The sequence below is a fragment of the Sphingobacterium sp. UBA865 genome, from assembly GCF_002295765.1.
GTDB classification, from domain to species: domain Bacteria; phylum Bacteroidota; class Bacteroidia; order Sphingobacteriales; family Sphingobacteriaceae; genus Sphingobacterium; species Sphingobacterium multivorum.
The window spans coordinates 115,344-230,686 of the sequence record NZ_DBGB01000012.1 but is presented as its reverse complement, the minus strand read 5'-3'; the positions used below and the strand labels follow the sequence as shown (position 1 = coordinate 230,686).

The window sequence follows — 115,343 nt, the reverse complement described above, 5'->3', positions numbered from 1 at the left end:
TTTTATGCCAATACATCTTGAAAAGCTATTGTTTTATCGAAGATAGCTTTCGCATAGGGACAATTTGGGATAATTTTGGCGTCATTCTTTCGGGCGTAGTCAACAGCCTCCAGTACCAATTTTTTTCCCACGCTCATTCCCTGATACTCGTCGTAGACTTCTGTATGATCAATGGAAAACTCATGATCGTTTTGCCAGGTATACTCTAAAATTCCGGCTTCATTATTTTCAACTTCTGCAATAAAATTGCCTCTTTCGTCCCTTTCGATGTTTCTTATTTCCATAGTTTTTTTTAAAAGTAACGTCTAAATGATCTTTTTTGTTTTATGGAATTTCTCAATTTTAGGATTGCAATCGGGTTTATCTATTTGCGAAAGGATGCGAGAGTATAGGCTCTTATTCACAATTGAAGGTTAAACTCACCGCTAGTCAAACTATCGTTTGCTCTAGGGGCGTTCACAAAAACATACGCATAAAACTATTACCTATAGATCGAGCTTAAAATCAATAACGATGAACTCACGCTAAGTTGATATCAGCATGAATACAAACGCTTAATAGACATTTTCTGAAGAATTTTTCTTATCTTTGTAAATATCTCCTTAGTATACCTCGCATTTTTATCTTTTCAATGAAGCTCTAAAGGTCCGTAACCTCTTCGGGAACATTTTATTTTAATCCATATTGAATGAGCAAAAGCCAAATTACATTTAACAAAAAAGAACGAGAAAAAAAGAAGCTACTTAAAAAGCAACAAAAAAATGAGAAAAAAGAATTCAACAAAACAAACAATGACAAGGGAAAGTCATTAGAAGAATTGTTTGCCTATGTTGATGAATACGGAAATATCTCAGACAAACCGCCGGTAAAATTGAAAGAAGGTGAAACTCCGACATATAACGCTTCTCCTCAAGAAGACTATTCTTTTGGAAAGGTTGTTCATTATAATACCGAGTCCAATTACGGTTTTATTAGGGACAACGAAACGCAGCAATCAATATATTTCAATGATCGTCTCGTCGGTCAGAAATTAAACCTCAACCAAAAGGTGAAGTTTAAATTCAAAAGTGCAAAACAAGGTGCGCAAGTAACCGAGGTTTTGATTGAATATTAGCACGAAAGAAAACACTTGGCATGTCAGGTGTTGATCATAAGCTCCTTTGTTTGATATCATCGTGGTTGGCGTCAAACAAAGGTTTTTTTATGCTTTAAATTGACGGTTTTTGATTTATGTTCCGTCGAGATATTCCATTGTCGAATTTAAAAAGCTTTGTGCGTCAGCTTTTCATCGTTTCGGATTTTTGGAGTTCAAGCTATGCTGTTTTGGGTAGACAGCAAGGAATAGATCCTTTAGACGATTATAGGCAAACTATTTATACCGCATTTTATCCATACCTTCTTTAAAAGGTTGGATCGAACCTAATGGATTTCATTTTGTGATTCCTTTTTCAAGGTGAAAATTGTAACCTCGGGTCTGGCGTTGAATCTGATAGGAATACTGTGTCCCAGTCCTCGATTGATATATAATATTCTGTTTCCGCTTATTTTTTTTATTCCTTGATCATATTTTTTGTTTCGTACAGGTATGATCGGGGAGCCCCAAAATGGAATTCGTATCTGACCCGCGTGCGTATGTCCTGCCAGAATCCAGCCAGTGTAACCATTCCAGACATTGAGGTCTGCGGCATCTGGATTATGGCATAAGACCAAACTGGCTTGCGATTGGTTATACTCCTTCATAGCTTTGATAGGGTTAAAATTCGTTCCCCAAAGGTCATCTATGCCGAATATTCTTAACCCATGAATTGTTACACTTTCATTTCTCAATACGCTGATGTTATATCCTTTGAGTAGGCTCACGATTGAGTCTGCTGCAGCACTGTCCCTAAAATTCGTTCCATAATCATGATTTCCTAGGATCGCCAATGTCTGAAGTTTGCCTTTTGGTGCAACTTGCATGACTTTATCAAGCTCAGCTAAGGGTATTTTATGATTAACGAGCCGTACAAAATCGCCGGTGTACACAATGATATCCGGTTTTAATGCTGCGATTTCTCGGAAGGTTCTTTTTATAAAATCTTTATCCACATAGTTTCCGATGTGGATGTCAGAAATCTGGACCAATGATTTTCCGTTCAATACCTCGGGTAAATGTTTTATAGGTAGATCGATCTGTTCATATTTTACCCAATGCGGCTCGATTTTCCAGCTATAAAAACCGATCAATGTACCCATAATAAGTAAGTATAGGGTGATATGCTTTAATTTTCGCTTGTTTTTCATCGCGCTAAATTAGCTTTCCATGTTGATTTATTGATTTGCATATTGAGGCTTTTCCAGGTTTCATCTCCAATTGCTACTGTTGAAATAATATTTTCGTTGATCCGGAAGCCTACGGTTTCATAGCACCGAATTGCATTGTAGTTCCAGTCATAAACGTTTAGATCAGCTATATCATAGTTTCCTTCGATGAAAAGTAGTTTTAGCAGTGCATTTATGGTGCTTTTGCCATAGCCTTTATTTCGTTCGGAACTTTTTGCAATCAAAATGCGGCAGAGTCTTGGGATGTCTCGTTCGAAGTTTAATTCACAGTGACCAATAGTTTCTGTGGTTGTTGTATCTGTTATTTTAAAAGCGCGGCGCTTTGGGTTTTGTATATATTGTTCAAGTTGCTGATCGCTAAGAGGAAACGAAAAATAAGGTCCTGCAAATTGCAATAGTTCCTCTGCTGATCCAATCCAGGATTTAAAAAGGGGGAAATCTGATCTTTCGAATGGAAGGAGTGTTATCATGCTTATTGTCTATGTTGCTGTTTGGATAGAATACACTCAATTTATAAAATTCTAATGCTGAATCCTAAAGAAGTTACCGAATTTTACGAAATTCGTGTGAAAATTTTTAAGCGTATATTATGCCGCAGCTTATTTTAGATACAGTTATAGAGGCTCCTTTGCCTGTTGTTTTTGACCTGGCGCGTAGTATTGATTTGCATATGTATTCGACAAAGAAAACAAGGGAGAAAGCGATTGATGGAGTGACGACGGGTTTGATCGAAGCAGGACAAAAGGTTCGGTGGCTCGCAAGACATCTCGGCATTACGCAAACATTGACCGTGCAGATAACGGCGATGGAAAAGCCTCATTTTTTTGAAGATCAAATGACCCAGGGGGTATTTCATACCATGGATCACAAGCACATTTTCAAGCAACTTGAAAATGGAAAAGTAGTCATGCGTGATATATTTAATTTCAAGGCGCCGCTCGGAGTTTTGGGGAGATTTGCAGAATGGCTTTTTTTAACGCGCTATATGCGATGCTTTCTCGAGGAGCGCAATCAAGTGATCAAAGAAGTTGCGGAATCAGGAAAATATGGCTCGTATATTCAAGAGTAGCTTTGTTGGAAAAAGAATAAAGGATTGATCGGCTCAGCTTAGGCGTCCTTAACAACCGTATGAATGTTCTTCGCTAGAAGGTTATAGATTTGTTCGTATCGTGTGTTTAGTGAGAAGGTCATCGATTCGCTGTTGGCTGGATTAAAATCCGATATTGACTTTGAGGTAGCATTGCTTCTTTGTACTTTTTTCGACAGTATCCGTAAAACCTTTTTATTAATGATTTCTTGCTAAAATAACCAAATCCGGTTTTTTCTTCCAAAGCTCTTCCTGTAAAAACTCAAAAGCTCCTTTTTGATTCATGGTAACCTGATGAATTTTGTTGAATTCATTGTAGAAATAGATACGATAGCTGTTAGGTCCCCGGTAATTTCTGATAATTTTTGTTTCAATACGATGGATTTGATGAATAGCGATCCGTTTGTTTCCGATCAACGGAAAGAATAAAATCTCATTTTCACAAAAAAGATAAGGAGCGGCAACGGCAAAAAAGTGCATGAGTCGTCTATTGTACTCCTGGTAGACTGCTATATCATGATCGTTTAGTCGCTGTAGCGCATTGATGAATTTTTGATTTTTAATGTAAGCCATCCAGCACAATATACCGAACGCAAAACCTAAATAAATAAAAAGAACAGATAGGGTAGGGAGTGACTTATAGAAAAACGAGAGCTTATCTTCACTGGCTGACCATTTCGAAAAAAAGGCAAATAAGAAAAAACCGTAACAAAAAGCAAACATAACCAAGAAAATTCCAATAATGACATTACGGGCTTTCTTCATCTTTATCCGTTCTGCTTTTAAGAATGATCTCACTAAGGTGTCTTTATTCATGGTCTTTTTGAAAAATTTAAAGATAATAAAAGCGTTTGTTATGTTCTTTCCGAATTTGATTTTAACGGTCTAGGGTAGTTTTTTTATGATGTATAGCTTTATATAATCCATTTTACTTATTTATTTTAAAGGTTTTTATTCTCATTTTTTTTATGAATTTGCGACCCTTCAACTGCTGAAGTTTTTTACTGGGTCCATAAAGTTCTAGCGCAGATAAGATGTTGTTTGAGTCGTTTTAAGCCCCACTGTGCTCTTCTTTTTTTGTAGAGGTGAATGTGGTGTTTTGCAGAAAGTTGTTATCTTATATCGATTAAGAGGGGGGTAGAATTGGATAGCATGACTCAGAATGGTGATATAGAAATAGAGTGTCCCGTCGACTGCAAGTCAAGTACTCCTCATGGGTACTTCGGCAGCTGTGTTTTTAAGGTTTACCCATAGTTAGGCGGGAAAGATGTTATTATCCGTTTTAAGCGATTTTGTAAAGATTATATGTATTTGGTTGGTTATGGATAGATATTCTCTTATATCGCATAAAAAGCTTGTTATATCGCGTGTTTGCTTGCGTTCATGAGACGGGGTGCGCAAGTGGGGCTTACGCTGGTCAATTGAACCCTGCTCAGGCGCCCATTTGTTTCGAGGCCTTTTTTGTCTGCGGTTATCATTGACATATGTCTTGTCGCACATGTTATTTTTAGCCTGCATAAATCAAGCGCGAAGATACAACGATATTTACCTGTTTGACTTTTGTGTAAACCGGGGCTGTATGGTTCTTCACATTGTGGCTGTACTTGAGTAAGAAAAAGGTGTGGATAAAATTTTATCCACACCTTTTTTTATTTAAAATAGCCCGTTAATGGTGTTATTTAATGTTATTTTTTTTGTTTATATAAATTACATAATTTATTGTTAATTAGAGTTTAGAATGCTATTATTTTTAATAGTATGATTCTTCCAGTAAAAATACGAAAAGATGGTGTTGTAGTCAGAGAATAATCCTCATTTTTTAAATTTAACCCAAAGGAAAGCTATGCAAAGAGGGCAATTATTGCCCAGTGATCGGTTAAATAGATGCCTGATTGCTGCGCTCAATAGGACTGTTTAATTAGGAAATGAGCATTATTTACAACAGGTTATATCGAGGCGGTCGAGCCTCTGCCAGATCTGTTTTCCTATAAGCGTAGTTTCACCCTAAAAGGTCGAATTTAGGGCGATTTTAGGTCTTCTGTGGAAACGAATGTTAAGATGTCTAAAATTCTTTTTTTTACATTTTTATTTTTTTTTATAAACCTATCTTTCAGGTGTTTATTGTGTGTTATATGGATTTAATATTTATATATTGAAAAATGGAATTTATGCGCACTTCTTTACTTTTTGTAAAGGGGCACAGCTGGAAAATAGCAGGAAGAAGCGGAAGATTTGGCCTATTAATCTGAGGAATTTGTCCTGGTTTTATCGGGTTCGATATGGCTTTTCGTTAATAGGATTTTTCCCTTGATAAGATCATCATTGAATTGGCCGACTGTTGTTTTTTGAAGCATTTCTGAAAGGTTATTGCGTATGCTTTTGAACTCATGATGCAAGGGACAGGGATATTGTTCGGAGCAGAATTCAAGCCCCATGCCGCAGCCGACAAATAGACTTTCACCGTCGATTGCTTTAACGACCTCGGATAGTGGTGTGGACATATCTCCGCTGTCGAGGTAAAACCCCCCGCCAGGTCCCTTCATGGATCGAATGATACCTGCTCGGCTTAGATTCTGTAGTATCTTGCCTAGAAAAGCCTCTGGAGAATGGATACTCTCTGCTATTTCTTTTATGCTCACGCGTTTATTTTCTTGGGAGCTTTGAGCAATAAAAAAAACTGCCCTTAGTCCATATTCACATGTTTTAGAAAAAATACCCATAATCTCTTTTTTGCTTTTTGCAAATGTACAAAATCAAAAATAGCCATCCGCAACGATTAAAAATTAGGGATGACTATTTCATGAAATAGGGCAGTGCAATTAATTTAGTTGCAAAGATGCCGGACCAAATTCTTCAAAATGAATGTTCTCAGCGTTGATGCCCTGATGGGTTAAATATTGGAAGTGCTTTTTGATAAATCCTGCAGGGCCACACAGGTAATAGTTTGCCTCCTGTGGAAGATAAGAAGCATCTATTTTAGCGAGATCAACCCAACCCTCAAGAGCGTCAGTGTCCATACCCTGCGCTTCGTCATAGAAAGAAAAGCTAGTCATGTTTTGATGTTGGCTCTCCAATGTTTTTACTCTTTCTTTAAACGCATGTAGATCAGGGTTGCGGCAACCATGGATCCAAGTGATCGGTTTGTCTTCTTTCTTGTCCGCTAGATGCTCTAACATGGCCATCAATGGGGTCTGACCAACGCCGCCACTGATAAATACATGTGGTTTGTCACTTTCGACCAATTGAAAGGAGCCTGTTGGTGCTGTGAGTTCCAGTTGTTTTCCAACCTCAACGTATTGATGTATATAATTACTCACCATACCCTCAGGTTTTCCTTCCGCGGCTTCTCTTTTTACCGAAATCCGGAGGTATTCGCCGTTACTCGCATCGGAAAGACTATATTGTCTGGGTTGATAAAGGTGTAATTCGGGAAGAAATACACGTACACTTACATACTGGCCTGCCTCGTGTTTTGGAAGTCTTCCTTGATCTGTTGGCTTGAGATAAATAGACTGAATCTCATCGGTCTCGGCTACCACTTTTATAATGGTGAATGGCTTCCAGCCCGTCCATCCGCCGTCGCTCTGGATCATCTGATTATACATATCCTTTTCGACTCCGACCATCAGATCTGCTAGCTGAAAATAGGCAACTTCCCAGGCTTCAATCAGTTCTTCTGTGGCAGCAGCCCCCAATACTTCCTGAATGGACGCCAATAAATGCTTCCCAACAATCTGATAATGCTCCGGACGAATATTGAGGCTACTGTGTTTTTGTCCGATATGTTTCACTGCCGAAAGAAGGACTGCTGGATTCTCAATATGCTCCGCATAGGCTAATACTGCTGTAGCCAAAGCCGTTTGTTGTCGCGCATTTTGTTGGTTTCCCATATTGAAGACATGTTTAAGCTCCGGATTGTGGTCAAACATACGTTTATAAAAATAACTGGTCAGCGCTACACCATGTTCGTTTAAAACCGGTACAGTACCTTTGATTAACTCTTTTTGTGCTTCAGTAATCATAATAAAATATTTAAATACCTTTTTATCTTTTATTTGATCAGAATAAAAAATGAAAAAATCCACTCGCTGCGAGGAATCTTATAACCTTGATAGGGTTCATTTGCAAATGACTATCGTTTACAAAAATAGAGAATTATAATAAAAGACAAAAATATCTTTTATTATTTTTTACTGCTTGTACGGACAATCATCCGGTCGATTTTAACGGCAGTCTTGTTCACAGTGGACTACTCCCAGGTTTTAAGGTTTTTAGGATAAAATGTCCATTCAGGGGTTTTTATAATATCTTGGTCAATATCGTACCAAGGACTAAGCTTGCTGTTGTTCCAATTGTTTAAAATTTGTATTTCTTGGGCTGGCATGTAGCTTTGTGCGAGTAGTACAATTGTTTTTCCAGTGCTGTCCTTGGCCAGATCAACTACAATGATTGCATGGCCAATAGGAGATCCTTTTTGGATAAAAGTATCTCCAATCTTAACTTCTTGAGTCGTTTTTACACGGGGCAGCTCATCATGTAGTGAAGCCGTATTTGCATAGGCAAAAATATATTCCAAATATTTCCAATAGGTTGGGTAGGCGTAATCTCCTTTTGCGTAGTTTGTAAATGTACGGGGTTTACCGTCTGAAAGGAAGTTGAATTTGATATCCTTGTACCGCTTTTGTTGGTATAAGTAATCTGCCCTGAGTCGCATGACAGCATCCGCGCATTGGTGTAAATCGCGCTTTCCGATGTCCAGCTTTACAACACTGTTGTAGATGTTATTTCTAGGTTTAATTTTTCCATTGTAATAATGTACCTCCCTGTCGATGGGGTACAATGGAAGATTTTCAAGGAAATTTCCAAATTCTTCAGTCCGGTAGTTTGCTCTTTTAAAGCCTTCCGGCAATAAAATGCGTGATTTGACCGTCATCCCAGCGGGGTTAATAAACTGGCTTCCGTCCGTTCTCGCTAGATCCGCAGCGACCGAGTCGAGCACTTGGGCTTTTGGTGAAGCCACATTCGGTTGTCCACAGCCAATGAAAACCTGACACGAGAGGAGTGGAATGAGTACATGTATGGATCTCATATAAAATTTTCTGAACTAGTGTATTGCGTTTATCGAATATACTTAAATCTAGATATAATTCGAAACATAAATCATTTGAGAAAATTAAGAAATTTTTAAGCTACTCATCCGCTTTTTGGATCATTTTCTGATGTAGCTTAGCCGAAGTTAAAAAGAATACGATTATGTCAGGAAAACAGATTTTTCAGACGTCAAGCAAAAAGCGCTGGTACGCTTTTTCATGGATGAGCAGCGCATTGGTAATAGGTTTGATCATTGGTGTGATATGTGTGGTTTATACATTGGGAAAGATTCAGATTCCTCCTTTTCCAACAATTAATACCAACACAGCATTGACCGAAAAGTCCACCGCCAGATTAAAAAAATCCAAACAATTCAAGGAGTTTACCATTGTAAAATCCGAATTGGAGAAGATTAAACGTGACCGTGAGCTGAAGCATTTGAAACATATTGGTACCAAAGACAGGATCAATATGGGCTTTTATGTCAGTTCTTGGTCTAATGAAGTTCGTGAACAGTCTTTATCTGATTTACGCCGAAATATAGGTCATTTGGATATGGTCGCCATGGAGTCCTTTTTTACGGTACCTAATCAAGATACCGTGGTCGATAAAGCAGATACTGCTGCGCTTAAGGTGATCCATCAATATAAGCGTAAAGCAATTGCGCAGATTTCCAATTTCAGTGGTAACGATTTTGATGGGCAGACTGTAAAGGCTATTTTGCTTAATCCGGATAAACAACAACGTTTTATAGACGACATCCTTCTTAAAGTGAAGCGTAATGGTTTTGCAGGCATAAATATCGACTTTGAGAATTTACAGTTGGATGACCACCAGCCATTAAACGATTTTATGGCGCATATCTATACCGTATTTCATACGGAGGGCCTGCTTGTCACGCAAGATATCTCGCCTGAAAATGATGATTACGATCCCATTTCCTTACAAAAATATAACGATTATATTATTTTGATGGCTTATGATCAGCATTCCATTGAAAGTAATGCTGGGGCCATTTCACATCAGGCATGGGTTGAAAAGAACCTGGATGAACTTTGCAATAAGATCGATGCAGACAAAGTGATTTTGGCTTTGGCATGTTATGGATATGACTGGCCGAAAGATCGGGTGGGCAAAACGTTGACGTATGATAACGCCGTTATCTTGGCGCATAATTACAATGCTAAGATTACTTTTGATCCCCAATCTTCCAATCTCAACTTCAGCTATACAGATGGTGCGGGGATGCGCCATGATGTCTATTTCACCGATGCCGCAACTTATTTCAATCTCATCCGCAAAGCCGATGACTGGGGCCTTGCAGGCATTGCTCTTTGGCGTTTGGGAAGTGAAGACGCTCGTTTATGGTCGTTTATTTCCAGATCATTGAATCAAGAAAATTTGAAAAAAGAGCCTTTTGACTTTCGGAAAATAAGTCAGATCAATGTGGGAGGGATTCAATATATTGGCGATGGGGAAATTTTGGATTTGGTCAATAGCCCGGCTCCTGGGGAAGTTAAATTTACTTACGATCCATCGACGCTAATGATTCAGGACCAAGTGTATGTAAAAACACCGAGTAATTACGTTATTAAGCGCTTTGGAGAAAGAGACAAGACGGTGGTGCTCACATTCGATGATGGGCCTGATCCGACATATACGCCACAAGTATTGGACATCTTAAAAAAAGAACGTGTTCCGGGAGCTTTCTTTCTTGTGGGTGTGATGGCTGAGAAAAATATGGATCTGGTCCGTCGCGAATACCAGGAGGGACATGAAATCGGTAACCATACTTTTTTTCACCCCGATATGTCCACAATAGGGCCAAATCGTGTTAAGTTCGAGTTGAACGCCACCCGAAAGATCATTGAATGTATAACCGGTCATAGTACAATTCTTTTCAGAGCTCCTTTTAATGCGGATGCCGAACCACAGACGGTGGCCGAAATTCTGCCCGTGGCCCAGAGCCGTAAAGAGAACTATATCAATATTGGCGAATACATCGATCCCAACGATTGGTTACCTGGCCGTACAGCAGATGAAGTCTATAATGAAGTCATCAAACGACGCGATAACGGGAATATTATCCTATTACATGATGCTGGAGGCAATCGAGAAGCGACCATAGCCGCCTTGCCACGTATTATTCATTATTTTAAATCGCATGGATATAAATTTGCAACGATTGGTGATTTAATGGGCAAAAAACGAGATGAATTGATGCCACCTGTTGAAAATGCTTCCGATTCGGGATTTAGTGGATCTTCCAACCGCTTGTTCTTAGGAACATTGTTTTATGGTAACATCTTTTTGAATCTGGTTTTTTCCATTGCCATTGTATTGGCAATTTTTAGAACAGCAATGATTGCTTATTTGGCAATCCGGCAAAAACAAAAAAGTAAAAAAGAGCAATCTCAATTGGTTGTGGATCCTCGGGAGAAGGTAAGTGTGATCATTCCGGCCTATAATGAGGAAATAACCGTGTTGGCAACTATAAAAAGCCTGTTGAATTTGGATTACCCCAATTATGAGTTGATTTTCGTTGATGATGGATCGAAAGATAAAACTTTTGAGATGGTCAGTAAGGTGTATGGCGATCATCCTAAAGTCAGGTTATTTACAAAACCAAACGGAGGGAAAGCATCTGCGCTTAACTATGGTATCGAGCAATCCGATACTCAGTTTGTGCTCTGTATCGATGCCGATACTCAACTGAAGACAGATGCGCTAAAGCAGTTGATGAAATATTTTAACAAATCTCAAGTCGCTGCTGTCGCAGGAAGTGTTAAAGTAGGAAATGTCCATAATATATTGACACATTGGCAATCGATCGAGTATATTACTTCACAGAATATGGATAGGAGAGCTTTCGATTTGCTCAACATGATATCGGTCGTACCAGGGGCAATTGGCGCCTTTCGTAGATCTGTTATTTTGGAAGTGGGTGGATTTACAACGGATACATTAGCGGAAGATTGTGATTTAACCATGCGTATATTAAGAGCGGGTTATACCGTGCGAAATTCATCTGAAGCAATCGCTTATACGGAAGCACCAGATACGGTAAAAATGCTCTTCAAGCAGCGTTTCCGTTGGAGCTTTGGTGTGTTGCAGAGTTTTTGGAAAAATAAACAAACCCTGTTAAATCCCAAATATGGCTATTTTGGTATGGTCGGAATGCCTAATATTCTGATTTTTCAGATTATACTTCCTTTATTTGCGCCCTTGGCCGATATTTTTATGTTATTCTCTCTGGTGAGCGGTCTTTTCTCCCTAAGCGAGGTAAATGGTATCAGCTGGACAGGAATTGCAGGATTATTTTCACTGCATAATGGTTTTGGTCAAGTGATGTTTTATTACTTCCTTTTTGTATTCGTGGATATGTTCTTTGCAGGCATTGCCTTTAAAATGGAAGGCGAGAAGCTTAGCAATTTAATTTATTTGTTTCCGCAGCGTTTTTTCTGGCGTCAACTGATGTATTTCGTTTTATTCAAGTCTGTCAGAAAAGCGATTAAAGGTGAATTAAATACTTGGGGTACCTTGAAACGGACAGGCGGGGTGAAAGAGGTAACAACAAGTGCATAGAAATTGTGACTTACACGAGTTAGGCGGTAGCATCCTTCTTGGTATCCTACTTTAGGATTGCTATCGCCTACCAAAAAGTATACAGAGATTTTTAATTGAGCTTGAGAATAGGTACTTTCAATAAAAATAGAAACGACATGAAGATACTTTCCGCTCAGCAGATAAACGGGATTGATAGTGAAACCTTAAAGGATCAGAAAATTAGTAGTCTTGACCTGATGGAACGAGCTGCAACAGTTGTTTTTGAGGAAATTAAAAAGCTTCATTCACGATTGGAGCAAAGTACCTTTTATATTTTTTGTGGTAAGGGAAACAACGGCGGCGATGGTTTGGTACTGGCGGGTCTGTTGGATCAACAACAGGCCCAAGTCAAGGTTTATTTAGTGGATGTTAAGGATTACTCCGTAGATAATCTTACCAATCAAAAGCGTTTACCCAATCATATGATTCAAAAAATTGCAGCGGAAGACCAGATTGATATTCCTTCCGATGCAATCGTACTGGATTGCTTGTTTGGATATGGATTAAAGCGGGCACTGACAGCTGACTGGAATGGTATAATTTCCAGTATAAATGGATGTGGTGCAACAATCTATTCGATCGATATGCCTTCTGGGCTGCTGGCTGATGAAAAGACAGCTAAAGATGTTCCCATTGTAAAGGCAGATATGGTATATACCTTTCAGTTTCCAAAGATAGCCTTGCTAATACCCGAAAACCAATGGTATGTAAAAGACTTCAAGGTATTGGATATCGGTCTTAGCCAACGTGCAATTGAATTGGCAGAAACCAATCTGTTTTATGTCGACGAGTCCTTCCTTAGGTCCTTTTATCGACAACGAAGGAGATTTGATCATAAGGGAACATTTGGTCATACCCTGATTATTGGCGGAAGTAAAGGTAAAATGGGGGCTGTTCAGCTTGCGCTAAAAGCGGCTCTTCGAGCGGGTTGCGGTTTAGCCTCAGCTTATGTACCTAACTGCGGTAATACTATTTTACAGACTGCCGTGCCCGAAGCGATGGTGATGACTGATCTCCAACAAGATTTCATTAGTCAATTCCCCTTATTGACAGGTTATCAGTCAGTGGGTATCGGAATCGGGATGGGAACAGCATCCCATACAATTGATGCGTTAAAGGTATTTATAACTCAGGTTAATGATACCCCTTTGGTATTAGATGCTGATGCTTTAAATATTCTTGCCCGCGAACCAGATCTTTGGGCCTCTGTTCCAGCGCACAGTATATTAACACCCCATCCCAAAGAACTTAGCCGGATATTGGGTGCTTGGCAAGATGATTTCGAAAAGATTGAGAAAGTGAAAGCTTTTGCGCGTAAACATCAGTTGTACCTGTTAATAAAAGGGGCAAATAGTGCAATGGTTATGCCTGATGGGCTCGTTTACTTCAATAGTACAGGCAACGTGGGCATGGCAACAGGAGGCAGTGGCGATATACTGACAGGGATTATTACCTCCTTGCTTGGACAGGGCTATTCTTCTAAAGAAGCTTTAATTATGGGGGTATATATCCATGGGCGCGCGGCAGATATTGCAGTTAAGACGATTGGTGCCTATTCCTTATTACCTTCGGATACCATTAATCATCTTTCCGACGCATTTATCTCATTAGAAAAAGGATTATGATAGATTGGTACATTGAACAAGTTTTTGCCGCCCGGACCTGGAAACTTCGAAAAGAGGTTTTCGCTCTGGAAGGTAAGTTGGCCGAGGTGATGTTGGAGGGCGATTTTGAAGCGACGCATTTTGCCGCCTACGACGGAAACGAAGTAGTAGGCGTGCTGAGCCTGATTAGTTCAGGTGATACTTATACAATCCATTTCCTCGCTGTTGCTCCACATGTAAGACTGAAAGGTGTAGGCACAGCATTATTGAAACATGCGCGACTATTTATCGATACGTTCGGTGGTAAAATGCTCCAAGCCGAAGCGCCCTCTGCACAGCAGCATTTTTGGGAAAGTAATGGTTTTGTTCCTATAAAACAAAAGGAGGAGCTCATGATCACGTATTCATTACCGCCAACCAATGATCTCATGCCCGACAATGAGCCATGAGGTAGGTTATGGCTGCACACCGGTGCTGCTCCTTGTGATCCTTACGGATTTTCAGCATAGGTGATCCGATCCGCTTCGGTAATGTTACGTATAACCCGGCACGGATTACCTGCAGCTACGACGTCTGCTGGAATATCTTTTGTGACGACTGATCCAGAACCAATGACCGAATTTTTTCCGATTCGCACGCCGGGATTGACGACAACCTGTCCACCGATCCATACATTATCTTCGATTACGATAGGCAACGCAAACTCCCAACCTTGATTTCTTGCTTCAAAATGGAGGGGATGGCCGGCTGTGAAGAGGCTTACATTAGGACCAAATAATACATTATCACCTATGGTAACTGGTGCACCGTCTAATATTGTACAATTATAATTGCTGTAAAAGTTCTCACCAATAGCAATATTGTAACCATAATCGCAACGAAAAGGAGGTTCGAGAAAGAATCGAGTTCCCGTCGATTTAAAAAGTTTTTGAATAATCTGTTTTCTGAATTTCAGGTGTTTAGGCTCCGAATCGTTAAACCGTTTAAGTTCTTCTTTTGCGTATTGTCTTTCCTTAAATAATTGCCCCTCCGAATCGATATAGGGAAGGCCGGCAATCATTTTTTCCTTTGCTGATTTCATTCAATGCCCATTTTTCCGCAACAAACTTAGATAAATTGATTTTTAAATGCAATAGCAATCTACGCCTTGTGAATCTGGGTTATTGAGTTTTTTTTGCATAATCAATGGCCCTTGTTTTCAACTAAGTATAACCAATGGATACCCTGTTTCCATCAAATGGGCTGCGTTGCAGCGCCAAGTTTTGTAACAGGAGCTTATCTACACAAGGTGGTTTAGCACCTTCTTCCGATTTAATTCATTGCAGTTGTGACAAACAATTTTCCTTCGAAAAGCATTTAGATAATGGACACACGTATGCTACTGCCTTCGTCGTAGCTGTATTCAAAATTATTATTTCAATGAAGATCGCTTATATAAGTACTTACTTGCCCAAAGAATGTGGCATCGCCACTTTTACATCGGATTTGTTGCATGCTGTTGCGTTGCATAATCAGGAATTAACACAGCACGTTTTTGCTGTCGCTGACCGGGACTATGATTATCCCAGTGAAGTTGTCTTTAAAATAGACCAGTATGATCAATTGTCCTATATTGAAGCAGCCAACTATATTAATGAACATGGCTATGACTGTGTGATATTGGAGCATGAATATGGCATCTTCGGTGGTAATAGTGGAATATATATCTTATCGTTGGTTAACGCATTGCATATTCCATTGTTAGTTAATTTTCATACCATTCTTGAGAAGCCGAATGTTGATGAAAAGGCTATTCTCATTGAAATTGTAAAAAGGGCTTCGATTGTAATCGTCATGAGTAATTATGCGGTTACTTTACTCAAATCCATTTATAGGGTCAATACCACGAAAGTTAGACTGATACACCATGGTGTGCCCGAGTTTACCTTGGAACATGAGCTTGCAAAGCTTAAAAAAGGTCTTTCTGGCAAGAAAGTGTTATTGACATTTGGTTTCCTGGGACGCAACAAGGGCATCGAAATGGTGATTGAATCCTTGCCTGAAGTCGTTAAAGATGAACCAGATCTGTTGTACCTGGTCGTTGGCAAAACACACCCTAATGTGTTGGCGCATTCGGGAGAGGAGTATCGGGAGTATCTAGGCAGTCTCGTGGAAGCTTATCAGTTGCAGGAGCACGTCCAATTTGTTAATTCCTTTGTGAGCCAGGCCGATCTGGTAGAGTATCTTTGTGCCTGTGACGTTTATGTCACCCCTTATGTTAATGAGGCGCAGATTACGAGTGGAACGTTATCTTACGCCATTGGTGCCGGAGCTGCAGTGGTCTCTACGCCTTACTGGCACGCAAAGGAACTGCTGGCTGATGGAAGGGGGGTATTGGTCGAATTTAAAAATTCAGCCAAGATGGCTGAAGCGCTTAAAAACTTGTTTTCAAATTTGGATTATCGTACCACCTTGCGGGACAATGCCAGTGCATTTGGAAAGGAGCTCACCTGGAAAAATATTGGCCTCCGGTATACACGGATTTTAAATAAAATCATACCTACCTACGACGGCCTTAAAGAAAACGCAGGATTTAGTAAAGATGAGATGCCTAAATTCAGCTGGAAGCATATCGATAGGTTGACCAATCAGGTGGGTATCTTACAGCACGCAACTTATTCTTTGCCCAATTATAAAGAAGGCTACTGTCTTGACGATAATGCGAGGGCACTTTTACTTGCTTTATTAGCCCAGGATAATTTTGCTGATAAGAAGTTAGACCGCCGTATTTCCACCTACCTGAGTTATATTTATTATCATCAGCGCGAAGACGGTCTTTTTCATAATTTTATGGATTTCCAGCATAATTTCTTGGATGAAGTCGGTTCGGAGGATTCCTTTGGACGAACGATATGGGCCCTGGGGGTGCTTCTTCGTAAAACTAAATTAACCAGTTATTATCAATTGGGACACGAGTTATTTTTTAGAGCTGTGCCGAATTTCGGTCAGTTGCGCTCCAACCGGGCGATAGCGTATACTGTGCTGGGAATTGCCGAATATTTGCATCATCAATCCAATGACGAGGTCATGATAGAGCTGATGCGGACGCTTATCGGCAAACTTGTGCGGGAATACGAAGCGAGTTCAGATGAACACTGGCAATGGTTTGAATCCGTATTGGCGTATGATAATGCAATATTACCTTATGCGTTTTTGACAGCATATCCTTTTTTAAATGATGAGACAATAAAACAATTGGGGCTAACGACATTAAAGTTTCTCGAAAGCATTACGATCCAAAATGGTGCGCTTTCGTTGGTTGGAAACCAGGAATGGGCCAAGCAGGGCAAGCATGTCAGCAAGTTTGGTCAGCAGCCGCTCGATGTTACAGCCATGGTATTTATGTATCGCGAAGCTTTTCGACTGACGAATAAAAAGGTTTATTTTACCCGAATGATAGCCTCATTCCGCTGGTTCTTGGGCGAGAATGATCTTAGACTCGGACTCTACGATGAGGAAACCAAAGGTTGCTGTGATGGACTGGAGGCTTATGGCATCAATAGAAACCAAGGGGCTGAAAGCACCCTCTGTTTCTATTTGGCCTATATTGTGGTTTCTCGTGCCTTTAATGATAGCGATCAGGATTCAAGATAGCCAGCAATAAGTCTTCAAGCTTGATGGTGGCATAAGTCGACTCATAATCAGACATTGCATACGGTAAAATGAGGTGTTCATTGTGGACCAGGGCACCGCAGGAATAAATGACGTTTGGTACATAGCCTTCCCGTTCTTCATCGTTTGGGGTCATCAATGGGCTATGTAGTCGTCCAATTTCAACATGGGGGTTGTCCAGGTCCAGAAGGGAGGCCCCCAAAACATACTCGCGCATCGGGCCCACGGCATGGGTCAGGATTAGCCAGCCATATTGAGTTTCAATCGGTGAGCCACAATTGCCGATCTGGACAAATTCGTAGGGATATTCAGGTTCTTGAATGCGGATTGCCGTTTCCTGCCATATGTTGATATTGTTGGAGTAAGCAATATAATTGTTTTCACCGTCAATTCGACAGAGCATGGCGTAGCGCCCATTTATTTTTCTTGGAAATAGTGCCGCACCTTTATTGGCAATTTCACCATAGATGGGTTTCACCTTAAAATGATAAAAATCTTTTGTGGTGAGCAGTTTAGGAAGGATACTAAATCCGTCGTAGGCTGTGTAGGTAGCATAATAGATGCTCTCATTCTTCTCAGTTTTGAACTGGACAAAACGGGCGTCTTCTATCCCTCTTTTTTCTGTGTCGGCGAGCGGAAATATCACGCGTTCCGAAATGGAAGTGTCCAATGAAAAAGTCATTTCATAATGCGAGGAAGCGAGCCAGAGCGCCTGTTGTAAAAATGTCACATTTTCAAGATTTTCTTCACTCTCCCGCCGCACTTCATCGATGTACCGCTTAAGTTCCTCATACGTAAATGTCTCCGTTAGCTTTTCCTCGAGTTTGGACTTAACTTCCGTTGGTTCCGCATGTAGCTCATTCATCTTCTTTAAGAAGGACTCCTTGTGATACCGGTGGTTTTTAACTTGCATGGGTTTATCCAATAGATTACCGATATAGTCGATATGGATATTATTGTCGACATCCAAGGTGCCCGAGCGAAAAACGATCGAAGAGACATGACCTTCTCCGGTGGCCCTGAAGCTTAAAATAACCCGTTTTTCACCTTTGAATAATTCGGTCTGATCCGGATGTTCGATAATGGAGGGATTAAATAACGCTGCCGATTCAATGGAATATTCCATGGTAAAGTAAGAGCCGATCAGCAACTTGTCGATATGACTTAGCTTCTCCTTTGAAAATGGAATCTTCTCCAAAAGGTGGCTTACCCGGTCAAAATTTCGTTCAAAGATATGGGCAATGCTACGATGTCTTTTCGTATAGCTTCGTAAAACCTGTCCAAAGACTTCTTTCCGTTCCGACTCATTAAGGGATAAAATGCGCCTGATAATTTTTATTGTACGGTCATCGCCAAGGAAAAAAAAACGTGCGAGAACTCTTTTCTTATCCGGTTTAAAGTAAATATCCTTTCGTTCAACTTGTACTGGTTTATGCATAATTTTATGTTCATGTTTACACATTTATTAGAACGATCAGCGATTGTCTTTTGTTTTATTCCCCGGCAATAATCAACGGATATCTGATAAAAATCGAGTAACTTTGACCAAGGAAAAATTTAAGATATGATTGAAAATAGTTTAGAACCAAAAGCAATTTGGAAAAATTTCGTTGCATTGAATGCGGTCCCCAGAGCTTCAAAAAAAGAAGAGCGCGTGATTGCCTTTATGGTAGACTTTGGTAAATCCTTGGGTTTAGAAACAAGCGTTGATGAGATTGGTAACGTGCTCATTAAAAAATCCGCTACTCCGGGAATGGAGAATCGCAAAACGATTGTTTTGCAGTCGCATTTAGATATGGTGCACCAAAAAAATAACGATACTGTTTTTGACTTCGATAATGAAGGTATTAAGATGTACGTTGATGGCGATTGGGTAAAAGCAGAAGGTACCACTTTAGGGGCAGATAATGGTCTTGGTGTTGCGACAATCATGTCGATTCTGGAATCATCCAGTATTGTACACCCTGCTATTGAAGCTTTGTTTACCATTGATGAAGAAACAGGTATGACAGGAGCTTTAGGTTTAAAAGGCGGTGTACTTTCGGGCGAAATCTTGCTCAATTTGGATACAGAGAATGATACTGAAATTGATATTGGCTGTGCCGGCGGGATTGATGTGACGGCAACGCAGTCCTATAGCGCAGAACCTTGTCCTTTTGATACGTTATCTTTTGAAATTACCGTAAAAGGACTACATGGCGGGCACTCTGGAATGGATATTCATAAAGGTTTTGCCAATGCCAATAAGGTAATGAATCGCCTGCTCTATAGAGGCTATGAACATTTTGGATTGCGTATTGCGTCGTTATTGGGTGGAAGCCTCCGCAACGCCATCCCGAGAGAAAGCGTTGCCAAAGTGGTGGTGGTTAAGGATAAAGCAACTGACTTTGTTCAGCAGCTAACACAATTGGCTCAGGATATTAAATTGGAATATGCAACGACAGAACCAGCTATGGAAATTGTGGTGAAGCAAACTGATGCTGCTTATGCTACAGTCGTTCCCGTAAACGTGCAGGAAAACTTGATCAACAGCGTTTATGCGGCCTTAAATGGTGTATATCGTGTGAGTGCCGATTTTGAAGACTTGGTAGAAACCTCCAATAATATTGCCAAAGTAGAAGTAGGCGGGGAAAAGGTTTCCATCAAATGTCTAACCAGATCTTCTGTTGAAACTTCTAAATTTGATTTAGCCCAATCGTTACAGGCAGCATTTGAACTGGGCGGTTTTAAGGTAGATTTTTCGGGCAATTATCCCGGATGGGCTCCTAATCCGAATTCTGAAATTTTAGAAGTCCTCAAATCCATTTATACGAGACAACATGGCGAAGTTCCGGAAGTCGTGGCGTGCCATGCCGGATTGGAATGCGGTATCTTGGGGACAAACTATCCGGCAATGGATATGATTTCTTTTGGACCAACAATCTTAGGTGCACATTCGCCTGCAGAGCGTGTCTCCATTTCTTCGGTGCAGAAATTTTGGAGTTTTGTGCTTGATATTCTCAAAGAGATCCCCAAAAAATAAGTCGCAACAGCAGACGGTTGCATTATTTCTGAACGACAGGCCATGAAATCAAAGTCATCGGCGAGTAAACAAAAACGGGTATGGCTTGAGCTATACCCGTTTTTGTTTGTATCATTTTTTCATTTTTCTTGCAAAAAATGAAAAATATCCTTACTTTCAGGATGAAAAAATGATTTAATAGACCAAATTTTATACAAGCTCTCAAATTGAGGGAAAACCTAATCGTGATATGATATAATGACCATAATCCTCATTGTAATCAGCATTTGTTTGCTTATCCTTTGCATAACTTATTTTAAGATCAATGCCTTTCTCGCATTTTTGGTTGTTTCCTTGCTAAGTGGACTTTGTTTGGGAATTCCACCGGCACAGTTGGTAGGCACCGTTGAAAAAGGTGTTGCCGGCGTTATGGGGAGCCTAACGTTGATCATTGTTTTGGGCGCAATGTTGGGGAAAATTGTAGCTGAAAGTGGGGCCGCTGAGATTATTGCTGAACAAATGGTCCGCTTAATGGGAGAGCGATACCTTCAGTGGGGGCTTATGTTGACGGGTTTTATCGTTGGTATACCACTATTTTATGGAATCGGATTTGTCTTATTAGTCCCCTTGATATTTTCGATTTCCTACCGGTATAAGTTGCCGGCAGTATATATTGGATTACCGATGCTGGCAGCTTTGTCTGTGACACATGGCTTTATTCCGCCGCATCCTTCTCCCGTTGCTCTCGTTGCCCTGTTTCATGCCGATATGGGATTGACACTTATTTATGGTCTTTTGATTGCTATACCTGCTATTATTTTAGGTGGCCCTATTTTTGGAAGATGCCTGAAAAACATACGGGCGAGTCAAGAATCAATTTTTCGGGAGCAAGATCGCTCGGAATCAGCGCAGTATCTGCGCCCGACAGTTGGGGTAAGTTTGGCTGTAGCCCTGCTACCGGTATTACTCATTGTCCTATTTACACTGCTTCCTTATTGCTACCATACAAGTAATATAGCGCTGCAGCAGGGCGTGAAGTTTGTCGGCAACCCCACCGTTGTTATGGTTATCGCGCTCAGTGCAGCAACCTATTTCTTAGGATTGAAATTGGGCCGATCGATGGCCAATGTGATGACAATTTATGAGTCTGCTGTGAAAGATATTGCCATGATACTGTTGATTATTGCTGGTTCGGGAATCTTTAAACAAGTGATGGAAGACAGTGGAGTCAGTCTCCTTTTGGCCAACACCTTACAGCAGCTCTCCATTTCACCTTTACTGTTGGCCTGGTTAATTACAGCTGTTATCAGAGGTTGTGTCGGCTCGGCCACAGTCGCCGCGTTGACAGCCGCTGGCGTGCTGCTCCCTATTGTTACAGGGGGAGAAGCGGATCCCAATCTCATGGTATTGGCGATAGGGGCCGGAAGTCTGATGTTCTCCCATGTCAATGATGCCGGATTTTGGCTTTTTAAAGAATACTTTGGCCTTAGCGTAAAGGATACGTTATTTTCCTGGTCGATCATGGAGGCGATTGTCTCCATTGTTGGACTCCTTGCTGTTTTACTATTGCAATTAATTTTATATTAGCTATTATTTTAAACTTTAAAATCGTTAAAGATGTACAACGCAGACGAACAATTCGAAAAATTAGGTTTGACATTACCTCCAGCACCGGCACCAAAAGGTGTTTATAAACCATACGTCATTGATGGTAAGTACCTGTATCTTTCCGGTCATGGTCCTGTACAAGATGATGCCACATTGATTATAGGTCGAATTGGAAGTGATATCAGCCCCGAAGAAGGTAAACTTGCCGCGCGTCAGGTCGGTTTGACCATGCTGTCGACCATTAAAACCAACTTGGGTTCCTTGAACAAAATCAAACGTGTAATCAAAGTATTGGGTATGGTCAATTGTACCTCGGATTTTCTTTATCACCCCGGTGTGATTAACGGTTGTAGTGAACTATTTGCTGCAGTTTGGGGAGAAGAGAATGGTATTGGAACACGTAGCGCAGTAGGATTCGGTTCTTTGCCCGATAATATTCCAGTGGAAATCGAAGCATTATTTGAGTTATATTAAACCGAATAGTATGGAAACTTGGTGTCACATACAAAATGTCGATCAAGTCGATTCGCCGGCCTTGCTGGTCTACCCTGATCGCATTGTCAAGAACATAGACCGCGCTTTACACATTGTGCATGGGCGGGCGGACCGATTGCGGCCGCATATCAAAACGAACAAGTGTCGTGAAGTATGCCAGCTGATGATGGATAGGGGGATTACAAAGTTTAAGTGTGCAACCATTGCAGAAGCAGAACTATTGGGTGTTATCGGTGCAAAAGATGTTTTGCTGGCGTACCAGCCCGTAGGGCCAAAGATAGATCGTTTCTTGAATCTGGTGAGCGCCTTTCCCCAAACACATTTTGCCTGTCTTGTGGATCATGTCGATGCAGCAGAGGAGATTTCAGCGCGGAGTCTGTCGAAAGGTTTGCGAAGCGCTGTTTATTTGGATGTTAATATTGGAATGGGACGTACAGGGATAGCTTTAGACGGGATTGAGCGTCTCGTTATGGATATCAATCTCCTGAATGGTATTCAGTTGGTCGGTATGCATGGCTACGATGGTCATATTCATGATAAGGATTATCAGCTTCGCGAAAAACAATGCCAACAGGCATACGGTATACTTGAAACGGCCTACCTGATGGCGCAGACATCCACCTCTAAACCATTGACTAAAGTGATTGGCGGTTCACCGAGTTTCCCTTTTCATGCCGAACGCAGCGATGTAGAATGCAGCCCAGGAACCTTTGTGTTTTGGGATTTTGGCTATGCCGAAAATTATGCAGAACAAGATTTTATGCTTGCCGCGGTACTTCTAACGCGTGTCGTTTCTATTGTTGATCACAAACACCTGTGCTTGGACCTAGGGTATAAATCCGTTGCATGCGAATCGCCGCAGCCTCGCGTCAAGTTTTTCGATCCACGTATAGGTGAAATAAAAATGCAGAGTGAAGAACATCTGGTTGTTGAGGTGACAGATAGTGCGCAGTTCCACTTAGGGGATGCGCTGTATGCTGTACCACGCCATATCTGTCCTACCGTAGCCTGTTATGGCGAACTTCAAGTAGTCCATGAACGGCATGCAGATCAAACGTGGACTGTTTATGCACGAAATAAAAAGATAAATTGTTGATATGTACGAATTTGAAATGCCATTTTTGGTCGATGCACATTTGGATTTGAGTATGAATGCCATGGAATGGAATCGGGATCTTCGATTGCCAATTACGGAACTCAACCGCAGGGAAAAGGGGATGGATGACAAGCCCGATCGGGCTAAGGCAACAGTCACTTTTGACGAATTGCGTCGTGGTCATATTGGTTTGGTTGTTGCCACACAAATCGCTCGATTCGTAAAACCCGAAAGCTCTTTACCAGGCTGGTACTCCCCAGAACAGGCTTGGGCGCAGACGCAAGGGCAGCTTGCGTGGTATAAGGCAATGGAAGCCGATGGGCAAATGAAAATGATTTGTACAAAGGCTGATCTGGATCAACATATAGCACTTTGGTCGAATGGCAGCGATCATGTAGATAAGCCAATCGGATATCTGCTGAGTCTGGAAGGAGCCGATTCAATTGTAGATATCAGTTATCTTGAAACAGCTTATAATTATGGTTTGAGAGCTGTCGGACCAGCGCATTACGGACCGGGGCGATATGCCAACGGAACCGACTCATCGGGCAAGCTTAATGAACAGGGCGTCCTATTGTTGCGGGAAATGGAGCGATTGGGGATGATATTAGACGCAACACACCTCAATGATGATGCGTTTTGGGACGCTGTTGGACGTTATAACGGTGCCATTTGGGCAAGCCATAATAATTGTCGCAAGTTTGTCGACCATAATAGGCAGTTCAGGGACGAAATGATCAAGACTCTTGTTTCGAAAAAAGCAGTGATCGGTGTAGCGCTCGATGCTTGGATGATGGTACCGAATTGGGTCCGCGGTGTATCCGACCCTAAAACAAGCAATTGCTCCATGGAAATCATGGCCAACAATATTGATCATATTTGTCAATTGGCAGGAAATGTTGATCATGTTGGCGTGGGGAGCGATTTAGATGGAGCATTTGGCCGAGAGCAGTGTCCTTATGATCTGGAAACTATTGCTGATATCCAAAAAGTATTTGGTATCCTGTCAAAAAGAGGGTATGATAAGACCGATCTTGAAAAGATTGCTAGCAAGAACTGGCTTAATTTTATGCGAAATGCATTGCCCGAATCAAAACAAACACCTCCAACACAACTGAATAGATGAAACCAGTATTACGCGTGCAATTGTCCCTGATGATGTTTTTAGAGTATTTTATCAAAGGGGCCTGGTTTGTCACTTTGGGAACATACTTGATTAAATCGCTCAATGCCTCAGGAATGGAGGTAGCGAATATTTTTGCGACACAATCCCTTGGTGCTGTATTTGCTCCTTTTTTTGTGGGTTTTGTCGCCGACAGATACTTTAATGCCGAGCGGGTGCTTTCAGCTTTGCATCTCATTGGAGCTGGACTACTTTACGGGATGTCTCAAGCACCTGATGCAACACATTTTTATCCCTATGTGTTTGTTTACTTTATGGCTTACATGTCTTCGTTATCCTTGTCCAATGGAATAGCATTCCGGCATATAGAAGATGCGAAGAAGTATTTTCCGGGGATACGTGTTTGGGGAACGATCGGTTGGATCTGTTCGGGACTTGTCATCAGTTATTTGTTCCGTTGGGATGCGCCCGAATCGATACAGGCAGGTGCTCTGCACAACACCTTTATTATGGGGGCGGTCTGCTCGTTGTTACTGGCATTCTTTAGTCTAGCCCTCCCAAAAACTCCGCCGCAGGTGAAACTCAGGGATGAAAAATTTGATTTTGGCAAGGCGATCGGTTTGGATGCGCTGAAGCTTTTAAAACAGCGGAGCTTTCTGATTTTTTTTGTGACAGCAATTGTCATCTGTATACCTATTTCGTTCTATTATCAAAATGCCAATCCATTTTTTGTCAACGCCGGAATACCGAATCCCACAGCAAAAATGGCATTGGGGCAATTTTCCGAAGCCATCTGCCTGTTGTTGATTCCATTTTTCTTTAGACGCCTGGGGTATAAAAAGATGATTTTATTGGGGATTGCAGCCTGGGCACTCCGTTATTTGTTTTTTGCATACGGCGACGGACAGGAACGTTCATTCTTATTGCTACTCGGAATATTATTACATGGCATCTGCTATGATTTTATGTTTGTAGTCGGCCAGATTTATACCGATAGAATTGCCGGCGAAAAATACAAAGCTTCTGCACAGGGGCTTATTACCATTGCGATGTATGGTGTAGGGATGTTAATCGGATTTTGGGTTGCCGGTGCAGTTTCAGATTATCTAAAAACAGCTTATGCTGCTCAATTTTGGGAATATCTTTGGTTTATTCCTGCAGGTATTTCTGGTTTTTGTCTTGTGTTATTTGCCGTATTTTTTAAAGAGGAGAAAGCGCTGCCGGATGTGAAAGCTCGTTAAAGATGCCTTTGGTCAATTAAAAACAGGGATTTCAGAAAAAATTAAAACATGGAGCATCTTTGATGGGGAGGTGCTCCATGTTATTTATAGGCCTATTATATCATATTAAACCATTCCTGGTATTTTTCACCGATGAAAGGGAGTGGCTTTCGCTCTCCGGCAAATGCAGACATTAATCCCAATATAAGAGCAATGAGTAGGAGCAATCCAACAATACTAAGGGCAATTCCGCCAATACCTGGAACAAAACGTAACAGCCCCAAGGCCATTCCTGTCAAGGAGATACCTATACTTTGTCGGATATGGAACTGCGCTAAAGCAGTCTTTTCCTTGTTGTTCATAATGATGGCTGCAACAAGGCCGATGATGGTTAAGTAAGAAATAATAGCAATTGTTTTTCCGTCGTTTGACGTAGCCTTTTGAATAGGGGTTCTCTCCATGATCCTTTAATGTAAAATGTTTGACTTAAATATTTAAGACAAATTTAGGAGAGATATCCCTTGGATCCTTTAGCTGAATTCAGGGATATTTTATTTATCCTTCCACACTTTCCAGTAATTGCTTTTCATGGAGTTCAAAATATTCACCTCTTTTATCCATCAATTCAGCATGTGTACCCTGTTCTACAATTTCTCCTTGATCCATCACCAATATATGATCTGCATTCTTGATCGTCGAGATGCGATGGGCAATAAAAATACAGGTCTTGCCTTTCATGATGCGGCTTAGTGAACGGAGAATGGTTTCTTCCGTTTTTGTATCCACGGCTGAAAGACAGTCATCAAAAATCAATACTTTGGGTTCCTTAATTAAAGCGCGTGCGATGGATACCCGTTGCTTTTGCCCCCCGGAGAGGGTAATACCACGTTCTCCAACAGCGGTTTCAAATCCATCTTCAAAAGCGATAATATTGTCGTATACAGCGGCATCTTTGGCAGCCTGTTCCACTTGTTCCTGTGTAAAGTGGTCTAAACCAAAGCCTATATTATTGGCAATGGTATCCGAAAATAGGAAAACATCTTGTGGGACGAATCCGACCTGTTGGCGTAAGCTTTTGAAATCAAGGTTTTTAATTTCAAGACCATCATAATGAATACTTCCTTTGTCGATATCATACATCCGAAGTAGTAAGTTGGCCAGCGTAGATTTTCCGGATCCTGTTTTTCCGATAATAGCAAGTGTTTTGCCGATCGGGATTTGGAACGATATATTTTTTATCGCCTGAATGCCGGTTTCCGGATAAGTAAACGAGATCCCATTAACCTTGATTTCGCCCTCCAGTTCCTTGGCAGCTGTGCCGTTAACGATAGGAGATTCGGTTTGAAGGAATTCGTTAATCCGTTTTTGTGACGCGGCAGCACGTTGCACCAATGACGTGACCCAAGCCAAAGACATGGCAGGGAAAGTCAACTGGTTGACATAGATGATAAACTCGGCGATATTTCCGGCAGTCACTGTTCCTTTGGCAACTTCGATTCCACCAATATAAATGGTAATGACTGTACTGAGTCCAATAAGCAATAGAATAAGCGGGAAGAAAACAGCCTGTACTTTGACGAGATCAAGAGCCGTGTTCCGATAAATGGTACTTTCCTTCTCAAATTCCTGCATTTTATTTTGTTCTCTGGTGTAGGTTTTGATGACTCGGATGCCAGCAAAAGTCTCCTGGACAAAGGAAGAAAGTTTCGCCAGTTGTTTCTGTATTTTTAAGCTACGCTTGTTAATGATTTTATTAACAAATAAAATAATAACCGATAGGACCGGGATTGGCGCCAATGCATAAGTGGCCAATCTTCCGTTGACGCTATACATCGCATAGATGACCATGATCGATAAAACTACGGTATTGATCGCATACATGATGGCAGGTCCTAGGTAGTTACGCACCTGATTGACGTCTTCAGTCGCGCGGCTCATGAGATCTCCGGTGTTGTTTTTCCGAAAGAAACCAAAGTTTAAATCCTGGTAATGATTATAGATCTCATTTTTGAGGTCGTATTCAATATAACGCGAGGTTAAAATGATCGTCTGACGCATAAAGAATAAAAATATGCCCCGCAGCAGCGAAAGTAGGAGCACGACGAAACCAAAAAATAGGAGGCTGGTGCCAAATACCTGATAGATGAGTTCCTGTCTGTCGAAACCATCAAATAGACGGTATAGATAGATGTTTTCTTGTACCAAATCAAATGCTTCGCGAATTACCTTTGCAGGCAATACCCCAAAATAGTTGGATATGATAACGAAAATAACCCCTGGAATCAGTTTCCAGCGGTATTTATAAAAGTACTTATTTAAGTAGGCGAGATCCTTCATATTACGAATACAAAAGTAGGACTAATTCATCAAAATGCTTTACGATTTAAGCGAATTTACTGTCATTCGGAAATCAAATGTTAAGTCTTGGATAAAAAAAGTTGTTATGCACAACGAATAATTTTCCTACTTTTGCATCAAGTACCTTAAAAAATTAAAACAAATTAGAGTAGTACATTTTATGTCAACATCTCAAAATTCTATTTTTGAATTGATGAGCCAGTCTGGCCATCAAAACTTATTTTTCTGTAATGATGAATTAGTGGGCTTGAAAGCTATCGTTGCGATCCATGATACAACCTTGGGGCCTGCGATAGGAGGAGTTCGTATGTTACCATACGAAAGTACAGAAGAAGCTATTGAGGATGCTTTACGTTTATCCAAGGCCATTACGTATAAATCTGCCATCACTGGATTGAATTTAGGCGGGGGAAGTGCTGTTATTATTGGTAATAGCCGTTTGGACAAATCTGAGGTTTTATTGCGCCGTTTGGGCCAGTTTATTGAAGGATTGAATGGTAATTTCATTGCTTCACTAGACGTAGGTACGACACAACGTGATTTAGAACATATTTATACCGAGACTGACCACGTTGCTGGTCTACCAAAGGCTATTCATGGTAGCGGTGTCGGTGATCCTTCCATTTTTGCTGCACAAGGTGTTTATTTTGGTATAAAAGCCTGTTTAAAGGAATTATACGGATCGGAAAATGTTGCTGGTAAAAAAGTTATTGTACATGGAGTAGGTGGTGTTGGCGAACGTTTGATCGCGATGTTACGTGAAGAGAATGCACGTGTATATGTCAGCGATATTACGGAAGAAAAAATGCTGAAAGTGGCGGCTAAGTACAAAGCTGAGCCAATACCTTACAATGAAGTATTCGATCACGAATTTGATGTATATTCTCCTTGTGCGTTAGGTGGTACGGTAAATCCGGAATCCGCACAGAAAATGCAATGCAAAATTATTGCTGGTTCTGCCAATAATCAATTGAAAGATGAACTTGTTACAAGTTCTATTCTGCATGAAAGAGGTATATTATACGCGCCTGACTATTTGATCAACGCCGGTGCATTAATCGGCTGCTATTCAGAAATTCAAAATTACGGCGTAGATCACACTGAATTTGTGATCAAAAATATTTATAATGCGACTAGAGACGTCTTGAAAAAATCAAAAGAAGAGAATATTTCTACTTTTGAAGCGGCTAATCGCATTGCGGAGAAGCGTATCCAAGATATTAAAAAAATCAAGCGGTAGTCTTCATCCCAAAATCGTTCTTACTTATTATTTTATAAAAAAATCGTTCTTTAAATTACTATGTTAAACAGGAGACACCTGAGGGTAAAAGTAGTGCAAACGCTTTATGCGTACAGTCTTTCAGAAGATAAAGACATCAAAACATTTGAAAAAGCACTATTAAAAAATGTGGATGAAGTCTATGAGATGTATATGTGGACACTGAATCTATTAGATGAAGTATCTGATTATGTCTTAATAGATGCAGAGGGTAGAGCTAATAAGTTTTTACCAACTGAAAAAGACTTGTCTTTAACGACCAAGTTAAGTACTAACACTTTTATTGAGTCATTGAGACAAAATCCACAATATGGAGAAGGTGTCAAAAAGTATAAAATTTCTTGGAGTTTCGATCCGGAGATCGTTCGTACGGTATTTTTGCAATTAAAGGATTCCGAGGCTTATTTGGAGTACTTGCAACAAGAGGATCGTTCGATCGGTACGGAAAAGGATATCATCAAGCATATCTTTAAAAAGATCATCTTGAAATCGCCGGTTATTGAGCAGGTTTTTGAGGAGAAATTCATCAACTGGCCTGTCGATAAAGAAGTATTGCAAGCGTTGATTGCGAAGACTTTTAAGAATTTTAGTTCAGAAGATCCACGTAAAAATAAACTGGCAGAGATTACGCAAAACTGGAATGATGATAGCGACTACGTCATTGCATTGCTAGGTAAAACTATTCGCAATACAAATGAATATCAAAAGCTTATCTCGGAGAAAACGAAGAATTGGGAGTCAGACCGTATTGCGCTAATGGATACTTTATTGATGCGTATGGCCATATGTGAGTTGGTTAATTTTCCATCTATTCCTGTGAAAGTGACAATAAATGAGTATATTGAAATTTCTAAGGTATTCAGTACATTGAAAAGTAATACATTTATCAATGGTATCTTGGATAAAATATTAAACGATCTGAATCAACAAGGAAGAATCCAGAAGGCAGGTCGTGGTTTAAGAGATTAAAACCAAACGCATAAATAATTTATACGAATGAAAAACTTTGGCAAATATTCGGTTTTAGCTTTGTCGGCAGTACTTTTATTTTCTTGTGGAAATGCACAAAAAGGAAAAGATGAAGGAAGCAAGACAGCGACTGAAACAGCAGCTGCGGATAGCCTTTCTAAGGCGGCAGCACAATTAGGAAAAGTAGAATTTGAAGAGTCTGCATTTGACTTCGGTCAGGTAAAGGAAGGTGCACAGGTAAAGCATACCTTTGTGCTGAAAAATTCGGGTGATGCACCTGTTATTATCTCGAAAGTGACTGCTTCATGTGGTTGTACACAACCTGAGTTTTCGAAAAGCCCTATTTTGCCAGGTGGAAAATCTGAGATCCATGTAACTTTCAATAGTGAGGGACAAGTTGGTAAACAGCAGAAGATCATTACGATTCAATCGAATGCTTCCAATGGCTTAACAACAGTGCAGCTAAAGGGCGAAGTATTAGCAAAATAACACATTATTAAACGATATAATAGAAGATGAACACAGTATTATTACAAGCAGCGGGTGGCAACATGATGAGTTTTTTACCAATGGTTTTGATTATCGTGGTATTTTATTTCTTCATGATCAGACCGCAGATGAAGAAGCAAAAAGATCACAAGAAATATATTGAAGAACTTGGTGTAAATTCAAAGGTGGTAACTACAGCTGGTATTCACGGACGCATTGTAGAAGTATCAGACACGACTTTCTTAGTTGATGTAGGTTCAGGTGTAAAAATCCGTTTTGACAAATCAGCCATTGCTTTAGATGCTTCTAAAGCTGCTAACAACACGGAGAAGAGCGCTTCTTAAGCTTTTTTGGGAAAGAAATGAAAGCCAGTTTTCGTGGAAAACTGGCTTTTTTTATGTACCGGTCAAATCTTTATCTTACCTAAGTGCATACTGTCTGTATTACCTCCGCCATAGCTCTCTACAAAAAAGATATACACTTCATAGGTCACTTGCTTTTTATGTTTCGGTATATCAATGTTTTGTCTGCCCGTTATTAAGCTATTTTTCGCCTCATTCGTCAAAAATGGATATTCAGCCCCATTATACGTTGCATTATACAGGAATAAGAACGAATCATAAGTTCCCATGTCAAATTTCTTCTCTAGATAGGGGTCGTATTCCCAGGTAACCAGAAACACCTGGTTTTCTTGATCGAAATCCATCGTGTAGGAAGTGATGGGATTGGGATTTCCTTTGGCAATCATAAATTTTTGCCAGTCCACCACAAAACCGTTCTCTTCCTGAATAAGCGCATGGTTTAAATTATAAGACATTGCGACATCATAGGCCCGTTTCGGATAACTGTATGCCTTGTAGCCTATATTGATGATCGGGTTTAACATGCTTATATGCGACCTCATAGTTTTGAAGCGTGTTCTACTCAGCAGCTGTTCAGGTGTGGGCTCTCGTTTTTTAACGCGAGGGAGAGAGCGTACATAATTTCCTGTTTTAGTCGACACAAATACAACAGAGCCTGCTTTCCCGGAAACAGTCCCATTAACGCCATTTTTGATGATTGCCATAATGTATTGATTAGCTTATAGATAATTAAGATAAGCATTAAAAAGGAAACATGCTAATACCAGGTAATCCCTAAACACAATTTTTAGTCTATGTTTAGACAGTAATCAGTCATTGTTTATTCAGTCTGCACTGAACAATCACTGAACAATCACTGAACGATCACTGAACAATCACTGTAAAAAGTGATAAGTTGGTTACCAACTGATATTCTTTTGTTGCAGCTAAAAAATTAAATGAGACAATAGGGAAGGGACTACACTCTGTAACAAAAAAGTGTGTCGCAAGAAGTATTTATTAGACGCTCTTTTCCTGCTGACACCAAGCTGTCAATCGAGCTTCTAATTTTGTAAAAAAGAATGCTATGGAAAATCTTAAACCGTTTGACGGGCTACATTGTGAAACCACCGCAACAGGTACTTTATTGAAGCATATTGGCATTGAACTTTCTGAACCGATGCTTTTTGGATTAGGGGAGGGACTTAGTTTTATCTATTGGAAAATGAAAACCATGGACTTTCCATTTTTGGGCGGACGAATAAAAACGGATCTCCTGACGCAGCATATCTGCAAAAATCTCGGTCTCGAACTCAATGTTCATGAAACCTCTTCAAAAGTAAAAGCCTGGCAGGCTGTACGACAGCTCTTGGATGAGGGGCAACCTGTGGGATTAAAACTCGATGCCTATTACCTGGAATATTTTACTAAGCCATTTCATTTTGCGGGACATTATGTCGCTATATATGGCTATGACGATGAGCACGCCTATTTGGTGGATACGAGGCAGCAAGGCGGTAGTGTGAAGACGTCGCTTGCGAGTTTAGCTATAGCGCGGGCAGAGAAAAGGCCTATGTCGTCCAAAAATTTGTATTATACCATAGCAGGTAATATGGAGAACGTTGACCTGAAAGAAGTGCTGATTGCCGCAATGGTCAATAATGCAAAGCAATATCTTGCACCACCTATCAACAATATTTCATATAAAGGAATTTTGAAGACCAGTGAAGAAGTGTTGAATTGGTTCAAGACAAGTCAAGCTATTGAAAGCGAGTTTAAGATGGCTGCAAGTCTAATGGAAAAAGCGGGCACTGGGGGTGCTTTGTTTCGAAATCTGTATCGCGACTTTATCAAGGAAAGTTACGATCTCCTCGGAATAGAACAACTCGCGGTGGTTCATCATGAGTTTGTACAGATTGCATTATTGTGGACATCCCTGTCGGAATTGTTTAGTCAAATTGCTGAGACGGCCAGTTTCGATGCTGTCCAACAGGCATCAGCAATTTTCAAAACCCTTGCCACAAAAGAGAAAAATGCAATGGAAATATTGGCGTCTTTGTGATGAAATGCAGATAAGAACGCTAATTTTTGCGCAAATTGATTAAGTTTGTGTCATGGCGAATGCAGTTCGAATAAATAAGACCCAACGGCGTAAGATTAATGTCTTCGTGCGTTGTGTTGGAATTTCGTTGTTAGCTTGGTTATTGTTTTCGATTTCCAATCAATATACTGTGTCCGTTAAGGCAGCAATTGAATATGTCAATCTTCCCGAGAAACGCGCATTTCACCCACAGCAATCCGATACGGTAAAGGTGAAATTGGAGATGACGGGATGGCAATTCCTATTTTCCAAAGCTGCTTTGGAAACCCCAAAGGTGCAGGTTGACCTAAGCTCTTTAAAAACCAAAGATTGGATTGTTTTTTCCAATCAATTGGGCTTTATCAACCGGCAGTTTCCACATGAACAACGGGTAGTCTCGGTCAGCCCAGATACCTTGTTTTTCGATTTTTCCAAACAGACGCAGCGCAAAGTGCCCGTCAAACCTTTATCCAATATTGGCTTTAAGCGTGGGTATGGTTTTATTGCTGATACCAAGATTACCCCGGCTTATGTGACGATTACAGGGCCCTATGAGGATGTTTCGGCGATTGAGTATTGGGAGACCGATACCGTTCGCGGGAAGGAAGTGGAGACCGATGTTCGAACCGTGGCAAACCTGGCACGTAACCAAAAAGCGAATATCAATGTTTATCCGACTTCGGTCGAGGTTCTGATGCCTGTAGGGGAGTTAACCGAGAAAGTGATTGAATTACCCGTGAAGGTTGAAAATGGCCAGCGCTATAGTTCTGTTAGGCTTAATCCAAGCAAAGTGGTCGTCACCGTACTGATGTCCGTTAAGGATTATAATAACTATACATCGCGAGATTTTGAAGCTGTGGTAGATCTGGCTGACTGGGAGAAAAACGGGGTGCAATATTTGCCTGTTTTGCTGACCAAAGTACCTGACTTTTGTAAGGTAATCAGCGTTGTACCTCAAAACGTGGACTTTTTTGTACGTAAATAACACTATTTTCATGAAGATTGGAATAACAGGCGGAATTGGATCCGGTAAAACATTTATCTGTCAGCTTTTTAAAGCCATGGCTGTACCTGTTTATAATGCAGATGATGAGGCGAAGGAATTGATGAATACCGATTTACGGATCAAAGAACGCTTGATTGCGGAGTTCGGTAAAGAGACCTATAAGGATGGGAAATTAGATCGGGCTTTTTTGGCCGAACAGATATTCAGCGACAAGGCGAAGCTCGAACTTGTAAATGGCATTGTACACCCCATCGTTATCCAGGCGGCCAAAGACTGGGCCGAACAACAAAAATCCCGTTATTCACTCAAGGAGGCTGCTTTGCTTTTTGAAAGTGGCTCTTACAAGGATCTTGATTATACCATCCTGGTTACTGCGCCTTTACACATACGTGTTAAACGTGTTATGGAGCGTGATGGCATCACTGAAGAACAGGTCATGGAGCGAATAAATAAGCAACTAACTGATGAAGAAAAATTAAAACTGGCAGACTTCGTCATCATTAATGATGGAACCACTCCGCTATTGCCGCAAGTGTGGACTTTACATCAAAAATTTCTAAAATAAAACTATGTCGATCATATTAGCTGACTTCTTAGTCAGAAAACCAGAAGGTTATTATTGCCGTTATGGTGATTTTTTTATTGATGCGAGCAATCCCGTCATGCACAATGTCGTATCTCATGCCCATGGCGATCATGCCAGTTCGGGACACGATTATGTGTATACAACGCAGGCAACTTCACTGTTTATGACTTATCGCTATAAACAAAACCGCAAAGATTCATATCAGGTTAAATTGTTCAATAGTCCGTTTAAAATGGGTGCGGTCGAAATCACATTTTTACCAGCAGGTCACATATTGGGTTCGGCACAAATTCTGATGGAATACCGGGGAGTGCGCTACCTATACACGGGCGATTACAAATTGCAAGCTGATGAGACTTGCGAGCCGATCGAAGTGCGGCAAGCCGATGTCCTTATTACAGAAAGCACATTTGCAAATCCGGATATTACACACCCAGATCCTGCGGAGGAGATAAAAAAACTCGACGGACATGCCAGTAATATTTTATTAGGTACTTATGTGTTGGGCAAGGCGCAGCGGATTACTGATTTGATCAACAGATATTGTCCGGAGCGAAAAGTGCTTGTGCATAGTGGAATATTGCCCTACCATCGCCTTTACGACCAGCACGGGCTGAAGAAATTAGACTATGAGCCCTACAACAGAAAAGAAATGAAACAGGGCGAACAGAATAAAGTTTATTTGGTACCGCCGATGACTTTTAATAGTTATTTTAGGGCGACCAAAGTATTACGTGCATTTGCTTCAGGCTGGAAACGTTTACAGGCACAGAATGATATCGAATTGTATATTTCAGATCATGTGGACTGGAATGACATTCTTCACTACATTAAGATGGTAAATCCCCAGGAAGTTTGGACACTACACGGTGACGGGACCATTTTAAAAAGTTTTTTTAACGAAAAATTGATCGTGCGTGATGTGCTTTCTGCATAAGCAGGCTGTGTCGAAAAGTTTTCAATCGGGAACGTAAATTTCTATTTCATATTGACAACTTTGTCAACAATATAAACCGTGTTTCCACGCCAGGGAAGAACGCCATGATATTCTTTGTAGCGCAGATCGAAGTACTTTCCACTATTGAGCTCCAATTGACGGAATATAGAATCATCTTCAATAGAAAATTCAAATTGGTTGCTGGCGATACCACCCGTTTTGATACTTCCAAACCCCTCCTGGATGAGTTTACCTTCGTATGTCTTGAAAATATTGCCCTTTTTTACAGCATAATTAAGATAACCAGATTTTACGCCTTCACCGAATACATAGTAATACTTCCAGTAAACGTAGGATCCACCCCCCACAAGTAGAAAAAGGATCAGCAGAAGTAAGAACTTCTTAAATCCGGATTTTTTCGGTTTTTGTTCAGGCATATTTTCCATAATGTGCTATTTTTAAGTCTTTTTACTGTGGTTTATGAGACTATCAGGACTGGATGCTTTTTCGCCTAACCTATAGTTTCACCTAAAGATAAAAAATTAACGGCATAATAACGAATGGTTTAGATGTAGCCTAGAAAGTTGCCGAGCGTGATTGGAGTAAGAGACTCCCGAGCCTACCGTTTGCGGGCTTTGCTATAGTTGCTAATTCTATTAGTTATTTTTCGGTTTTCTTAGTCTGTAATGCTAATTTTTGTAAATTTGGATCATGGATCCCGAACAGGTACATCGCAAGATTATTCATTTGGATATGGATGCCTTTTATGCATCTGTAGATCAGCGTGATTTTCCCGAATATCGGGGGAAAGCGATTGCAGTAGGTGGTTCTCCGGATGGGAGAGGAGTAGTTGCGACGGCCAGTTACGAAGCACGAAAATTTGGCGTCAAATCTGCGATGAGCTCCCGAAAGGCTCTTCAGTTGTGCCCCCATATTATCTTTACCTATCCTCGTTTTGACGTGTATCGTCAGGTTTCATATCAAATCCGGGAGATCTTTCTCCGTTATACGGACTTAATTGAACCGCTTTCCCTCGATGAAGCTTTTTTGGATGTAACTGTAGACAAGCAGGGCATTGGTTCGGCTATTGATATCGCCAAAGCCATTAAAGAAGCAATCAAAGAAGAACTGAATCTGACCGTCTCGGCCGGCGTTTCCGTGAATAAATTTGTTGCAAAGATTGCTTCGGATATGGACAAACCCAACGGCTTAACATTTATAGGTCCTTCTAAAATTGTCAAGTTTATGGAGTCATTGCCCGTGGACAAGTTTTTTGGCGTAGGTAAGGTGACAGCAAAAAAAATGCATGAACTGGGACTGTTTACTGGGCTTGATTTAAAAAAACAGCGTGAAGAGGATCTCGTACGTTGGTTTGGAAAGACGGGGCATTTTTTTTACCGTATCGTACGCGGGATAGACGACCGTCCTGTTGTTCCCAATCGTAGCAGCAAATCGGTCGGGATTGAGGATACTTTTGGTGAGGATGTAGAAGTTTTTGAAGAATTAAATACCATTTTGCAACGGCTCTGCAAACAGTTGTGGACACGTATTGGGAAAAAGGAAATATCTGGGCGAACCTTAAACTTAAAAATTAAATATGCCGATTTTGTTCAGTTGACACGAAGTATCACCCTAGAAAATAGTTTTGATTCGGAAGACAAAATTTACGCCACCGCCCATAGTTTGTTGAGCAAGGTTGAGCTGGTGAACAAAGTGAGGTTGTTGGGTGTTTCGATATCAAATTTTGTGGAAGAAGCTGATTTTCCAAAGGAAGGCATACAGCTTGCACTTTTCGAGCAACATCCTTAGTAAGGAATCATCTGGTTTAATCGAGCCCTTGCTAAATCATATGGTACGCGATATGTGAATTAAGCTTGTTACAGGCAAAATCGTCGTTATTTGTCACAATTCTTTATCTTAGCCAAAATAATTAATAAACATATCCAAAAATTAATGAATACGGTATCAAGAGTACTCTTAGGTGCGTCTATCGTTTTTTTTGTGCACGAGGTTGGTTTCGCACAAAAGAAATTGGATTTTGCACAGTCCTGGGGGCAAAAGTCATCGTTGACAGTTCGTACCAATCAGTATCCTGGCTGGGCAGACGGGACAGCTTATCTGGAAAATGATGTAAATGATGGTCGTTTATATCAGGTTAACATTAAGTCAGGTCACAGAAGCATTTATACAGTTCCCGCTAAAGAAGGGACGGTTGTTTATGTCGAGAACAATGATATCTTCCTGAAAGGTACCGATGGTGTAGCAAAGAGGCTGACCAACTCTCCTGATGTTGCTGAACAGAATCCAACCTTATCACCGGATGGTAAATATGTAGCCTTTACGCGTAAAAGCAATCTGTATAGCGTGGACGTGACTTCAGGAAAAGAAATGCAATGTACAAAGGATGGTACTGATGTGATCTACAATGGTTGGTCATCCTGGGTATATTACGAAGAAATTCTTGGGCGCCCAACAAAATATAAAGCTTTTTGGTGGTCTCCGGACAGCCGTAAGATCGCTTTTATGCGTTTCGATGATACCAAGGTTCCGATGTTTCCGATTTATTCGTCCAAAGGCCAGCATGGTTACCTGGAGGAGACAAGATATCCCAAAGCCGGTGACCCAAATCCGGAAGTGAAGGTAGGAATCGTTCACCTCGAAGGGGGCAACGTTACCTGGGCTGATTTCAACGAGAAAGACGATCAGTATTTTGGCCAGCCTTATTGGGCCTTTGATAGTAAAAATGTGATGGTACAGTGGATGAACAGGGATCAGAACAATTTGAAGTTTTATCAAGTGGATCCGAATTCAGGTTCGAAAAAAGAAATCTACGATGAGCGTCAGGCTTCATGGATCAATTTGGATCACGATGAGCGTATCACATATCTGGCGGACAACAAATATTATATCCTAAAATCGGATAAGACAGGCTGGGCGCATTATTACCTCTATAAATTGGATGGAACATTGGTCAATCCAATTACTTCCGGCGAATGGCAGGTAACGGAATTAAAACGGATTGATGAAAAAAATAAGGTGATCTATTTTACCGCACGTAAAGAAAACTCAGCGCGTTTTGATTTGTACCGCGTGGATTATTCAGGTAAAAACTTAAAACGTCTGACGTTCGGTGAATACTCGCACGATGTGAATGTGTCGCCTGACGGCAAGTATTTTATTACCAAATACTCCAATGTGAGTACACCCGATCGGTTCGCTTTGTTGGATAATCAAGGTAAGGTCGTACGTCAGCTAGCGGATAGTAAAGCTGCTGATTTTACCTCGTATACCTACGGTAAAACCGAATACTTACATCTTAAATCAGATGACGGACTGTTCGATCTTCCATTGACCATCACTTATCCGACAAATTTTGATAAATCAAAAGTGTACCCGGTTGTTTTCAGTATTTACGGTGGGCCTGACGCGGGAACGGTAAAAGATACCTGGAAAGGAACGGCCAATCAGTACTGGGCCAATGAAGGAATTATTCAAGTCTCTGCAGATCACCGGGCATCTGGTCATTTTGGTAAACAAGGTGTTGCTTATATGCACCGCAATCTTGGTCACTGGGAAATTATTGATTATTCGACAATTGTTAAATGGTTAAAATCGCAACCTTGGGTCGCTAAAAACAAAGTACTTATTACAGGGCATAGCTATGGTGGCTATATGACTTGTTTGGCGATGACGAAGGCGGCAGATGTATTTGATTTTGGTATTGCTGGCGCACCGGTTACCTCATGGGATCTGTATGATAGCCATTACACGGAAAGATGGATGGACACGCCTCAAGACAATCCAGACGGATATAAAGCTGGTTCTGTGTTGACCTATGCCAATAATTATAAAGGCGTGTTGCGCATTATGCATGGCGATATGGATGACAATGTTCATTTGCAGAATACAACCCAACTTGTCGATAAATTAACGGATCGAAGCGTCCCTTTTGAATTGATGATCTATCCGGGAAGCCGTCATGGATTTGACCGTTCGAAAAGTAAATATGATTTTAATGAGCGTGCGCGTTTCTACTACCAATACTTATTGGAGAAGCCGCTTCCCAAAGAATTTAAATAGGAAGAGTTAAGGTCAAAATAGAAAATCCCTTATCCATTCGGATAGGGGATTTTTATTTTTAGCCTGTTTTCATCTATCTGGGATAACAGATTTTCCATAACCGTTCTTTTTATGTTAAAAATGATAAAAAAAGTGATTTTTCTAGGTGTGTAAATTGTTGAAAATTAAAAAATATGGCATCTTTGTAGAAGTTTATTCAAAGAAAAAATGATTCAATTCCTAAAGGAAAGTACTTTTGCCGTTAACGAGGTTTTTAATAAGTCATTGGAGTTGCTGAAAAGGCATTATTTTTCAGTGGCGGGGCTTTGTTTTTTACTATTTGTAACCTCCGGACTGTCTAATTATCTCGCGACCACCATCAGTGATTTCAATGTGGTGTTGAGTGGCTTTATGGCATTTTTTTTCATGGTGATGTATTTTGGATTGAACATGACTTTGTTTAAGTATATTTTAAGTCTGATTGATGGTAACCAGGAGAAGAAACTCGTCCAATGTATCCCGAGTACGAAAGAGCTTGCATACTTTTTTGGCGCTATGTTGAGTATTATGGTGCTTTCTATAGCACTTCTGATGCTATTGGGGGCCGTCTCTTTACCATTCCTTTACCTATTTGAAAATGGTGACAATCGGATGGAGCTGATGAGCAACTTTACGATGTTTGTTGTCTTTGTTGCGGCCATATTGACGTTCATCCTGATTATTCGAGTGGCATTTTATCCGTTTTTCATTATTGATAAACACGCGGGGACATTACGGTCATTACGCTTCAGTTTTGCATTGACAAAAGGCAATGTATTCAAACTATTATTGATTTTGGCTGTATTTGCTTTTTTCCAGTTACTACAGATGTATTTTAATTATTTAGAATATTACATAATTTTTATTATTTTGAACCTCGTGAGCTCGTTTTTGGTGGTACCTCTGGCTAGTATTGTTGTTTCGGTCGCTTACCGATCCATGATGGCGGATTACCATGGGGGAGAAGACCCAAAGATTTTAAATAATATATTTTAATTAATAGCAAAGGTTTTGAGTAAAAAAGGAATTGCCATTTTAGGGGCAACGGGAAGTATAGGCACACAAGCCTTGGATGTGATAAGAGCCTTTCCTAATACATTTGAAGCAATTGTTCTGACTTGTGGCAGCAATGTCACACTGTTGATCCAACAGGCCTTGGAGTTTAAGCCCAAAGCAGTGGTGGTAACAGATTCCCTACACTATAATCAGGTACAGGATGCTTTAAAAGGATATGATATCGCTGTTCTTTTGGGTGAAGCCGGATTGGTTGAAGTGGTGCAGTTGGAAGAAGTTGATATCGTTTTGAATGCAATTGTTGGATCTGCGGGATTAAAACCTACTGTTAAAGCGATTCAATCGAAAAAAGATATTGCACTGGCCAATAAGGAGACACTTGTTGTCGCTGGTGAGCTGATAATGGCCTTAGTGAAAGAATATGGTGTACGCATGCTTCCTGTGGATTCAGAGCATTCGGCGATCTTTCAGTGTTTGACCGGTGAGGAGCATAATCCAATTGAGAAAATATATGTGACGGCCTCCGGCGGTCCTTTTCGTGGGAAAAAACGTGCCGATCTCCTACAGGTTACGAAGGCCCAAGCCTTGAAGCATCCCAATTGGTCGATGGGCGCCAAAATTACGATTGACTCGGCATCCCTGATGAATAAAGGGCTAGAAGTGATTGAAGCAAAATGGCTCTTCAATCTGTCCATAAATCAGGTGGATGTGATTGTACATCCTCAATCTATTGTACATTCGTTAGTTCAGTTTCAGGATGGTTCCATGAAGGCCCAAATGGGGATTCCTGATATGAAATTGCCGATCCAGTATGCACTGACCTATCCGGCACGTTTTGAAAACAGTTTTGAACGATTTAATTTCATGGACTATCCGACGCTCAGTTTTGAAAAAGCAGACATGGAAACTTTTCGGAATTTGGCATTGGCTTATGAAAGCCTTCGTACCGGCGGAAATAGAAGCTGTGTATTAAATGCGGCCAATGAAGTGGTTGTGGATGCCTTTCTGAAAGATCAAGTTGGTTTTTTGGAGATGAGTGATATTATTGAACAGACATTAGATAAAGTAGAATTCATTGCGACACCGACGCTGGATGATTATCTGGAGACGGATCGTGTCGCAAGGTTAATAACAAAGGAAATAATCAAAGATTAAATTTTAAAAAGCATACATGGGTGTTTTAATTATGGTCGGACAAGTGATTTTAGGCTTGTCAATTTTAATTGTTCTACATGAGTTAGGACATTTCTTAGCAGCACGTGCATTTGGTATCAAGGTGGAAAAGTTTTATCTGTTCTTTGATGCTTGGGGAGTGAAATTATTTAAATTCAATTATAAAGGATGTGAATATGGTATTGGCTGGTTGCCTTTAGGCGGTTATGTCAAGATTGCGGGTATGATCGATGAATCGATGGATACGGAGCAATTGAAGGGGGAGCCACAACCTTGGGAATTTAGATCAAAACCAGCTTGGCAACGTTTAATCGTCATGTTAGGCGGTATTATTGTCAATATTGTCGTCGGTGTTGTTGTTTTTTGGATGCTGACTTTTAAAATGGGCAATACAGACATTAAAATGGATCAGCTGGTAAACGGTATTGTACCTGGGTCCATTGGTGAATCTATTGGTTTGAAAGCTGGCGATAAAGTGATTGCAATAGACGGTCACCGTATCGAAAATTACTCGGAGCTGATCAGTTCTAAAGTATTGATGGGGGGAGTTGCACTTACAGTTGAGCGTGATGGAGCTACAGCAGAAGTCAAAGTCCCCGCTGATTTATTAAACACGCTTTCCGACAAAAAAGGAGAGAAGTTTATCGAGCCACGGGTTAAAACGACCAGTGTTGCTGAAGTAGCTCCCGGTTCGGTGGCAAGTAAAATGGGGTTTGTGAAAGGCGATAGCATTATTGCCGTAAACGAGACACAGGTTCCTTTCTTCGATCAATTTAAGGCGCAAATAAAAGCGAATAGCAATAAAACGGTTGCGATTAAAGTTTTACGCAAAGGGGCTGAAGTTTCCTTGCAAGGAATTGTTCCTGCAGATGCCATGCTGGGAATAGGGATCAATCGTGATTATTCCATCAAATCGTTTACAACGCAATATACCTTGATGGAGGCGTTTCCGATCGGTGCAAAGAAAGCGTTTACAGTGATTACCGATAACGCTAAGGGATTTGGTAAAATTTTCAAAGGCGAAGTGCGTGCTGATAAAGCATTATCGGGCCCTATTGGCATTGCAACTCTGTTTGGCACGGAAGTGGACTGGATCCGTTTTTGGTCCTTAGTAGGGATGTTGTCTATGGCATTGGCATTTATGAACCTATTGCCTATTCCAGCTTTGGATGGCGGTCACGTGTTGTTCTTGTTGGTTGAGATGATTCAAGGCAAGCCATTGAGTGAAAAATTCCTAGAAAAAGCACAAATGGTCGGTTTCTTCATTCTTTTGGCCTTGATGGTCTTTATATTTGGAAACGATATCTTTAAGTTATTTAAATAAGTCAACGGTCGCCGGTCAATGCTGACGGTGACTATTTCTAAAAAAAAGCTAAAAGCCAACGATGGTCGGAATTTCTTCCGACCATTTTTTGTGATATGACAGTGCTAGCAGGAAAAGGTCTTTACATTTGATTTGTAACATTTATGTATGCAATAGCCCTGCATTCACTTCAATACGCTTTTTCCAGCATTCAGGATGAAGGTCTTTCCAACAATAAATGATTTTTTATATTGCATTTAAAAAACTATTTATCTAAGTTTGACCATGGATGGAAGAAATAGAGCAGATGTAAAGCCAGGTATGTTGGTGAATATAATCTTAAAAAAGGACCAGCGTACGGGAAATCTAACAGAAGGCATTGTGAAGGACTTGCTAACATCGTCCTCTTATCATTCGAGGGGGATTAAAGTCAGGTTGACGGACGGCCAAATAGGAAGAGTGGCCGAAATTATTGAAGATGATTTTTAGGAGATAATCTACCGGTCTTCTTTTCTCTTTACCACATCTTTTCTAGCGTTGTTGACGCGAAGAGATTGCTACCTATGATGTTCTTATTGTATAAATCAAACTAAAAGTTTGTTGGATTGTTAATATTGGACATTTTGAAATAAAATTTGTATAATAACATAATTATTGGTAACTTTTTTCTGTATTTTTTATTTTATTACATATTTATATAATATTGTTTTTATAATTACTAAATGACAGCTTATTCAAATGGATACCAAAGATAGATGTACGATTGTCTACGCAGATGATGCGATGATTCATCATGTGTTGATGCGAGCGATGGCTCAATCACATTTATTGGATTTGGTTTATTGTGCATCCAATGGCAGGGAGTTGATCGACTACCTCCATGAAAACGAGCATGAGCTTCCTGAGATATGTATATTAGACCTGCATATGCCTGTATTAAACGGAATAGAAACGGCAAAAATTGTGAAAGAAAGATTTCCCTCGATCAGAATATTTGGGTTGACTTCGAGCAGTGATGAGAATGAGCGGATGGAATTGCGGGACGCCGGGGCAGAAGAGATTTTTTCGAAAGAACAGATGCCTTTATTAATGAAACAACTTGCGCCCAGCCTATAGAACGTATAAATAAGGAAGAAGCCTAACAGATGTTAGGCTTCTTCTTTTGCTTCTAAGGCATCCTTGAATTTCAGCAGTCTAATCCAGGATGGACATTTGCTTAAATCTTTTTTCCATAAGCTTACATGGATGAAGCTTGTGCTCAAGAAACGCTGAACGTCGAAGACCTGCATATCTTGCTGTATTTCCAGCGTTTCGGGCAAGTCTTTGGATTGAAAATAGTGTTGTAATTCTTCTGGAGTCATACCACAAAAATAAAGTTTTAAATCCTTATCTCCAACCTCCACCGAGCGCACGATACAAGTCTACAAATGCATCTAAATGCTGTTGTCGTAATTCGACGAGATCCAGGTCGCTATTAAGGGCATTACTTTGCGCGGTAATGACCTCTAGATAGGTGGCATACCCACTTTTAAAGAGTAGACCTGCGTTTTTAACTGCCAGGTGCGCGTTATCGACCCTTTCTTTAGCCAAAGCTAATTGTTCACGTTGCTTGTCGACTGTGACCACTGCATTAGAGACTTCGGCGACTGCCTCGACAACTTTTTGTTGCAGTTGGATTTCGGCTTTATCACGTTCCAATTTAGCAACCTCATACTGTGTTTTCAATGTTTTGTTTTTGAAAATAGGCGTGGTTAAATTTCCAGTTATTCCAACAAGCAATGCGCCAGGGATATTAAACCAATTTTTAGGGAGCATACTATTTACCCCTAATACGCCGCCCACGGTCAATGACGGATAACGCATAGCCTGTTGGATATTCGCATTCGCATTGGCTGCCATCAGTTGAAATTCAGATGATCGGATATCTGGTCTATTGCGGACAATCTCGATTGGGGACCCCAGGGAGATGTCTTTGCTCTCCGCGAAGAGATGCTCGTAAGAAGTTCCTCTTTTGATGCTGTCGGGTAATTTTCCGGTAAGTGTCTGCAGCGCATTTTCCTGGATGGCAATTTCCTTTTCGATTTCGGGAACGAGGGAGGCTGCCAATAGGCGTTGTGATTGTGTTTGTTGGATCGCCAAGGCGGTGATTTCACCAGCTTCATATTGGAGCTTGATCATGCGGAGAGTGCTGTCATTTAATTGGACGTTCCGTTTGGCAACTTCAATTTTGGCATCTAGCATCAAGAGATTGAAGTAACCTTTTGCCACAGCTGTTATGATCGAGGTCTGTATCGCATTTTTTGCCTCCTGTGTATCCAAATACTCGGCTAAGAGTTGTTCTTGTTTGCTTCCTATTTTCTTCCAGATATCGACTTCCCAGCTAAAATTAATATCAGAGCCAAACATGGATTGATAGACGAACATATTTTGCGGCGCTTTTTCATCCTTATGATCGTAGTATTTAGTCAGAGGACCACTGCCAAAGTCCTTTGATCGCCAGGTACGGTTTCCATTGGCAATTGTTGCATTTACACTCGGCAGGTAGTTGGCTTTATTCTGCGCTAAGACTCGCGTTGAAATCTGCAGGTTGAGCAGTGCAGTTTTCATTTCAAAGTTATTGGCTAAGGCAGAATCAATCAATAGCTTCAATGTGGGATCATGAAAGAAGGATTTCCAATGGATCAGGCCCATACTGGAGGTATCTCCGAAGTAATCCAGCGTATCGCCACGAAAGTTTTCCGGAAGTTTGAGTTTGGGCTGCACATAATCTTTGCCGATCTTACAGGCATTCATCAGGCCTAAGAGGCCAATGATGATCGATATTCCCGAAAGGTATTTTTGTATGTTTTTCATTATTCTTCCTCTTCTTTAGCTAGTTTATCATGTAGTTTTTCATCCAGACTTTTGAATACAACAAAGAGTACGGGGATGATAAAGATGCCGAATGCTACACCAAAGAGCATGCCGCCGGCGGCGCTGAAGCTGATCGAATGGTTACCGATTGCCGAGGGGCCAACCGTCCACATCAAGGGTACCAGCCCTGCAACAAAAGCCAGGCTGGTCATCAAGATTGGCCTTAACCTAAGTTTTGAACCGCTAATGGCTGCTTCGACAATGCTTTTGCCATTTTTTCGCTCCTGGACAGCGAACTCCACGATCAGAATCGCATTTTTGGCCAAGAGGCCAATGAGCATAATGAGTCCGACTTGCACATAAATATTGTTTTGAAGTCCCACCAGGTTGATCACGGTAAAAACGCCGATCAGGCCGACTGGTATGGACAATAGTACTGCCCAAGGAAGGATATAGCTTTCGTATTGAGCCGAAAGCAGGAAGTAGACGAATAGGATACTAAGCGCAAAAATCAAGATCGTCTGCGAACCGGACTGACTTTCTTCATAGCTCATGCCCGTCCATTCAAAACCGTAATTACCCGGAAGTTTATTGTCGGCCAATTTTTGGATTGCCTGCATGGCATCATCAGTACTGTAGCCTTCCGCTGGCGTAATATTAACCGCTATCGCGTTGTACAGATTGTAGCGTGTAATAGTTTCCGGACCCACCGTCTTTTCTAAAGTTAATATGGTGTTAATAGGAACCATTTCGCCTTTACTATTCCGCACAAAAATAGAATTGAAGGATTCGGGATCCTTCCGGAAGTCGAAATCCGATTGAACATAAACGCGGTATTGGCGACCAAACCGGTTAAAATCACTCGCCTGTACACGTGCAAAATAAGACCGTATTGTAGACATAAGATCTTTGATTTCGACGCCCAGCGATTTTGCCTTTACGGCATCGATATTTACTTCATATTGAGGGAAGTTTGATTTAAAGCTTGTGTAGGCGCTGCGAATTTCAGGCAGCGTATTGAGCTGGTTAATAAAGGTATCTGCAATGGTGTTGAAATCCCGAATGTCACCACCCATCCGATCCTGAAGAACCATTTCAATGCCGGCAAAGTCTCCAAAACCCTGTACGGTAGGTCGGGGGAACACCGTAAACGTTGCTTCATTGATCTGGGATAGATCATGCCTAATGGTATCCATAAACGCATTAATGTTTTTGATGTGCTCGCGTTTGGCATGTGGTTTTAAGGTAATGTAACCAGCAGCAAATGCCGGGCTCGAACTTCCGTCCAGGGCATTAAAACCAGAGACTGTTGTCATGCCATTAATGTCCTGTCTTTTCTTTAAAATACTATCGGCACGATGAAGAACCTCAGTAGTCCGACTCAATGAAGCGCCGGGAGGGAGGGCAATGTTATATGTAATAAAGCCATCATCTTCGGTCGGAATAAAACTTTTGGGCGTTTTAATCATGAACACGATGCCAAGTGCTGTAATTAAAATTAAGCCTGCCCAGGCTATTTTTTTATTCTTGATCAGTATTTCTACAATAGCGACATAACGGGCCGTCACCCGATCAAAAGAAGTATTGAATGCTTTAAAGAAACGATCTTTAAATTGATTGATTTTGCTGCTTTCTTGATTGGTATGCTGTTTCGGGGCTTTCAGTAGGAGAGCACATAAGGCTGGACTTAAAGTTAAGGCATTGAGTGCTGAAATCAGAATCGCCGTTGCCAAGGTATAGGCAAATTGGCGATAGAAAATACCTGCTGGCCCTTCCATAAATCCTACAGGCAAAAATACAGCAGCCATGACCATGGTTATTGACAGGATGGCTCCCGTAATTTCGGACATCGTCGACAATGTTGCGGCTCTGGGTTTCAATCCTGTGCTGTGCATTTTTTCATGGATAGCTTCGACGACAACGATGGCGTCATCCACTACGATTCCAATAGCCAACACCAGGGCAAACATCGTGAGGACATTGAGCGAAAATCCAAAAAGCTGCAGAAAAAAGAAGGTTCCCACCAAGGAAACTGGGATTGCAATTGCCGGAATCAGGGTGGATCGAAAATCTTGCAGGAAGATAAAGACAATAATAAATACCAGGATAAACGCCTCAAAAAGGGTGTGCTCCACTTGGTTGATCGATTCGTCGATCTGATCACGTACTGAATAGGTCACCTCATAGTGTAGGCCTTTTGGAAATGTTTTTGATTGTTCTTCAAGAACCTTTCTGACAGCAATATCGATGTCATGGGCGTTGGAACCACTGGTCTGTGTTAAGTTGAGTGTAAGACCGGGATGGCCATTCACCTTGTTGTCGCTGCTTAAATTTGTAGCTCCGAATTCTACCCGGGCCACATCTTTTAAATAGAGCACTGAACCGTCGGTGTTGGTTTTGATCACAATACTCTGGAATTCCTCCGGTGTGGTGAAACGCCCCTTATGACGGATCACTGTTTCGAAAGCTTCATCCGAGGTTTCTCCAAATTTGCCTGGGGCAATCTCAAAGTTTTGATCTTTTATAGCATTCATAACATCTTGTGGAACGAGGTTATAAAGGGCTAGTTTTTCTGGGTTCAGCCAAAGGCGCATCGCATAATCCCTGGCCCCCAAACGGGAAACTTGAGCTACGCCATCGACACGCAGCAAAGGTCGCATCAGGTTAATCTGTGCATAAGCCTGGAGAAAGGTTTCATCGTAGGCGCTATCCTGGTGATCGGAGTAGAGATTGATGGTCATGATGACACCGGTTTGCCGAGGCATGACCGTGATGCCGGCTTCATTTACTTCGGCAGGAATGGAACTGATTGCTTTGGAAATCCGTGTCTGTACGTTGACCGAAGCAATATCAGGATTGGTACCTGTCTTAAAGTACACCGATACACTTCCCGATCCTGAATTGGAGGCAGACGACTTGATATAGGTCATATCCTCTACACCATTGATGGCTTCTTCGATAGGCAGCAAAACACTTTTTGCTACGGTTTCCGCATTAGCACCGGGATAACTTAGTGAAACAAGCACACTTGGTGGGGCAATTTCTGGAAAGCGCGAGACAGGCAGGAGTTTTAGGCCCACCAAGCCTAAGATAACCAGGATAATAGAAACCACCGTAGCTAATACAGGCCTATTTATAAATGTTTTTAGCATATACATAGAATTTTAAACACGCTACTTTTGGTGCACAGTATGCCTGGCACCGGGTAGTATGCAAAAATGATCGATAATTATTTCTGTAAAATCGGGGTCACTGGTGAACCGTCGGTTAATTTGTCAAATCCGCTGGTAATAACGCGATCGTTTTCCTTGAGGCCTGTATAGACGATATAATTGTTTTTACTTTTGCCCATCAGTTGGATATTTCGTTTTTGCGCCTTATTGTTTTGGTCCAGTATATAGACAAAGGTTTTATCCTGCAATTCATTGACGGCTATCTGCGGAATTTGAAGAACGTCTTTTTTTACTTCGGCAATCTTAAGGGTGCCGCTACTTCCGGATCGAAGTATGTTGTCGTGGTTTTGGAAAGTGGCGCGCAAAGAGATTGCTCCCGTAGTTCGGTTAATCTGGCCATTGACGGCGTCGACAATACCTTTTTTTGAATATTCCTCACCATCTGCGAGGACTAAAGTAACTTCTGGAAATACGAGCTTTTGATTCTGGTTGTATTTTTTCCCTTCCAAGCTATCTTTTTTTGCCTGTGCTTTGGAAAAATAAAGAAAGTCAGATTCATTCATGGAGAAATATACATACACTTCCTGGATGTCTGAAAGATAGGTAAGGGGTTCTTTATCGCCTTTTGATACCAAATTTCCAATACGCTTTGGAATGCGGCCAATGTAACCACTTACCGGAGCGGTGATCACTGTAAAATCTTTGCTGATCTGCGCTGAACGTACGGCTGCGATGGCCTGGTCCAACGTTGCCTTGGCTACTTGATAATCTGATTTTGCCGACGCCAGTCTGACATCGGAGATAACGTCGTTTTGAACCAACGGTTTCAACCGGTCGACTTCGAGCTGTGCATTTTTAAGTTTGGCTTTGGCGACTTGCTCCGTAGCAACCATGTTATTGAGATTTTCTTGGTAAGTAGAAGGGTCTACCTTGAACAGTTTCTGGCCTTTTTGAACAAATGAGCCTTCATCGATATAAATTTCCTGAAGCAGCCCTTCGACCTGTGGGCGGACCTCCACGTTAACTTTACCTTCTATGGTTCCCAAATAATCCTTGATGGTGGTGGCATCAGATTTAGTGACGGTATAGACTGGCAAGGCTACGTTTTTTTCTTTGGTTTTATTTTCTTTTGAAGAACTTGAAGAACAACTTACCTGTGTGGCTAAGGCTGAACAAATCAAAAAGGTTACGTTAAAAAAAGATAATGTTTTTTTCTTCACAATGCTTGATTAATTTTTACGATATATGTGTTGAGTAATATGAATATTACAATATAAACGACAAATCGTTTAATTATTGTGAAGATTAACATTTGTTAACACCTCAAATTTTAGTTAATAACCGTTCAATTATTAATCAAAAATAATAGTTAATAGTTTTAAGGGTTTGATAGTTATGGTTTTATGGAGAGGGATACATCATATTTTCCTAGAAAGGGAAAATATGATGTTGGTTGAAATACAGCTTAAAATTTAAGGTGCTTCACGGTCAATCCGTTATTGATAAGCTGTTTTAAAGCATCAATACCTATGCTGATATGTGCTTCTACATATTTTGCTGTAACTGTTACATCACTGACAGACGTTTTGACTCCTTCGGGTACCATTGGTTGATCCGAAACCAGCAACAGAGCACCTGTTGGAATCTTATTGGCAAATCCGACACTGAATATCGTTGCGGTTTCCATATCCACGCACATGGCACGGATTGATTTTAAATATTTTTTGAAGGCTTTATCATGTTCCCAAACTCGTCTATTGGTGGTGTATACCGTTCCTGTCCAGTAGTCACGTTGGTGATCCCGGATTGTCGTGGATATGGCCTTTTGCATGGCGAAGGCGGGTAATGAAGGTACTTCGGGTGGAAAGTAGTCATTGGAAGTTCCCTCACCGCGGATAGCGGCTATTGGAAGAATCAATTCGCCTACAGGAATTTTTTTCTTGATTCCACCGGTTTTACCCAAAAATAGCACTGCTTTTGGTGCAATTGCTGATAATAAATCCATAATGGTTGCGGCCATTGGACTTCCCATCCCGAAATTGATAATGGTGATGCCTCCGGCAGTGACGGATTGCATCGGTTTATCTTCTCCATAAATAGGCGCATTATCATGCATTTCAGAAAATAGGTGTATATATTTCGAAAAGTTCGTTAAAAGGATATATTCCCCGAACTCTTCCAAAGGTCTTCCGGTATAACGGGGAAGCCAGTTGTTCACGATTTCTTCTTTGGTTTTTAAACCTGGTGTGATCGGACTATTTACGGTATTCTTTGCACTTTTCTTCGTTGTCATAGTCATTAAATTTAATTTCTTGAATCTCTTATCTTCCTGTCAACATTCCGTTATGGCTATGTTATTATTGTAATATAAGATTTTTAATTCTTTTCCAAAAAAAAATCCCGTTCAGCGAACGGGATTTTTTTAAGCAACTTTAAGCTTTTTTAAATCAGACTTTTCGAATTTCTTCTTCGCATAGTCTAGCGTGATTTCCAATGCTTTCTGTCCCGTCTGCTCTTTCGTTGACGGAATTTCAAACATGGCATCCAGCATAATGGCTTCGCATATACTGCGTAGGCCTCTGGCTCCAAGTTTAAATTCGTCAGCTTTATCAACAATAAACGTATAAACGTCAGGATCAAATTTTAGCTCAATACCTTCGTATTCAAACAGCTTTTTATATTGTTTTACCAAAGCATTCTTTGGCTCAGTCAGAATACTCAGCAAGGTTTCCTTATCCAGCGGGTTTAAGTAAGTTAATACAGGAAGACGACCAATCAGCTCTGGAATTAATCCAAAGTTCTTTAAGTCTTGCGGTGTAATATACTTGTACAAATTGTTCAAGTCAATTTCCTCTTCGTCCTCGTTCATTTTATAACCTACTGTCTGGGTACGCAGACGGTTTGCAATTTTCTTTTGAATACCGTCGAATGCTCCACCACAGATGAATAGGATATTGCTTGTATTAACCGCGATCATTTTTTGATCAGGGTGTTTACGGCCGCCTTGCGGTGGAACGTTGACAACTGTACCTTCGAGAATCTTCAGTAGAGCTTGCTGCACACCTTCACCCGATACATCTCTCGTAATAGAAGGATTGTCGCTTTTACGTGCGATTTTATCAATCTCATCGATGTAGATGATACCACGCTCAGCAGAAGCCACATCGTAATCTGCCGCTTGCAGTAAACGCGTCAATATACTTTCTACGTCTTCCCCTACATAACCTGCTTCGGTCAATACAGTAGCATCCACAATACAGAAAGGTACATTAAGTATCTTGGCTACAGTTTTTGCCAGCAAGGTCTTACCAGTGCCTGTTTCCCCCACGATAATCAAATTGGATTTTTCGATTTCGATCTCGTCTTTATCCACTTTCTGATTTAAACGTTTATAGTGATTATAAACGGCTACTGAAATTACTTTTTTGGCATCATCCTGACCGATGACATATTGGTCCAAGTGGGTTTTAATCTCCAAAGGACGGATCAACTTTAAAGCTGTCTGTAAAGTTTTACTTTTTCGTTGTTTTAATTCTTCTGCCAAGATTTCGCCCGCCTGCTGGATACAACGGTCACAGATGTGCGCACCGTTGCCAGCAATAAGCATCTGGGCTTCATTTTTGCTTATGCCACAAAACGAACAATGAATGTCTCTATCGTTATTCTTTGCCATTGTTATTTAATAATCTCCTTCTTTGGAAGTAAAATCTCGTCAATCATACCAAATTCTTTGGCCTCATTAGCCCGCATCCAGTAATCGCGATCGGAAGATTTTTCTACCCATTCGTAAGTTTGTCCAGAATGATCTGAAATAATGGTGTATAATTCTTCTTTTAATTTCATCATCTCACGTAAGTTGATTTCCATATCGGCTGCAACTCCTTGAGCGCCACCGGAAGGTTGGTGAATCATGACGCGTGAGTGGCGTAAGGCTGCACGTTTGCCTTTTGCACCAGCAACTAAAAGAACAGCGCCCATAGATGCTGCAATACCGGTACAGATGGTTGCTACATCTGGCGTAATATATTGCATGGTGTCGTAAATTCCTAGTCCAGCGTATACGCTTCCACCTGGTGAATTGATGTAGATCTGGATATCACGTTGTGCATCGGTAGACTGTAAGAACAAGAGCTGTGCCTGAATAATATTGGCAACCTGATCGTCAATACCGCTTCCTAAAAATATGATACGGTCCATCATCAAACGTGAGAATACATCCATTTGTGCAACGTTCAGTTGACGTTCTTCAACGATGTAAGGCGTAAGGTTTGTCGGAATGCTAGTCTCTGTACGCGCAATGAAGCTATCAACATGTTGACTTCCAATACGGTGATGCTTTACTGCATATTTTCTGAATTCGTTTTTATCTATATTCATCTTTTTATTTTTTCTATTCTGTAGGACTAATATAAAACTATATTTTAAAAATCAAATAAATTGAAAAGATGTTTTACATCTACTTTACATTTTTTCGGTGCTCCCCGTTCAAGACCTAAGGGAGACTGAATCTCCGGATTAATTTTTATCTATTTCATGCATAGCTCCTTAGTCAATTTCGTTGTAGTTGGGGAGGTCTTCCAAAAATTCGTAAGACTTTTTGATAAAATCAATTTTACAATAATAATGATTCATACCGTTGCTTACTAGCAGGTATGGTATACGGTGAACTGTATTATAATTTGCAATTTGCTCAAATACTTGTTGTGTAATTTTTATATGAGGTGCCTTAAATTCGGCTAAGACCACCTTATGCCCGCTGCTGTTATAAATTAACAAATCACTTCGTTTCTGCAGGTTATTTAATTTCAAACCGCCTTCGATGTGCATCAGTGCCTTGGGATAATTTTTCATGAGCGACAAATAGTTGATCCAATGCTGCCTAACCCATTCTTCCGGTGTTAATACCAGATCCTTTTTTCTGAGCTCATCAAATATATAAATCGCATTGTTCTTTTTAGATATTTTAGCTTGATACGGCGGTAAGTTCAGTGGAGTCGGTGAAAACATACACAAATATACTAAAATTTTAGCAAAAAAAATACATTCATCAGGCATGAAATATGGTGTTTTTTGCTGACGAAGATGATTTTTTGTAAAAAACCTCAGGTCTGCTTTTGTGGCCGTATTGCTTGACCAGAATTGTGGAAGTTGTGGTGCTAAATGTTCATGGCTTTAAACCAATAGCTTAAAGTGATGGTCGTACATGAATCAATTATAAAAGCGTTAATTCGGCAAGGTTACTCGCTTAAATTGCCATTAAAATCGTAATTTTGCTTCCTATAAAATGTCCATAGTCGAACTAGATACACCATGTGAAGATGCAATAACATGGGACATTTTAGACTGTAGCAGATTGTTTGGATGCGGGAAAGTAATGGGGCAACCGATCTGCAGTGAAAAAATAAATAAATAGACCGGGTACTCCATAGCAACTTTAGACAAGTTGCCGCGTGTAAAGAGCTTAATTGGGCCCAGGGAAAATAAATACTATCGATAGTTTTAAATATGAACATCAATCCGATCTTATCCGATATTAAGAACAGGTCTTTTAAACCAGTGTATTTATTGCAAGGGGAGGAGAGTTATTTCATTGATACCATTGCTGACGCCTTGGAAGCGACGGTGTTGAACGAAGCACAAAAGGGCTTTGATCAATCGATTTTCTATGGAAAAGATATTGATATATCTACCATTGTCAATGCAGCAAAACGGTATCCCATGTTGAGTGATTATCAGGTGATTATTATTAAGGAAGCGCAGGAGCTGAAATGGAAATCGGATACGGAAGAACTGTTAACTAAATACCTGGAGCATCTTACACCGACAACCATTCTTGTGTTCTGTTTTAAACATGGGAAATTTGACAAACGCAAAAAGGTCTATAAAATCTTTGAAAAAAAGGGACTAGTTGTTGATGCGGCCAAACTATACGACGATAAGGTTGGCCCCTGGATTGGGACGTATGTGAAAGATGCGGGCTGGCGCATTCATCCGCAAGCTGCGGTGATGATTGCGGATTATCTCGGTAATGACCTGTCCAAGGTGTCCAATGAACTTGACAAACTGATGCTTAATGTTCCGAAGAGCCAAGAGATAAGCATGGAAGATGTTGAACGGAATATAGGTATTTCCAAAGATTATAATGTTTTTGAATTAAATACTGCTTTGGCTAAACGTAATGCCCTAAAAGCATATCAGATCGTCGATTATTTTGTCGCCAATCCCAAAAATAATCCACTGGTGATGGTTATTGGACAAATTGCCACCTACTTCACGAAGATTCTCAAATACCATTATCTGATAGACAAATCCGTCGCGGCAAAAGAACTTGGGGTACATCCTTTCTTTCTAAAAGAATACGAGCTTGCTGCACGGAATTACAATAGACGGAAAACTTTCGATGTGCTTAATGTGTTGAAGGAGACCGACTTGAAATCCAAAGGTGTCAATGTGCCGAGCAATTTCAATAGTGAAGAGATTTTAAAAGAAATGATCTATCGGATACTTAACTAATTCCATCCAACAGCAAAAACACCAGAAATGGTGTTTTTTTTACACAAATTTAATAATTAAACACTTGTTTAAATTAAACGTTTGTTTAACTTTGTCGCGCATTTAGCGAGAACGTCTTTTATTATCGCTATGAATATGCGATGGTATCTTTAAAAGATCGAGGTTTAAAATGGAATTTAACGAGAAACAGATTGATATTTTACTTGCAGCTGAGCGTCTTTTTGCAACAAAAGGGTTTGATGGGACTTCCGTGCGTGATATTGCCAACGAAGCGAATGTAAATGTTGCAATGATCAACTATTATTTTGGATCAAAGGACAAGTTGCTGGATACGTTTTTTGAGTGGCGTGTTCCTGATTTTATGATCAATGTGGATGAGTTGGCGCTTATTGACAATGCGCTGGACAAAATAGACGCGATGGTAGATCGATCAATTAAATCGATGAATTCGCATCGTAAGCTGTATCATATCATTACCATTGAAAGTTCACTAAAACAGCGGATGCTGATCTCTGAAGCATTCAGGAAGCTCAAATTGCATAACCTGGAGGTTATTTCTTCCGTGATCAATGAAGGTGTAGAACAGGGGGTGTTCAAAGGTGGATATGATCCAATTTTAATCCATTCGATGATGATGGGAACTTTTATGAATTTCCAAATGAATCATTGCTTTTTGCAAGATCAGTTGCATATCGATAACGATGAAGAATATGCAAATTATATAGAAACAACTTTAACAGAATTTATACAGACAACAATTAAAGCTTTATTGACATATGAAAAATAAGTTGGCCAATTTGAGTGCTTTATTGCTTTTAAGTCCCATGGGTTTGTTGGCACAGGACAACAAGCACATGACTTTGGAAGAAATAATTCACTTGGCCGCAAATCAAAGCGTGGAGGCGAAGTCTGCCGACACCAAGATATTGGGTAGGCAGCTCGAGGTGGAAACGGCCAAATCGAAACAACTTCCTGATGCAAAATTGAGTGGACAATACATGGCTATGACCACACCAAATGTGAATTTAAAGTTGGCTTTAGGTGAGGGGGGATCTGCTCCAGATATCGCTGCAAACCAATTGTGGTTAGGACAGGCTTCGGTGAGTATGCCAATCTATACCGGTGGCAGAATTAAGGGCGGCATTGATATTGCAAAGGATGTATTGAAAGCCGAGGAATACAATGCTGTAGCGAGCAAAGAACAATTGGCTATACGTGCAGTAAATCTTTATTTGAGTCTTTATAAGGCTCAGCAAACCAATTTGCTGATTGCTGAAAATATCAAGCAGTCGGAGCAACGTGTTTCGGATTTTAAAGCGATGTTGGATAATGGTTTGATCGCACGTAATGACTTATTAAAAGCAGAACTGCAGCTTTCAAACTATCAGGTTTCGCTTCAGGAAGCACAGAAAAATATCAAGGTGCTGAATTATCAATTGGCTAATTTCTTGAAAATTGATGAAGATACCCAACTGGATCAGATCAATTTGGGCGAAGTCACAGGTGTGGATTTGGGCTTAAAAGCATCATATGATGCAGCAAAAACCTCGCGCTCAGATCTAAAATCGATGGAATCGCAACGTTTGGTTGCTGAAGATCAGTTGAAAGTAACAAAAGCGGCTGCCATGCCAACTGTTGCTGCAACAGCTGGATACAATGCTTTTGGTCTTCAAAAGGTGGTTACCGTGACGAATGCTGCCATGGTTGGCATCGGCGTTTCTTACGATATCGGTTCGCTTTACAAAAATAAAAGAGAAGTGAATGTGGCAAAAAACCGTATCAAGGAAATTGATGAGCATATTGAATTATTAAATGACAAGGTAAAAGTGCAGGTTCAACAGGCCAATGAAAACTATATGCTGGCACAAAAGCAGGATGTGGTCTATCATCAGGCGGTGGATCAGGCTGTTGAAAATTATCGGATCACCAAAGATAAGTACGATAATGGTATCGCAGATACCGACGACTTGTTGACCGCAGACGTACAGCAGCTGCAAAGCAAGATCAATCTGGCAATCAGCAAAGCAAACACCATTGAAAAATATTACGACCTGCTGTTAGCAAATGGGTCTTTAAACATTAAATAGCAATTAATCTAGACATGGAAAATACAGTAGAAAACGCACCTGAAAAAAAAGGTACAAATAAAAAATTTACAATTGTTTTGGCTGCATTGGTCATCTTCGGAGGGGCTTATGGGGCGTATAAATATATGCATGGCCAGGCGCATGAGACTACAGACGATGCACAGGTGGAGAAAAACATGAGCCCGATCATTCCACGGGTGGGTGGTTTTATCGCTAAAGTCTATGTAAAGGACAATGATTTGGTTAAAAAAGGGGATACGTTATTTACCATTGAGAGTCAAGACTATCAGGTTCGTGTGGACGAGGCATTAGCAGCCTTGGCAGCAGCTCAAAGTAGCTTTGATGTTTCAAAGGCAGATGTATCTGCGTCTTCGGCTAATGTGGCGATCTCAGATGCAACGATCCAATCTAATTTAGGCAGCATCGATGCGGCACGTATTCGTGCTAAGCAAGCGAACAATGATTATATCCGCTACCAAAACTTATACAATAACCAGTCCATTACGAAACAGCAGTACGAGCAGGCATTGACTGCGAAATTGGAAGCCGACAAGCAGGTTGAAATTTTGCAACAGCAACGCAATGCCAGTGCGTCGCAACGTAATGCAATCGTCAGTAAGACTACAGTTGCTTCAAAACAAACTTCTGTTGCTGAGGCGAATATAAAAAGAGCGAATGCACAGCTTGAGGCGGCTAAATTGAACCTTTCTTATACCGCGGTACTGGCTTCTGTGGATGGTCAGGTATCCAACATTAAGGTTCAGCCTGGACAAATGGTCAATCCAGGTCAATCTTTATTCTACATTGTCGATAATATTGAAACTTGGGTAGTAGCCAACTTTAAAGAGACGCAATTGGAAAAAATGAAGCCTGGTCAAAAGGTGGGGATCAAAGTGGATGCTTATCCTAATATCGAATTTGAAGGTGAAGTAAATTCTTTCTCACCGGCGACAGGATCGCGTTTTTCTTTATTGCCGCCAGATAATGCGACTGGTAACTTTGTGAAGACTGTTCAGCGTTTACCTGTAAAAATCAAATTGACAAAAGACAATAAAGCAGAAAATGTGGCTTTGCTCAGACCGGGCATGAATGCTGACGTAGATGTGCATGTTCAATAACTATGGAAAATTTAAATCAACAAGATAGTCTGGTTGAATATGGTTTTCGACGTGTTGTAATCACGATTACAGCGGTGCTTTGTGCGCTGTTGGAAATCGTGGATACAACCATCGTCAACGTGGCTCTGAACGACATGAAAGGTTCGTTGGGGGCGACTTTGACAGATGTGGCATGGGTTATCACGGCTTACGCAATCGCCAACGTAATTGTGATTCCGATGACCAGCTGGTTGTCCCAACAATTTGGACGGAGAAATTACTTTGCTGCGTCTATTATCATATTCACAGTATCTTCATTTTTATGTGGTAACGCGACCAATATTTGGGAGCTTGTTGCATTTCGTTTTATACAAGGGATGGGCGGGGGAGCGTTGTTGGTAACAGCGCAGACCATTATTACAGAGAGTTATCCGAAAGAAAAACGTAGTATGGCTCAGGCTATCTATGGTATGGGGGTAATTATTGGTCCAACGCTAGGCCCACCGTTAGGTGGATATATTATCGATAATTTCTCCTGGCCATATATATTCTATATCAATGTGCCGTTAGGGATTATTGCGACCTTGTTGACCTTATCTTTTGTGCGCAGTCCTAAATATAGCCAAAAGCAATCTGCAAAGGAAGTGGATTGGTTTGGTATGATCTTTTTGATCATGTTTATTGGTTCCCTTCAGTTTGTATTGGAACATGGACAACAGGATGATTGGTTTGACGATCCCTTGATTTTAGGCTTATCAATCTTGTCTGTTTTCGGACTATTATTCTTTATATGGCGGGAATTGGTCTATGATAAACCCATTGTTAACTTGCGGGTATTGAAGGACAAGAATTTGCAGGTTGGTGTAGTGATGAGTTTTATTCTTGGTTTCGGCTTGTTTGGATCGACTTTTATTATTCCAATCTATACACAGTCGATATTGGGATGGACGGCCACAGACGCAGGTTTGTTATTGTTGCCAAGTTCAATCATGACCGGTATCATGATGCCTTTTATTGGGAAGATGATCCAAAATGGTGTTCCCCAAAAATATATGGTTGCCGTAGGACTAAGTATCTTTTTTGGCTTCTGTTTTTGGATGTACAGTCTCATGACCAATGATACGGGAGCAGAGCACATGTTTTGGCCCCTAATTCTCCGTGGAGTTGGCTTAGGATTGTTGTTCGTACCTGTCATGACACTCTCCCTATCGACATTACATGGTAAGTCAATCGGTGAAGGAGCTGCCTTTACAGGGATGATGCGCCAGCTGGGTGGTTCGTTTGGTATAGCCTTAATTACGACATTTATTGCCCGTGATAGCCAAAAACATCGCGTCGATCTGGTGGCTAATTTAGATCCAAGCAAGTTTGATGTGCAACAACGGGTGCAGCAATTGCAAATGAGCTTTCAGGCGAAAGGTTTTTCGCCCAATGAAGCTTTGGCCAAAGCACACCAGATACTCGATATGAGCGTGATGAAACAGGCTACTGTATTATCCTACATGGATGTGTTTTTATATCTGGGTGTGGTATTTTTGCTGTGTGTCCCCTTTGTTTTAATGATCAAACAAGGAAAGACGCAGATCGATATGTCCAGTGTGCATTAGCATTTAAATAGTCCGGTAAGCTGGTATCACGGTGACTTGTCAGTAAAGTACTGGTTATCGTTCAGTCAGAAGTCCTCAAAAAGTGTTTAGCTTTTTGAGGATTTTTTTGTGCATTTTCTTTTGCGATAGAAAAGTCCTTAAGGTTGGCGTTTGGTCTTGTCTAAACAGGAGCAAGCATACCTTTGATCAATTGAAAAACCATAAATTGAAAAACCTGATTTAAAATTGATTGTTTAATAATAAAGAGTTTGAAAGAATTTATCTTTTGGCATCAGAAAAGACGAATCTTATCAAATAGCGACTCAGGTAGATTGTTTGTCTTTAAAATAGCAAATGGATGTATACGGAAAAACTTAATTTTTTGGCATTTATCATTCCCTTATTTTTAATTCTGATGGTGTTGGAATATGGGTATAGCCTCAAAAAACAGAAACGTTTTTATTCTTTTGATGAATCGATCTCAAATCTTAATGTTGGTATCGTTGAGCGTATGTGTGATATGTTTTCCGTTAGTTTATTTTACTTTTTTTTCGTTTGGGTGTATCAAAATTTTGCGATATTTCACATTGAAGCTAATGTTTGGACCTGGGTTATACTTTTCCTATTTACAGATTTTCTCTGGTACTGGTATCATCGCTATAGCCATGAAATAAACCTATTGTGGGCTGCGCACGTTGTACATCACCAAAGTGAAGATTATAACTTTACGGTGGCGGCCCGGATCACCATATTTCAAGCCGTTTTCCGTTCGCTATTTTGGGCTTTTATCCCCCTTTTGGGGTTCCCGCCCTTTATGATGACCGCTATTCTGTTGATTCATGGCGTATATCCATTTTTCTCCCATACGCAGACTGTTGGAAATTTGGGTATTTTGGAGCGGCTATTTGTAACGCCTTCCCATCATCGGGTGCATCATAGCAGCAACGAAATCTATCTGGATAAGAATTATGGGGATATCCTGATTATTTGGGATAAGCTGTTTGGAACATTTATATCGGAACAAAAGGAGGAGCCTTGTGTCTATGGGCTCACAAAGCCCATTCACCGCTATACTTTTCTATGGCAGCATTTTCATTATTTATTTGAAATTGGTTTGTCATTTAAGCGGGCGAAAGGATTTGGGAACAAAATGCGGACTATATTCGGTAAGCCTGACGATATACAGCCTGAAATTCGCGAAGAACTGGAAGAGCGCATATTTGCCGGAGCTAAGCCGCAAGTTCATGCGCAGGCGTTAAGCCGCTATATCTTTTTTCAGTCCATGTTGACGATGACACTTCTTTTTTTCTTTCTGCTTTATGGTAATTATCAGCAACTGATACAACTCGTTATTGGCGGGGGATTTATTCTTTGTAGTGTTATTTGTATTGGAGGACTTCTAGAACATGAAGACTGGGTTTTTCCACTTGAGATGCTGCGGTTATTCTTATTACTACTGTATATTGGTCTAACTTTTTATTCACCATTGGGACTTGTTTTGGTAGGATGTTTCGCTTTGATTCAATTGATTTTTTATCGACCGTTAGCAGTTCGCTATAAAAAAGTTTTGCGTCTTGAAAGACGTTGAATTTATCCGTATGAGTTCTTGTCGTTGGAAGTAAGCATCTATTGTTTCATATTTCATCATTTAATTGATCTTTTATCTGTATAGCAAGCAAGCAAGCAAGCAAGCAAGTAAGTTCTATAAACAATGCCTTTTGAAGAGCTTTCCGCGTGGATGACAGAAGCAGTCAACTTGATGCGGTATTACGTTCAATTATTTATCTGCTGCTGTAATTAAGTCTGCAAATGATTGGCAATAGGATCTGGCCATAATATCCCAGCTATATTGTTTTAGGGTATTCTGTTTAAATTGTAGGCTTAGCTTTTTATAGTGGACTGGATCTTCTAAAATGGCTTGAAGTTGTTCGATCCATGCGTTTTGGTTTTCGCTTGGCAGGAGAAGCCCATTGTAATTGTGTGTAACGGCGCTTGTAATTCCTTCTAATTCGGCGGCAACAACAATTGTGCCTGCTGTGGAAGCTTCTAGGCAGACGAGCCCAAAGCCTTCCATATCACCGGCCATTTCAATATTGGGCATCAAAAAGGCCTGTGCGTTGGTCAGGAGGCTTTGCAGTTGTTCGAATGGAACTTTTCCAAGATGTTCAATTTTTTCGGGGTATGCTTTCAGTAATTTTCGGATGGCCCCTTGATCGGTGGGAAATCCGAGGAACAAGGTGATTAAATGATTTATCTTTTTTGGTGTAAGCTGCAATAGGCGTTCTTTCCATTGCGGTTTTTGATCGAATGGCCCCACCATTAGTAATTTGAAATCGCCCTGAATCGCGGGGATGACATGTTTCATCAACCACGAGAAGCCCTTTCGCTTAACAGGGCGTCCCAAAGTGATAAAATAGGGCCTGCTTTCGCAGGTTGGTTCATTGTTTTGAGTGGAGCAGTGTATCGGATCTACACCGTTGGGTATAACAATGATTTTGGATGGATCGATACCGCGTAACTGTGCGGCGTCGGCGGTGGCTTGGCTAACGGCAATAAGCTGATCAAAAGTGTTAAACCGCGGTATAATCTTACGTTGAAAATAACGAAGTGGAAAAACGATATCCAGACCGTGAAGCGTGACAGCACGTTTTAAATGGGTATATCCTTTGTGAAAAGAGGCGAAGGACGCAATTAATCCATCATTAAAGTGGATAAGCTTGATGCCGGGGTTATCGTTAATTTTGGCTAGAATGCGGCGATTCAGTAGGAAGAAGAAGGCTAAAAGAGGTTCCCTATTGTCATAGACTAAGGTGTGTACCTTCAAGTAAAGAGCCGCAGTATTGATCAGTTCAAAGCTTTGTTTTTCCATACCGCCAACACTTGGGGGATATTTGTGGCTGACAAAAAGTATTTCTATTTCAGAGGGGTACATGTACTGGTTTCTTTTTGATGCATAGATAAAATATAAAACCCAGTGCTACCCAGGTGAGCTGTCGGCCGCGACGTAATAATGAAGCACTGAGCCAAATACTACCTCCTGTAATACCGATCATATGGAGTAGGAGCTTATTGGCGATTTCTTCAATACCCAGTTGTCCTGGAATAAAAGCACCGATGCTTTTTAGCACAATGACGCTCATATCTACTATTAAACCATGTATTGGTTGTACTGAAACACCCAAAAATTTTAGAATATAATAGAATTCAAGGCTGCCAATAATCCAATGTAGTGCAAAAAGTAAGTAAGAATACCAAAAAACCTTATTTTGATGTTTATAAAAGTCTTTTACACTCCAAAGTAGTGACTGAACATGCGCTTGTGTTTTTCCAAAAGGTGTTGCTGTTGAAGCCTTGGTTTGTGAGGGACTTTTTGCAGCTATTAACCAGTAAAGTATCAAGATCATCAAAAGAAATAAGAACATACAGATCATATAAATTACTGGGCCTGCGTAGCGTATAATTTCATTTTTTAAAGGAGAAAATATCAACCAAATCATAGCAATCAAAAAGAGTGTCAATTGAGACAGTACGGCAGTAATACGGGATATTGCAACCGAATTCAATCCTTCTTTTAAAGGAATGTCATAACGGGTTATCAATTGTGCCTTTAATAAATCGCCACCGATAATGCTGGTGGGATTGAATAGTCCAACGGTTTCCCCGATTTGACGGACGGCAAAGAGTTCGAGCAGATTGACCTTCTTTTTTGCAGGGCCTAAACATATCCACCAAGCTAATGTACCTAAAAAATAGGCCGCGCAAGTTGTAAACAAAATAACGATGAAGCGATAACCAACAGAGGAGAGCTCTTTTTTCAACGCATTTAAATCGCTTTTCGCTAAAAAGATCGTGATGGACGCCAGAATCAAAAGTAAAAAAACACCTTTGATGAGTTGGCTTGGGTTTGTTAATTTGCCCATGCCAAATCGACTTCCTGTGTTTTGTCTATTAATAGTTCAATGTCATTAAAATAGCGTCCAGCTAGTCTATTCCAATCCAGTTGCCCAACATAGGATAGACCTTCAATGACGAGATTCTTTTTTAAGCTTGCGTCGGAGAGAATTTTTTTGAGGTAGTAAACATATCCAGCCGCATTTTCAGGTTGACACTTAAATCCATTTTTTCCGTGCTGAATCAAGGAGGCCGAGCCTCCGCCGTTGGCGATAACACAAGGAAGTCCGGATGCTAATGCTTCGACGACGACGTTTCCATACGTTTCTGAGACCGACGGAAAAACAAAGGCATCGGCCGAAGCATATAAAATTGCGAGCTCATCATGGCTTTTCTTTCCTAAGAAAATAGCTTTAGGCATCTCTTGCATCGCAATTATTTTGGCTGTTCCTTCACCGACAACAATGAAATTATAGTCGAGGTTTTGAGCCTGTATCTGTTGATAGATTTCAATAAGCGTTTTAATATTTTTTTCCCAGACGATACGACTGACAAAAAGGATTGTTGGTTTGTCATTCTTTGTGATGGTCTGCAGTTGAGATAGATTCTTTTTTTGGGGGTTAAACAGAGCTGTGTCTATTCCTCTTTGCCACAGTTTTAATCCTTCTTGTTGTAAGCCGATCTGCTGTAATTCATTTAGAATGGATTTGGTCGGTACATAGACAATATCACATTTGTTGTAAAAGTTATTCATTGCTTTTTTCATCCATTGTTCAGTCGGTTTGACTAAGGGTAATATGTTTTTGAAATAATAGGCAATGTATGAAATGAAGTGTGTATGATAGATTGTAAGGACAGGAATACCTTTCCGTTTGGCATAATTCAATGCAAAAAAACCTAAAAGGGAAGGAGTTGCAATATGGATCATGTCGGGAGCAAATTTATCTAAAGCGAGCTCAAGTTTCTTTTTAATAAGCTGTGGAATAGCGAGACAATAATCGTCATTGACCGGTATTTTGAATGTGGGAACCTTGTAAGAATGGAAATTTCGAAATTGCGTAGGGCCGCCGCCATAAATAAAGAAATAGTTGAATTTCTGCTGGTCTATACGGTTTATCAGCTGAAACATTGTCCGTGATGCACCGTCAAAATCCTCGACGAGTATCTCTGTAAAGAAGGCTACCTTTCTCATGTTATTCTTATTAGGGGTTGTATAAAAATAGTTGAAAGCTGTAACCCCTATGCTATGCAGGTATTAACCTTTTGTCATTATAGTGTTTATAAATTATTAGTTTTTAATGATTTGTGCATGATTATTAAAAGTAGAATTAATTGAATATGATAATAGAGCTAATGTTGGTGGAGTACCTTTGGAGTGAACAAAATATTCAGTCCATGCTATTAGATCTATTGTTCGAAAAAAAAATTAGACCCAAGGGTTTTCGAAAGATTGTCATCTTATTTATTTGTGCGTCTGCCGGTGTTATGTTGGGTTTTAAGTTGAAGCCAAAACAACAGCCGAAGTTTAGTAATTCGGTGTATGCAGCTATGCCGGAGGCGACATACGGAAAGCTAAATTTGTTAACATACAATATAGCTGGCCTTCCTGAATTGATTTCCAGTGCTGTAACCGAGCGGTCTTCCAGTATTACGTCGATCGGCAATCGGATCAATGCGTTTGATATTGTCAATGTACAGGAGGACTTTAACTACAACAAGTTTCTTTACAGCGAAAATAAGCATAGCTACCGAACGGCAAATATGGGTGGAGTACCTTTTGGGGACGGGCTGAGTACACTTTCAAAATATCCGATCGTAGAGTTTGAGCGAATAAGCTGGACCGATTGCAATGGTGCAGATTGTCTGACGCCTAAAGGCTTTTCTTATGCTCGAATTCAATTGGCCAAGGCAGTATTTATTGATGTTTATAATGTACATGCTACAGCGCAGGATGATCAGAATGCAACGATTGCCCGGCAGAAGAATATAAATCAGCTAAAAGCCTATATCAAAAAGTATTCGGCTGGCAGACCACTTTTGATTATGGGTGACTTTAATGCACATTATGCTTACGAGCTGGATAACATCGGTTCTTTTCAGAAGGACTTAGGTTTGGTAGATGCATGGGTAAGTTTACGCAACAAAGGTGATATTCCTGCGCATCAAGCGAACTTTGAAGCGAAAACGGCGTTGGAGTTAACAGAGGATTGTGAAGGTATTGATAAAATCTACTATCGCAACGATCATCATTTGCTATTTGAGGCAAAGAATTATCAGGTTCAAAAAAAGCTTTTTCAAAACGAAAAGGGCCAAGATTTATCCGATCATTGTGCAGTGTCCTTACAATTAGGCTGGCGTATTGTCAAACCGTCGGTTCAGTAAAATAAAAACTTTCTCAATTCTTTCATATCAATCGCGATTAGCACTGAACCCCTCAGTGCTTTTTTAATGGACATCAAAAAAGCCCCATAAAATGAATTATGGAGCCTTTATTAAATTGGGATAAATTATCTTATTTATTTATACATTTCTTCACGTTGTGCTTTCACTACATCGCTATTAATGTATTCATCGTAAGTCATCAATTTGTCGATGATACCTTTCGGCGTCAATTCGATGATTCTATTGGCAACAGTTTCAGTCAATTCGTGGTCACGGGATGTGAACAACATGGATCCTTTAAAATCAGACATTCCATTGTTCAATGCAGTGATAGATTCCAAGTCCAAGTGATTGGTTGGTTCATCGAAGATCAGGAAGTTGGCACCTTGAAGCATCATACGGGAGAACATACAGCGCATTTTTTCTCCTCCCGAAAGCACAGATACTTTCTTCATAACCTCTTCACCGGAAAATAACATTTTCCCCAAAAATCCCCGTATAAACTGTTCATCTGCTTCTGGGTTAGTTGTATATTCTCTCAACCAATCAACCAAATTATCACTTTTTCCTTCAAAGAACGCGGCATTTTCAATCGGCATATCGGCAGGAGTGATGGTAACGCCCCATTTGAATTCGCCGCCGAAATCGGTGTCTTTACCAGTGATAATATCGTAAAATGCTGTGGTAACCAATGAATTTGGACCTAGAACAGCGATTTTATCGCCTTTATTAATCATAAACGTGATATCCTTAAAGAATACCTCGCCATTGACCGTTTTGCTTAATCCTTCAACTTGTAGCGTTTGATCTCCTGGTTCACGATTCATGGTATTGAACATGATGGCAGGATATTTACGGTTGGATGGTTTAATCTCGTCAATATTGATCTTATCCAAGGCTTTTTTACGAGACGTAGCCTGTTTGGATTTGGAAGCATTGGCAGAGAACCGACGGATAAATTCCTGGAGTTCTTTTACTTTATCTTCCATCTTCTTGTTTTGATCAGAACGTTGCTTTAACGCTAATTGAGAAGATTCGTACCAGAATGAGTAGTTACCCGTATAGATTGTCATCTTACCAAAATCAATATCCACTGTATGCGTACATACAGCATCCAAGAAGTGACGGTCGTGGGATACAACGAGGACGATTGCTTCGTAACTCGCTAAAAAATCCTCTAACCATGCAATGGTATTAATATCCAAATCATTGGTAGGCTCATCGAGAATCAAAATATCGGGTTTACCGAATAATGCTTGCGCTAAAAGTACGCGTACTTTTTGGTTACCGTCGATTTCAGATACCAACTTATAATGTAGTTCTTCTTTAATACCCAAACTGCTCAATAAAGTTGCGGCATTTGATTCGGCATTCCATCCATCCATTTCAGCAAAAAGACTTTCCAATTCGCCGGCACGTTCGCCGTCGGCATCAGAGAAATCCTCTTTCATGTAAATGGCATCTTTCTCTTTCATGATTTTGTAAAGCTCTTGGTTACCCATCATGACAGTTTCAAGAACAGTAAACTCGTCGAAAGCATAGTGATCCTGACTTAAAACAGACATGCGTTCGCCTGGCGTGAATGCCACTGAACCTGTCGAAGGATCAACTTCCCCTGAGATAATTTTTAAGAAAGTAGATTTACCTGCTCCATTAGCGCCAATAATACCGTAACAGTTTCCAGGTGTGAATTTTAGATTGACATCTTCGAATAGTACACGTTTACCAAAACGAAGGGAGAGATTTGACACATTAATCATGCTGCAAAGATACGTTTTAATATTGTATTTTTAACTATTTACGGTGATCAGTTTCAGGAGAAATTGCGGAGAGTAATGTTGGGGAAATCAACTGTTTTTAGCTTCTTTTGAAAACCTGTATGGTCTGAAATTTCAAAGGATGAAGAGGATCTTGAAATGACGTGTGAAATCCGGCAATGTGTGCAAACAATGAATTAATAAATTATAAATATTGTGTTGGTGATTTAAATTGGCTTCTTTTTTGTGGACAAGAGCTGAAATGAAATCAATTATGAAAAGAAATAGAATAACCGGTGTCGTTATACTTACAGTTGCTTTTTTATTTAATATCCAAGGAGCCTCGGCTCAATTTGGAGGGCTATTGGATAAGGCAAGCAAAGCCGTTGCTTCCAAGGGAAGCAAAATGTTGGGTTTGGATAAACTGCTAAAGGAACCAGAAGCGATTAGTACAAGTTTTGAAGATGTGAATAGGAAGGGGGAGCAAATGCCCGATTTTCAAAATACGGCTGTTTATAAACCTTTAGAAAATTTGCAAAAGAATGGCAATGATGGTTACTTATTGGAGGCTGGACATTTTGAAATGACCAATAAGAGCTATTGCTTGAAAGCAGGTACTTATGCGCCTTCGAAAGGTGATGGATATATGTATGCACCTACATTGGGCAAGAAGAGAGAAGTAGTCATTGCAATTTTGAAAAGTGCTGAAAAGCACCCGGAAGTTGCACAATCTGACATACAGATGCTATTGTGGACGATCATAGCGAAGACAAAATTTATTGATTATTCGGGTCCGGTGAAAGAGACAGCCTTAAAATTGCTTACAGCTGAACAAATTTTGCATTTGGAAGGTGGTGCGCTCGGCGTTTTGCCATTCGATGTTGTCCAAAAGGCAAAAGACCAAATGCCTCCTGCAGTACAGACAATCTTTGAAGCGGAAAATAATATTCGGCAGCTCGTTTCCTCAGGAAACTATTCGTACGCTGATTTTGAACAATATGCAATCTTAGCTGGTATGGCTGAACCTCGTACGGACGTGCCAAGTGGTATTTGGACGCTTCACCCCGATGGTTATTATGTTCGCTATTTTCCAAGTGGTTATGCGATTACCAAAGTTCAGGTGTATGTCCCTCAAGAGTTGATTACAAAATTGAATGGCAAGAAGCTTGTATACGATGCAACAGACGATATTGCATGTCCGGCAAATACGGGATCGCAACGATTAGCACAAACGAATGAACCGATTCGGGATTAAGATGTGAGGCATTGAAAGGTCGATAGGAAAGAGAAGGGTATAAAGAGGAAATTTAATGAATAAGGGAGATCTACTGATCTCCCTTATTCATTAAATTTCCTCTTTTGCCTCCTGTATAATATATAAACAATGACAATAATAGCGATGATTGCTAAAATAATGTAATGGGAACCTGAATGTTGGGTTTTATCCTCTGTCGTCTGCGCATATGTAAAATTTGCCACGAAAAGAAGTACCATGAAAATCCACTTCTTGCACATAATAAACGGTTTATTAACTATAGTAGCAAGCTAAGTATTTTTTGCAACAAAGCCAAATTATTTCATTAAAAAATGACAAAGCTTTTTATAAAAATTTAATGTATAATGTCTGTTTCTCCCATTTGATTTGTTAGGTTCGAAAAATAAAAAAGGGTAGCTACATTGGATATAGCCCGGGATATCGTCGCTCGAATTCGGTAAATGGTCCTAAAAATCGTATCTTGTGAACCTTTGTAAGCGTTTTTAGATATTCAAATCATGTCAAAACTTATCAATTTAACTGTCTTTAGAGAATTCTTAAAATCCAGCTTTGCAGGTGGAATTATACTTTTTTCCTGTGTTATTCTAGCATTGATCGTTGCAAATACACCTTTGTATGCCAGTGTAATGGAATTCCTGAACAAGGAAGTAGGCTTTGAGAGCGATCATGTTCATTTAAAATATTCGTGGTTATTGTGGCTCAACGATGGTTTGATGGCTATTTTCTTTTTACTGGTGGGGCTCGAGATAAAACGTGAAATTGTAGAGGGTGAACTCTCATCGCCAAGTAAAGCAATCCTGCCCATTTTGGCTGCGGTTGGTGGGGCACTTTTGCCAGCCATCATTTATTTTGTATTAAATCAGGGAACCAATACGGCAAACGGCTGGGGTATCCCTATGGCGACGGATATTGCATTTGCTTTAGCTGTTATCACGCTTCTGGGAAATAAGGTTCCTGCCAGTCTTAAAATCTTTTTGGCTGCTCTGGCCATTGTTGATGACTTACTTGCCATTTTGGTCATTGCGATCTTTTATAGCAATGGTATTCATGCGACCTATTTATTTATTGCTTTAGGCATCTTTCTGTTTTTGATCGTGTTGAATAAACTGGGCGTTAAAGCGATATGGGCTTACCTTATTCCGGGTCTATTTATTTGGTACTTTGTTCACCACTCGGGAATTCATGCAACAATAGCTGGCGTGTTGGTGGCTATGACGTTACCAACAACACCGGATGCGGAAGAATCTCCCCTGGAAAAATTGGAGCATCTATTGACCAAACCCGTCAATTTTATTATCATTCCGCTGTTTGCATTTGCGAATACGCTTATTCCAATCCATGGGGAAATGATTGGTGGTTTGACTTCAAAATTGGGGATTGGTATTATCTTTGGTCTTATCGCTGGTAAATCAATTGGTATATTTTTGATCTGTTATATTGCGAAGAAGTTGAAGATTGCGCAATTACCGGAAGGGGCTGGCTGGAAACAGATTTTTGGAGTAGGCTTATTGGGGGGAATCGGTTTCACGATGTCGATCTTCATCTCGATACTGTCTTTTGATGATAGCATGCTGATTGAAGAGGCCAAGTTCGCGGTTCTGATCGCTTCTTTATGTGCCGGCCTGCTAGGCTACGTCGTTTTGAGCGCTGTGTCAGCTGCAAAGAAAACAGGGGTTATTGATTAGATTTTGAATAGATAGCAGTCGAAGGTTAAAGATTAATCCTATTTGGGCATCTATTTGAAAGCGGATAACGAGCTATAGGTATTAATTTTAGACTTTTATGAATTAGATTTAGTAATTTAGGGCACAACAATAAAAACAATACGTTGAGATTTGATGAATTTGGCTTTGTTCCGGCTTTGGAAGAAGGTTTAGAAAGTATGATGTTTGAGGAGGCTACGCCGATCCAAGAACAGACCATCCCGATTATTAAAGAGGGAAAAGATATGATTGCCTGTGCACAGACAGGTACAGGTAAAACAGCAGCTTATATGTTGCCGATCCTCGATGCAATAGCACGGAATTCAAGGGAATCTATCCTCGCTATTATCCTTGTTCCGACCCGGGAACTTGCTATGCAAATTGACCAGCAGATTATGGGCATGTCTTATTATACGGGTGCAACATCCATAGCCATTTATGGTGGTGGTGATGGTATGGGGTATGAACAGCAAAAACGGGCCATACGAGAGGGGGTAAATATTATTGTTGCTACTCCGGGAAGGTTGATAAGCCATCTTACCTCCATGAAGATTGATCTCTCTCATTTAAAGCACTTTGTTTTGGATGAAGCCGATAGTATGCTGGATATGGGATTTCAAGACGATATTTTACGTATTGTAAGTTATCTACCGAAGAAAAAGCAGATGCTTTTGTTTTCGGCGACGATGCCGATGAAGATCAGATCTTTTGCCCGAAAAATTCTGCAAGAGCCTGTGGAAGTTAATATTGCCATTTCTAAACCTTCGGAAGGGATAGATCAACGTTTATATCTTGCGTATGATCAACAGAAAATGGAGCTTCTGAAGAATATACTGAAGGATCCGAACTATGTATCTGTTATTATTTTTGCGTCCCAAAAAACTACGGTCAAACTTCTCGCTCAGGAATTACAGAAGCAGGGGATTGATGCGGAGGGTTTCCATTCGGATCTCGAGCAGTCGAAACGGGAAGATATCATGGCTAGATTCCGGTCTCGTCAGGTACGGGTACTGGTAGGGACAGATGTGATATCTCGCGGTATCGATGTGGTGGGGATCAGTTTGGTCGTTAATTACGATGTTCCACCGGATCCGGAAGACTACGTACACCGTATTGGACGTACGGCACGGGCAGCAACTACAGGAACAGCCATTACCTTTGTCAATGAGAAAGACCAAAACCGTTTCGCTCAGATCGAGAATTTAATAGGTTATCCGATTGAACAACTTCCATTGCCAGAGGGGTTTGAAGCGGGACCTACTTACAATCCTGCCAAAAAGAATCCACAGCATAAGAAGAAGCGTTTCAATAGGAATAAAAATAAAAACTATCAGAAAGCTAAAAGAGCCTGATTTTAAAATAAAAAGCCCCCATATGAGAAAAATATGGGGGCTTTGTATTTGAGTATATATTGTATTTAACTTTTATTCAACAGTCCATACGGCTAATTCATATCCATCAGGATCCTGGAACTGAAATCTTTTTCCTCCGGGAAAGCTAAAAATATCTTTTAATATGGTCCCGCCAGCACGGATAACCTGATCACGCGTAGCCTGTAGATCGTCGGCATAGATAACGACGAGAATACTGCCATTTCTGGGGTCACCAAGTGTAAAACCACCATCAACATATTTTCCGCCAAAAGCCGTATATGCTGGTCCGTAATCCGTAAACTCCCAACCGAAACTCGTTGAGTAGAATGCTTTGGCACGTTCAAGGTCGCTTGATACAAACTCAAGGTATTGGATCTGCTGGTTGACAAATTTGTTTTCTGTACTGCTATTGCTCATAACGGAACTATCTATTTAATGTATATATAATAAATTGCTTGACCGGTTGTGCCGGTTTTGGAATTAAAACCCGAATCGTTTCATAAATATAATGCTTTGTTGAAAATGACACACATTTTTCTTTTCAACATGTTTTTTCGGGGCTACCTGTTTATCGGGGCTACCTGCTTGGCACAAGGAGGAAACAATATTCATTTCCCAATCTTCATTGGACTGGGAAATGAATGGAGGTTGTTAAGCGCTCTTTTTACTGCTGATCCAATACTGCAATAACATAGATGAAACAACCAAAAACAGTCCAACATAGAAGGATAGGTTTAATTCTCTTGCTTCATTAAGAAGTAAAAATGCAATCAAAATAGCATATACTGGCTCAAGATTTAAGCTTAAGTTCAATGTAAATGCTGATATCTTCTTTAAGATTTCTGTAAATGCGAGATAGACTCCCACAGTGCAACATAAAGATAGGATGATCAGATAGAAAATATCCAGGGCATTGGGAATGAAAGTGCTGATTGGATAGTGCTGAATGTAAAAAGGAAGTAGACATGCCAGCCCTATTGTTCCACCGATCATTTGATAATAATTAATGCATATTGCATTGTACTTTTTGGTCAATTTTTCATTGTGAACCGCATAGAGTGAGGCAAAAGCCGGAGAAATTATCCCTAAGACTATGCCAAGCTGGTGTGAGGTATCGAAGTGAAATATCAGTGCTATCCCACACAACGTAAGTCCACTCAACAGAAGTTCAGACAATCTAAATTTCGTTTTATTGATCATCGGTGCAAAAATAGCGGTAAAAAAACTTGCCATACAGTAGCAGATCACGCCGATGGAAATGTTTGAATATTTGATGCTAGCATAGAATAATAGCCAGGATGCTGTCAATAGTAGCCCATTTTTTGCAATATGCAGTTTCTCTTTGAAAGTAAAATCTGTAGGTATTTTATACCATTTTAGAATAAAAAATAGGATAACGGCAGCTAAAAATACACGGTACCATGTGAGTATCCCCTCGTTGAGTGAAATCACTTTTCCAAATACGCCAGATAGTCCCAGGCACAGCACAGCAAGGTGCAGCATGAAATATGAATGTTTCAAAAGAAATTGTCTTCCAGTTCCGTCCAATAAGGACGAAAGATGTTAAATAATAAAATTGATAGAAAATAAGAAGCACAGCAAATCGGTCCATTTCTGGTATTGGGCTTCAGTAATATCGGGAAAAAATATTACGCTACTGGAGGAGGAAGACAACTCGTTCTATTCATCATATTTGTATTTACCCGAAGATAGGGAATTTTGGGCGCAGCTGCAAAAAAGTAATGAAAAAGCCCCTAGGAAGTTTTTGCTTCTAGGGGCGTATATTTATTCAGTTGCCTTTATTTTGTGCTTTTTATTTTCTGCTTTTATGGCGTATTTGGCGGTAAAGTATCCGTTCCGCCCCCCAGTGCACGGTAAAGATCTATGGCCGCATTGAGCTTTTCCCGTTTTACTGTAATACGTTCCAAATCATTTTGAAGTGCATTGTTTTGCGCAGTTATCACTTCCAAATAGTTTGCCATCCCACTTTTGTAAAGTAAGGCCGCATCAGCGGTGGCTTTGGCGAGGGCATTTGATTTGGCGTGGATAAGTCGCAGGCGCTGTTCTGTATGTTTGATTTTTGCCAAGGCATCAGAAACTTCCGAAACTGCGACCATAACCGACTGTTTAAACTGCAAAGCTATCTTTTCGCGTTCGATGACCGATATCTCATAGTTTGTTTTCAAGGCCCCTTTCTGAAAAATCGGTTGAGCAATATTCCCTGCTATTGTTTTCACAATAGAACCCGGTAGATCAAACCATTTGCTAAATTGAATGGAGTTTGTACCAATGGATGGAGTCAAGCTTATGGAGGGGTACATTGCTGCTTTAGCGAGTCCCATTCTGCTTGTCGCAGCCACAACAGCGTATTCAGCTGCTCTGACATCTGGTCTGCGGCTTAATAGTTCGGCCGGTACCCCTGCGGCAAGTCCGTCTCCAACAATCGTATCATCTAAACTTGCTGTACGTTGAATGCCCTCGGGGAAACCTCCGCAAAGAATGCTCAGTGCATTTTCTTCGACCGCCATATTTTGATGGGCTAGGGGAATTAATAATTCAGCAGTTTTCTTCTGAGCTTCGGCTTGCTCCACAGCAAGCGAACTGACCAGTGATGAGTTGTATTGCAAACGTATCATATTCAGTGTGCTATCGCTCAATTGAACATTTCTTTGTGCAATCTTAAGCTGTTCATCCAAAGCAATCAGATTGTAATATGACTGGATGACCTGTACAATAACCCGGGTTTTCAAAGCCGATAAATTTTCCTTTTGGCCAAAAAAATTGGCCAAGGATTCTTCTTTTTGCATTTTTACCTTTCCCCATATATCGGCTTCCCAAGACAATCTGAGCGTAGCACTATAATCGTCCATATGAGGCGTCCCGATAAATTGGTCACTTAGTGAGCCATTTAAAGAGTTGCTCGATAACCAGGTTCTACTCGCTCCAATACTTAAATCAGCTGTCGGTAGTAATCCTTTCTTAGACTGCTTGTACGCGAGTTCCAATTGTTGCATGTTCAGGAGTGCTACATTGACGTCCGTATTATTGGACAAAGCCTTTTCAATGAGTGATGTCAACAGGGGATCCTGTACAAAGTTACGCCAGGATAGCTGTAGCGTATCAGACGTCACGACAACCTCGCTGTTTTTGAAATTTTCGGGCATTGCTATCTCCTGACGGGTGTATTTTTTGCCCACGCTGCATGCGGACAACAACAGGGTAGTGCTTGCGAAAATTGTTATATAGTGATGAAATCTTTTCATTTTAATCGTTTGTATTGTGTACTGTATTGTCCGTAAGTTTTTTACCCGAAACTTTTTCTTGCAAATATTGGAATACCAGGTATAGTAACGGTATAATGATTACCCCAAGGACAACACCGCTTAACATACCCATTGCTGCTCCGGTACTGATGGAATGGTTACCTGTGGCCGTTCCGCCAGTCGCAAACATTAAAGGTACCATACCGGCAATGAAAGCCAATGAAGTCATCAGGATTGGGCGTAGACGAGCTCGTGCCCCCTCTAAGGCCGAATCAATGAGAGAGGAGCCAGCTCTTCTTCGCTGTAATGCAAATTCGACAATCAAAATGGCATTTTTTGCCAAAAGACCGATGAGCATGATCAAGCCGACCTGGACGTAGATATTGTTGTCCAATCCAATGGCACGTGTTCCTAAGAAAGAACCGATCATCCCTGTTGGGATTGATAATAAGACGGCAAGAGGCAATAAATAACTTTCGTACTGTGCTGATAGTAATAAGTATACAAATAGCAAGCTTAATGCTAGGATAAGTACGGTTTGATTGCCTGAAGACTTCTCTTCCAAACTAAGTCCCGTCCATTCGTAGCTGTAGTCTCCCGGTAACTTGGTCAATACATTTTTCTCCAATGTTTCCATGATCGCACCATTACTGATGCCAGGCGTACTAACAACGTTTATTGTGAGTGAATTGTATAAATTATAACGTGTTACCGACTCAGGACCATACACTTTACGAAGTGTGACCAAGGTATTTACAGGGACCATTTGGCCAAGATTATGCTTGACAAATATTTCGTTGAATGCTTCTTTATCGGTTCTATAAATGCCATCAGCTTTAACTGCTATCCGATAGAATTTACCGAAACGATTGAAATTCAATGATTGGTCACCCGCAAAGTAAGTTTGAACGGACGAAAGCATTTCACTGACATCTACGCCAAGTTGGGCCGCTTTGTCTTCATCTACTTCTAACTCCATCTGTGGATAATCTGCTCTGAACATGGTATAGGCAAATTGCACTCCCGGTTGTTTCATAATCTGCGCAATAACGGAGTCGGACATTGCTTTGAGCTCTACCGGCGATTTACCAGCTCTGTCCTGCAAAACGAGTTCCGCGCCATTCATCATACCATAACCATCAACAGGAGGGGAGCGAAATGCCATTGCGTTACCTTCTTTGACACTGGATAATTTTTGTGAGATAACTTGGTGAATCTGATCAATATCGTTCATCTCACCACGTTTCTTTTTATCTTTCAAGCGTATAAATCCTGTCGCATAGGCTGCGCTGGAGTTGTTACCGATCATATTGAATCCAGTAATACTTGTATGGCTTTCAATCGAAGGGATATCGGCCAGTAGTTTTTCGATTTTTTCTACTGCTTTTGTTGTTCGGTCCAGTCCCGTTCCTGGGGGCATTTCCAAACTGTATACGACAAAGTTATCATCTTCCATTGGTACGAAACTTTTGGAAGTGCTTGTCATGAGGTACCCCGCAACGCCAATTGTAGCCAGGATCAAAAGTGACGAAATCCATTTTTTCTTTGCAAGGAATTTTAATGAACCAACGTATCGATTGGTCATGTTTTCGAAGCCTGCGTTAAACGCTTTGAAAAAACGCTGAGAAAAGCCAGTTTTTGAGGTCTGTCCATCTTGATTTTCGGCGTGTGTATTTTTAAGTAATAATGCACATAGTGCAGGTGTCAGCGTCAATGCATTGATCGCAGAGATCACAATGGCGATCACAAGAGTATAGGCAAACTGTTTATAAAACATGCCCGATGAACCTGTCATAAATCCAATGGGAATAAAAACTGCACACATCACCAAGGTAATGGAGATTACAGCTCCCGTGATTTCACTCATGGCACTATGGGTAGCCTGTTTACCTGTTAAATTGGAAGTCTCCATCTTTCCATGTACTGCTTCGACAACGACAATTGCATCATCGACAACAATACCAATGGCGAGTACGAGGGCAAATAACGTCAATATATTGATGGTAAAGCCAAATACGAGCAAGAAGAAGAAGGTACCTACGATAGCTACAGGGACTGCAATTGCTGGAATAATAGTCGATCGTATGTCTTGTAAGAATAAGAATACAACGAGGAAAACCAAAATGAAGGCTTCAATTAATGTCGAGCGTACTTGGGCTGTACTTTCATCCAAGCGCTCCTTGGTACTGATCAATTTAAAAATCTTGATTCCAGGAGGGAATGAGCGTTGCGCTATTTCAATCTGTTTGTCGATTCCAATTTCAATTTCATTGGCGTTGGAGCCTGATGTCTGGAATATACCGATGGTGACGGTATTGAGACCGTTATTTTATGAATTACCGCTATAGCTGATCGAGCCAAACTCAATACGTGCCACATCCTTTAAACGTACGATCTGGACATTATTGTTTTTAACGATAATGTTTTCATACTGCTCTGGAAGATTCTTTTTCCCCTTATAGCGTATAACATATTCAAGAGGTGCTTTTGATTCTTCACCTAATTTTCCAGGTGCAGATTCCAGACTTTGTTTGGAAATTGCAGCGATGACTTCTTGCGGCACAAGTCCATAACTTGCCATTTTTTGCGGATTCAACCATACACGCATCGAATAGTCTTTGGAACCAAATACCATCGCCTGACCGACCCCGGGAACACGCTTGATCTGTGGGATCAAGTTGATGTTCACATAATTCTGTAAAAATAGTTCATCATATTTTTTATTATCTTCTGTATAGATATTAAATATCATGATCATACTATTTTGTTGCTTGGAGGTCGTTAATCCCATCCGGACAACTTCCTGTGGCAAGATCGGAGTAGCCTGTTGTACTCTGTTTTGCACGTTGACGGCTGCTTGATCTGGGTTTACACCTGCTTTAAAGACAATGCGCACAGAGAATGTACCATCGTTACTTGCAGTCGATGTAATGTATTCCATGTCCTCCACACCATTGATTTGTTCTTCAAGGGGTGTAACAACTGATCTCAATACTGTTTCACTATTTCCTCCGGGATAGCTTCCGGTAACTTGGACCGTGGGCGGGGCGATATCCGGGAATCGCGTTTGGGGCAGCCTAAAAAGACCGATGACCCCCAGTATGACAAATATGATCGATATAACAGTTGCCAAAACTGGCCTGTCAATAAATTTCTTTAACATTTTAGTATAATTTTTATAAAGCTTTTAGTACCATTTTTTAAAAACGCATACGGAACGTATAGGCGTGTTACCGCTCTTTGGACGTTGCAGCTTTTGCCATGATTGCTATTGCCTAGATTTCTCCCAAATATTTAAAAAGGAACTTTTTCAGCAGCTCTGTCGTTGCTATCTACGCTCCATCTGGTTACATGGTGGATTTTTTAGTCGGTTGAACTTGCATTCCATCGTTAAGCATGTCAATTCTATTCATAACGATTTTTTCACCAGCTGTAAGTCCTGATTTAAGTAAATAGGCGTTGGCGGTATTTCCCGCAATTTCAATCTGTTTCATGGAAATTTTGTTCTTTTCGCCAATAACATAAACGAAGTAGCGATCTTGAATATGCTTGACAGCCGCCATAGGTACCAACAATACGTTTTCGTGCGCTTTTTTCAAGATTACTTTGGCTGAACCACCCGAACGGAGAATTTTATCAGGGTTGGTGAAACTTGCTTTAAGTGCCATGCTTCCGGTTGTTCTGTCGATGTTACCACTGGCTAATTCTACTTTCCCCGAATGGTTGTATGCCGTTCCATCAGCTAGTAATAGCGTTGCTTGTTGATTGGATGATTTGTTATTCTGATCTTTGATAAAGGCTATAAAATCGGCCTCACTCAATGAAAAATACACATTTACGGTATTGATTTCAGATAGCGTTGTTAACGGTGTCGCATCTGCTGCGGTAATTAAATTTCCGATCCGATTAGGAATACGGCCGATATAACCACTCACTGGTGCATTGATCAACGTAAATTTGGCATTTATTTGAGATGAACCGAGTGCAGCTTGTGCTTGCGCTACCTGTGCTTTAGCTGCGGCATAATTGGCCTCTGCAGTTTTTAACTGTAATTCGGTATACACTTTACCTTCAACAAGTGGTTTGATTTTTTCAATCTCCAATTTCGCGTTTTGTTCTGCCGATAAAGCAGCTTGGTAAGCTGCCTTGCTGTTGTTTACTTGTTCGTTGTAGACATCAGCTTTTATTTTGAAAAGGGGTTGACCCTGGGATACATAGTCTCCTTCTTTGACATAAATCTGATCCAGATATCCAGTTACTTGCGCTTTGACATCGACGTTGACGGTCCCCTCTAATGTACCAGGATATTTTTTTTCGGTCTCCGCGTGGGTAGGAGATAATTCGATAAAGTCAACAGTAACTGCCTGCTCTTGCGGTTGATCTTGGTTGCCTCCACAGGACGATAATAATGCTGCTGCTGTAATAAGTGTAAGGAAAGGTTTTAAAGTCATCGTTCTTTGTGCCATTTTATCATTTTATAATGAAACAAAGAAAAGAATTCTTTTAAGCCATAAGGCAAAGAAATCTACCGAGACGTTACAATTGCTTACTGAAACGTCACAGTGGTGAGCTGAATTTTACGATATTAAATGGTACGATCCAATTGTGTCGAAGATATTGGGCTTATAGATTAACATCCCTTCTTCATCGCGAAAACTTACTTTACCTTTCTGACGAAAAAAGGAGCAAGCGGATCAGTTTTAACATTAATAGTCTAACCAATTTTTTAGCAGTTGAGCCTTTTCTCTGCTCACAAGGATTTCCACTTGATCGTTATGTTTAATTTCTATTTTTAGTTTTCCGTTGAAGTGGTTATGTAATCTTTTGATCGCATCTATATGTACAATGAATTGCCTGTTGGCGCGAAAAAATACTTTTGGATTCAATTGCTGTTCGAGTTCTTCCATTGTTTGAGGGACAATTTCGACAGTACCACATTTGAGTTGCGCATGGGTAAGTTTAAATTCGGAGTAAAAGTATAATATTTCTTCGACGAGAATGGTCTTATAACCGTCTTTGAATGGAATTAGAAAACGTGAGCGAAAATCTTTTGGATAGATAAAATCCAATAAACCTTGAAGCGGTTGTTGGTTGATCTGGAGATCTTTTTGATAGTCAAGTTTTTGGATGGCATTTCCCAGCTCTATTTTTTCTACAGGTTTGAGCAAATAATCTATGCTATTGAATTTAAAAGCCCTCACAGCGTATTCGTCAAATGCTGTTGTAAATATGATTGGGCAGTCTATTTTTATAGTCTCTAATATTTCAAAGCTTAAGCCATCGGATAAACGAATATCCATCATGACCAGGTGGGGAAGTTCATTGCTATTGAACCAATTGATGCTATCCGCAATATTATCAAGTACATCCAAAATAATGATGGATGGTTTTATTTCTTTCAAAAGTCGCTTTAAACGATCGGCATTGAGTTTTTCGTCCTCGATGATTAATACTTTGGTTATATTCATTATGCTTGCGCTAAAAGTGGGAGGATAACGTTAAATGTTTTGCCATCATTCTTTATTTGCAGTTTTAAGTTGGATAGCAAATCGTATCTTTTAATGATGTTTGAAATTCCGATTCCCGATGATTCGGATACATTCTCAATAGGAATTAATATATTTTCAACAACAAGTTGATTCTGGGCGTTGGTGTAGACTTTAATTTTCAGCGGTTTTCTCTTATTTGTCTGATTATGCTTTAATGCATTTTCTACCAATAACTGTAAGGTAAGAGGAGGTAATTGGCAATTGCGTTTGGCGGGATTGACGTTTATTTCGAAGTTTACCCCATCGCCAAATCGGTTTTTGATGAGAAATATGTATGAATTTAGAAAGTTGAGTTCTTCTTCGAGTGAGATAATGTCCTTTTTGGAATTGACAAGAAGGTAGCGATATATTTTGGAGAAGTTTTCTGCATATTCATAGCCTAATTGTTGGTCTTCGAGGATGATTTCTGAGAGCACGCTCAGGTTATTAAAGACAAAATGGGGGTCGATCTGTAATTTTAACGATTGAAGTTCTGTTTCAAGAATGACCTGATCAAGCTTTGCAGCGCGCATGGATTCATTCTTCCAGTTGGTGATCAAATGACTACCAATATTGATCCCCATGATCATCAACGCAATCAATACACTGATTGTAATGTTTTGAATCATCCCCCTTTTTTCCTCCAAAGATGGGGCTATAGTAACATTTTGAGGTCCAAAATAATATTTTGAAATCAGGTACTCCAGAAGTAAATTGATAAAGAGTACTGCAAAAAGGTTGATGACGGTTTCAAGTAGAAGTCGCTCTGTCGGACTATCTTTCCAGGTTAAGAACTTATTAAGCTTGTCATGGACAATGATACTAAATTCGGAAATGATAAAGCTATAAATGATCGTAAATGTCCATTCACCGAGTATTTCAAACATATTCCGTTTAAAATAGCCATCCCAGCAACTCGAGAAAGGATCAATAATATAGGCAACGAGATAAATAAGCAGAAAGGACAGAAAGGTAAATATCAGCCTTTTTTTATTTGTACTAATTAGAGTCTTATCGTTTTTATAGATCGCTATATCCTGCATTCTTTTAACTTATCTGTATCGGTGAAATCTATGCAAATTTCGTAATTCCTTTTAGTATTGGACGACAAATTTCTGCTGAAGCGTATAAAGCCCTGACTGAAATATCAATTTGATGCACTCAGGCGTATATTGACGAAGGCTGATAGATGATCTAACCTTGGCCTATCAGTGTATAATTCATAATGAAATCCCTGTGATATTTTTTTAATATATTGTAAATCTTGTAGTTATCTTTTGTTTTATAATCATTTGATCTAATCGTGTCAAAGAGTGACTTTGAATATGGAATTCGTTTTTAGCGATAGACAGAAAGGCTTGACATCATTTCGTCAAGCCTTTCTGTTTTATTGTGGTTACTATTTTTTCGATGTGTTATCTAATAAATTATTTTGGCTCTTGATGAGTTGTTGGTGTATGGATGATATCGAAATAGATCGTTTTGTCATTAGCGTTTGGATAAACTCTATAAGTGAATTCTTTCTTTGTTAATACCGTAATATCAACCACACGAGTAAACAACGTTTCTCCAGCAGCATTTTTAGCAACAATTGTTCTCGTTTTACCATCTGCAGATACGGTCCAGTCGCCGTGCATTTTTGGAGAATTGTCAAGATTGAACATTGTAAAAGTACCATCAGATTTGAAATAAGCAAATCCTACAAAATTTGCCACGTTAGCATCTGTTAATACTACACTTTCACCTTTATTATTCTTTGCGTTTGTTGTTTCCCATGGCGTACTGGCTAATATTTCGCTTGGGGTAAGCTGGGGTTCAACAACAGTTTCATCATCTTTACTGCAGCTCACCGCTACTAATGTGCTTAAGGCGATACATACCGCTAGTGCAATCTTTTTTAAATCTCTCATTTTATAAAATTTATATTATGAAACAAAAGTAATCGCATTGGTTCAGTTGCATTTGTCTCTTTTATTCCAAGGTTTGAAGGATTTATAAATTGAATGCGATCGGGTTGTTGAAGAAATTCTAAAAAATAGAAAAAGCTTATGTATTGCCTGATTTGAAGTTTGCTTTACAGGGCGTTATGTTAAAGGTGGTGTAAAAATGAACTTCGGATAAAAATAAAACAGGGGACCCTAAGGGCCCCCCATCTACCAGATATGTATAATAAAATTAGAAAATTGCTTTTTATACCGTATTAGTTATTGCTCCATCCACCTCCCAATGAGCGGTATAGATCAACAACAGCAGAAAGCTCCGCTTTTTTTACCTGAGCAAGTTCGAGCTCACTTTGTAAGATATTGCTTTGCGCTGTGATTACTTCCAAGTAGGTGGCCATTCCTGTTTCAAACAAAAGATTGGCATGCTTTGTCGCTTGCTTTAAACGCGTCGTTCTATCCGAAGTAATCTTTTGTTTTTCTTTCAATTTTTGAATTGAAATTAAAGCATCGGATACTTCCCCAGCGGCTGAAATTACTTTTTGCTTGAAGATCAATACATTCTTTTCTTGTTCGACACGCGCCAGCTCATATTGCGTTTTTAATTCCTTGCGTTGGAAAATAGGTTGTGTAATACTCCCTGTAATTGCACCAAATAATGACGCGGGCAAGTTGAACCAATTACTTGCTTTGAATGCGTTTACGCCAGCTTCGGCACTAATCACCAAGGAAGGATACATGCGCGCTTTTGCATACTGTTGATAGGCCTGTGAAGTTGTAACAGCTAGTTCGGCCTGTTTTACATCCGGACGGTGGCTCAACAAATCAGCTGGTATGCCAGTTGCTAGCTCTTCGGGGAACTGGATGTCTGTCAATTTCTCCGCTGTCTTAATCTCTTGTGGGAGTTTTCCGCTAAGAATCTGAATGGCATTTTCCTGAATAGTGATCTGCCGTTCAAAGTCAGGGATTAACGCCGCTGCGGACAATCGTTGCGCATCAACCTGTTCCAACGCAAGCAGCGTAATGTCACCAACTTCATATTGCTGTTGGACGATGCGTAAGGTTGTATCGCTTAATTGCAAGTTTTGTTTGGCAATATCACGCAATTGATATAGCATCAGCAGTTGATAGTAACCTTGTGCAACTTGTGCAATTAATTGGGTTTGAATTACTTTTTTAGCTTCTTCTGTCTGCAGATAGGAAGCTAAAGCAGCGATATTTTGATTTTTGATTTTACCCCATAGATCGGCCTCCCAGGATAAACCTAAGGATGCCGTATAATCCTCCACATGATGTTGGCCTAAAAACTGTCCGAGGCTCAATCCATTCATACTGTTATTGGATGGATTGGTGCTATTTCCCCTGATCTGTAGCTGGGCTGAGGGAAGATAGTTCGCTTTTGCTTGTTTCAGGCTAAGTTGAGACGCTTCTATGTTTTTCAGTGCTAGCTTCATATCTAAGTTATGTTGTATTGCACTGTCAATCAATGTCTGTAGGATTTGATCTTTAAAAAAATCACGCCATGGAATAGAGCCAATGCTAGTTTCCTGCGGAGCTTTAGCTTGGTCGCGGTACTGTTCGGGTAAGTTAGGGGCAAGGTGTTGATTGCTGACCAACTTATCTGTTTTACAGGACCATGCGACAAAAGATAAGATGAAAACCGTCAGTAACTTTGCTTTACTATTCATATATTTAAATTTTGTCATGATATACTAATTGTTTGTATGCACGGGTATTTCCAACGAAGCGGTCTCGCTTTCATACTGCTTTTGCTTCGGGACACCAGCTATTTTCTCTTGGATAAATTGGAAGAAAATAAAGAGAATCGGGATAATAAAGAGTCCTAAAACTACTCCGGTGAACATCCCACCCGCAGCGGCAATACTGATGGAATGATTTCCTTGAGCAGACGGACCTACGGCTGTCATCATTGGAATCATACCAACAATAAAGGCTAAAGAAGTCATGATAATAGGCCTCAAACGTAATCTTGCGGCTTTAAGTGCAGCGCTAGGAATCGATAGCCCCTGTTTGCGCCCCTGAATAGCAAATTCCACAATCAAAATGGCATTTTTGGCCAGTAAACCAATCAACATGACAAGTGCAACTTGTACATAGATGTTGTTGGCGATATCAGTGAAGCTAATTGCTGCAAAGACGCCAAATATGCCGGTTGGAATGGAGAGAATAACCGCTAATGGAATGATGTAGCTTTCATATTGTGCCGCAAGCAAGAAGTAAACAAATATCAGACAGAGAATAAAAATCAATGTAGACTGTCCTCCGGAGACAATTTCTTCCTTGGTCATACCTGAGAATTCATAGGTAAATCCAGTAGGCAATTGTTGTTTTGCAACTTCCTCAACTGCACGGATAGCGTCTCCAGAACTATATCCGGGTTTTGGTATTGCATTTATGCCGATTGAATTAAACAAGTTGTACCGCGATGCTGTTTCCGGTCCATATACACGTTCTAATTTGACTAATGTATTGATGGGAACCATATCACCTAATCTGTTTTTTACAAAAATACCGTCCATTGAAGTAGGTTCACTTCTATCCTTGGCATCAGCTTGGACCATCACACGATAGTACTTTCCAAAACGATTAAAATCTGAAGCTTGGGCACTACCAAAATAGGCCTGCATGGTTTGTAATATACTTTTTGTGCTTACGCCAAGTTGCTCTGCCTTGATATCATCTACCTGGAGCTCATATTGTGGATAATCCGCTTTAAAGGTTGTGAAAGCCATCATGATTTCAGGACGTTTCATCAGTTCGCCAATAAACTTCTGGCCTACGCCACTGAATTTTCCAAGTTGTCCACCGGTTCTGTCCTGCAATACCATATCGAGACCGTCAACATTACTGAACCCTGGTACTGTAGGGAAGGTAAAGACAAAGAAATTTGCACCTTTGATATTTGCCAGGCGTTGATTCACATCGGCCATAATCGCATTGATGTCTTTTATCTGACCACGTTCTTCATGTGGTTTAAGGAGGATAAATGCAACACCCGCTGAAGGACTTGTGGATTGTGTTAAAATATTGAAACCAGCAAGTACATTTAAAGTTTTGGTAAAATCAGCATGTTGAAGTTGCTTCTCAGCTTCGGCTAATGCCCCAGAAGTACGATCTAACGAAGCGCCTGCAGGCATAGATAAAGAAATGGCAATAAATCCTTGGTCTTCCGACGGAATAAATCCAGTAGGTGTTTTACGGATCATAAATATTGTCAAAAGTAGGGTAATCGCCAATCCTGCAAATGCAACCCACTTGTAACGGATCAAGAAGCGTAGACTACCTAAATAGTTTTTAGTCAACCGGTCAAATCCAACATTGAATCCAGCAAAGAAACGTTCCTTGAAATTAAGTTTCTTAGCATCAGAATGACCATGATGCGTTGGTTTTAAGAAGAGTGCACATAACGCAGGACTTAGTGTCAAGGCATTAATTGCTGAAATAACGATTGCAATCGCTAACGTGAAAGCAAATTGTCGGTAAAACACTCCGGTAGAACCTTCCATAAAGCCGATGGGAAGGAATACGGCAGACATCACCAATGTAATCGAGATAATTGCCCCGGTGATTTCGCTCATGGCAGATGTTGTAGCGAGCTTAGGTGGGAGATTTTCATGTTCCATCTTGGCGTGCACTGCCTCGACGACCACAATTGCATCATCGACGACAATCCCAATGGCGAGCACCAGGGCAAACAAGGTCAATAGATTGATTGAAAAGCCGAAGAGCTGCATGAAGAAAAATGTTCCAACGATGGCTACTGGTACTGCAATCGCTGGTATTAATGTCGATCTAAAGTCCTGAAGGAATAGAAAGACAACTAAAAATACCAATATAAATGCTTCAACTAGTGTATGTTTTACTTGGTCAATAGATTGATCAAGTGCATCTTTTGTGTTGTATAAAACGAGATATTTGACACCTTTCGGAAAGCTTAAAGAGGCTTTCTCCATGAATTTTTGAATCGCGATCTGAATTTCATTTGCATTCGAACCTGCCAGCTGCATTACCCCAATATTCAATCCTGCTTTGCCATTGATACGGGTGTGGCTCGCATAGGTATAGGATCCCAGTTCAACACGAGCGACGTCTTTGAGTTTAAGTACTGAACCGTCAGTGTTGGAGCGGATAATAATATTTTCGTAGTCACTTGGTTGGTTGAGTTTACCTTTATATTTGATCACAAATTCAAAAGCTTCACGGCTGCTCTCGCCGAATTTACCAGGAGCAGCTTCAACGTTTTTATCTTGAATTGCAGCCATAACTTCCTCAGGCGTTAGTTTATAGGTCGCCATTTGATTTGGATTAAGCCATACCCGCATGGAGTAGTCTTTGCTACCACCAAACGCCAATGCTTGTCCAACACCAGGTATCCGTTTCAGTTCGGGAATAATATTGATTTGCGCGTAGTTGGTAATAAAGGTCTGATCGTATTTACTCTGATCTTCCGTATAGAGATCCAATACCATGATCAAGCTGTTTTGCTGTTTTGCTGTTGTAATTCCGGCTTGTACAACCTCAGCGGGCAATTGGCTGGTTGCCTGAGCCACACGATTTTGGACGTTCACAGCAGCTTGGTCAGGGTCAGTGCCAAGTTTAAAATATACGGTAATCATTAACGAGCCGTCGTTACTGGCAGTAGAGCTCATGTAGCTCATATTTTCAACACCGTTGATTGACTCTTCGAGTGAGGGAGCTACGGCACGGAGTACCGTTTCGGCATTTGCCCCAGGATATAATGCCGTTACTTGCACCGCGGGCGGTGCAATATCGGGAAACTGCTGCAAAGGCAGTTTAAGGATACCAATCACCCCCAATATGACAAGTAATATGGAGATAACGGTAGCAAGTACAGGTCTTTCTATAAATTTCTTAAGCATGTGATTTTCTAATATTATAATGAATTGATGCTATCCCTTGATAAAGCTTGTGGCGTAATTTTCTGCCCATCCTGAAGCAGGTCAATGCCTTTGTAGACAATCCGATCTCCCGCATTCAGTCCTTTGCTTACGAGGTAATTTGCACCACTTTTTCCGATGACAGTAATGGGCTGTTGAACAACTTTATTTTCTTTGCCAACGGTGTAAACGAAGATTTTATCCTGCATTTCAAGGGTAGCAAGTTGAGGTACCAATAATGCTTGTGCATACTTCTTCTGTAGTCTTACACGGCCGGTATTTCCGTTACGTAAAACCCCTTCCGGATTGTTGAACGTCGCGCGGAGGGTAATCGCACCGGTATTTTTGTCAAACTGGCCATCCACCATATCAATTTTTCCTTTCTGATCATAAATTGTCTGATCCGAAAGAACTAAGCTGATCGGAGGTAGGTTGTGAAGCTTTTGTTGTAAATTACTACCTTCTGTATTGTTTTTGAATGCGATAAAGTCATTTTCTCCCAATGAGAAATAGACATGGAGATCCCTTACATTTGACAATGCTGTAAGTGGTTGGGAGTCTGTAGGTCCCACCAAACTCCCTTGTTTGCGCTGCAATCTACCGATGTATCCTTCGGCTGAAGCCCGTATTAGCGTGTATCCGACATTGATTTTTGCCGTTTCAACCGCCGACAGTGCCAGTTGTACATTTGCTCTAGCGGCGTTACGTGCGCTAATTGCAGTTTTTAACTGAAAGTCTGTCAGTACTTTGGTGTTCACCAGCTTTGTTTTCTTTTCCACTTCTAACTCGGCGTTTTCCAAGGAAGCTTTTGCTGCTAGCAAATTTGCCTTCGCTTGATTTAATTGTTCCTGATAGGGGCGGTCGTTAATCTTAAAAAGCGCCTGACCTTTATTTACTTTAGCACCTTCATCGACATAGATGTTTTCCAAAATCCCTTCGACTTGTGGCCTGATCTCAATATTGGCCGAAGCTTCAATAGTTGCTGGATATTCTTGATAAACCGTCTCGTTACCATTCTCGATGGTAACGACCGGAAGGTTAACCGGTGGTGGATCAATGGGTTTGCTCGTGCCTGTTGAACAACTATATAGAAAGATTGCACTGAGCACATATGCAGTCTTTACGATATTAATTCGTTTAACACTGTTAAGTGTTGGAACGTAAATCCTTTTAAGACTTGGTGATAGATTTGTTTTCATGTGATATTAAAAATTGAAGTTTTGGTATATTTAACGGTGTTAGATTTCTTAACGTTGTATTTTTTGGTGTAAAAAAATTAATCAGTCAGGGAGCGTGTGATGCCGTAAATAGCATCCTTTAAAACCTCTTGATTGGTATTGTCGCCATTGCCTTGGTTTACCAAATTGATCGAAATCAATCCATGTATAATTGACCAGTACGTAAAATACTTCCTGCAGATCAATTCTTCGGATGGGTTTTTCTCTTTCATGATTTCACGGATGACATCACTTATCAATTTTCCATGGGATTCAGCACATTTATAGGTTTTTTCAAAACCACAACAGGCCGTTCCCACACCGAACATTAATTGGTACAATTCGCGTTCTTCGAAGGCGAAATCCCAATAGCTAAACCACATTGCTTCTAATTGTTTCTCCAAATCGGTTTCAGTTGATTTGGCTTGTTTTACTTTTTTGGCAAGCAGGAGATAACCTTGGTTAGCAAGCTCCATCAGAATGGCATCTTTATTGGCGAAATACTCGTATATCATGGGGGCAGTATATTCGATGATATCTGCAATTTTGCGCATACTCAAGGCCTGCCATCCTTCTTCTTTGACGATTTGGAGCGCAGCATCTAGAATATTAGTTCTATTCTCATCTTTGAGCCGTTGTATGCGTTCTTTGCTACCCATGCTAATGCGTAAATAATTTAACAGTGTTAAGCAAAAGTGATACTTTTAATTTTATTTATTGACATCTAAAAGTCATTAAATAAAAATGTATTATTTTTTCTGCTCGGAAGAAGTGTTTTCATCGTTCACAGCGCGGGTTATAAGCTGTTTTATGCGATTCTTTTCTTTGTCAGTTAGAGGAAGTGCCTGTTCGATGATAGGGAGGATTTCCGTGCTTTTTTCCGACTGCAATAACAAGTCGATGAAACCGAGATAGGTGCGGATAAGGTCTGTTTTAATGCCGAAGAAAATGCGTGGATCTACAATAAATAGTTCCTGTATTAATGCTAACAATAGGTTTTTTCTTTTTTTATCTTGTTCCGAGCTGCTATATTCGGGCAATAGGCCTTTTCTTTCTAGATCTGTTAATTTTACCGCGACAGCGTGCTCTAGTACATATTTTTTTTGCTTTCTATCCAGTAAATCACGTAACTCAGCATGTAAATTCCGATAAATAACTTGTTTGGCCTTCCCCGAGAAAAGATTATCTTCTGTAGATAGGAGGATATCTTGTTGTTCAAAATGATCAAAGAAGGTAGATTCAACATAGACGGAGTGGTGGAAATTGATCGCGTTATTGTTGAAACTGCTAAGTACTTTGGCAATTTCCTTTTTATCGCTATTCAGAAAATAATAATAATATCGATCACCAATTTGTTGGTTCCAGCGAATGTAATTGATGGTAAAATGATAAGAAGTATCACGATCAGGGCTATAGCCTGTCCAAGAAAGCTGGTCTGTCTCTTCGATTAAATGGTCATAAGCTAATAGCTTCCCATTGACGCGTATGGCGTAATTCCTATCCTTATTCAAGTAGAGAAACCAGCCAAACTCTTGTGCGAGGAAATTGTTAAAGTCGTCGCTTTCAAAAAATGTAGCATTAAGTCCAAAAACGCCTTCAAGAGTAACTTGCGTTCCCGTATTTTTAGATTCTACCAGCCTGCTTTCACTGATATCGTATTGCTCTTTACTTTCGCGATCAATTTGAATTCGGTAGCTTGAGAAATATTCATTCTCCTGAAAAACGGTATCCCAAATCGCACGTGTTGCAAAAAGCGAGAAAGAAAATCGACCCTTTCCCTTTTTTCCTCTGGTATAGGAGCTCCGTTTGAGACTATTTTTTTTTATAGAATCCAAAAAGTTTCCAAATGAGGAAGAAAGTGTCTCTAGGGGTATGCCTTCGCCATTGTCCTGTATGCTTACACGATTAATGTAGCCTAATTCATTACTGTCTATAGAGAGTTCAATCTGTGTGGCTTTTGCATCAAATCCATTCCAGAAATATTCAGCAATGGCATGTTTAGGGTCTTTGGGAAGTCCTGCTGATTCGATACTTTGGTTCGTTATTTTTGTGCTTTTCTTCATCATAAAGACGGTTTAGCTTAAAACTTGTATAAAACAGATGGAAATAATTTGGTCGATTAATTCCATTTCAATGTACGCTATTTTTTAGATCTCTGGATTAGAAATGTGAAAAAATAAGCAAGTCCAAAACAGATAATAAGATCGAAAAGAAAATAAATAGAATTGAAACTACTTCGATTCTCAGGTTCCACTGAGCGCTTGCCACCCATATATTCATAAAAAGGAAATGGAAAACCCAATCTGTCATTTCCATCGGATATGCTATCGCATTTGGCGAAGAGAATGGTAGTCGTGACTGTTATTACACTAAAAATTACCCAGGTTTTTTTTGGGAAATTTGAAACTATCTTCATGGTTATAGCTCTTTAAGTTGTTTAAAATTACATAATATCATGCGGAGATGTATATTTCTGATTCGTATCAATATGGCTATTTAACGCTAAAGCTGATGTGTTGATATAGAAATTGCTTTTTTGAGTAGAAATATATCTAAATTTAGTCTATGCTTATAGAAACTTTAAAAAACCTTTTCCGACGGGACTTAAACAGGCTGCGTGATGAAATTTCTTTGTACAAACAGGAAGGAAATATATGGCTTATTGAACGTGATATTTCCAATTCAGCTGGCAACTTATGTTTACACCTGATCGGAAATCTTCAAACATATATTGGTGCTGAAATAGGCAAGACGGGGTATATCAGAGATCGAGCGGCTGAGTTTTCGTTAAAAGACATTCCTCGAACACGATTATTAGATCAGATAGATGATACGATTGATGTGGTTACACGTTCTCTGGATCTGTTGTCGGAGGAGAACCTTTTTGAGATATATCCCATACTCGTGTTTGAGGAAAAAACAACAACGCAGTATTTGCTTGTTCATCTGACCACCCATCTAACTTATCACCTTGGCCAAATAAACTATCACCGGCGACTACTGGATCAACCTGAGGTATAGTTAATGTATTGGTAAACCTATTCTTGTTCTAAAACATAGGAAACAAATTTATAGTATGGACATAAGAAAAGCGGTATTATCTGATGCTCCGGAGCTCGCAACCTTGACCGAACTGCTGGGTTATCCAGCCGATATTGAAGGAACGAAAACTATTTTGGAGGATCTGTTGCGGTAGCAGGAGTATGCTGTATTTGTGGGGATTATTGATAATAAAACAGTTGGCTGAATTCAACTTCATCAGGTCATCAGTATGGAGACTGGTGTTTATGTAGAAATCATTGGCTTGGTTGTCGATGAAGAATATCGAGGGTTAGGCCGATTATTATTGCATGCGGCATCCGATTGGTCTAGGTCTGTCGATTGCTACCGTTTGCGTGTAAGATGCAATATCATTCGGACCGAAAGCTATAAGTTTTATCAAAATAGTGGTTTTATACTAAAAAAGGAGCAGAAAGTTTTTGATTCTTTGCTTTAAAAGGTGAACTTTAGCCCAATTAGATATCGAGACCATCAAACATTCTACCTGTATCGACTGTTGATTTCTCGAAGACCCGACTTAGATAAAATGAGAAGAATCTTTACATTAATTGCCTGTTGCTGTGTTTTTAATTCGCATGCGCAGCGTATGGACAGTATTACCACGGTGATCGCACCTGAGTATGACCGAGTGGGGTTACTGCATCGATTTTGGCTTGGAGATAGTTACCGTAAATTATATAATACTCCTGTTAAGATGCGTGTGATGGATCTCGCTACAGAGCGGGGCGGGCTTCAGATTGTTAAGTTGGGTGGTGGCATGCAGACACAGTCACTTCGACTGGTAGATTCTATGGGTAGGGAGTGGGTTCTTAGGTCTATTCAGAAATACCCTGAACGTAGCCTACCGGAAAGCCTTCGAAAGACATTTGCAAAAGATATAGTACAAGATCAGATTTCGATACATCATCCATTTGGTGCATTGACCGTTCCGCCATTTAATAAAGCCTTAGGTATTCCTTCAGCTTCGCCAGAACTGGTTTTTGTAGGAGATGACCCTAGGTTCGGCGAGTATCGTGAGGTATTTAAAAATAGGGCCTATATGTTTGAGGCGCGTACCCCTTTTGAGGATCAAAAAACGGATAATAGCGCAAAAGTCATGCGTAAAGTGTTGGAAGACAATGATACACAAATTGATCAGAAGCTCACACTACGTGCACGATTGTTAGATTTTACGTTGGGCGACTGGGATCGCCATCAAGACAACTGGCGTTGGGACCCTGAAAAAGAAAAAGGTAAAAAGATCTATACGCCTGTCCCTAGAGATAGGGATAAGGTGTATTATAAAACTTCGGGGGTATTTCCAACATTACTTTCCTATCAATGGTTGAAGGCCCATTTGCAACCCTTTAGTCCACATATCCGAAATGTGCCCCATTGGAATTTTAATGCAAGTACTTTTGATCATTTTTTTCTCACGCATCTTACGGTGGACGAGTGGATTGACGAAATACAATTTGTTCAGAAAACATTGACGGATTCGTTGATTCATCAGGCTATGTTAACGATGCCTGATACCATTGTGAAAATGAGCGCGAATGAACTGGAAACAAATATTCGTTCAAGAAGGGACGAACTGATGGAAAGTGGATTAACCTACTACCGATTTCTAGCCCGTGTCGTTGAACTACCATTGTCCGCCAAATCTGAATTTGTAGATGTCGATTACAATAGTGATGGTTCGGTCACTGTCAATATCCATAACAAGAAAAAGGATGGCACCGAAGGGCGAAAATTGCTAAAACGTACTTTTGTACCTGATCAGACCAAAGAAGTTCGCATATATGGTATATCGGGCGTTGATGAATATAACTTCCATGGATCGGGCAAATCGCCCATAAAGTTTCGGATTATTGGTGGTGATGGTCAGGATTTGTACCGTACAACAGACAAATTTGCCAATGGCAGCAAAGTTTATATTTATGATGGTAAAGACCAGGTTCAGGGTACTATCCAGGTTGATGATGCTATTCATCTGAAATTGAGCAAAGACAGCGCTGTCCATACGTTTGACTATGACAATTTTGTCTATGATCGTAAAGGAGTTGTTTTTAATTTGGACTATGGCGTTGACCGCGGACTTATTTTTGGACTGGGGTATATGATCGAAAATCAAGGATTCAGAAAAAAACCTTATGCGTATAGGCATCAGTTTCTTGCCAGTTATTTGACCGGTCGCGAATCATTTATGTTTGATTACAAAGGTAATTATAAGGAACTCATTGCAGGGCATGATCTTTACATTCATCTTTCATCCCTTGGGCCCAAAAACCTGAGCAACTTCTTTGGGTATGGAAATAATACCATTTTTGATAAATCGGATTCAAAGCGCATTTCCTATTACCGAAATCGATTTGATCTTGTGAATGGTGATATTTTTCTAGAAAGATACCTAGCCCCCAAATTCAAGGTTTTCTATGGATCCTCCTCCGAATATTATAATAGTAAAGAATTAAATAATGTTGGACGATACTTTGAAGAGTTTCATGAAAAATATCCTTCGGAGCCTATCTACGGTAGTAATTTTTTCACTGGGGTCACCACTGGTATAGATTACGATACCCGCGATAATATCAGTAATCCAAAATCGGGAGTACATTTTCACACTAGATTGGGGTGGAATGCTGAAATCGGAGGGGAGGGCCGCAACTATACAAAATTACAGCATTCCATGAGTTTTTATAAAACGGTTGCCGACAACTATATTACTTTTGCTAATCGTGTGGGATTTGATGCGGTATGGGGAGATCCCTACTTTTATCAGCACGCACAAATTGGAGGAGAAATGAGCTTAAGAGGGTATAATTCTCGGCGATTTACTGGGAAAACAGCGCTTTATAATAATTTTGACATGCGATTGAAATTATTTAGCTACTCTTCTTATATCGTTCCTGGAACAGTCGGGGCAATTGGTTTCTATGATGTAGGAAGGGTCTGGATGAGTCATGAAAATTCCAATGACTGGCATATGGGATATGGTGGCGGAATTTATTTTATGCCAGGAGATCTATTAACTATTCAAGGAGTAATAGGGTTCAGTAAAGAAGCAACCTTGCCCTATCTCCGAATTGGACTTTCTTTTTAAAGACCTAAAACGAAGCTTTTAAGTATAAAATGAAATCGGAGATCAAAAAAAAATTAGATAGAAATTTTGCTGAGCGGAGATTACGAAATAGCAACATCGATTTATCTGTGCTAAAACACTATAAGAGTTACGCAAAAACTTTTGCCGACATTCATAACGGTATAGTCGTACTGAGTGACCTGACGGCAAACTGGAGTTATACCTATATGGGGACAATTGCAGAACGACTTTACCTTCCTTCATATGACAAGAAGCTGGAAATAAACGGTATTTGGGAAGATTTTCTTCTCGAACGTGTTTACCCCGATGATTTGGCCATTAAGCATGCTTTGGAGCTTCAATTTCTCAACTTGGTCAAAAAAAAGGATCTGGCGGAGCGATTCAATTATCAAGCAAACAGTATACTTCGGGTCGAAGGGAGAGAGGGGCAAATCATCCAGCTGTCCCATCAGATTTTTTACTTGGACACCCCAGGACCGGAATTCCCCCAGCTGGCTTTATGCTGTTATACCTTACTACCAGAAACTGAAACTTCAATCAATCTTCGAAATTATATCCTCAATCAGGTAACAGGCGTAGTCCATCACTTAGATGGCTATGGTGCGAAAACTTCGATTAGTACACGAGAGAAAGAAATTTTAAGCTGCATCAAGGAGGGGATGATTAGTAAACGAATTGCCGAAAAACTAGGGTTGAGCATTAATACCGTTAACAGGCATCGGCAAAATATACTCCAAAAGCTTCGTGTACGAAATTCATATGAAGCAGTGAGTGTGTTTAACAAGATGCAGCAGGACATACTGACTTAAGATGACGCCCGTCTATGGGGCTGTCTTAGACGGGCGTCGATATTTTTTAGTTTGAATTATTCTCTTTCAGCCATTTGCTTCGACGTTGATCTGCAAGGTGTTTGATCGTAAAATAGTCAAATTTCGCCTGAAAGCCATTGCCGTCTGGTGAAGCTGCCATTAAACCAACCATAACAGGGTGATTATCCTGCAGCCAGGCATTCCTCATCATGATATACTCCTTGTCATCAAAAGAATAGAAAAATTCGACAGCATCTAATCGACGTATTGCTTTGATCCAAATAAAAGGGATTTCCTTATCTATTGGAATAATGCTCCAATCACTCGTTTTATGCGTAACGACCGTACTCAAATTGTATTTTCCATCCACAAATTCTATCCCTGCTTTTATATAGTTTTCATGATCAATGCGCAGCATGAGACCTGCTTGGTCAAAGCGGGTTTGGTAGTTCGCCGAGATCTTTGCCTTGACTTCAAACTCTCCCCCGCGTAGCGTATAGAAAAAGGGGGCGTCGTCTACTGTAAATCCATAATGAGAGATACGCCAATAATCGCTTTTAGGCGTAACGAACATCGAAAGTGAATTGTCTTTGATGTTCCATTCTGTTGGTTCGTTAAACCAAAGCATCTTATCCAATTTTTGTGCGCTGGCCTGTGTCGTAAGCAATGGAAATAATGAAGCTGCTAAAAATGTCTTTATAGTTTTCATGTTTTTGTTTTTGTGATGATATTCATTTTCATCAGCAAAGATATTTAAGCATAGCACAGGTTTTCAATACTGATAAATAACCATGATTTCAATAATTCATCCTATTGTAATTTATTTGCAATTTAATTGCATTTAATGTTTTTGCTACATAGTTGCAATAGTGAAAAATACTATCTTCGCTGAGTTGACTTTTAATCCACTGTAGTACCGAATCGGTATAGCAAACAAGATCGATTTCAATTTTAAACAATATAAGCAACAGCAGTATGGAATTTTGGGAACGTAATTTTATAGAGAAGCAAGAAATGTGGGGGGATGAAGCCGCAAAGTCTACAACGTTTGCAGTAGGCTTTTTTTTGGAACACAACATCAAAAATATACTGATTCCTGGGTTCGGCTACGGTCGCAACGGTCGCCCTTTTTTGGAAAATGGAATAAAAATTACAGGCATTGAGATCTCGAAAACGGCAATAGAACTCGCCCGGAAATCCTTTGGGACAAATACGATAATCCATCATGGTTCGGTTAATGAAATGCCTTTTGATCAGGATATATATGACGGTATATTTTGTTACGGGCTTATTCATCTATTGGATGCTGAAGAACGTAATGCGTTAATCCAGCATTGCTTTGACCAATTAGCTGAAGGAGGTTATATGATTTTTACGACCGTATAAAAGCTAGCGAGTATCTATGGAAAGGGGGAGGCCATAGGCACTGATCGATTTGCAATGTTTGATGGAGTACATATGTTTTTTTACGATATTGATTCCATTCATGCCGAATTCGATCCCTATGGATTAATGGAAATTAGGGAGGTAGAGGAAAATTTTCCATTCTACTTCATCATTTGTCAGAAGAGGATTAATATTTAAATATATATATTTATGAAAGATGATAGAAGCTATGAGGTAATTATCGTTGGGGGAAGTTATGCGGGGCTTTCTGCAGCGATGGCATTGGGACGTTCCTTGCGGAATGTGTTGATTATCGATAGTGGGCTACCTTGTAATCGACAGACGCCGCACTCTCATAATTTCATTACGCATGATGGTGAAAAGCCGCTTAGTATAGCGAAAAAAGCGAGGGAGGAAGTTCTGAACTACCCGAGTGTCAAGTTCCAGAAAGGGCTTGCTGTGAGCGGCATGATGACAGCTACAGGGTATGAAATAACCACCGAAAATGGGGACGTCTTTCAGGCTAAAAAGCTCATTTTTGCGACTGGTGTGGAAGATATTATGCCTAGTATACAAGGATTTTCAGCCTGTTGGGGAATTTCGGTTATCCATTGCCCATATTGTCACGGTTATGAATTCCGAAAAGGAAAAACTGCTATTATGGCCAATGGAGAGCGTGCGCTTCACGTAGCGGGATTGGTCAATAATCTCTCGAACGACTTAACGCTATTGACTTCGGGTAAGGCTAGTTTTGATGTTAAGCAGAAAGCAAAACTGAAGTTACATGGTATTTCGATTATTGAAGAAGAAATAACTAAAATCCAGCATAAGAATGGATGGGTCCAACAGGTACAATTAAAAGACGGTCGTGAACTTGCCTTTGATGCTGTTTATGCTGCCATACCTTTCAGGCAACATTCGCTTATTCCTGCTATGTTAGGTTGCGAATTGACCGATCAGGGACATATAAAAACAGACAATTTCCAGAAAACAACAGTCGCGGGTGTTTTTGCCTGTGGAGATAATTCCAGTATGATGCGTTCTGTAGCGAATGCGGTTGCTGCAGGAAACCTAGCTGGAGCAATGGTTAATAAAGAACTTGTTGATGAGGTTTTTTAGTGGCCATATTGATCTGTTTTCCGGCAGTGGTGACACATTGTTAATTCATCAGGAAGTTTTTACAAAAACTTCCTGATGCGTAAATGCTGTCTTTATTAAATTTTTTTGTCCAAATTTTACTGAAATAATAGCTGCCGATAAGATAAACCGACACCAGGAAGTGATCCTTTATGATGGATAATCGTTTTAAAAGTCGACGGTTCCTACTCTACATTTGTTGAATACGTTCGGTCCGACTAGCCGTTTCCCGTCCCCATTCTGCAATAGATTCTAATAGCGGAATAAGCGTCTTGCCGAATGGTGTAAGTTCGTAATCTACTTTCAAAGGAGCTTTTTCGGTATGTACTGTACGCTTTACTAAACCATCAGCCTCAAGTTCCTTTAATTGTAAGCTTAATGTACGCTCGGTAATTAATGCACATTCTTTTCTTAATTCATTATAACGTTTTTTTTCAATTAGATGAATCAAAATTACTGCTTTCCATTTTCCGCCTATGTATTTCATAGTTAGGCTGGTACTGCATGGGTATTGTTTGTTGTCTATCAAATACATCTGTTACTATCAAGTTTGACCGTTATTGCAAATATATAATACTATATTTAAGTTTGCAACTATAAAATATATAGTTAATTTAATCTTGTATGTTATGGCTTTTTTAGAAACTGCAAAGCAACGTTACACAACGAAAAAGTATAATTCAGAAGCGCTAATTCCGGAGGAGAAAATCGCTGAATTAAAGGAAATAATCCGATTGAGTCCATCTTCCATCAATAGCCAGCCATGGAAATTCTTCTTTGTCTCTTCTGGGGAGATGAAACAAAAACTCGCTGCCGCATCCTATTGGAACGCACAGAAGATAAATGAGGCAAGCCATCTGGTTGTCTTTAGCGCACTTACCGATGTAGATCGCTTTGAAGAGCAGATCGCAAACACGCTTCCAGAGGGATCGATTAATTACTATAAGCAATTTTTGCAGTCGAAAGGGGAGTTCCATGTTCAATCCTGGATGAAGCAACAGGTGTATCTTTCTTTGGGATTTTTCCTTGCAGCCTGTGCTGCAAATCATATTGACGCAACCCCAATGGAAGGAATTGAAAATTCCGTCTACGATGAAATACTGGAACTCGATGGCTATCAGACGCTGTTTGCAGTTGCTATTGGCTATCGACATGTGGAGGATGCAAATCAGCCTGCAATTACCGCAAAATCACGTTTGACAATTGCAGATATAATTGAAGAGTTCTAGGTAAAAAAAGATGAAACCAATAGTGGTTTCATCTTTTTTACATTAGTTTAAACTTATCTTTTTGCCCTGTTCGGGGAAAACATAATTTATTTTAAGTGGATTATTGTTGAGCAATTCGTTTTTAATGATTTCAGGGTTGTTACCAGTTGGTTTTCGGTGTGTGACTACTATGCTTAGCCCTTCCAAGTTTTTTAGTCCCGTTTTTTCTTTGAGCTTTACGAGTTCTTCTAGCAGCAAATTGGGGGTTAGGTGACCGAAGAGTAAATTTTCTGGCTGATTATTTGGGAAGGAGACTTCAATCAATATGCTGTTTAATTGTTTATTTTTGATCAGAGGGGTAATCTTATTCCAGAGCTTATCTAGCTGATCGGATTTTTCCACCCGGTCCGCGCCAGTATCGCCGAGGTAAAGGAGGTAGTGATTATCATGGCGGACAAGTGCTGCACTACTTTTATATGGATTTACATGGCTCAGCTCATATGCCGTCAAAGATAATGCTGTATTTGGTACTTGCATTTCCAGCCCCTCCTGTAAACTGTTGTAATGATACTTTCCTAGTATGGGTTTTTGGCCCTGATCCCCAAAATTGATCCAGGTATCCGTGATGAAATAGTGATTTTGTAGAATTTGAAGGACCGGATCAATAGCGAAAATGTTCTTTTTGCTATCGGCAGGAGAATTAATAATAAGACCCGATAGATGATCGAGATGTCCATGGGAAATGAAATATCCCTTTATTTGGTTATGCAAAATTGTTTCGACCGATCCATTTAGACTTTTCAACACAATAGCTTTTCTAATCCCCGTATTTATGGTTCCGGCGTCGAGGCAAAGGAAGGCAGTATCTCTTGGAGTGCCTACTAAATAAGCAGAAAGATTGTCTTCTTGTTCGCCACCATATATTCCCAGCGGGACAAGGTCAAAATGCTGTGCCTGACAGGTCATGGTCACAAGAAATGTAAAAATGGAAAGCGCTAGTTTTTTCATGATTATTAAACTAAAAACCCATCCGTTGTTATAGGATGGGTTCAAATTTACGTTATTTTTTGTTTATTGGTTGAATCGGTAACGTACACCCAGCTGAATTCTCCAGCGTGAAGTTTCATCCACACTGTTCGAGAAAGTGTTGGTTAAAGGAATCTGATTTGTTGCATCTAAATACGGGAATGAGAATGTTGGTTGTCCCTGCGCATTCAATCCTTTGTAATTTAAGATACCGTTCGCTTTGTTGGCAAATTGGGCAACTCCCCAGCTTTTGTTGATCATATTACCGAAATTAAATACATCAAAAGTAATCTGCAATTGATGTTTCTTACCGCTGGTATTTAAAAATACATCTTGCGCGATGCGGATATCCAGTGTTCCGATCATTTTTCCTACCAATGCGTTACGTTTCGCGTATTGGCCTCTGTGCGCGTTCAGGTAATTGTCCTGATTAATGTATCCGTTCAATTGAGACCATAATTGATCAGCTGTCCGAGTGTCTTGCACATTGTCGCCAACAAGTGCAATTTCAGCTTTACTATTTGGAATGTAGATCAAGTCATTACCAGACAAACCATCATTGTTCAGGTCACCGCCATAAGTATAAGAGTAGCGAGGCCCGTCCTGCAGTTGATAAAATAAGGAGAATGTCGTTCCTAAATGATCCAGGTATTCTTTACGGTAAGAGAAGTTGGCAATAAATCTATTTTTAACCAAATAAGTTGAATAAGATAGGTCAGCGCTATTTGGATTACCCGACACATAGCGATCACGCCACATGGATTGAGCAATAGATCCTCCATCGTTCACAGATCTTGAATCTGTATAGGTATAACCAATATTTGCAAAAAATCCACCTTTGAACTCTTTCGACAATGTTCCTGTCAAGGTATAACTATAACCTTTTGATGTATTGGACATCACAATGGCGTCGGAAATATTCGGATTTTCGGGAGTAGGTTGAGCAGCACCATAAATACGTGGAGTATTGTAACGCATACGGTTATCGGCACCAACTAAAGCTTTACCGTCCGTCGTATTTAGATTGACGTTACGGAAATAGACCGAATTGATATCTTTTGAATACATGGCTTCAAAAGTACCAATAACACCGCCTGGTAATTTTTGGTCAATGGCAAGGTTCGTTCTCCAAAGCTGCATAAATTTGAAGTTATTATCCGTTACCGCCAAGTTATAACTCGAGTTGTTGGCTGCAGTTTGGTGGTTCACATTGCGATAAGCATCTACATCAGGTGTAAATGGGCGGTTTGTAGGATTATTAATAGATTCAGAACCAAACATAACACCATTATTGCCGGCCTGATTAGAAATCCATACTAATGGCGGACGACCCGTAAAGATTCCCGATCCACCACGTACCTGCGTTTGATTTGTTCCATTGACATTCCAATTAAATCCAATTCGTGGCGACCAAAGAATTGCACTCTTTGGATATTTTGATACATCGATCTTTTCACCTTGATCAAAATTCAACTTGGTTACATTATCATTTTTCAGTTCATTGGGGGATGATATGTTAGTCAAATCGGCTCTCAATCCAGCAGTCAATTTAAAATGATCATTTACAGCATAGGTATCCTGTGCATATAGACCAAACATACGTGCTGAAATTTCTGCATAAGGAAATGACCCATCAGGTAAAACAGAATATTGGATTTGGTATTTGGTTGCGTTGGAAACATTATTTTTTGCAGAGTTGTAGAAGTCATCTAAACTGGCAAATGTATAGGCTCCATAATAGTTCGGTGCAAATCCATTGGTGGTTTTGTAATTTTCAAAATTGGCTCCCAAGGTAATCTCATGCTTTCCGGCATAAATATTAAAGTTGTTGGTTGCTTGAAATACCTTCGTCTTTAAGCTATTAAATGCTGTAAATGGTTCGTAACCAAATGCTGTCATGCTACTACCGTCGGGGTTCATGATGTCTACCAAAGGAAATGGTTGGCCACCTTTCGACTCTCTATAGTCGTTCATGACATTGTATCCTACGGTCAATGAATTAGAATATTTGCTACTGATACGCGTACGTAATTCTAAATTCACATTGTCCATGTTGTTGTTTATACCGTAGCCTGCTGAGCTGAAAGGTAGGCCAAGGTTGGACGGTTGCCGATTATTTTTGGGCGCACCACTATTGGACGGTAAGATGTCGCGATAGGAACGAAAGTAGAAATATTTAGCGCTTAAGGTATTTTTTTGATCGATATTGTAATCTAATTTAACGGAAAATTTGTCACTGCGTGTATCCAAAGGATAATCTTGATAAGATCCAGGATTATACCCGATCGATTTAAGGTAGTTGGCTAGCTCATCAAGTTTCTCCGCAGATACGGTTGAAACATTCGGCCCCGTATTTCCTCCGCGTGAAGCTATAAAATTTGTTCCTGGGTCTGTTCTTCGCTCAAGCTCGCCGCTTGCAAAAAAGAATAGCTTGTTTTTGATAATTGGTCCCCCCACGGTAAAACCATAGCCTTTTAAGCTGAAGTTGTTGACTGGTGCTCTTAGTCCGGCCGAATTGTATTTGTTGACTAAATTCTGATTTCTGAAATAATAATTTAACGAACCTTGTACTTCGTTGGTACCACTTCTTGTTACGGCATTGATTGCAGCACCGGTAAAACCATTTTGTCTTACGTCATAAGGAGCAATGTTTACTGAAATCTCCTCAAAGGCATCCATATTGATAGGTTGCGAGTTTGTTTGGCTTCCGATGGTTCCTTGTAGTCCAAACGCGTTGTTAAATAGCGCGCCATCGATGGTAAAGTTATTGGCAAGGTTGCTTCTTCCTGCAAAAGAAGGATTACCGTACTGCATCGAAAATTGAGGGGTCAGTTTGACAAAGTCTGTAAAGCTTCGATTGAGTGTGGGTAGATTTTGAATCGCTGTGCGGGAAATGTTTTGTGCCGCACCTGTTCGGCCGGAGTTGAAGACTTTGCCCTGTCTCGTACCTACAACGACAGCTTCATCCAATACTTGCGATGCGGACTGCATCTGAATATCTAATGTTGAGCTTTGTCCCAAAGCCAGTTTCTCGATCTGCTTGATATTGGGTGAATGCCCAAGATAAGTTACAGTGATTTGATAAGGGCCACCAATTCTCATATTGGGGAGATTATAGCGTCCATCACTTCGCGATGAAGTAACGTACTTTGTCCCAGAAGGTAAATGTATGGCTTCAATTGTCGCCCCATTGATTGGCGAATTTCCCTCTCTGACGGTTCCATTCAGAGCAGAGGTGGTTTCATTTTGCGCATAGGTAAGTGAGGTACCGATTGTGCTTAGCAAAATGCTGGTAATCAAATGTTTTCTCATTTGTTTTGTAGCTGTTTAAATGACTAGGTGATTTTTAAACCGCGATAAAGGTAGGAGAGTAGTATTGATTTTGTGTTAAGTAAATATTATTTAACGGTTTCCACTGTCGTAGGTATAAACCGTTTTTTATTATTGATAATTCAGTCCAATCTTGCTTGCGGCTATTTTTTAATTTTGATTATGTTTACGTTTTTTCTTTTGTTGTTTAGTATATTCAAACCTATCTAACCGGATTGGATTTTATCGTTACTTATGACCATAAATTTTAAAAACATAGATTATTTGAAGTTTGGAAACGACGTGCAGAAAAAAGCCTATCGGTTATTGACTGACTATCAAATTACTACTCTTCTTGATGCTTATGATCCGATTGTAGTTGGTACGATACCGATTCAGCTAGATGTGGGTGGGAGTGATATAGACATTATTCTTTGTGTCGACGATTTTGATGCTCTTGAAGAAATGCTGTCTCTTAATTTTTCGAAACATGCACATTTTCGGTTACAGCGGCCGGCCGATCGTGTAATCATCTGCCGTTTCACGATTGAAGAGCAGCTTTTTGAAATTTATGCAACGGATAAAGCAACTGAAATTCAGAGTGGATACTTACATATGCTTAAAGAGCATGAAATTATTCAATTGAGGGGTGGAGAATTCGCTGAACAGGTCAGACAGCTCAAGAGGAGTGGGATAAAAACTGAGCCTGCATTTTGTCAGCTATTGGGAATTGAAGGCGATGCATATACAGAACTTCTAAAGTATAATCCAGCAGATAACACGATGAACTATGAATGATTTTAATCTATAATAGAATGAATCCCCTAGTTGAACAGTTCAAAAAATATGGCTATCTCAATGAAGCAATTGAGAAAGCGGTAGAAAATAGAACGCGTTATTTCTTTAAGAAAAAGGGCGAGCATTTTTTGAGAGAAGGGCAGCATTTATCCAGCTATTTTGTTTTAAGTACAGGATTACTACGAGCTTATTTTTTTAAAAACGGACGTGAAATGAACAGCTGGTTTGGTGAGGAAAACCAGATTTTTGGATCGATTTTACCCGTTTATACTGAAAAACCCTCTTTTGAAAATATTCAGCTTCTTGAAGATTCCGAGATCTATGCTATTTCTGTAGACGATTTAAATGAATTGTACAGAATTTATCCTGAACTAAATCTTATCGGTCGGAAGATTGCCGAGGAGGTTTGTATTATTCTTGAAGAACGGATTATGTCGCTGCATACCGAATCTGCAGTAGAACGATATCAATCGCTCATACGCTTACAGCCAAATTTGTTAAATAGAATTAATCTCGGTCATATTGCATCATATTTGGGGATTACACAAGAAACACTTAGTCGGATCCGGCGATAAGGTACGATTTTGATATAAGTCAAAAAATGCCCCTCATTTAGCGATTATCTTTGCTGTAGAAATTTAAACTATTGAAAATGAATTGGATTGCATTGATCATCGCTGGCATTTTTGAAATTGGCTGGCCGCTCGGATTAAAAATGGCTCAACAGCCAGATTCAAATAAATTGGGTTGGATCATATTGGCTATTGTTTCTATGAGCATTAGTGGAGGATTATTGTTTTACGCTCAAAAGGCAATTCCTATCGGTACAGCTTATGCCGTATGGACAGGTTTGGGAGCTGTGGGAACATTGATTGTTGGAATCTTTTTTTTCGGAGATTCTGCCAATATATTTAGGCTCCTTTCAGCAACATTGATCGTCGCTGGAATTATCGGTTTAAAAATATTCTAAAAAGCCACAGGAAATGCTATTTATGTTAGGGAAGATTTAAATAAATTATAAAGGTGAGCTCAATTTGCTTGACTAGAATGTTCAAAGTCGTTTGAAACGCACTTTTTTAATCAAAACTCCTTATAAAAGAGTAGGTTGGGATGATTTTTGCTTGATAATCAAATTATGAGGCAAGAACTAGCAGAAAAAATAGAATTGTATAGTAAAAGGTACGGCCTATTTATGCGGCCGGAGTATGTTAGCTTTGCTCGGGACACGACAAGACTTTTGCTTCGCAATGAATGTCTCCGTGAAGGTGATATAAAAGCGTACCAAGACTATATTGCTTCGCATTATCCGGAAGATCTTCCCTGGGAAATGAAACAATATCAGGAAACGACCAAAGCATTGGAACGAATGAGTAAGGAAATGGCAATTGCTTGGGTGAATACGCATCAAATCAATATTTTCGAATCCGATATTTTTATCGATGATGAAGATTCAATTTTGCGCCCTATTCAGTCAAAGGATGAAGATATGTTTCGCTATAATTTTAATGCGTTGGAAGAACTCATCTACAATCACCAAAGACCAGAAGATCTATTTCGGCGGAATAGGGATTGTTTTTGGATAGATACAAGAATTGAATGGCGGTAGTAATACTTCTTGCGATATTTTTTATAATCGAGACGCTAAAACAATTTTTTGTTTTAGCGTCCAAGTCCTTCGCATATCTGAAGGACTTTTTTTATAAAAGCTTTATTTTTAGATTTCTAAACGATACGCCTCTCGACCAATCCTGCAGTGCTAATTTCCCATTGATATGCTTACCAAACTCCGGATAATCTTTGAAATTACTATGCTTTACTAAATCTTTCCATTTAGCTGAATTAAAATCCATTTCAGCGGTGATTTTTCCATTTAGGAAGAATGTAATTTTTCCATCTTTCTGAACGATACTGGATTCATTCCAATCATCTTGCGTTTTAATGTTGACAAAGTTTTGTTGCGGTAGAAATGTATAAAGACAGCCCGAACGCTTTAGCGGTTTATCAAAATCAGGATGGGAATCTGCCAACAGTTGGTACTCCGGTCCAGAATGGTAGGTCGCATTAATATCGGGTCTTTCCTGTACGTTGACAAAAACGCCACTATTTCCCTCTTTTTCCAGCTTCCATTCAAACTTAAACTCATAATTTTTATACTCTTTGTCCGATACCAAGTCGTATTTTTGGCTTTCACTGTTTGGGTCACAGTAAATTGTTCCATTTTTTACAATCCAGGCCGTAGGCGCATTTTTGCTATTATTGTACGTATGCCAATTGTTGAGCGTGTTACCATCAAATAAAAGTTGCCAGCCATTACGTTGCTCTTCTTCTGTCAATGTATTGGGACTGCTTTTTTCATTTTGACAGGAGAGTAAAATACAGCCCAGAAAGACCCATAAGGTGATTTTTTTGAAAAGGTTTAAGTTTATCATTGTTTTTATTTTTATAAGTGTCTTTTTAATACGTTTTCCCAACCAATATGTATTCCCTAAAATAATTTTTAATGTGAACTTTTGGAGACAATTTCATATTCCTTTGCAAATTTGTTACATAGTGCTTCTGCTAATACTTATCCCGAGGTTCACATATTCTCCCATTCATTCATGAATTTTTAAAATGTGCTGGCCCATCATTTTAAAAGATAAATCGGCTCAAGCCGTCTATACTTTTTTGGTCACCTTTCAAGCATAGATGACAAGGTACACATTATAATGATTTGATCACATTTTCAGCATAGTCATTCTCATTTTGATAAAATAACCTTATCAAAATGATAGGATTCTCCAATTCTATTTTGTTACTTATTTTTTTATATCATCTGATTAATAGCGTTTTATGATGTTTTTCGGTACAGTGGAACAGGATTTGGCTTATGGGGACAAATGAATGTAAATATGAAAACAGGACGGAAAAGAAAAGTATGTGGTAAGAGTCCGCCGAGGGGGACGATCGGCAAAGCTACTAGCATTAAATTCAAGTTTAAAAAATGAAATCGCAAGTCACTAATAAAGTTTAACAATGGTAATAACAATCATACTCATCATAACTGGACTATTTTTCTTCTGGTTATTCTATAAAATGGTCGACTTTTTCGGCAAAATATAAAATAAATAATATGAAAGAGAAGCAAGAAAATAAAGGCAGAGGTTCCGCTCATAATGTGTCGGGCGACCGTATAGCGAAGGTCATCGTAGTGGTATTGATTATTGCAATGATTTTTCAACTCTATATCGGGTAGATTTTGATACATAGTTTTACGAACAACATGAAAAAATTAAATCAATACGGTGCAGGTCTGTATATGGCGCTCCATTACAAAGAAATCCGATCAGAGATTAGTTTCCTATTACGGAAGCACAATTTTGCAGGAGCTTTACAGGCTGTTATTAATCATCTTCGGAGCTCAATAGTACTGCAAAGCACGGACAAAATCTGCCAGCATATTCATTTTCTCGGAATGATTTATGGACGAGGAAACAATTATGTAAAATACATTTTGGAAAATCTTTTTGTTAGATCTTTAGGAGGTCTTCGACGTATAAGTTCGGTCAATGCATGGGCAGAAATCGAAGCCCAGCTACCAACACCATTTTTAGAGGTCCTCAAAGGACAACAAATCCATAACCTTCTAAAATCAAAGTAAATGACAGCTTTATTTATTGTAGCACTACTGGTTTTTACATACATCTGTTATGTACTCTTAAGGCCAGAAAAATTTTAATAACAAGATTACTCATTCGTCATTGTCAGCGATGAAACTGCGCTTTCAGTCAGTCCTTTTGGCATTACGAAGTCAAAAGAAGGGCTTAAAGTTAGCTGACGATTGATCATGATACACTTTTTATACAAATCAATTAAAGAAATGAATACAGAGATTCTTGGAATCATAGTGATGTTCATCGTAACATTACTACTCGGACTTCCCCTCGGGAAATATATAGCTAAGGTATATGGTAACGAAAAGACCTGGTTAGATCCATTGTTTCAACCATTGGAACGTTTTTTTTATCGAGTGACAGGAATTAATCCCAATGTTCAGATGACTTGGCAACAGCACCTCGTTGCTCTTCTGACAATTAATCTAGTGTGGTTCCTGTTGAGTATGGCTATCCTGATGAATATGGGAAGTTTGCCTTTAAATCCAGATGGAAATCCTGGAATGACTGCTGATTTGGCTTTTAATACCAGTATATCCTTTTTGGTTAACTGTAATCTCCAACACTATTCTGGGGAGTCGGGCGTGAGTTATCTAGGACAAATTTGGCTCATGTTTCTCCAATTCGTGACTGCAGGCGTGGGAATGGCTGCTGCAGTGGTTATTTTTAAAGCTTTTAGGGATAAAACAACAACGCAATTGGGCAATTTTTACGATTTCTTTGTGAAATCTTGCACCCGCATTTTACTCCCTATCTCGGTCCTGGTTGCTGCCATTTTCGTGTTCCAAGGCATGCCGATGACATTCGAAGGTAAGGACAGTATGATTACAGTTACTGGAGATACCGTACAGGTAAGTCGAGGACCAGTAGCTGCCTTTGTTCCAATTAAACATCTGGGAACAAATGGAGGTGGTTTTTTTGGTGCGAACAGTGCGCATCCATTCGAAAATCCCAATTATTTGACCAACATGGTGGAAATGATTGCCCAGTTTATTATCCCGATGGCGATGATATTTGCATTCGGCTTTTTTATTCGCAAGCGTAAATTTTCATGGATGATGTTTGGCGTGATGACCATTGGGTTTATCATCCTGACGATTCCAAATATAAAAATGGAAATGGCTGGAAATCCAGCGATCGCACAGATGGGTATTGATACGTCTATGGGGGCTATGGAGGGAAAGGAAGTACGTATTGGTGCCGCAGCATCCGGCTTTTGGAGTATTGTCACAACGATGATTTCGACGGGATCAGTCAATTCTATGCATGATAGTTACATGCCCTTATCTGGTATGAACGAACTGATAGCCATGATGGTGAATGCCTTTTATGGCGGTGTGGGCGCGGGGATACTCAATTTCTTCATTTTTATTATACTCGCCGTTTTCATTAGTGGCTTGATGGTGGGGCGCACACCAGAGTTTATGGGTAAGAAAGTTGAAGCGCGCGAAATGAAAATCGCCATGATTGTTGCTCTTGCCCATCCTTTTCTAATCCTTGTCGGTACAGCACTTGCGACAGCATTTCCAGCCCAAGGTGCTTCTACATTGAATAACCCTGGATTCCATGGTTTTAGTGAAATATTGTACGAATATACTTCATCCGCAGCCAACAATGGTAGTGGTTTTGAAGGTCTTGGAGATAATACCATTTGGTGGAACATTTCGACAGGTATCGTATTGTTACTCGGCCGATTTATACCGATTATAGGCCCAATTGCTATTGCTGGGTTATTGGCTGAGAAGAAATTTATACCTGAAGGCGAGGGAACGCTAAAAACTGATACAAGTACATTCGGTTTAATGGTATTCGCTGTGATCGCGATTATTGCAGCACTCTCTTTCTTCCCTGCGTTGGCACTGGGTCCAATTGCGGAATATTTTTCCATGTAATACGTAAAAATTAAAGAATTCTAAAAATGAGCAGTCAACAAACATTGTTTCAGAAAGAGCTTGTACAACAAGCGTTAAAGCAATCTTTCGTGAAGCTAAATCCTAAAATAATGTTCCGTAATCCAGTGATGTTTACCGTGGAAATCGGGACGTTGATTATGGCCGTGGTTTGTCTTTGGATAATGACCGGAGAAAAATCACAAGGTACACTTGGTTATAATTTTACAGTATTTCTTATCCTATTTTTAACCTTGCTGTTTGGCAATTTTGCGGAGGCAATTGCCGAAGCCCGCGGAAAGGCGCAAGCAGATAGTCTTCGGAAAACTCGGGAGGAAACTCCTGCAACCCTGCGCGATGGTCGGGTCGTTTCATCCGCTCAATTGAAAAAAAATGATGTTTTTGTTTGTCAGGCTGGTGATGTAATTCCATTGGATGGGGAAATTATCGAGGGGTTGGCGACAATAGATGAAAGTGCAATTACCGGTGAATCAGCACCGGTGATCCGCGAGGCTGGGGGCGATAAAAGTTCAGTTACAGGTGGCACCAAGGTTTTATCCGATCGAATTGTCGTGCAGGTAACGACAGAACCGGGTGAAAGCTTTCTGGATAAGATGATCGCACTGGTCGAAGGGGCAAGCCGCCAAAAAACACCTAACGAGATTGCCTTAACCATCCTTTTGGCAGGTTTTACACTTGTTTTTATTATCGTAACGGTGACCTTAAAACCATTTGCGGATTATGCCAATGTCGGTATCACCATTGCTTCGTTTATTTCACTTTTTGTCTGTCTGATTCCAACGACAATAGGTGGTCTTTTATCGGCGATTGGTATCGCGGGAATGGATCGCGCACTTCGTGCAAATGTTATTACAAAAAGTGGCAAGGCAGTTGAAACGGCGGGTGACATTGATGTCTTGTTGCTTGATAAAACTGGAACCATTACGATCGGAAATCGTAAGGCGACAAATTTTTACCCCGCCGATGGTGTCATGAAAGAAGCGCTGGTACGTGCAGCAACATTGAGCTCCATGGCGGATGAAACACCAGAAGGGAAATCAATTGTTGAATTGGCTGGTGTCAACCCATCGAGCTATAAGGTCGAAAACCCGGCATTCATTAAGTTTACCGCCGAAACCCGTAGCTCGGGAATAGACTTTGAACAGACACGTATTCGTAAAGGTGCAACAGATGCTATTCGAAATATCATTGTAAAGGCTGGAAATCTATTTCCTCAGGAAATAGATGAGCGCGTAAAGCTTATTTCTCAAAATGGGGGGACCCCATTGGTCGTAGCCGAGAATGAACAAGTACTCGGTGTCATAGAATTGCAGGATGTGATAAAACCCGGGATTCATGAACGCTTTGAAAGGTTGAGAAAAATGGGTATTAAGACTGTTATGGTGACAGGAGACAATCCGTTAACGGCCAAATATATTGCAGAAAAAGCAGGGGTGGATGATTTCATCGCCGAAGCGAAACCCGAAGACAAGATGAACTATATCAAAAAAGAACAGCTTGACGGGCGATTGGTCGCCATGATGGGGGATGGTACAAACGATGCTCCGGCACTTGCACAAGCGGATGTTGGTGTAGCAATGAATAGCGGTACGCAAGCTGCAAAAGAGGCTGGAAATATGGTCGATCTCGACAATGATCCGACCAAATTGATCGAGGTTGTGGAGATAGGTAAGCAATTGTTGATGACCCGGGGTACGCTGACAACATTCAGTATTGCAAACGATGTTGCCAAATATTTTGCGATTATTCCGGCCCTGTTTATTGCGGCAATACCGGCACTTCAAGGTTTAAATATTATGCAGCTCAGTAGTCCACAAAGCGCCATACTATCGGCTGTCATCTTCAACGCAATTATTATCCCATTACTGATTCCTTTGGCATTAAAGGGAGTTGCATACAAACCTATAGGCACAAGCGCATTGTTACGGAGAAACCTGCTCGTTTTTGGACTTGGTGGAGTGCTCGTTCCATTTATTGGTATCAAGGTCATAGACCTGCTGGTTTCGCTATTTATCTAATACATTTTTAATAATTAAAGCAAAGATGAAAACACATATATATCCAGCAATAAAGATTACAATAGTTTTATTGCTCCTGCTGTCAGTTGTATATCCGGCCCTTGTTTGGGCAATAGCTCAGATAGCACCTAATCATGGAAAAGGGGAAATGCTAGCGTACAACGGGCAAAAGTATTACAGAAATATTGGACAGGCCTTTACGCGTGATGATTACTTCTGGTCGCGTCCTTCCGCTGTTGGTTATAATGCAGCAGGATCGGGAGGAAGTAACAAAGGACCCTCTAATGGGGAATATCTTTCGGAAGTTAAGGCCCGTATTGATACGTTCTTAGTCCACAATCCCACCGTAAAACGCGAACAGGTACCGGTAGACATTGTTACAGCCAGTGGCAGTGGTTTGGATCCAGATATCTCGGTAGAGGCCGCAAAAATACAAATCGATCGTGTTGCGAAAGCAAGAGGTATATCGGTAAATAGCTTACAGTCTCTCGTTGATGCTCACGTTCAGACCCCTCTATGGAATATGTTTGGACCTCGCAAAATCAATGTCCTTGAACTAAATATTGCTTTGGACAAGATGGTTGAAAAATAAAATTGACCTGATGGGTCATTGATTTACACTTTACAAGAACGATATACATGAAAAAACTAGCGATGTTGGCCTGTTTACTCGCAGGAGCAACACAATTATTTGCACAGCAAGATACAACTCAAAATACCCAATTGTCTATCAGTGGTTACCTTGAAGCATATTACCTTCGGGACTTTAACAACCCAATTGGAAATACACGCCCAGGCTTTGTATATAGTCACAACAGAACAAATGAAGTAAACATAAACTTGGCACTTTTAAAAGCTGCGTACGAAACAACCAATACACGTGCAAATCTTGCTTTTGGTGTCGGTACATATATGAATGCGAACTACAGTGCGGAACCCGGTGTCTTAAAAAATATTTACGAAGCGAATGCCGGTGTTCGTATCTCGAAAAAACATAATTTATGGATCGATGCTGGAATATTTTCTTCCCATTTGGGCTTTGAAAGCGCTATAGGAAAGGATAATTGGACTGTAACAAGGAGTATTTTTGCTGATAATTCCCCTTATTTTGAAACCGGCGCAAAAATATCCTATACATCCGCATCAGGAAAACTATTTTTAAGCGGGCTTATTTTAAACGGATGGCAGCGGATTCAACGGGTGGATGGTAGCAGTTTACCTGCATTTGGACATCAATTAGTCTATAAACCGACAGCTAAATGGACTATCAATAGTGGTTCTTTTATTGGCAGTGATAAAGCGGATAGCGTCAGACAGATGCGCTATTTTCATAATCTATATGCCATTTATCAAATGAATGAAAAGCTGGGAATTACATTCGGATTTGATATTGGAGCGGAACAAAAAGCAAAAGGTAGCTCAACGTACAATGTATGGTACACGCCTGTGTTAATTGCACGATATGCGACGACCGAAAAATTTAGCTTAACAGCAAGAGGAGAATATTACAACGATAAGCATGGTGTAATCGTTTCGACTACGACAGATCAAGGTTTTCAAACGTTTGGCTATTCTTTAAATGCAGATTATGCAATTCTTCCCAATGTCGTTTGGCGCACGGAACTACGTAATCTCACCAATAAAGATGCTATTTTCCTTGATCGGACAAATAAGTTGGTGAAAAATAGTTTGACGGCTGTCACAGCACTTACAGTTAGTTTTTAAAACAATCGTTCCTGTCGTGTGTTGGATCGGCAGGAACTTTCTGAAATGAAAGGCAATAAAAATGGAAGAAAGGAAAAGCGCTGAACACTTTTTGGACCTTATCCGAAAATCGAGAAGAGGTCGCTTC

General features: G+C 40.2%; 98 protein-coding genes and 1 pseudogene (1 of these 99 only partly in view). 56 read left to right on the top strand and 43 right to left on the bottom strand.

Translation table 11 applies throughout. The features are described from left to right. Window positions 1–2: 2 nt before the first annotated feature. On the bottom strand, window positions 3–284 hold the full coding sequence (locus tag B2O97_RS06355) for a GNAT family N-acetyltransferase (RefSeq protein ID WP_070565582.1): 282 nt from the start codon (window positions 282–284) through the stop codon (window positions 3–5). A 404-nt stretch (window positions 285–688) separates the two neighbouring features. Between B2O97_RS06355 and B2O97_RS06350 the strand changes: the two genes are divergently transcribed. After that, on the top strand, window positions 689–1,114 hold the full coding sequence (locus tag B2O97_RS06350) for a cold-shock protein (RefSeq protein WP_070565580.1): 426 nt from the start codon (window positions 689–691) through the stop codon (window positions 1,112–1,114). Window positions 1,115–1,419: 305 nt separating this feature from the next. Here the strand turns inward: B2O97_RS06350 and B2O97_RS06345 are convergent, their stop codons facing one another. Together B2O97_RS06345 and B2O97_RS06340 are read right to left on the bottom strand one after the other, a co-directional pair. After that, a complete protein-coding gene (locus B2O97_RS06345; protein WP_070565579.1) occupies window positions 1,420–2,283 on the bottom strand; it encodes a metallophosphoesterase in 864 nt (287 codons plus the stop codon). Further along, complete coding sequence (locus tag B2O97_RS06340; protein ID WP_070565577.1) at window positions 2,280–2,792, bottom strand: GNAT family N-acetyltransferase; 513 nt, start codon at window positions 2,790–2,792, stop codon at window positions 2,280–2,282. Before B2O97_RS06340 ends, B2O97_RS06345 begins: the two co-directional genes overlap by 4 nt. A 119-nt stretch (window positions 2,793–2,911) precedes the next feature. Between B2O97_RS06340 and B2O97_RS06335 the strand changes: the two genes are divergently transcribed. Beyond that, a complete protein-coding gene (locus tag B2O97_RS06335) occupies window positions 2,912–3,391 on the top strand; it encodes an SRPBCC family protein (protein WP_070565575.1) in 480 nt (159 codons plus the stop codon). Window positions 3,392–3,607: 216 nt separating this feature from the next. Here B2O97_RS06335 and B2O97_RS06330 read toward each other — a convergent pair whose 3' ends face one another. The 4 genes from B2O97_RS06330 to B2O97_RS06315 form a co-directional block, all read right to left on the bottom strand. Then, window positions 3,608–4,225, bottom strand: a complete 618-nt coding sequence (locus B2O97_RS06330; RefSeq protein WP_115050734.1) for a hypothetical protein — start codon at window positions 4,223–4,225, stop codon at window positions 3,608–3,610. Window positions 4,226–5,649: 1,424 nt separating this feature from the next. After that, window positions 5,650–6,129 carry an RrF2 family transcriptional regulator gene (locus tag B2O97_RS06325; RefSeq protein WP_070565571.1) on the bottom strand — a complete coding sequence of 160 codons (480 nt, stop codon included), beginning with the start codon at window positions 6,127–6,129 and terminating at the stop codon, window positions 5,650–5,652. Between the two features lie 99 nt (window positions 6,130–6,228). After that, complete coding sequence (gene hmpA / locus B2O97_RS06320; RefSeq protein WP_236560227.1) at window positions 6,229–7,431, bottom strand: NO-inducible flavohemoprotein; 1,203 nt, start codon at window positions 7,429–7,431, stop codon at window positions 6,229–6,231. A gap of 227 nt (window positions 7,432–7,658) precedes the next feature. Next, entirely contained in the window at window positions 7,659–8,498 is an 840-nt protein-coding gene (locus B2O97_RS06315) for a DUF4846 domain-containing protein (RefSeq protein WP_070565569.1), read from the bottom strand. A 164-nt stretch (window positions 8,499–8,662) separates the two neighbouring features. Here B2O97_RS06315 and B2O97_RS06310 point away from each other — a divergent pair, with 164 nt between their 5' ends. The 3 genes from B2O97_RS06310 (at window position 8,663) to B2O97_RS06300 (ending at window position 14,159) form a co-directional block, all read left to right on the top strand. Next, window positions 8,663–12,085: a glycosyltransferase gene (locus tag B2O97_RS06310; RefSeq protein ID WP_204991057.1), complete on the top strand. Its 3,423-nt coding sequence runs from the start codon at window positions 8,663–8,665 to the stop codon at window positions 12,083–12,085. 137 nt (window positions 12,086–12,222) lie between these two features. Beyond that, entirely contained in the window at window positions 12,223–13,731 is a 1,509-nt protein-coding gene (locus tag B2O97_RS06305) for a bifunctional ADP-dependent NAD(P)H-hydrate dehydratase/NAD(P)H-hydrate epimerase (RefSeq protein WP_070565566.1), read from the top strand. Beyond that, the gene (locus B2O97_RS06300) at window positions 13,728–14,159 is read left to right on the top strand and encodes a GNAT family N-acetyltransferase (protein ID WP_070565564.1); all 432 of its coding nucleotides are present in this window, start codon (window positions 13,728–13,730) and stop codon (window positions 14,157–14,159) included. The genes B2O97_RS06305 and B2O97_RS06300 overlap by 4 nt, the downstream gene beginning before the upstream one ends. Window positions 14,160–14,200: 41 nt before the next feature. Here the strand turns inward: B2O97_RS06300 and B2O97_RS06295 are convergent, their stop codons facing one another. Beyond that, window positions 14,201–14,791: a sugar O-acetyltransferase gene (locus B2O97_RS06295; RefSeq protein ID WP_070565562.1), complete on the bottom strand. Its 591-nt coding sequence runs from the start codon at window positions 14,789–14,791 to the stop codon at window positions 14,201–14,203. Between the two features lie 338 nt (window positions 14,792–15,129). On the opposite strand from B2O97_RS06295, the gene B2O97_RS06290 reads away from it, so the two are divergent. Beyond that, the gene (locus B2O97_RS06290) at window positions 15,130–17,343 is read left to right on the top strand and encodes a glycosyltransferase family 4 protein (protein ID WP_112376574.1); all 2,214 of its coding nucleotides are present in this window, start codon (window positions 15,130–15,132) and stop codon (window positions 17,341–17,343) included. Here B2O97_RS06290 and B2O97_RS06285 read toward each other — a convergent pair. Then, on the bottom strand, window positions 17,315–18,799 hold the full coding sequence (locus B2O97_RS06285; protein WP_070565560.1) for a glycoside hydrolase family 130 protein: 1,485 nt from the start codon (window positions 18,797–18,799) through the stop codon (window positions 17,315–17,317). The two genes, B2O97_RS06290 and B2O97_RS06285, sit on opposite strands and share 29 nt — an antisense overlap. A gap of 126 nt (window positions 18,800–18,925) precedes the next feature. Between B2O97_RS06285 and B2O97_RS06280 the strand changes: the two genes are divergently transcribed. From B2O97_RS06280 to B2O97_RS06255, 6 genes are all read left to right on the top strand, one after another. Further along, on the top strand, window positions 18,926–20,383 hold the full coding sequence (locus B2O97_RS06280) for an aminoacyl-histidine dipeptidase (protein WP_112376156.1): 1,458 nt from the start codon (window positions 18,926–18,928) through the stop codon (window positions 20,381–20,383). A gap of 237 nt (window positions 20,384–20,620) precedes the next feature. Next, window positions 20,621–21,949 (top strand): gluconate:H+ symporter, encoded by a 1,329-nt coding sequence (locus tag B2O97_RS06275; protein WP_070565556.1) that lies wholly within the window; start codon window positions 20,621–20,623, stop codon window positions 21,947–21,949. A gap of 30 nt (window positions 21,950–21,979) precedes the next feature. Further along, window positions 21,980–22,444 carry a RidA family protein gene (locus B2O97_RS06270; protein WP_046674510.1) on the top strand — a complete coding sequence of 155 codons (465 nt, stop codon included), beginning with the start codon at window positions 21,980–21,982 and terminating at the stop codon, window positions 22,442–22,444. Window positions 22,445–22,454: 10 nt separating this feature from the next. Next, window positions 22,455–23,561 (top strand): D-TA family PLP-dependent enzyme, encoded by a 1,107-nt coding sequence (locus B2O97_RS06265; protein WP_070565555.1) that lies wholly within the window; start codon window positions 22,455–22,457, stop codon window positions 23,559–23,561. A 1-nt stretch (window position 23,562) separates the two neighbouring features. Beyond that, window positions 23,563–24,687 (top strand): dipeptidase, encoded by a 1,125-nt coding sequence (locus B2O97_RS06260; protein WP_286767127.1) that lies wholly within the window; start codon window positions 23,563–23,565, stop codon window positions 24,685–24,687. After that, window positions 24,684–25,925 (top strand): MFS transporter, encoded by a 1,242-nt coding sequence (locus tag B2O97_RS06255; protein WP_112376158.1) that lies wholly within the window; start codon window positions 24,684–24,686, stop codon window positions 25,923–25,925. Before B2O97_RS06260 ends, B2O97_RS06255 begins: the two co-directional genes overlap by 4 nt. A gap of 95 nt (window positions 25,926–26,020) precedes the next feature. Here B2O97_RS06255 and B2O97_RS06250 read toward each other — a convergent pair whose 3' ends face one another. Together B2O97_RS06250 and B2O97_RS06245 are read right to left on the bottom strand one after the other, a co-directional pair. Beyond that, on the bottom strand, window positions 26,021–26,365 hold the full coding sequence (locus tag B2O97_RS06250; protein ID WP_070565551.1) for a hypothetical protein: 345 nt from the start codon (window positions 26,363–26,365) through the stop codon (window positions 26,021–26,023). A gap of 94 nt (window positions 26,366–26,459) precedes the next feature. Further along, complete coding sequence (locus B2O97_RS06245) at window positions 26,460–28,241, bottom strand: ABC transporter ATP-binding protein (protein ID WP_112376159.1); 1,782 nt, start codon at window positions 28,239–28,241, stop codon at window positions 26,460–26,462. A gap of 181 nt (window positions 28,242–28,422) precedes the next feature. Here B2O97_RS06245 and B2O97_RS06240 point away from each other — a divergent pair, with 181 nt between their 5' ends. The 4 genes from B2O97_RS06240 to yajC are packed head-to-tail and all read left to right on the top strand — an operon-like array spanning window position 28,423 to window position 31,343. Beyond that, window positions 28,423–29,502: a Glu/Leu/Phe/Val family dehydrogenase gene (locus B2O97_RS06240; protein WP_046674513.1), complete on the top strand. Its 1,080-nt coding sequence runs from the start codon at window positions 28,423–28,425 to the stop codon at window positions 29,500–29,502. Window positions 29,503–29,562: 60 nt separating this feature from the next. Beyond that, window positions 29,563–30,510, top strand: coding sequence for a transcription antitermination factor NusB (nusB, locus tag B2O97_RS06235; RefSeq protein WP_070565546.1), 948 nt, complete (start codon window positions 29,563–29,565; stop codon window positions 30,508–30,510). Between the two features lie 27 nt (window positions 30,511–30,537). Further along, window positions 30,538–30,999 carry a DUF1573 domain-containing protein gene (locus tag B2O97_RS06230; protein ID WP_070565544.1) on the top strand — a complete coding sequence of 154 codons (462 nt, stop codon included), beginning with the start codon at window positions 30,538–30,540 and terminating at the stop codon, window positions 30,997–30,999. A 26-nt stretch (window positions 31,000–31,025) separates the two neighbouring features. Beyond that, on the top strand, window positions 31,026–31,343 hold the full coding sequence (gene yajC, locus B2O97_RS06225; protein ID WP_070565542.1) for a preprotein translocase subunit YajC: 318 nt from the start codon (window positions 31,026–31,028) through the stop codon (window positions 31,341–31,343). 62 nt (window positions 31,344–31,405) lie between these two features. Here yajC and B2O97_RS06220 read toward each other — a convergent pair whose 3' ends face one another. Continuing rightward, the gene (locus B2O97_RS06220) at window positions 31,406–32,065 is read right to left on the bottom strand and encodes a DUF6266 family protein (RefSeq protein ID WP_204991058.1); all 660 of its coding nucleotides are present in this window, start codon (window positions 32,063–32,065) and stop codon (window positions 31,406–31,408) included. A 362-nt stretch (window positions 32,066–32,427) separates the two neighbouring features. On the opposite strand from B2O97_RS06220, the gene B2O97_RS06215 reads away from it, so the two are divergent. Genes B2O97_RS06215 through B2O97_RS06200 form a run of 4 tightly spaced genes read left to right on the top strand, consistent with a single transcriptional unit; the run spans window position 32,428 to window position 35,949 of the window. Next, entirely contained in the window at window positions 32,428–33,402 is a 975-nt protein-coding gene (locus B2O97_RS06215) for a BtrH N-terminal domain-containing protein (protein ID WP_070565538.1), read from the top strand. 52 nt (window positions 33,403–33,454) lie between these two features. Then, window positions 33,455–34,405: a hypothetical protein gene (locus tag B2O97_RS06210; RefSeq protein ID WP_046674519.1), complete on the top strand. Its 951-nt coding sequence runs from the start codon at window positions 33,455–33,457 to the stop codon at window positions 34,403–34,405. 10 nt (window positions 34,406–34,415) lie between these two features. After that, on the top strand, window positions 34,416–34,991 hold the full coding sequence (gene coaE, locus B2O97_RS06205) for a dephospho-CoA kinase (protein WP_172462500.1): 576 nt from the start codon (window positions 34,416–34,418) through the stop codon (window positions 34,989–34,991). Window positions 34,992–34,995: 4 nt separating this feature from the next. Further along, window positions 34,996–35,949 (top strand): MBL fold metallo-hydrolase, encoded by a 954-nt coding sequence (locus B2O97_RS06200; RefSeq protein ID WP_112376161.1) that lies wholly within the window; start codon window positions 34,996–34,998, stop codon window positions 35,947–35,949. A 41-nt stretch (window positions 35,950–35,990) separates the two neighbouring features. Here the strand turns inward: B2O97_RS06200 and B2O97_RS06195 are convergent, their stop codons facing one another. Beyond that, entirely contained in the window at window positions 35,991–36,395 is a 405-nt protein-coding gene (locus B2O97_RS06195) for a hypothetical protein (protein ID WP_197084053.1), read from the bottom strand. Window positions 36,396–36,660: 265 nt separating this feature from the next. On the opposite strand from B2O97_RS06195, the gene dinB reads away from it, so the two are divergent. From dinB to B2O97_RS06160, 7 genes are all read left to right on the top strand, one after another. Further along, a complete protein-coding gene (dinB, locus tag B2O97_RS06190; RefSeq protein WP_070565536.1) occupies window positions 36,661–37,758 on the top strand; it encodes a DNA polymerase IV in 1,098 nt (365 codons plus the stop codon). A gap of 144 nt (window positions 37,759–37,902) precedes the next feature. Then, a complete protein-coding gene (locus B2O97_RS06185; protein ID WP_070565534.1) occupies window positions 37,903–40,029 on the top strand; it encodes a S9 family peptidase in 2,127 nt (708 codons plus the stop codon). 207 nt (window positions 40,030–40,236) lie between these two features. Continuing rightward, window positions 40,237–41,043, top strand: a complete 807-nt coding sequence (locus B2O97_RS06180; protein ID WP_070565532.1) for a beta-carotene 15,15'-monooxygenase — start codon at window positions 40,237–40,239, stop codon at window positions 41,041–41,043. Window positions 41,044–41,058: 15 nt separating this feature from the next. Next, entirely contained in the window at window positions 41,059–42,216 is a 1,158-nt protein-coding gene (locus B2O97_RS06175; protein ID WP_112376162.1) for a 1-deoxy-D-xylulose-5-phosphate reductoisomerase, read from the top strand. A 16-nt stretch (window positions 42,217–42,232) separates the two neighbouring features. Continuing rightward, window positions 42,233–43,558: an RIP metalloprotease RseP gene (gene rseP / locus B2O97_RS06170; RefSeq protein WP_070565528.1), complete on the top strand. Its 1,326-nt coding sequence runs from the start codon at window positions 42,233–42,235 to the stop codon at window positions 43,556–43,558. A 264-nt stretch (window positions 43,559–43,822) separates the two neighbouring features. Beyond that, a complete protein-coding gene (locus B2O97_RS06165; RefSeq protein WP_070565526.1) occupies window positions 43,823–44,026 on the top strand; it encodes a YwbE family protein in 204 nt (67 codons plus the stop codon). 249 nt (window positions 44,027–44,275) lie between these two features. Further along, complete coding sequence (locus B2O97_RS06160) at window positions 44,276–44,653, top strand: response regulator (RefSeq protein ID WP_070565524.1); 378 nt, start codon at window positions 44,276–44,278, stop codon at window positions 44,651–44,653. 32 nt (window positions 44,654–44,685) lie between these two features. Here the strand turns inward: B2O97_RS06160 and B2O97_RS06155 are convergent, their stop codons facing one another. From B2O97_RS06155 to B2O97_RS06120, 8 genes are all read right to left on the bottom strand, one after another. Then, entirely contained in the window at window positions 44,686–44,898 is a 213-nt protein-coding gene (locus tag B2O97_RS06155; RefSeq protein ID WP_070565692.1) for a DUF6965 family protein, read from the bottom strand. 25 nt (window positions 44,899–44,923) lie between these two features. Continuing rightward, the gene (locus B2O97_RS06150) at window positions 44,924–46,390 is read right to left on the bottom strand and encodes an efflux transporter outer membrane subunit (protein WP_286767126.1); all 1,467 of its coding nucleotides are present in this window, start codon (window positions 46,388–46,390) and stop codon (window positions 44,924–44,926) included. Further along, the gene (locus B2O97_RS06145; RefSeq protein ID WP_112376576.1) at window positions 46,390–49,542 is read right to left on the bottom strand and encodes an efflux RND transporter permease subunit; all 3,153 of its coding nucleotides are present in this window, start codon (window positions 49,540–49,542) and stop codon (window positions 46,390–46,392) included. The genes B2O97_RS06150 and B2O97_RS06145 overlap by 1 nt, the downstream gene beginning before the upstream one ends. A gap of 77 nt (window positions 49,543–49,619) precedes the next feature. Next, complete coding sequence (locus B2O97_RS06140) at window positions 49,620–50,783, bottom strand: efflux RND transporter periplasmic adaptor subunit (protein ID WP_112376164.1); 1,164 nt, start codon at window positions 50,781–50,783, stop codon at window positions 49,620–49,622. Between the two features lie 245 nt (window positions 50,784–51,028). Further along, window positions 51,029–51,862 (bottom strand): AMP nucleosidase, encoded by an 834-nt coding sequence (locus B2O97_RS06135; RefSeq protein WP_070565520.1) that lies wholly within the window; start codon window positions 51,860–51,862, stop codon window positions 51,029–51,031. Between the two features lie 123 nt (window positions 51,863–51,985). After that, window positions 51,986–53,236, bottom strand: a complete 1,251-nt coding sequence (clpX, locus tag B2O97_RS06130) for an ATP-dependent Clp protease ATP-binding subunit ClpX (protein WP_070565518.1) — start codon at window positions 53,234–53,236, stop codon at window positions 51,986–51,988. A gap of 2 nt (window positions 53,237–53,238) precedes the next feature. Continuing rightward, on the bottom strand, window positions 53,239–53,940 hold the full coding sequence (gene clpP, locus B2O97_RS06125) for an ATP-dependent Clp endopeptidase proteolytic subunit ClpP (RefSeq protein ID WP_046674530.1): 702 nt from the start codon (window positions 53,938–53,940) through the stop codon (window positions 53,239–53,241). Window positions 53,941–54,108: 168 nt separating this feature from the next. After that, on the bottom strand, window positions 54,109–54,570 hold the full coding sequence (locus tag B2O97_RS06120) for a type I restriction enzyme HsdR N-terminal domain-containing protein (protein WP_070565516.1): 462 nt from the start codon (window positions 54,568–54,570) through the stop codon (window positions 54,109–54,111). A 498-nt stretch (window positions 54,571–55,068) separates the two neighbouring features. On the opposite strand from B2O97_RS06120, the gene holA reads away from it, so the two are divergent. The 6 genes from holA (at window position 55,069) to B2O97_RS06090 (ending at window position 62,434) form a co-directional block, all read left to right on the top strand. Further along, window positions 55,069–56,076 (top strand): DNA polymerase III subunit delta, encoded by a 1,008-nt coding sequence (holA, locus tag B2O97_RS06115; RefSeq protein WP_115045729.1) that lies wholly within the window; start codon window positions 55,069–55,071, stop codon window positions 56,074–56,076. Window positions 56,077–56,245: 169 nt separating this feature from the next. Next, window positions 56,246–56,863: a TetR/AcrR family transcriptional regulator gene (locus B2O97_RS06110; protein ID WP_070565512.1), complete on the top strand. Its 618-nt coding sequence runs from the start codon at window positions 56,246–56,248 to the stop codon at window positions 56,861–56,863. Continuing rightward, window positions 56,853–58,163, top strand: a complete 1,311-nt coding sequence (locus tag B2O97_RS06105) for a TolC family protein (RefSeq protein WP_112376165.1) — start codon at window positions 56,853–56,855, stop codon at window positions 58,161–58,163. The genes B2O97_RS06110 and B2O97_RS06105 overlap by 11 nt, the downstream gene beginning before the upstream one ends. A gap of 14 nt (window positions 58,164–58,177) precedes the next feature. Beyond that, window positions 58,178–59,281, top strand: a complete 1,104-nt coding sequence (locus B2O97_RS06100) for an HlyD family secretion protein (protein WP_070565508.1) — start codon at window positions 58,178–58,180, stop codon at window positions 59,279–59,281. 2 nt (window positions 59,282–59,283) lie between these two features. Further along, entirely contained in the window at window positions 59,284–60,867 is a 1,584-nt protein-coding gene (locus B2O97_RS06095; RefSeq protein WP_070565506.1) for an MDR family MFS transporter, read from the top strand. Between the two features lie 337 nt (window positions 60,868–61,204). Then, entirely contained in the window at window positions 61,205–62,434 is a 1,230-nt protein-coding gene (locus B2O97_RS06090; RefSeq protein ID WP_286767125.1) for a sterol desaturase family protein, read from the top strand. Between the two features lie 189 nt (window positions 62,435–62,623). On the opposite strand, the gene B2O97_RS06085 is transcribed toward B2O97_RS06090, so the two are convergent. Genes B2O97_RS06085 through B2O97_RS06075 form a run of 3 tightly spaced genes read right to left on the bottom strand, consistent with a single transcriptional unit; the run spans window position 62,624 to window position 65,929 of the window. Next, the gene (locus tag B2O97_RS06085; RefSeq protein WP_236560225.1) at window positions 62,624–63,715 is read right to left on the bottom strand and encodes a glycosyltransferase family 4 protein; all 1,092 of its coding nucleotides are present in this window, start codon (window positions 63,713–63,715) and stop codon (window positions 62,624–62,626) included. Between the two features lie 49 nt (window positions 63,716–63,764). Continuing rightward, window positions 63,765–64,766, bottom strand: a complete 1,002-nt coding sequence (locus B2O97_RS06080) for a lysylphosphatidylglycerol synthase transmembrane domain-containing protein (RefSeq protein WP_115045731.1) — start codon at window positions 64,764–64,766, stop codon at window positions 63,765–63,767. Next, on the bottom strand, window positions 64,754–65,929 hold the full coding sequence (locus B2O97_RS06075; RefSeq protein WP_046674539.1) for a glycosyltransferase family 4 protein: 1,176 nt from the start codon (window positions 65,927–65,929) through the stop codon (window positions 64,754–64,756). The genes B2O97_RS06080 and B2O97_RS06075 overlap by 13 nt, the downstream gene beginning before the upstream one ends. Window positions 65,930–66,075: 146 nt before the next feature. Between B2O97_RS06075 and B2O97_RS06070 the strand changes: the two genes are divergently transcribed. After that, window positions 66,076–67,119, top strand: coding sequence for an endonuclease/exonuclease/phosphatase family protein (locus B2O97_RS06070; RefSeq protein WP_115045734.1), 1,044 nt, complete (start codon window positions 66,076–66,078; stop codon window positions 67,117–67,119). A 134-nt stretch (window positions 67,120–67,253) separates the two neighbouring features. Here B2O97_RS06070 and B2O97_RS06065 read toward each other — a convergent pair whose 3' ends face one another. Continuing rightward, complete coding sequence (locus B2O97_RS06065) at window positions 67,254–68,879, bottom strand: ABC-F family ATP-binding cassette domain-containing protein (RefSeq protein WP_286767124.1); 1,626 nt, start codon at window positions 68,877–68,879, stop codon at window positions 67,254–67,256. Window positions 68,880–69,150: 271 nt separating this feature from the next. Here B2O97_RS06065 and B2O97_RS06060 point away from each other — a divergent pair, with 271 nt between their 5' ends. The 3 genes from B2O97_RS06060 to B2O97_RS06050 all read left to right on the top strand — a co-directional run bounded on the left by B2O97_RS06060 (window position 69,151) and on the right by B2O97_RS06050 (window position 73,207). Further along, window positions 69,151–70,131 (top strand): hypothetical protein, encoded by a 981-nt coding sequence (locus tag B2O97_RS06060; RefSeq protein ID WP_115045738.1) that lies wholly within the window; start codon window positions 69,151–69,153, stop codon window positions 70,129–70,131. Between the two features lie 518 nt (window positions 70,132–70,649). Next, a complete protein-coding gene (nhaA, locus tag B2O97_RS06055) occupies window positions 70,650–71,837 on the top strand; it encodes a Na+/H+ antiporter NhaA (protein ID WP_070565493.1) in 1,188 nt (395 codons plus the stop codon). Window positions 71,838–71,980: 143 nt separating this feature from the next. Then, window positions 71,981–73,207, top strand: a complete 1,227-nt coding sequence (locus B2O97_RS06050) for a DEAD/DEAH box helicase (RefSeq protein WP_286767123.1) — start codon at window positions 71,981–71,983, stop codon at window positions 73,205–73,207. Window positions 73,208–73,279: 72 nt separating this feature from the next. Here B2O97_RS06050 and B2O97_RS06045 read toward each other — a convergent pair whose 3' ends face one another. The 13 genes and pseudogenes from B2O97_RS06045 to B2O97_RS05985 all read right to left on the bottom strand — a co-directional run bounded on the left by B2O97_RS06045 (window position 73,280) and on the right by B2O97_RS05985 (window position 92,161). Then, entirely contained in the window at window positions 73,280–73,645 is a 366-nt protein-coding gene (locus B2O97_RS06045) for a VOC family protein (protein WP_046674543.1), read from the bottom strand. A gap of 234 nt (window positions 73,646–73,879) precedes the next feature. Next, window positions 73,880–74,731 carry a DMT family transporter gene (locus B2O97_RS06040; protein ID WP_286767122.1) on the bottom strand — a complete coding sequence of 284 codons (852 nt, stop codon included), beginning with the start codon at window positions 74,729–74,731 and terminating at the stop codon, window positions 73,880–73,882. A gap of 323 nt (window positions 74,732–75,054) precedes the next feature. Then, on the bottom strand, window positions 75,055–76,491 hold the full coding sequence (locus B2O97_RS06035; RefSeq protein WP_286767121.1) for an efflux transporter outer membrane subunit: 1,437 nt from the start codon (window positions 76,489–76,491) through the stop codon (window positions 75,055–75,057). A 1-nt stretch (window position 76,492) separates the two neighbouring features. Next, window positions 76,493–79,654 (bottom strand): annotated as a pseudogene (locus tag B2O97_RS06030) (efflux RND transporter permease subunit). Window positions 79,655–79,838: 184 nt separating this feature from the next. Then, a complete protein-coding gene (locus B2O97_RS06025) occupies window positions 79,839–80,957 on the bottom strand; it encodes an efflux RND transporter periplasmic adaptor subunit (protein WP_286767120.1) in 1,119 nt (372 codons plus the stop codon). Window positions 80,958–81,197: 240 nt separating this feature from the next. Next, on the bottom strand, window positions 81,198–81,959 hold the full coding sequence (locus tag B2O97_RS06020) for a LytR/AlgR family response regulator transcription factor (protein ID WP_286767119.1): 762 nt from the start codon (window positions 81,957–81,959) through the stop codon (window positions 81,198–81,200). Next, the gene (locus tag B2O97_RS06015; RefSeq protein WP_070565481.1) at window positions 81,959–83,062 is read right to left on the bottom strand and encodes a sensor histidine kinase; all 1,104 of its coding nucleotides are present in this window, start codon (window positions 83,060–83,062) and stop codon (window positions 81,959–81,961) included. Before B2O97_RS06015 ends, B2O97_RS06020 begins: the two co-directional genes overlap by 1 nt. Before the next feature lie 384 nt (window positions 83,063–83,446). Next, window positions 83,447–83,929: a DUF4822 domain-containing protein gene (locus B2O97_RS06010; RefSeq protein ID WP_070565479.1), complete on the bottom strand. Its 483-nt coding sequence runs from the start codon at window positions 83,927–83,929 to the stop codon at window positions 83,447–83,449. Window positions 83,930–84,219: 290 nt separating this feature from the next. Further along, a complete protein-coding gene (locus tag B2O97_RS06005) occupies window positions 84,220–85,647 on the bottom strand; it encodes an efflux transporter outer membrane subunit (RefSeq protein WP_070565683.1) in 1,428 nt (475 codons plus the stop codon). Window positions 85,648–85,671: 24 nt separating this feature from the next. Next, window positions 85,672–88,860: an efflux RND transporter permease subunit gene (locus tag B2O97_RS06000; protein ID WP_070565477.1), complete on the bottom strand. Its 3,189-nt coding sequence runs from the start codon at window positions 88,858–88,860 to the stop codon at window positions 85,672–85,674. A gap of 14 nt (window positions 88,861–88,874) precedes the next feature. Continuing rightward, window positions 88,875–90,077, bottom strand: a complete 1,203-nt coding sequence (locus tag B2O97_RS05995; protein ID WP_115045755.1) for an efflux RND transporter periplasmic adaptor subunit — start codon at window positions 90,075–90,077, stop codon at window positions 88,875–88,877. Between the two features lie 77 nt (window positions 90,078–90,154). Next, the gene (locus tag B2O97_RS05990) at window positions 90,155–90,754 is read right to left on the bottom strand and encodes a TetR/AcrR family transcriptional regulator (protein WP_046674552.1); all 600 of its coding nucleotides are present in this window, start codon (window positions 90,752–90,754) and stop codon (window positions 90,155–90,157) included. Between the two features lie 90 nt (window positions 90,755–90,844). Further along, window positions 90,845–92,161: an ATP-binding protein gene (locus tag B2O97_RS05985; RefSeq protein WP_254667697.1), complete on the bottom strand. Its 1,317-nt coding sequence runs from the start codon at window positions 92,159–92,161 to the stop codon at window positions 90,845–90,847. Window positions 92,162–92,660: 499 nt separating this feature from the next. Here B2O97_RS05985 and B2O97_RS05980 point away from each other — a divergent pair, with 499 nt between their 5' ends. From B2O97_RS05980 to B2O97_RS05965, 4 genes are all read left to right on the top strand, one after another. Further along, window positions 92,661–93,116, top strand: coding sequence for a DUF1572 family protein (locus B2O97_RS05980; protein ID WP_070565471.1), 456 nt, complete (start codon window positions 92,661–92,663; stop codon window positions 93,114–93,116). Between the two features lie 250 nt (window positions 93,117–93,366). Next, window positions 93,367–93,591 carry a GNAT family N-acetyltransferase gene (locus B2O97_RS05975; RefSeq protein ID WP_286767118.1) on the top strand — a complete coding sequence of 75 codons (225 nt, stop codon included), beginning with the start codon at window positions 93,367–93,369 and terminating at the stop codon, window positions 93,589–93,591. 90 nt (window positions 93,592–93,681) lie between these two features. Further along, entirely contained in the window at window positions 93,682–96,237 is a 2,556-nt protein-coding gene (locus B2O97_RS05970) for a BamA/TamA family outer membrane protein (protein WP_070565467.1), read from the top strand. Between the two features lie 29 nt (window positions 96,238–96,266). Then, on the top strand, window positions 96,267–97,046 hold the full coding sequence (locus B2O97_RS05965; protein WP_286767117.1) for a helix-turn-helix domain-containing protein: 780 nt from the start codon (window positions 96,267–96,269) through the stop codon (window positions 97,044–97,046). 46 nt (window positions 97,047–97,092) lie between these two features. Here B2O97_RS05965 and B2O97_RS05960 read toward each other — a convergent pair whose 3' ends face one another. Next, complete coding sequence (locus B2O97_RS05960) at window positions 97,093–97,755, bottom strand: DUF1349 domain-containing protein (RefSeq protein WP_070565465.1); 663 nt, start codon at window positions 97,753–97,755, stop codon at window positions 97,093–97,095. Between the two features lie 266 nt (window positions 97,756–98,021). Between B2O97_RS05960 and B2O97_RS05955 the strand changes: the two genes are divergently transcribed. Next, complete coding sequence (locus B2O97_RS05955) at window positions 98,022–98,432, top strand: class I SAM-dependent methyltransferase (protein WP_286767116.1); 411 nt, start codon at window positions 98,022–98,024, stop codon at window positions 98,430–98,432. Between the two features lie 210 nt (window positions 98,433–98,642). After that, window positions 98,643–99,551 carry an NAD(P)/FAD-dependent oxidoreductase gene (locus B2O97_RS05950; protein WP_070565461.1) on the top strand — a complete coding sequence of 303 codons (909 nt, stop codon included), beginning with the start codon at window positions 98,643–98,645 and terminating at the stop codon, window positions 99,549–99,551. 208 nt (window positions 99,552–99,759) lie between these two features. On the opposite strand, the gene B2O97_RS05945 is transcribed toward B2O97_RS05950, so the two are convergent. Continuing rightward, on the bottom strand, window positions 99,760–100,056 hold the full coding sequence (locus B2O97_RS05945) for a winged helix-turn-helix transcriptional regulator (RefSeq protein ID WP_201303552.1): 297 nt from the start codon (window positions 100,054–100,056) through the stop codon (window positions 99,760–99,762). 142 nt (window positions 100,057–100,198) lie between these two features. Between B2O97_RS05945 and B2O97_RS05940 the strand changes: the two genes are divergently transcribed. Next, window positions 100,199–100,798: a nitroreductase family protein gene (locus B2O97_RS05940; RefSeq protein WP_070565457.1), complete on the top strand. Its 600-nt coding sequence runs from the start codon at window positions 100,199–100,201 to the stop codon at window positions 100,796–100,798. A 42-nt stretch (window positions 100,799–100,840) separates the two neighbouring features. On the opposite strand, the gene B2O97_RS05935 is transcribed toward B2O97_RS05940, so the two are convergent. Together B2O97_RS05935 and B2O97_RS05930 are read right to left on the bottom strand one after the other, a co-directional pair. Continuing rightward, complete coding sequence (locus B2O97_RS05935) at window positions 100,841–101,785, bottom strand: MBL fold metallo-hydrolase (RefSeq protein ID WP_070565455.1); 945 nt, start codon at window positions 101,783–101,785, stop codon at window positions 100,841–100,843. A gap of 63 nt (window positions 101,786–101,848) precedes the next feature. Further along, on the bottom strand, window positions 101,849–105,115 hold the full coding sequence (locus B2O97_RS05930; protein ID WP_070565453.1) for a TonB-dependent receptor: 3,267 nt from the start codon (window positions 105,113–105,115) through the stop codon (window positions 101,849–101,851). Window positions 105,116–105,397: 282 nt separating this feature from the next. Between B2O97_RS05930 and B2O97_RS05925 the strand changes: the two genes are divergently transcribed. The 4 genes from B2O97_RS05925 (at window position 105,398) to B2O97_RS05910 (ending at window position 107,516) form a co-directional block, all read left to right on the top strand. Beyond that, entirely contained in the window at window positions 105,398–105,910 is a 513-nt protein-coding gene (locus B2O97_RS05925) for a DUF4269 domain-containing protein (RefSeq protein WP_175441984.1), read from the top strand. Between the two features lie 17 nt (window positions 105,911–105,927). Continuing rightward, the gene (locus B2O97_RS05920) at window positions 105,928–106,485 is read left to right on the top strand and encodes a Crp/Fnr family transcriptional regulator (RefSeq protein WP_070565449.1); all 558 of its coding nucleotides are present in this window, start codon (window positions 105,928–105,930) and stop codon (window positions 106,483–106,485) included. 77 nt (window positions 106,486–106,562) lie between these two features. After that, window positions 106,563–106,880 carry a DMT family transporter gene (locus B2O97_RS05915; RefSeq protein ID WP_046674567.1) on the top strand — a complete coding sequence of 106 codons (318 nt, stop codon included), beginning with the start codon at window positions 106,563–106,565 and terminating at the stop codon, window positions 106,878–106,880. A 165-nt stretch (window positions 106,881–107,045) separates the two neighbouring features. Further along, the gene (locus B2O97_RS05910; protein WP_070565447.1) at window positions 107,046–107,516 is read left to right on the top strand and encodes a hypothetical protein; all 471 of its coding nucleotides are present in this window, start codon (window positions 107,046–107,048) and stop codon (window positions 107,514–107,516) included. 91 nt (window positions 107,517–107,607) lie between these two features. Here the strand turns inward: B2O97_RS05910 and B2O97_RS05905 are convergent, their stop codons facing one another. Beyond that, window positions 107,608–108,339, bottom strand: coding sequence for a 3-keto-disaccharide hydrolase (locus tag B2O97_RS05905; RefSeq protein WP_070565677.1), 732 nt, complete (start codon window positions 108,337–108,339; stop codon window positions 107,608–107,610). Window positions 108,340–109,022: 683 nt separating this feature from the next. Between B2O97_RS05905 and B2O97_RS05900 the strand changes: the two genes are divergently transcribed. The 8 genes from B2O97_RS05900 to B2O97_RS05870 all read left to right on the top strand — a co-directional run. Then, on the top strand, window positions 109,023–109,145 hold the full coding sequence (locus B2O97_RS05900) for a hypothetical protein (RefSeq protein ID WP_256604641.1): 123 nt from the start codon (window positions 109,023–109,025) through the stop codon (window positions 109,143–109,145). A 27-nt stretch (window positions 109,146–109,172) separates the two neighbouring features. Continuing rightward, window positions 109,173–109,550: a DUF7674 family protein gene (locus tag B2O97_RS05895; RefSeq protein WP_286767115.1), complete on the top strand. Its 378-nt coding sequence runs from the start codon at window positions 109,173–109,175 to the stop codon at window positions 109,548–109,550. After that, on the top strand, window positions 109,551–109,628 hold the full coding sequence (locus B2O97_RS25235) for a potassium-transporting ATPase subunit F (RefSeq protein ID WP_084823209.1): 78 nt from the start codon (window positions 109,551–109,553) through the stop codon (window positions 109,626–109,628). A 141-nt stretch (window positions 109,629–109,769) separates the two neighbouring features. Next, window positions 109,770–111,455 (top strand): potassium-transporting ATPase subunit KdpA, encoded by a 1,686-nt coding sequence (gene kdpA, locus B2O97_RS05890; protein WP_286767114.1) that lies wholly within the window; start codon window positions 109,770–109,772, stop codon window positions 111,453–111,455. Window positions 111,456–111,481: 26 nt separating this feature from the next. Next, the gene (kdpB, locus tag B2O97_RS05885; RefSeq protein ID WP_070565441.1) at window positions 111,482–113,491 is read left to right on the top strand and encodes a potassium-transporting ATPase subunit KdpB; all 2,010 of its coding nucleotides are present in this window, start codon (window positions 111,482–111,484) and stop codon (window positions 113,489–113,491) included. A gap of 25 nt (window positions 113,492–113,516) precedes the next feature. After that, window positions 113,517–114,083 (top strand): K(+)-transporting ATPase subunit C, encoded by a 567-nt coding sequence (locus B2O97_RS05880; RefSeq protein WP_070565439.1) that lies wholly within the window; start codon window positions 113,517–113,519, stop codon window positions 114,081–114,083. Window positions 114,084–114,130: 47 nt separating this feature from the next. Then, a complete protein-coding gene (locus tag B2O97_RS05875; RefSeq protein ID WP_070565437.1) occupies window positions 114,131–115,216 on the top strand; it encodes a porin in 1,086 nt (361 codons plus the stop codon). A gap of 61 nt (window positions 115,217–115,277) precedes the next feature. Beyond that, a protein-coding gene (locus B2O97_RS05870; protein WP_070565435.1) for a histidine kinase crosses the window boundary here: on the top strand, window positions 115,278–115,343 show its beginning. Its footprint extends 1,056 nt past the window's final position; only the first 66 of its 1,122 coding nucleotides appear in the window; the start codon lies at window positions 115,278–115,280; its stop codon lies beyond the right edge, outside the window.

What these genes read in the sequence shown, in the direction of transcription:
- B2O97_RS06155 (WP_070565692.1), bottom strand. Translation starts at nt 44,898, where the DNA reads ATGACTCCAGAAGAATTACAACACTATTTTCAATCCAAAGACTTGCCC.
- coaE (WP_172462500.1), top strand. Translation starts at nt 34,416, where the DNA reads ATGAAGATTGGAATAACAGGCGGAATTGGATCCGGTAAAACATTTATC.
- B2O97_RS06035 (WP_286767121.1), bottom strand. Translation starts at nt 76,491, where the DNA reads ATGAAAAGATTTCATCACTATATAACAATTTTCGCAAGCACTACCCTG.
- B2O97_RS05990 (WP_046674552.1), bottom strand. Translation starts at nt 90,754, where the DNA reads ATGGGTAGCAAAGAACGCATACAACGGCTCAAAGATGAGAATAGAACT.
- B2O97_RS25235 (WP_084823209.1), top strand. Translation starts at nt 109,551, where the DNA reads ATGACAGCTTTATTTATTGTAGCACTACTGGTTTTTACATACATCTGT.
- B2O97_RS05930 (WP_070565453.1), bottom strand. Translation starts at nt 105,115, where the DNA reads ATGAGAAAACATTTGATTACCAGCATTTTGCTAAGCACAATCGGTACC.
- B2O97_RS06280 (WP_112376156.1), top strand. Translation starts at nt 18,926, where the DNA reads ATGATTGAAAATAGTTTAGAACCAAAAGCAATTTGGAAAAATTTCGTT.
- B2O97_RS06200 (WP_112376161.1), top strand. Translation starts at nt 34,996, where the DNA reads ATGTCGATCATATTAGCTGACTTCTTAGTCAGAAAACCAGAAGGTTAT.
- B2O97_RS06335 (WP_070565575.1), top strand. Translation starts at nt 2,912, where the DNA reads ATGCCGCAGCTTATTTTAGATACAGTTATAGAGGCTCCTTTGCCTGTT.
- B2O97_RS06145 (WP_112376576.1), bottom strand. Translation starts at nt 49,542, where the DNA reads ATGCTAAAAACATTTATAAATAGGCCTGTATTAGCTACGGTGGTTTCT.
- kdpB (WP_070565441.1), top strand. Translation starts at nt 111,482, where the DNA reads ATGAGCAGTCAACAAACATTGTTTCAGAAAGAGCTTGTACAACAAGCG.
- B2O97_RS06250 (WP_070565551.1), bottom strand. Translation starts at nt 26,365, where the DNA reads ATGGAGAGAACCCCTATTCAAAAGGCTACGTCAAACGACGGAAAAACA.
- B2O97_RS05980 (WP_070565471.1), top strand. Translation starts at nt 92,661, where the DNA reads ATGCTTATAGAAACTTTAAAAAACCTTTTCCGACGGGACTTAAACAGG.
- holA (WP_115045729.1), top strand. Translation starts at nt 55,069, where the DNA reads ATGAACATCAATCCGATCTTATCCGATATTAAGAACAGGTCTTTTAAA.
- nhaA (WP_070565493.1), top strand. Translation starts at nt 70,650, where the DNA reads ATGTCAAAACTTATCAATTTAACTGTCTTTAGAGAATTCTTAAAATCC.
- B2O97_RS05905 (WP_070565677.1), bottom strand. Translation starts at nt 108,339, where the DNA reads ATGATAAACTTAAACCTTTTCAAAAAAATCACCTTATGGGTCTTTCTG.
- B2O97_RS06210 (WP_046674519.1), top strand. Translation starts at nt 33,455, where the DNA reads ATGGCGAATGCAGTTCGAATAAATAAGACCCAACGGCGTAAGATTAAT.
- B2O97_RS05945 (WP_201303552.1), bottom strand. Translation starts at nt 100,056, where the DNA reads ATGAAATACATAGGCGGAAAATGGAAAGCAGTAATTTTGATTCATCTA.
- B2O97_RS06260 (WP_286767127.1), top strand. Translation starts at nt 23,563, where the DNA reads ATGTACGAATTTGAAATGCCATTTTTGGTCGATGCACATTTGGATTTG.
- B2O97_RS06285 (WP_070565560.1), bottom strand. Translation starts at nt 18,799, where the DNA reads ATGCATAAACCAGTACAAGTTGAACGAAAGGATATTTACTTTAAACCG.
- B2O97_RS06100 (WP_070565508.1), top strand. Translation starts at nt 58,178, where the DNA reads ATGGAAAATACAGTAGAAAACGCACCTGAAAAAAAAGGTACAAATAAA.
- B2O97_RS06310 (WP_204991057.1), top strand. Translation starts at nt 8,663, where the DNA reads ATGTCAGGAAAACAGATTTTTCAGACGTCAAGCAAAAAGCGCTGGTAC.
- B2O97_RS06220 (WP_204991058.1), bottom strand. Translation starts at nt 32,065, where the DNA reads ATGGCAATCATCAAAAATGGCGTTAATGGGACTGTTTCCGGGAAAGCA.
- B2O97_RS06070 (WP_115045734.1), top strand. Translation starts at nt 66,076, where the DNA reads ATGATAATAGAGCTAATGTTGGTGGAGTACCTTTGGAGTGAACAAAAT.
- B2O97_RS05995 (WP_115045755.1), bottom strand. Translation starts at nt 90,077, where the DNA reads ATGAAAACAAATCTATCACCAAGTCTTAAAAGGATTTACGTTCCAACA.
- B2O97_RS05935 (WP_070565455.1), bottom strand. Translation starts at nt 101,785, where the DNA reads ATGAAAAAACTAGCGCTTTCCATTTTTACATTTCTTGTGACCATGACC.
- B2O97_RS06105 (WP_112376165.1), top strand. Translation starts at nt 56,853, where the DNA reads ATGAAAAATAAGTTGGCCAATTTGAGTGCTTTATTGCTTTTAAGTCCC.
- B2O97_RS06040 (WP_286767122.1), bottom strand. Translation starts at nt 74,731, where the DNA reads ATGCTGCACCTTGCTGTGCTGTGCCTGGGACTATCTGGCGTATTTGGA.
- B2O97_RS05895 (WP_286767115.1), top strand. Translation starts at nt 109,173, where the DNA reads ATGAAAAAATTAAATCAATACGGTGCAGGTCTGTATATGGCGCTCCAT.
- B2O97_RS06230 (WP_070565544.1), top strand. Translation starts at nt 30,538, where the DNA reads ATGAAAAACTTTGGCAAATATTCGGTTTTAGCTTTGTCGGCAGTACTT.
- B2O97_RS06095 (WP_070565506.1), top strand. Translation starts at nt 59,284, where the DNA reads ATGGAAAATTTAAATCAACAAGATAGTCTGGTTGAATATGGTTTTCGA.
- B2O97_RS05985 (WP_254667697.1), bottom strand. Translation starts at nt 92,161, where the DNA reads ATGATGAAGAAAAGCACAAAAATAACGAACCAAAGTATCGAATCAGCA.
- B2O97_RS06135 (WP_070565520.1), bottom strand. Translation starts at nt 51,862, where the DNA reads ATGACTATGACAACGAAGAAAAGTGCAAAGAATACCGTAAATAGTCCG.
- B2O97_RS06270 (WP_046674510.1), top strand. Translation starts at nt 21,980, where the DNA reads ATGTACAACGCAGACGAACAATTCGAAAAATTAGGTTTGACATTACCT.
- yajC (WP_070565542.1), top strand. Translation starts at nt 31,026, where the DNA reads ATGAACACAGTATTATTACAAGCAGCGGGTGGCAACATGATGAGTTTT.
- B2O97_RS06000 (WP_070565477.1), bottom strand. Translation starts at nt 88,860, where the DNA reads ATGCTTAAGAAATTTATAGAAAGACCTGTACTTGCTACCGTTATCTCC.
- B2O97_RS06240 (WP_046674513.1), top strand. Translation starts at nt 28,423, where the DNA reads ATGTCAACATCTCAAAATTCTATTTTTGAATTGATGAGCCAGTCTGGC.
- B2O97_RS06150 (WP_286767126.1), bottom strand. Translation starts at nt 46,390, where the DNA reads ATGAAAAACATACAAAAATACCTTTCGGGAATATCGATCATCATTGGC.
- B2O97_RS05875 (WP_070565437.1), top strand. Translation starts at nt 114,131, where the DNA reads ATGAAAAAACTAGCGATGTTGGCCTGTTTACTCGCAGGAGCAACACAA.
- B2O97_RS06025 (WP_286767120.1), bottom strand. Translation starts at nt 80,957, where the DNA reads ATGGCACAAAGAACGATGACTTTAAAACCTTTCCTTACACTTATTACA.
- B2O97_RS06300 (WP_070565564.1), top strand. Translation starts at nt 13,728, where the DNA reads ATGATAGATTGGTACATTGAACAAGTTTTTGCCGCCCGGACCTGGAAA.
- B2O97_RS06165 (WP_070565526.1), top strand. Translation starts at nt 43,823, where the DNA reads ATGGATGGAAGAAATAGAGCAGATGTAAAGCCAGGTATGTTGGTGAAT.
- B2O97_RS06160 (WP_070565524.1), top strand. Translation starts at nt 44,276, where the DNA reads ATGGATACCAAAGATAGATGTACGATTGTCTACGCAGATGATGCGATG.
- B2O97_RS06355 (WP_070565582.1), bottom strand. Translation starts at nt 284, where the DNA reads ATGGAAATAAGAAACATCGAAAGGGACGAAAGAGGCAATTTTATTGCA.
- B2O97_RS06005 (WP_070565683.1), bottom strand. Translation starts at nt 85,647, where the DNA reads ATGAATAGTAAAGCAAAGTTACTGACGGTTTTCATCTTATCTTTTGTC.
- B2O97_RS06080 (WP_115045731.1), bottom strand. Translation starts at nt 64,766, where the DNA reads ATGGGCAAATTAACAAACCCAAGCCAACTCATCAAAGGTGTTTTTTTA.
- B2O97_RS06045 (WP_046674543.1), bottom strand. Translation starts at nt 73,645, where the DNA reads ATGAGCAATAGCAGTACAGAAAACAAATTTGTCAACCAGCAGATCCAA.
- B2O97_RS06120 (WP_070565516.1), bottom strand. Translation starts at nt 54,570, where the DNA reads ATGTTTTCACCGACTCCACTGAACTTACCGCCGTATCAAGCTAAAATA.
- B2O97_RS06015 (WP_070565481.1), bottom strand. Translation starts at nt 83,062, where the DNA reads ATGCAGGATATAGCGATCTATAAAAACGATAAGACTCTAATTAGTACA.
- B2O97_RS06305 (WP_070565566.1), top strand. Translation starts at nt 12,223, where the DNA reads ATGAAGATACTTTCCGCTCAGCAGATAAACGGGATTGATAGTGAAACC.
- B2O97_RS05950 (WP_070565461.1), top strand. Translation starts at nt 98,643, where the DNA reads ATGAAAGATGATAGAAGCTATGAGGTAATTATCGTTGGGGGAAGTTAT.
- B2O97_RS05920 (WP_070565449.1), top strand. Translation starts at nt 105,928, where the DNA reads ATGAATCCCCTAGTTGAACAGTTCAAAAAATATGGCTATCTCAATGAA.
- B2O97_RS06325 (WP_070565571.1), bottom strand. Translation starts at nt 6,129, where the DNA reads ATGGGTATTTTTTCTAAAACATGTGAATATGGACTAAGGGCAGTTTTT.
- B2O97_RS06180 (WP_070565532.1), top strand. Translation starts at nt 40,237, where the DNA reads ATGATTCAATTCCTAAAGGAAAGTACTTTTGCCGTTAACGAGGTTTTT.
- B2O97_RS05955 (WP_286767116.1), top strand. Translation starts at nt 98,022, where the DNA reads ATGGAATTTTGGGAACGTAATTTTATAGAGAAGCAAGAAATGTGGGGG.
- B2O97_RS05960 (WP_070565465.1), bottom strand. Translation starts at nt 97,755, where the DNA reads ATGAAAACTATAAAGACATTTTTAGCAGCTTCATTATTTCCATTGCTT.
- B2O97_RS06290 (WP_112376574.1), top strand. Translation starts at nt 15,130, where the DNA reads ATGAAGATCGCTTATATAAGTACTTACTTGCCCAAAGAATGTGGCATC.
- B2O97_RS05910 (WP_070565447.1), top strand. Translation starts at nt 107,046, where the DNA reads ATGAGGCAAGAACTAGCAGAAAAAATAGAATTGTATAGTAAAAGGTAC.
- B2O97_RS06060 (WP_115045738.1), top strand. Translation starts at nt 69,151, where the DNA reads ATGAAAAGAAATAGAATAACCGGTGTCGTTATACTTACAGTTGCTTTT.
- B2O97_RS05940 (WP_070565457.1), top strand. Translation starts at nt 100,199, where the DNA reads ATGGCTTTTTTAGAAACTGCAAAGCAACGTTACACAACGAAAAAGTAT.
- B2O97_RS06340 (WP_070565577.1), bottom strand. Translation starts at nt 2,792, where the DNA reads ATGATAACACTCCTTCCATTCGAAAGATCAGATTTCCCCCTTTTTAAA.
- B2O97_RS06185 (WP_070565534.1), top strand. Translation starts at nt 37,903, where the DNA reads ATGAATACGGTATCAAGAGTACTCTTAGGTGCGTCTATCGTTTTTTTT.
- B2O97_RS05970 (WP_070565467.1), top strand. Translation starts at nt 93,682, where the DNA reads ATGAGAAGAATCTTTACATTAATTGCCTGTTGCTGTGTTTTTAATTCG.
- nusB (WP_070565546.1), top strand. Translation starts at nt 29,563, where the DNA reads ATGTTAAACAGGAGACACCTGAGGGTAAAAGTAGTGCAAACGCTTTAT.
- B2O97_RS06245 (WP_112376159.1), bottom strand. Translation starts at nt 28,241, where the DNA reads ATGAAGGATCTCGCCTACTTAAATAAGTACTTTTATAAATACCGCTGG.
- B2O97_RS06085 (WP_236560225.1), bottom strand. Translation starts at nt 63,715, where the DNA reads ATGGAAAAACAAAGCTTTGAACTGATCAATACTGCGGCTCTTTACTTG.
- rseP (WP_070565528.1), top strand. Translation starts at nt 42,233, where the DNA reads ATGGGTGTTTTAATTATGGTCGGACAAGTGATTTTAGGCTTGTCAATT.
- dinB (WP_070565536.1), top strand. Translation starts at nt 36,661, where the DNA reads ATGGATCCCGAACAGGTACATCGCAAGATTATTCATTTGGATATGGAT.
- B2O97_RS06010 (WP_070565479.1), bottom strand. Translation starts at nt 83,929, where the DNA reads ATGAGAGATTTAAAAAAGATTGCACTAGCGGTATGTATCGCCTTAAGC.
- hmpA (WP_236560227.1), bottom strand. Translation starts at nt 7,431, where the DNA reads ATGATTACTGAAGCACAAAAAGAGTTAATCAAAGGTACTGTACCGGTT.
- B2O97_RS06330 (WP_115050734.1), bottom strand. Translation starts at nt 4,225, where the DNA reads ATGAATAAAGACACCTTAGTGAGATCATTCTTAAAAGCAGAACGGATA.
- B2O97_RS06195 (WP_197084053.1), bottom strand. Translation starts at nt 36,395, where the DNA reads ATGGAAAATATGCCTGAACAAAAACCGAAAAAATCCGGATTTAAGAAG.
- B2O97_RS06345 (WP_070565579.1), bottom strand. Translation starts at nt 2,283, where the DNA reads ATGAAAAACAAGCGAAAATTAAAGCATATCACCCTATACTTACTTATT.
- B2O97_RS06065 (WP_286767124.1), bottom strand. Translation starts at nt 68,879, where the DNA reads ATGATTAATGTGTCAAATCTCTCCCTTCGTTTTGGTAAACGTGTACTA.
- B2O97_RS06255 (WP_112376158.1), top strand. Translation starts at nt 24,684, where the DNA reads ATGAAACCAGTATTACGCGTGCAATTGTCCCTGATGATGTTTTTAGAG.
- B2O97_RS06275 (WP_070565556.1), top strand. Translation starts at nt 20,621, where the DNA reads ATGACCATAATCCTCATTGTAATCAGCATTTGTTTGCTTATCCTTTGC.
- B2O97_RS06075 (WP_046674539.1), bottom strand. Translation starts at nt 65,929, where the DNA reads ATGAGAAAGGTAGCCTTCTTTACAGAGATACTCGTCGAGGATTTTGAC.
- B2O97_RS06020 (WP_286767119.1), bottom strand. Translation starts at nt 81,959, where the DNA reads ATGAATATAACCAAAGTATTAATCATCGAGGACGAAAAACTCAATGCC.
- B2O97_RS05965 (WP_286767117.1), top strand. Translation starts at nt 96,267, where the DNA reads ATGAAATCGGAGATCAAAAAAAAATTAGATAGAAATTTTGCTGAGCGG.
- B2O97_RS06265 (WP_070565555.1), top strand. Translation starts at nt 22,455, where the DNA reads ATGGAAACTTGGTGTCACATACAAAATGTCGATCAAGTCGATTCGCCG.
- B2O97_RS05900 (WP_256604641.1), top strand. Translation starts at nt 109,023, where the DNA reads ATGAAAGAGAAGCAAGAAAATAAAGGCAGAGGTTCCGCTCATAATGTG.
- B2O97_RS06110 (WP_070565512.1), top strand. Translation starts at nt 56,246, where the DNA reads ATGGAATTTAACGAGAAACAGATTGATATTTTACTTGCAGCTGAGCGT.
- clpX (WP_070565518.1), bottom strand. Translation starts at nt 53,236, where the DNA reads ATGGCAAAGAATAACGATAGAGACATTCATTGTTCGTTTTGTGGCATA.
- B2O97_RS06315 (WP_070565569.1), bottom strand. Translation starts at nt 8,498, where the DNA reads ATGAGATCCATACATGTACTCATTCCACTCCTCTCGTGTCAGGTTTTC.
- B2O97_RS05975 (WP_286767118.1), top strand. Translation starts at nt 93,367, where the DNA reads ATGGAGACTGGTGTTTATGTAGAAATCATTGGCTTGGTTGTCGATGAA.
- B2O97_RS05915 (WP_046674567.1), top strand. Translation starts at nt 106,563, where the DNA reads ATGAATTGGATTGCATTGATCATCGCTGGCATTTTTGAAATTGGCTGG.
- B2O97_RS06350 (WP_070565580.1), top strand. Translation starts at nt 689, where the DNA reads ATGAGCAAAAGCCAAATTACATTTAACAAAAAAGAACGAGAAAAAAAG.
- B2O97_RS06090 (WP_286767125.1), top strand. Translation starts at nt 61,205, where the DNA reads ATGTATACGGAAAAACTTAATTTTTTGGCATTTATCATTCCCTTATTT.
- clpP (WP_046674530.1), bottom strand. Translation starts at nt 53,940, where the DNA reads ATGAATATAGATAAAAACGAATTCAGAAAATATGCAGTAAAGCATCAC.
- kdpA (WP_286767114.1), top strand. Translation starts at nt 109,770, where the DNA reads ATGAATACAGAGATTCTTGGAATCATAGTGATGTTCATCGTAACATTA.
- B2O97_RS05880 (WP_070565439.1), top strand. Translation starts at nt 113,517, where the DNA reads ATGAAAACACATATATATCCAGCAATAAAGATTACAATAGTTTTATTG.
- B2O97_RS06215 (WP_070565538.1), top strand. Translation starts at nt 32,428, where the DNA reads ATGGAAAATCTTAAACCGTTTGACGGGCTACATTGTGAAACCACCGCA.
- B2O97_RS06295 (WP_070565562.1), bottom strand. Translation starts at nt 14,791, where the DNA reads ATGAAATCAGCAAAGGAAAAAATGATTGCCGGCCTTCCCTATATCGAT.